Genomic DNA, 113,575 nt, shown 5'->3' with positions numbered 1-113,575 from the left:
AGCCGAGCCTGATGCTGCGCGGCTGAAGCGGGGTGATCTGGTTGCGGTCTCGCACCAGGAAGGGCGAGCCGAGCGCGAAGCGGTTGCCGCGTGAATCGAGCAGGTTGGTCAGCGAGAGCGTGACGGCGCGTTTCCGGGTGCCGATCCTGAAGTCGAGCCCGGTATCGAGATAGTCGCCCTGTAGCTGCCCGAGAATCTCGCCGATCCCGAGCGTGGACTTGCCGACATAGCGGCCATAGCCGTTCACCTCGACATCGAGCGTGTCCGACAGCGGCGCGGTATAGGCGAAGCCGAGCCGGCCGGTGGCATCGGCGACATTGGGAAGGCGGTCGAAATTCGTCCGGGCGAGGTCGGCGGGCAAGGTGGTGGTCCCGCCGACGATCGCGAAGCTGGTCAGGTCGCGCGTCGTCACCTTGCTGTCGTTGAGATAGATCGACGCGTCGAACGACAGGCCGTGAAGCGGCTGCCAGCGTGACGACAGCCCGACCGACAGGACACGCCCGTCCCCCACATTGGCCGTGGTGGGGAAGCCGAATCCGTCGATCAGGTCGGCCTGGATGTCGCTCCAGCGCGACCAGGAGGCATTGACCGACAGGCTGAAATTACGGCCGCTATAGCGCGCGCCGCCTTCGGTGGTGGCGACCCGATCGCCCTTGAAACGCTGGACGAAATCCTGCCGCACCGCGATCCCGCCCGGGCGGAAGCCCTGCTGGTAGCGGGCGAACAGGATCAGCCGGTCGGTCGCGCGCCAGGCGAGCGCGGCGGATGGGAGGAAGCGGGTCTCGGACCGTCCGCTGTCCGCACCCGGATCGATCCTGAAGGCCACGGCGCGGAGGGCATCCTCTGAATCACCCGTCAGGCGGGAATGGGTGAGGCGCCCGCCGAAGGTCAGCGTCAGCCGGTCGACCGGCTCGAACGATGTTTCGCCGTAAAGCGTCTGTTCGTCCACCTGGTTACGCACGCCGGTCAGGACCGCGGTCAGCGGCCCGACACCCATCAGGCGGTTCACCCGCGCTTCGTTGTGGAGCACGCTGAGACCGATCACCCAACCGGTGCCGTCCGGGCCGCGGCGGGCGAGCCGGGTCTCGCCGGTGATCATCGAGATCCGGTCGGTCTGGACATAGGCGGCCGCGGCGGCGCTCGCGTCCGGCTTCACCACCGGGTCGAGCGGATCGGTGAGCGCCGCGCCCTCGAACTGCTCGAAGACATATTGCTGGGCATAGCCGAGCGAGGACGTCAGCTCGAGCGGACCCCATTGCTTGCGCACCACCAGGTCGCCGAGCCAGTAATCATTGCGGTAAGGCTGGGCGACGCTGCTCGACCGGGTGAGGCCGTCGCCGCCCCGTTCGGCATATTGGCTGTCGGCGCCGTTGATGCGCTGGCCGACGCCGCTGAGGTCGACCGTCCAGTCGTCACCGGGGACGAAACGCAGGGCGGCACGGCCGCCGACGGTGCGGACTTCGTTGATGTCCTTCAACCCGCGCCCGGTATCGTCGATATAGCCGCCGTCGACCGACCCGAAGGCGAGCGCGCGGAAAGCGAGCCGGTCATCGACGATCGGTATGTTGTAGATGAGGCCGCCATCCACGCCGGGCTGACCGTGCTGCACCGCCTGGGCACCGCCCCAGACGGTACCGCCGGTGGTGGTCAGGTCGGGCGCGCGCGGCACGACGCGGACGACGCCGCCGAGCGAGCCCGCGCCGTAGAGAGTCCCCTGCGGCCCTTCCAGCACCTCGATGCTGCCGATGTCGTAGAGCCTCAGGCTCGGGTCCGGCGCGCTGTAGGTGATGCGGCTGTTGCCCCAATATTGGCCGACGGTCGCCTGGGTCGGGCCGACAAAGCTCGAATCGGCGATGCCGCGGATGAACAGCTTGTTGCGGCCGGGGCCGAGATGGGTCGAGACAACGCTGGCGACGCGCGTGCTGATCGCATCCGTGCCGCGCGCACCATCGGCCTTGGACACATCGTCGCCATCGATGATCTGCACGCCGCCGGGATAGACGTTGAGCGGCACGCCGCGCTTGGTGCCCGTCACCACGATCTCGGGGGTGGCAAGCTCGTCGGGCGGCGGCGGTTGGTGCGGGGCGGCGCGCGGCACGTTGCGGGCCGGCGGGGGCGGCAGCGGGATATGCTCGATGAGATAGGTGCCGGGCGCGACCCGCCGCGCCGCCAGGCGGGTGCCGAGCAGCATGCGTTCCAGCGCCTGGGCCGCATTGAAGGTGCCGCGCACCGGCCTGACGCGAAGCGCCGCCAGACGGGAATCGTGGAAACCGATGCTGGTGCCGCTCTGGCGGCTGAGCAGCCTGATCGCGCGGTCGAGCCGGTCGGCGGGCACGTCCACCTCAGCGGCCTGTTCCTGGGCGCGGGCAGGCGCGCCGATCAGCAGGGCTGCGGCGATCAGGGGGAAAGAGAGTGCGGTGTTAGCGCCGCCGAACATTGGCAGGAGTCATCGTCCAGCTATCGCCCTGCTCGGCGAAGGTCACGCCGAGCAGCGGCCCTGCCCGCGCCAGCACCTCGCGGGGCGGCCCGCGCAGGACGAGCGTGCCGGTGAACCGCATGCGTGCTGCCCCGTTTGCGACCCGAATCGAGCGTCCGGTATTGCGGGAGAGATCGCGCGCGACCTGGTCGAGCGTTGCGTCGTCATATTGCAGCTGGCCCGACTGCCAGCTGCCGATTCCGTCAGGGCTCGCCTTGCGCAGCGCCGGTGTCGCATTGCGATCGGTGCGGGACAGGGCGTCGCCCTGGTTGAGGCGAATCTTCTGGGGACCTGCCTCATAATCGACCGCGCCTTCGGCCACCGCCACGTCGATCGCGCCGCCGTCGCGCACCACGTTGAACACCGTGCCGATATCGACCAGCCGGGTGCCGTCGGCGACCACGACGAAGGGGTCGCCCGCATCATGCTTCACGTCGAACAGCGCCTCGCCCTTCGCCAGCGTGATCACGCGCGGCGTATCCGGATCGTAGCTGACCCGCGTATCGCCGTTCAGCATGACGCGCGACCCGTCGGCAAGGTCGATCGTCCGATGCTCGCCCATGGCCGTCGCCACATCGCGCACCGGGGCATCGCGCAACAGCACAGCGGCGCCGACCACAGCGACCAGCGCCGCCGCGACCGCGCCGCCGGCGGCAAACCAGCGCCCGCGCGGGGGGGAGTGCGCGGGCGCTGTCCACGCCGCAACAGGGGGGTGCGCGGCGAAGAGATCGGCCGCCCAGGACGCATCGTCCAGGGCAGCCTCATAAGCGGGCAGGTGGCGGGGATCGCTTTCGAGCCATTCGGTCAGCCCGTCCCAATCGGCGAACGACGCGTCCTGGGCACGGATGGCCCAGAGCCGCGCTGCTTCTCCAATGATATCGGACTCATCTGCCATCATGCCACCTCACCTGACATGACGTAGGCGCTTGCGCTATTCCGCATCGAACCGCGCTTTCAGCTCGGAAAGGGCACGATACGCCTTTTGCAGATCCTTCTCGACCGAGCTCAGGCTGACGCCGAGCTCCCGCGCAATCGCCGCCTGGCCCATGCCGTCGAGACGATAGAGGCGGAACACGCGATCGACGCGCGGGCCCAGCCCGGCGAGCATCGCCTCGGCCTGGCGCACCCGCTCGCGTGCGATCAGCACGCGTTCGCCCAGCGGCGCATCCTCGGGCGTGGGACCGGCCTGATGCCAGTCCATCTGGCGGCGTTCCCGGCTGACCGTCGAGCGGCGGCGGTCGCGCATCAGATTCTCGGCGGCGCGGAACAGATAGGCGACCGGATCGGCGACCGGCTGGCCGGGCGCGACGGCCACGCGCTGCCACAGATCGTGCAGCACATCCTCCGCCTCGTCGCCGGCACCGCGCGCGGCGAGGAAACGGAGCAACCGCGCCCGCTCGTTCAGGATGACGCGCTGCAGGCCGTCGATCGACTCACCTTCCATGGCGGGACGCAAACCATGTGCCGACCGACTTGCCAAGCCCGGTCGCGGCGCGGCGGGCGCACCCTGCCGCGACGACTTCTGCATCAGCATCAGCGACCCGCTCCAACCACCGACTCCGTTTCCGCGCGAGCGCGGGCAAAAGCAGAGATATGGGGTTCCCCCTGCGGCGGCGAAACCCGCGACGACATCCGCCCGCTCGCCGGCTCCCCGGTGAGCCACGCAAGAGGGCCGGTTGCCTGGCCATTCACCCGTACCTCGAAATGCAGATGACTGCCGGTCGAACGGCCGGTCGACCCCATCATGGCGATCTCCTGGCCGCGCTCGACCCGCGCACCGGACGCGACCAGGAAGCGCGACAGATGCGCATAGCGGGTGACGAGCCCGCCGCCATGGTCGATCTCGATCATGTTGCCGTAACCGCCCGCCCTGCCGGCATAATGGACGGTGCCCCCGGCCGCCGCCATGACGGGAGACCGGAGCGGCCCCGGTATGTCGATGCCGCTATGCATCGCCCGCGTGCCGAGGACGGGATCGAGCCGCCAGCCAAAGCCCGAGGAGAGATGCGGCAGATCCCTGCGCGCCGGCGCCTGCGGTGCAGCGACCGGCAGGTCCGGCGCCGGAACTGCGGACCAGTCCATCATACGCTGGCGGAACGCCGCGCCCTCCCCGCCCGGAAGCCTGTCGGCGCTATCGGCCGCGACCGGCCCGTAACTGCCCAAAAGCCATAACGCACCAGTCAGGGCACCGGTCAGCGGAAGGACGAGAAAGGACGGCATTATGTCTGAAGGACGGAGGCGTCCGGCCGGTCCCGTAAGCCGGATTCAAATATTTTTTCGCGGGCGGATCGCCGTGCGGGATCAGCCGGACAGCTCCGTCCTACCGATCACCAACAACGCTAACACTCAGGAGGCGAAGGGTGAATCCCACGGAACGCCGCATGCTCGACATGCTCAAGAAAGGCCGCGACCGCTTCGGCGTCGTTGCGGTGAAGGCGGAATTCGAAGCCGAGGGCACGCGCCCCGACGAGCTGCTTCGCCTGCTCGAACTCGCCTATCGCGCCGACCTGAAGGTCGCGCTGAAGATCGGCGGCTGCGAGGCGGTGTCCGATCTGTATGCGGCGAAGCTGTACGGCGCGAACTACATCATCGCGCCGATGGTCGAGACGCCCTACGCGCTGTCGAAGTTCGTCGAGGCGAAGACCAAGGCCTATGGCGGGGACACCGACACCGAGTTCCTGTTCAACCTGGAAACCGAAACGACGCTGCAGAACCTCGAAGAGATGCTGCCGATCGCCAAGGAATCGCTCGACGGCATCGTGTTCGGCCGGGTCGACTTCACCCTCTCGCGCGGCCTGCCGCGCGGCGCGATCAACGATCGCGGCATCACCGATGCGGTGCTGACCGTCGCCCGCGCCTGTGCCCATCATGGCCTGGAACTGGTCGTCGGCGGGTCGGTCGCGGTCGAGTCCGGGCCGGCATTGCGCGAGATGCGCCGCGTCCGCCTCGACCGGTTCGAGACGCGCAAGGTGATCTTCGACGGCAGCGCCGCGGACATGCCCGGCTTCGAGGCGGCGATCAGCAATGCGGTCGCGTTCGAGCTCGCCTGGCTCGAGAACAAGCGCGATTATTACCGCTCCATCGCCGACGAGGATCTGGCGCGCATCCGGATGATCCAGGATCGCATGGCCGCCAATACGCGCGGACGGCTGGCCAGCGTCGCTGCCTGATCCGGCATGTCGCTGAAGAACGAAGTCACGGCCCTGATGCGAGGTGTCGCCGCAACGGCGGTGATGCGTCGTTTCCGCATGCTCGCGGCGCATGAGATCGCGGAGAAAAGCCCGGGCGAGGTCGTCACCATCGTCGATCGCGAGGCGGAGCAGTTGCTTCACGACGGCCTCGAAGCGCTCGGCATCCCCGCCGGCATCGTCGGCGAGGAAGCCGCGGCGCAGCAACCCGAGCTTCTCGACGGCATCGGCGACGGGCTGGTCTGGCTGATCGACCCGCTCGACGGCACCGCCAATTTCGCGGCCGGCCGTTCGCCCTTCGGCATGATGGTGGCGCTGATCGAGGACGGCGTGCCGCTTGCCGGCTGGATCCTCGATCCGGTCGGCGGGCGGCTGTGCCATGCCGAGCGCGGCGCGGGCGCGACCTGTGACGGCATTGCCGTGCGCACCCGGCCGACGGGCAATGCCAGGCCGGTCGCGGCGCTGGGCACGCACTTCATGACGCCCGAGCGTGCGGCGCATGTCCATGCCCTGGCCGACGGGATGTTCGAGCGGGTGCCGGTGCCGCGCTGCGCGGCCGAAAGCTATCCGCGCCTCGTGCTCGGCCAGGACGACCTGACCCTGTTCCAGCGCAGCCTGCCCTGGGACCATGCGGCGGGCGCCCTGTTCCTGACCGAGGCAGGCGGCTTCGTCACCGACTGGGCCGGCAAGCCCTACCGGGTCGGCACGGGCAGCGGAATCCTCGCCGCCGCCGACGAACGGCTCTGGTCGATCGGCGCCGGGCTGCTGCTCGGCCCGGCGGCCGGCCTGACCGAAAGAGAAGATTGCACCGCATGAAGACTCCCTGGAAGCAGCTGCTGCTCGGCTGCGCGCTCGCCCTCCCGCTCGCGCTACCGGTTGCCCCGGCCACCGCCCAGCTTTCGCCGCCGGTATCGACGGGCGGGCAACAGGGCGACACGGACGCGATCTCGCGCGGCGCCGCCGCCGCGCAGGTCGCCGTGCCGCAGACAGAGGTCCGCGCGTTCCAGCCGACCGTGATCGAGAACCGGCCTGCCGCCCCCCAGGCCGGGAGCGCCGACGATGCCGTGACGAAGAAGCAGGCGGCGTCCATTGCCGCCAACGAGTTCGAGACCTTCGTGTCGGGCGCGGCGGGCAAGCCGCTGCGCCGCTTCGGCGCCGAGCTGCTGGTGCCCGCCGCGCGCGACTTCACCGCGCCGCCGACCACCACCGTGCCACCGGATTATCATCTCAATCCGGGCGACGAGCTGCTGCTCGGCCTGACCGGATCGGTGCAGGCGGCCGATTTGCGGCTGACCATCGACCAGGAGGGCAGGATCTTCGTGCCGCGCGTCGGCGCGATCGCGGTCGGCGGGGTCCGCTATGGCGATGTGCGCGACGTGATCGCCCGCCAGGTCTCGCGCCAGTATCGCGGGTTCGACCTTCAGGTGTCAGTCGGGCGACTGCACGGCATCACCGTCTATGTCACCGGCTTTGCCGCGACGCCCGGCTCCTACACGGTCAGCAGCCTGTCGACCCTGGTCAACGCAGTGCTGGCAGCGGGCGGCCCGTCCTCGGGCGGCAGCTTCCGCTCGATCCAGCTTCGCCGCGACGGCAAGCTGATCTCGGATTTCGACCTCTACGACCTGCTGCTCAAGGGCGACAAGACCGGTGACGCGGCGCTGCAGAATGGCGACGTCATCTATGTCGCCCCGGCCGGCGAGCAGGTCGCGGTGATCGGTAGCGTCAATCGCGAGGCCATTTTCGAAATCGCGCCGAACGAGACGCTGAACGATGCGGTCCTCTATGCCGGCGGCGTCAACACCGTCGCCGACGACACGCGACTGCTGGTGCTGGACTCGCTCGGCAAGTCGGACGCCGGCTGGCAGCAGGTCACCGCCGCCGAGGCACGGACACGCAAGGCGCGGCGCGGCGATATCGTCCGCATCCTCTCCGATGTCGGCATCGCGCGCCCGCTCGACCAGCAATCGGTGCTGGTGACGATCAGCGGCGAAGTGACCCGGCCCGGCCGCTATTATTTCCGCCCCGGCACGAAGCTCGAGGATGTGGTGGCGCAAGCGGGCGGCCTCACCGCCCAGGCATTCCCCTATGCGAGCGTGATCACCCGCGAGAGCGTCAAGGCGCAGCAGAAGCTCAGCTTCGACCGCGCCATCAAGGACATGGAATTCCAGCTGACCGCCCAGCCGGTGGTGTCGGCCAATCGCGCCCAGCTTGCCCAGCCGGGCAATCTCGCGCTGGTCCATTCGATCGTCGAGCAGCTCCGCACGCGCGAGCCGAGCGGCCGGCTGGTGTTCGACCTGCCGGTCACGGCGGCGTCGCTGCCCGACGACGTGATCGTCGAGAACAACGACACCGTCTATGTCCCGCCGCGCCCGGTGACGGTCGGCGTGTTCGGCGCGGTGCCGAGCCCGGCCTCCTTCGCGTACCGCGACGGCAAGTCGATCGGCGACTTCATCCGCTCGGCCGGCGGCGTTCAGTCGCTCGGCGACAAGAGCGAGATCTTCGTGGTGCGCGCAAACGGCACCGTGCTGTCGAACGGCAGGAAGGTGCTGAAGGCGCCGGCCCTGCCGGGCGACCTCGTCTATGTGCCGATCGACGCCAATCGCGGCGAGTTCTGGGCGCGACTGCGCGACATCACCGGCAGCCTGTTCGGAGGGCTGGTCGGCGCAGCGACGATCAAGGGACTGGCAGATTGACGATGATCACGCGCGTGACCGATGCGGTGCGCGAACCGCGCTCGCGCCGGCTGGCCTATTGCGTGCTGGCGCTGGTGCTGGCGGTGCTCTGCGTCCTGCCGCGCCCTTATGTCGCACGGGCGAAGATGGTGCCGCAGGACAGCAACAGCGTCGGCCTCGGGTCGATGATGAACGCACTCGGCGGGCAGCTCCAGGGTTTCGCCGCGCTGCTCGGCGGCGCCAAGCAGCCGATCGACATGTATCTGGCGATCTCGCGCGGCACCGAAGTGACCGACGACGTCGTCCGCCGGCTGAAGCTGGTCGGCCCCGGCGGCTATGCCAGCGCTGACGCGGCGCGGCTCGCGCTGGCCCGCAAGGTCGATGTGCACTCGCTGACCGGCGGCATCGTCGAGGTCGAGGTGCGCATGCACGACGCGGCAAAGGCGCAGGCGCTGACCGCGGCCTATGTGCAGGCGATCAGCGACCGGATCATCGCGCTCGGCCGCGACCGGGTCCGCCGCAAGCGCGCGGTGGTGCAGGACCGCTTCAAGGAAGCCGCCACCCGCGTGACGACGGCCGAGGCGGCGCTCAACGGCTTCCGCCGGCGCAACAACCTGGCCGAGCCCGAGGCGCAGCTCGGCTCGGCCCTGTCGCTCCGCGCCGGGCTGGAGGCGCAGCTCCAGGCCAAGCTGGTAGAGCTCGAGACGCTCCAGCGTTTCCAGGGGCCGGACAATCCGCAGCTCCAGTCGGTTCAGTCCGAGGTCGGCTCGATCCGCGCCCAGCTCGCGCGCACGGCGGAGGCGAAGGTCGGCGTCACCGGACCCAATGTCGCCGGCCTGTCGCAGGTATCGGGCGAATATCTCAACCTGTATCGCGACTATCGTTTCGCCCAGGCGCTGTACGAGGTCTATGCCCGGTCGTCCGAGGAAGTGGCGGTCGAGACGCTCGCCTCCGAGACCGCGTCCGACGTGCAGGTGATCGAGGCGCCGCGCCTCGACGCGGATCGCAAATACAACATCTCGGCAGTGGCGCTGCTCATCCTCACGATCCTGGCGGCCCTGTTCACCGAGATCTATGCGCCGGCGACCGGCATCGACCTTGGCCTGAAGCGCCGTGAGGACGGCGCGCGATGACGGGCACCGATATGGCGATCGAGCTGTCGATCGTCATTCCCTGCTACAATGAGGAAGAGAATGTCCGGGCGATCTGCGCCGCCGTGACGGCGGAGGCGGAACGCCATGTGCGGTCGCACGAGATCATCCTGATCGACAATGATTCCACCGATACGACGCGCGCCCTGATGCGCGCGCTGTGCGCCGAAGATCACCGCATCCGCGCCATCTTCAACAATCGCAATTACGGCCAGATGCGCTCCCCCACCTATGCCATCTACCAGGCCGAGGGTGCGGCGGTGATCGGCATGTGCGCCGATTTCCAGGATCCGCCGGCGATGATCGGCGCGTTCGTCGAGCAATGGCGCGCGGGCGCCCAGGTCGTGCTGGCGCAGCGCCGGTCAGAGCGGACGGCGCCGCTGCTGACGCTCACGCGCAAGCTCGGATACGCCCTGCTGAGCCGCTATGGCGACTATCCGGTGATCCCGGGCGCGACGGGCTTCGGCCTTTATGCGCGCGAGGTGGTCGACACGCTTGCTGCGTGGAACGAGCCCGAGCCTTTCTTTCGCGGCATGCTGGTCGAGAGCGGTTTCCGTATGGCGATCCTGCCGTTCGACCGCCCGGAACGCGCGGCGGGCGAGACCAAGAACAGTGTCGCCGCGCTCTATTCCTTCGCGCTGTCCGGCCTTGCCGGATCGGCCAAGTCGCTGCTGCGGATGCCGATCCCGATCGCCCTGCTCGCCGCCGCCGCAGTCGTGCCGCTTACGCTGGGAACGGTTGCGGCGGCCGTCATGGGCGGCAGCGCCTGGCCGATGTTCGGCCTGACCATCGCCACGGCGATGTTCGCTATCGTCCTGCTCTTCCTCGGGCTGATCGGCGAACAGATCCGCATGCTCGCCGAGCGGGGCCGCAACGTGCCGCTGGTGATCGAGGAGGAGCGGATCAACTTCCCCGCCGACCGCGCGCGGCCGGCCGCACGGACGCTGGTCCGATGGCCGTGAGCATACGCGGCCGGCTCTTCCTGCTGCCCGAAATCCTGCTGGCGCTTGCCGTGGTGGCGAGCGTCGCCTGGACGGCGGTGCAGTTCCGCGAGACCGGTTTTCTGCCCCAGCCGTTCGTGTTCGACACCAACGACACCTTCATGGACTGGTTCAACACGGCCTATTGGGCGAACAATCCGGGTGCCTTCTCGGTGTGGCGGACGGTCTATCCGCCGCTGTCCTTCGTGTTTCTCGACCTGTTCAGCATGCCGGGCTGCTATCTCCAGTCGCCCTTCTACGCACGCGACTGCGACGGGTTCGCCCGCACGACGATCCTCGGCTTCTATCTGCTCGACGTGGTGCTGGTCTGGTGGAGCTTCCACCGCACCGACCAGCGCACCGCGCCGATGCGCGCCATCGCCTTCGGGCTCGGCCTACCGTTGCTCTTCACGCTCGAGCGCGGCAATCTGATCCTCGTCGCCCTGCCCTTCTTCATCGTCGCGCATGGGCCGATCGTCAGGTCGGGCGCATGGCGGGCACTGGCCGCCGCGGCAACGATCAACTTCAAGCCCTATCTGCTGCTGCCGGTGCTGGCCAAGGCAGTGAAACGCGACTGGCGCGGGCTCGAACTGGCGGGGCTCGCCACGATCGGCCTGTATCTGGTGACCCTCGCGCTGATCGGCAGCGGCACGCCGATGGAGATCGCAGCGAACACCGCCAACTGGGTGACCTTCCAGGGCGGGCAGGTCTGGAACGAGATCCATTATTCGACCAGCTATGCGCCGCTGCTCCAGGTACGCCACGCGCAGATCCCGGTGCTCGACTTCGTGCCGTCGCGCACGGTCGAGACGATCGAGATGGTGGTGCCCGCCCTGATCCACGCCAGCCAGGGGGTGGCGGTGCTGGCGCTGGCCGCCGCCTGGTTGCAGCCCCGCGCGCTGCCGCCGCACCGCATCGCGACGATCCTGCTCGGTGCGTTCCTCGTCACCCAGTCGCCCGGCGGCTATACCCAGACTTTCCTGCTGTTCCTCGTCCTGCTCGAACCATGGCGAGGCGCCGGTCAGATCACCGCGATCGTCTGCGCCTATCTGCTGTGCCTCGTCGCCGACTGGCCGCTGTCAACCGTGCTCGACCTGTCGCTCGAAAGCTGGCTCGGCGGGCGTCCGGTCAGCCCGAGCTTCGGCCTTGCCATCGGGCATTTCGTCAGGCCGGGGCTGGTCGCGCTGATCCTCTGGGCGCTCGCGCTCGACAGCGTGGCGCGGGTGGTGCGGGCCCATTCGGCCCATCGCCCCTCGCTCGGGCTGATGCCGGCATGATCCTGGAGCAGGATCTCGACGCGGTACAGGCCGCCCTCGCCCCGCTCTGGTGGCGGCTGTCCGGTGCGCGCGTGTTCATGACCGGCGGCACCGGATTCATCGGCCGCTGGATGCTCGAGGCGCTGGCCCGCGCCGACATCGATATCGAGGTGACGGTGCTGAGCCGCGATCCTGGCGCCTTCGCCGCCAGGGTGCCGCACCTCGCCCGGCGTTTCCAGGTGATTGCGGGCGACGTCACCGTCTTCGCCCCGCCCGGCGGCAGCTTCACCCATGTGATCCACGCAGCGACCGACGCAAGCGCCGCACTCAATGCCACCGACCCGCGCCGCATGTTCGACACGATCGTCACCGGCACCCGCCATGCCCTGGACTTCGCGGTCGAGCGCGGGGCGGAGCGTTTCTTCTTCCTCAGCTCGGGCGCCGTCTATGGCGCTCAGCCCTGGGACGTCACGCATGTGGGCGAGGACTGGATGGGCGGCCCGGACCAGCGCGATCCGCGATCGGCTTACGGCGAGGGCAAGCGCGCGGCCGAGATGCTCTGCGCCATTTACGGCACGCAGTTCGGATTGGACGTGGTCAATGCGCGCATCTTCGCGCTGCTCGGGCCACTCCTGTCGCTCGACATCCACTTCGCGGCGGGCAATTTCATCCGCGACGCGACGGCCGGCCGGACGATCCGGGTCGACGGAGCCGGGTCGGCAGTGCGATCCTATCTCTACGCTGCCGACCTCACCATCTGGCTCTGGACGCTGCTGATCTCCGGCAAGCGCGGTGCCGTTTTCAACATGGGGTCGGAGGAGGCAGTCTCGATCGCCGATCTCGCGCGGCGTACCGCGACCCTGCTCGGCGCGCCCGGCGTCGATATCCTCGGCCGGCCCGATCCCGGCTGGAACCCCGGCCGCTACGTGCCGTCGACCGCCGCGATCCGCGGCGCGCTCGGCCTCTCCCCAATGATCGGCCTCGACGAGGCGATCCGGCGCACCGCGCTTTCGAACGGATGGACACCATGACCCTGATGAAACTCTCCGACTGGGTGGCCGAACGGCTAGTCCGCCACGGCATCGAGCATGTCTTCATGCTCACCGGCGGCGGCGCGATGCACCTGAACCATTCGCTCGGCACCAATCCGGCCCTCGCCACGACCTTCACGCATCACGAGCAGGCGCTGTCGATGGCGGCCGAGGCCTATTACCGGCTGACCAACAAGCTGGCGGTGGTGAACGTGACCTCCGGCCCGGGCGGCACCAACGCCATCACCGGCGTGTACGGCGCCTATGTGGATTCGATCGGCATGCTTGTCCTGTCGGGCCAGGTGAAGCGCGAGACGACGGTGCGCTCGACCGGCCTGCCCTTACGCCAATATGGCGACCAGGAGCTCGACATCGAGGAGCTGATCCGCCCGATCACCAAATACGCCACGATGGTCAACGACCCCCAGACCATCCGCTATCACCTGGAAAAGGCGCTTCACCTCGCCACCAGCGGACGGCCCGGGCCGGTGTGGCTCGACATCCCGCTCGACGTGCAGGCGTCGAAGATCGATCCCGACACGCTGCCGGGCTTCGATCCGGCCGAGCTCGAAGAGCCCTGGGCCGACACCGACCATTTCGCCATCGCCGGCACGATCCTCGACCTGATCCGCGGTGCCGAGCGGCCGGTGGTGTTCGCCGGCGGCGGCGTGCGCCTGTCGGGCGCCTATGACGATTTCCTGACGCTGATCGACAAGCTCGGCGTGCCCGTCGTCACCGGCTGGAACGCGCATGACGTGCTGTGGAACGATCACCCGCTCTATGCCGGCCGCCCCGGCACGGTGGGCGACCGCGCCGGCAATATGGTGACGCAAAGCGCCGATTTGCTGCTGGTGCTCGGCAGCCGGCTCAACATCCGTCAGGTCAGTTACAACTGGCAGAGCTTCGCGCGCGAGGCGTTCAAGATCTGGGTCGACGTGGACCCGGTCGAGCTGCGCAAGCCCAATGTCGTGCCCGACATGCCGGTCGTGGCCGACCTTGCCGACCTGATCCCCGCCCTGCTCGACCAGCCCTATGACGGCCCCAATGCCGATCATCTGGAATGGACGACGTGGGCGCGCGAGCGGGTGCGCCGCTTCCCGGTCGTGCTGCCCGAATATCATGACCATGGGCCGCTGATGCATCCCTATGTCGCGATGGACGCGCTGTTCAAACAGCTTGGCGAGGACGATCTGGTCGTCACCGGCAATGGCAGCGCCTGTGTGGTCAGCTTCCAGGCGGCGGAGATCAAGCGCGGCCAGCGGCTCTGGACCAATTCCGGCTGCGCGACGATGGGTTATGAGCTGCCCGCCGCCATCGGCGTCTGCGCGGCGACCGGCGGCAAAAAGCGCGTGATCGCCATCGCCGGCGACGGCAGCATCATGATGAACCTGCAGGAGCTTCAGACCATCGCCGGATACGGCCTGCCGGTGAAGGTCTTCCTGATCAACAACAGCGGTTATGTCTCGATCTTCCAGACCCACCGCAATTTCTTCAACGGTGTCGAGGTTGGCGGCGGCCCGAAGAGCAACGTGACCTTCCCCGATTTCGGCAAGGTCGCGGGCGCGTTCGGCTTCGCCTATTTCCGGGCGGATACGCACAATGCGCTGCCCGGCGCCATCGCCGCCGCGCTCGCCACCGAGGGCCCGGTGCTGTGCGAATTGTTCGTCGACGAGCATGTCTCCTTCGCGCCCAAGCTCGGCGCCAAGGCGCATCCCGACGGGCGGATCACCTCGCCGGCGCTGGAGGATCTGTCGCCCTTCCTGCCGCGCGAGGTGCTGCGCGAGAATATGCGCATCCCGCTCTGGGAGGACTCGTGACAGCGGGCGTTGCCGGCCGCGCGCGGCGCCCGCTGCGCTTTCTGGTGGCGGGCGCGGCGAACACCGCGTTCGGCCTCGGCATCTATCCGCTGCTGCTGTGGAGTTCGGACACGCTCCAGCGCCATTATCTGCTGGCGCTCGGCATCGCCCAGGCGGTGAGCCTGTGCTTCGCCTTCACCACCTACAAGCTCGGCGTGTTCAGGACGCGCGGCAATCTGCTGCGCGAGTTCGCCACCTTCTCCAGTTTCTACCTGTTCAACTATGCCGCCAACTGGGCCGCGCTGCCGCTGCTGGTCGAGCTTGCGGGCCTGCCGCCGGTGATCGCGCAGCTTGGCTTTACCGCCGTGCTGATTATGGGCAGCTGGTTCTGGCACAATCACGTCACTTTTCGCGCTGGTGCCCGGACGGATTGAGTGGCGGCCGGGTGCGGTATTTTCTCCAACAGCGCCGCTGTTTTCGCGGATGTTTTTTCTTTCCCTGTTATGTTGGATTTCCAGGACGGATTCCGGTCGTTCGATCAAAGACTTAGGGCAGGCTTTCCCTGTTATGCGATAACAGAGGAAAAACCGCGCTGTTCGGGCATGGTTTTTCCCTGAAAGGCGCAGGAAAACCTCCAACATTCCGGTCACGATGAGAAGGAGCCGGAGGATGCGAAAATCACTCCTCCGGCGCCATGATGGGGCAGGTGCCGGCGGTGTTGAATCGACGGAATCTTCCCGCCTCCACCCTCCGCCAATTTTTCCCGACTTCGCTCGAAACGGACGGGTGTGGCGCGTTGCCTTCCTGTTGGCAGCTATTCGGGCACGGGCACGCGGTGCAAAAACTGAGATTGCGGCGCTCGAAGGCGAGACGCTTGGAGCAAAGCTCAAGCGCAAGCGTGTCCAACCGGGCTTGAGGCCGATCGACGTGGCGCGAGAAATGGCCGTTGACCAACACAGCCTAATCAACCGGGCGCAAGGTTCGAAGACGCCGATGGTGAGCCAATATCCGGCCATCATCGCGGTTCCTGGCAATGAGCCGTGGCCAGACCCAAGACGCTCGCTGTGAAGCTGCGCAGCGAATGGCGTCGGGAGGGGTTCTCAATAGCGCAATCTACCTACTCGGTTGGTGTGGATGAGGGTAAGTTCTCGCGGTGGGAAGCGGGGAAGCGCGTACCAGGCGCTTCGCAACAATCGCGGACCAAGGCATTCATTCGAAATGGATGGCAATGTACGTCGCGGTTTGGGCCGCTTGCTACAGGCAACTTTCGGATGGCGGCAACGAAATCTGTCTTTCATCCAGGCGGATAGGCTTACGCGACAGTCGCTCTGAATTGAACATGTGTTCGATTCACTATCGGATCATTCCAAGTAGCTTGGAACTGATATTGCGCACCGTTTTGAGATAGCTCGCGGCACCCCAGCGCTCAAAGTCCTCGTACAACTGTGGGGTGGCGGAATAGGCGCGGTTCGCCGTGATCAGGCCATTGAGCGCGTTGAGGAGCTCGGCTGCATCGCCTGAAGCATCGCTGGCCTTGAGATAGGAAGCGAGAGCCTGAAGGCCTTCTATCGCGATCGGGACGCCGTCAGGATTGAAACGCTCCGTAGCCTCTTTCAGGTCATCGAGGGTCTGAAACCATTCGCGCAAAACCCGACTCCGTAGTGGCAGATCACCGCCAGCACCGAGCAGGGAGTTGGCCAACACGTAAAGTCGCTCAGGGTACTGGTCGAGCCAGCGATCGATTACCGGCATCGCGACCTGCGTGGGCGATTTGCCACTAGACCTCGCCTCGGCGGTAATTGTGGTGATCCGACCGCAAGCCATCCGAGTGCCTCGTGTGACTGCTAACTGCAGAGCGCGCAGTTCGGCCACGTTGATCGGCCACCATCGCGCAAACTCTTGCGCCCGGTAGTAACCTACAATGTCGATAACGGCGCTAGCACCGGTTCCGCGCTTCCGAAATTGCACTAGGCAGAATGACGCGAAAGCTTCCTTATCACTCCCGCTCGGCTCGAAATCCTTCGCTGGATCGATGAGCGTGGCGACAGCACGACTGCTCCCTTTGCCTGCCATCATCTTGCGGACGCGGTCGATTTGATCGATCCGGCCAGCAAATCGACGCAATCTATTCCCATGAATGAAGGGGATACGCTCATCGAGTTGAGAACGATCCAGTTGCCACCAACTGACAAGTTCATCGAGCCAGGTTTGTCGCTCTTCCTCTGTCATTGTCTCGGGCAGCGGATACGTAAGGGGCAGCGTGATTGCTTCCTGAGTGTCAAGATCGAGATGCGTCACCAGCGTTCCGCGCTTCGCCTCATCAAGCGCAAGCGCGCACGCGCGGTGGTATACGGTCTCAAAATCGGTTCCCTGTATCACCACCGGCCCGTCGGACAGATGGCCGAGGGACCACAGGCGAAACTCTTGAGAGGCGCCAATCTTCAATTCCGTGCCGCCGCGCGGAACCGCAACAGGAGCGGTCGCCAATCTTGGCGCGAAAGGCATCTCGTCGAGAGTGATCAAACGGGCCGCATCGCTGTCACGTTTTTCATCGAAAGTGGCCCCCGAGAGCACCAGGGTTCTGTGTGGTTCTCCACCCTCGTCGCCGTAGATATGATCGAAGCTGGCGGAGTGTTCGTGCTTGTGCCCGTGCAGCACCACATCGATCGCCCGTTCGCGCAGCGTCTGTCTCAGCAAAGCAAGATTGGTGAAGTCGGCGAAGGCCTTGACCTCCTCGCGAAGACTGGGGGCTCGGAGATGATGATGCAACGCCGCTATGCGGATCTGGTGACCTGTGGCGCTGGATGGCGTACCGTTGACGATACGACGAAGCTCTTCGAGCTGCGCTTCGGACACCCGCGCCATGTCGAATTGCGCAAGATCGTCGAACTGTTTGCGCAGCGCCGCCGCCTTTTCGGCATCGCGCTTCGCCAGAAGAGTATGAGCTTGGTCCCATATATCCTTGAGCGGGGAGGCAAGGATAGAATTTACATGGGACCAGTTGGCACTATTGATCGGATAGATCGCCCAGCGAGCGTCGGGATCAACAAGACGATGAATTTCCGGCGTTGCAGTTTTGGGCAGGTCGATGCCGTCTAGCCAAGGCGTAATGCAACCCGCATCTCGCCATATCTTGACGAACGCCTCGTAGCGTTTTTGCGATCCAGGTTGGGTTCCTTTTGGGACGTCATGATTACCGGGGGTCGCAACGATGTTCGAGGGAGTGATTCCGACGGTCTCAAAGTGTTTGAGCAAAAGTTCGAGAAGGGCTTTGTGACCGCTTTCGTCGCCTTTGAGCGTCGCGTCGCCGGTAAAAATGACGGCATCGAGCATATCGCCCTTGTCGCGCAGACGCTCGCTCAGGCGCTCGAATACCAAGTCGAGCGCGGCCTCGCGGGTCGCCTGCTCGATGTCGGGTATTTTTTCCTTAAAATCATCACGTTTCAGCGGAACGCCGGCTCCGGTGATATGGGTATCGGTGATGTGGAGGAAACGAACGGAATTGGTCATTTCGTGGCTATAGCCATTGGACGCTAGAAGCGACATCCTCACACCGTTTTTGCACTAAATTATCAGGACTAATTATGACCTGCGACCAGGGTGAATCGCTTTGATGATCGCGCACGGCATTGATCTGGTCGAAATTTCCTCGACGGCTCGCCTACTCGGCGATCCTACTGGTCAATTTCTGCAGCGATGCTTCACAGCCCAGGAGCAACTCAGCGCCGGCAATGGCGTTGATCGCGCCGCCCGGCTTTCTGGGCGCTTCGCGGTCAAGGAAGCCGTGATGAAAGCGCTCGGTACAGGCTTTGCGGAAGGGCTGGGATTTCTCGACATCGAAACCGTGACGCTGGCGTCAGGGGCGCCTAGCATTGTTTTGCATCGCGAAGCATTACGTCGCGCGGAATTAGTCGGAATCGACTCATGGCTCGTCAGCACCAGTCATGAAGGTGACATGGCGATCGCCAGCGTGATCGGTCTCGCGGATCAGGGCGTGCCGAGGTAGCTGATCGCGCGCGCGTCAAGATCGACCGAAATCTCACCGCCATTATTGGCGAGAACTTGGCGCCAGACAGCAAAGCCTTCTAGGATCGCGCGTTCCCAATCGGCTGCGCTGGCCTCGCCCACCTCTAGGTGCGAGGTCATGCTCTGGATCGTCCGTAACAGCCGATAGTCGACCTCACTGATGCCCGCGAGGAAGCTGTGCGCTCGCGCATAGTCGAACACCAAAGCGGACACGCCCTCTTCGATGATGCGGGCGCGGCCGCCGTCCTCCACCTCATCGAGGAGCGGCCTGCTCTTGCGCTTGCGCTTAAGGAAAGCCCGAAGGTTCGGCGACCAGCCCAAGATCGCTGCATAGGCAAGATGGAATACATCGTGGAAGCGATAGCCATCTGGATCATAGGCATTGTCGCCTAGCAGCGATCCGATTCCTTCACCGTTGATCGTCATCCGAACCTTCGGTCGCGTGCCGGAACCGGGTTCTTCCGTCAGTCGGACGATCATCTGCCGGGGCAGCCGTTCTAGATCTGGGAATTCGGAATCGTGCTGGGGCGCTTGCGGACTCAAGGGCGCGAAACGCGCGCGCACCTTCTCGAGATTCTTCTCCGCGATCTGATCGAGATCGAGCCCGAATTTGCTCGCTACGTTCGCGATGTACCAGAGAAGATCGCCGAGCTCTTCGCTGACCCGCTCCTTGAACAAGCGGTGTGCGGCACCGTCTCTCAGATGTTTCTTATACTCACTAAGAAGCTGCCCGGTCTCTCCAGCTAGCCCAAGCATCGGCACGATCAGGGCAACGGTGGAATCGCCGTCGCCCTTAATCGGCACCTGATCAGTAAGCAGTGCTTGTGCCTGGTATGCCTTGAGGTCCATCGATATGCTCCCGACTTAGGCGCTTTCGTCTTGGGCGTTTACGACGCCAGGCCGAGATGCTCCAAAAGCTTCGTTCGGCACCGCGCCCGCGGCAATACGATCATTGATACCCCATTTGGGCGGATACCAGAATTCGATTGGCTGCGCCTGTGCAGAGAACTTCTGCTTGATACGCGTTCGGCCCGTCAGGCCCGCAGCTTCGGGGTGGGCTACCCGAGCATATTTATCGATTTCGCAGAATAGGTTCTGACAGTCGATGAGCTGCAACGGGCGGCCCCAAAGCGATGGGAATTCCAGACCCAGCCTTGAACATTCTTGCTCCTGCCGGTCAGCCATCAAACGGATCAGTTCGGCGTCGCTCAGCCCGCCGGTATCGGCGAAGCATTTGCGGAGGCCATCGCGCGCGCCCGGTCCGGGGATCACGAAATCCATTTCGGAGAAGTTGGTCACTTGACTATAGTTGACGTCAGTGACGAACTGATAGGCAAGGAAGTCACCGATCGTCGGATAGCCGCGTAGCAATTCGAAGCCTTTTTGCATCGAGCGCGCCGAGGCAAGTTTCTGCGGCAACGCTTGCGCCATCATCATTTCAAGGAGCTTGAGGTGATTTTGATGCTTAGCCTTGTGGCCGAAGGCCGAACTGCCCGGCGGCATGATATAAGCAGCCGAATAGACACGATGCCCATCCGCCATCGCCCGAGTGAGGACGGTATCATAGCGGTCGAATTGATAGTCCGCGAATGTGATCGGGCCGAGCGCTTGTTCAAGTCGCTCCCATGTTTCGATCTTATTGAACAGTTTGAAGAGGAGGATGCGGAACACGACCTCGTCGACCGCGCCTGGCAGGTCGTCGCGATAGATCACATTCCGGATCAGATATTGGCTGACTCGGTCGGATGCCCGGTAGGCATTGGTGAATTTGTAAACCGCCATTACGGGGTTATCGGTCCAAGGCCACGGATTACCGAGCGCTCGCCGATAAAATACCCGCTGGCGCTCGGCGGCGAAGCGCCAGTAACTGTCATAGACGGCGGTCGTCTTGGCTGGAGCAAGATGGCTCGAAATGATCGCCGGCGTTACGGGCGCACTCGCAGTCGGATAGTCGAACTCAAGGGCCCGCGGCGTTGCAGCGGGAATCTTGGCAGGGCGGCCGCGCTTGCGGCCGCTATGGATACCAGTCTTGGCCACAGAGCGTCAGGCCAACTGCGCGGCGAGCGGAAGTGACGAAGATTGGCGTTCTGCTGCTGGAATGCGCGGGGTCACGCATGCCTGCGCCGCTTCGATGAGCGGTCTCATCGCATCGTCCGTCTTGCTGATCCGTTCCAGCTTGGCCACACCAACCGTAACGTTGAGGCGCGCGAGCGGGATACTCATTTCATGGGCCATGAAAGCGGCGAGCTGGGCGAGGCCGAGATAGTTGCCATAGGCTTTGTCGAAAAGCTGCTGTGTGGCGTAAAAGGCGTTCGCGACCAAGCCAGCTTTGGTCGGCACAAAGCTCACATGCTGAAGGCAGGGGAAGCCGAGCTGGGCGGTTGCGTTGTGATCGCGTTCCGGATCGAACGTGGTTGCCTGCCACATCGACCGGCGCACGCCTGGTCGGCTTTCATACTGACTCAAAATCCACTCCAACTGATTACCATCACAGGGACCGCGCCCGTACATCATCAGCCGTTCAAAATAGAGGCCCTTGCCGTTAGCTTTCGGATTCTGGGCTCGATAAAAGGGGAATGCCATCTTGTAGAACTCGAACAGCTTGGCGCGATCCCCCTGCGCCATCTTCCAGAGCCGCTGCGGAAAGATGGTATAAGCGACGTCCTCGACGTCGCGCTTCTCCTTTTCCCCCAGTAGGGCGTCGAGCGCGGTGCGAACCTTGGGGTCTTCCGGGATGTCGTGCCCCTGGTCGAAGCCATCGATCGTGAGCACCAGTGGAGCGATTTCATTCCCCGGATGCCCTAGGATGTGGAGCAGGGTGCGGGAATAGGCTTCGGATATGCTTTTGGCCGCGATCATCAACGGCTCGGGGTTGTCCGATCGAGATGCCTTAGTCATCGACGTCGTCCTCCAAATGGCGGAATTCAGCGCGCCCAACATACGCGGTGCGCGCAATGCGGCCGAACGCGGCCCAGTTCGTCCCTGGGCGATCGATCCGGACCAAGCCTGGGCGCTTTGCTTCGAAAAGGCGCCCGGCGGATAGATCGGTGATCGGGGCAATAGCGTCGCCATGCGCGATTGTGCCGGGGGGAAGCAGGAGCAGATGCCCAACCTCCGCGTCGATGGCATGGCCGCCCCAAGCCTCGTCCGCGACGATAAGCGGGTTCGGTGCCAGCGATCCCAGAATATGAGCGCGCAGTGAGCGTGGCGTGAATTTGCGCAGTGCATCCGCTCGCGCGTGGCTGATCATTGTCTCGCCCCAAAGAAGGTGCGTGACGAGGGTAGAGTACCCAACCCCGAACAGGCACGCGATGCGGAAGATTTCGACCGGGGTCGCTGTTTCTGGCTTGAGGCCGCGGCTCGCGAAGGCATTGCGAAGGCCCAACGTCGGCATCAGCGCATACGCGGCAAAGGTGTCAGCACTATATTCCTCAGGCACGTCCCACGGACGCACCAATTGGTTTTCGCGCAACTCGTCGATCGACGATCCGTGGCCGAGGACATGGTGCCCAAGCTCGTGCGCGCAATTATAGGCGCGCCGGGGCAGCGGGCGCTTGCTCGAGAGATGGATGCGTGGTGGCGAGCCCCGCTGGTACATCCCCTCCATATTGATGTCGTTGAAGGTGACGCGGACCCCATGCGCCTCTGCAATCGAATAGATGCAGACCGGGCTGACTAGATCCTTGCCAGCTTTCAGCCGGGCGGTGATCGCTGCCTTCATGGCCTTGTCTGCCAAGGCGCGGCGGTTGTGCATCATCGTCTTGGCGAGCGCTTTCATGGGTTAGGCTCCCTTGTCGTCATCATCGGATTTCATTGCTGCGATGAGCTTCAAGAGGCGGTCGAGGTCATCGGGCTTGAGTTTGCTGAGTTCGCGGGCGGCAAGCTGGAGTTTGGGGTCGTCCGTAGCGGCGCGTTCGGGCGCGTCGCCGAGCAACCAGGACACCTTCGTGTCGTAAAGGTCGGCAAGTTTTGCCAGTTCATCAGCAGTGATCCGGCGATTGCCTGCTTCCATCTCAGAAATCGTCGGCCGGTGCATGTTCATCAGTTTCGCGACCTGCCCTTGTGAAAGGCCAGCCGCTTCTCGCGCAGCGCGAAGACGTGCCGGAATTGTTGTGGTCTTATCCGAAGCAGCGTCGCTCATTCCGCTTCGACCTCTTCGGCTTCCTGAGCTTCTTGCTCTTCCAGAATCTTGAGGACGAGCGCGACGGTCTGATTGATTGCGAGCGGCATCTTCGTATCTTCATCGACAAAGATATTGGCTTCGCACGGGATCGATTTCCCAATGGCGATACCGAGCATGCCGGCCGCGACCGGCCACACCTTACTGGTGAATTTCGGCAGGGCTTCGGCGGGCTTAGTAGCGCCGTCTATCGCAGGACAGTCTTCGCCGCTCAGCGACTGCACGCTCTGCAGCACCTCGATCAGCTTGGATTTAATGAAATTGGCGTCCATCGCGTCTCTCCGTGTCTTACGGGTGGTAAGATATTCTTACCGCCAGCAATGTCAAGGCCTGTCTCACCCACCGAGTCGTGCTATGAACGCGCGGATGGAAGAGCTTTCGTCGATCCTGGAGCAGGCGACCGCGGGTGTCGCTCCCGACTATTTCTATCTCAATGTCGATGGTGGCGATCCGGTCTATCGCGAGCGTGTCTATTGTTACGAGCTCTATCACCAGATGCGCATGCGCTGGCCGGCGCAAACACCGTTCTATCTTAATGGCGAGGTCGATAAGGCTCGGCACCCGAAAATGATCGAACTACGCGATCGGTTTCCCAAGCCCGATCTCCTCGTGCACCGACCCGGCTATATGGCGGGCAACTTCGCAGTAATTGAGGTCAAGTCCGAACGCGCCGGCAAGGTTGGCATCGCCAAGGATCTCGAAACGCTGTCATTCTTCGTCAACGAGTTCCATTATCAACGCGCGATCTATTTGATCTATGGCGACGCGGCGATGGCGACCCTGGCGCAAATCCAGGAGGTCGCTCAAGACATGGAAGAGTTCGGCGCGATTGAATATTGGGCGCACGTAGCGCCCCACACAGCTGCGGTACGTCTCTAAGCTTGGCCTCAATCCCTCGCTTTCGGCTGAGTACCTAGGTTATCCGCTCCGGGCTTGCACGTCCGGGCCAGATGAACAAGCGGCGGGCTCTGGGAATCGCAGTTGTGACGCTGAACGGCCGGAACTGGGGCGGCGCATACCGAACTCGGCACACCCGTAGGCGCTGAGTTCCTGAAAACTGGCATCGGTTGGGATAGGATCGCCCCGGTTCAGGCGGCCGAGCGCTGGCCTGAATCGCCGGTCAGGGCACGATAGTCGGCGATCTGCGCGCGGGTGATCGCCCGTGCATCGGCACCGTCGGCGACCGCCTTGTGCCACGCGACGATCCAGTCGAGCGCCTGATCGAGCCCGAGCGCCGGCCGCCAGCCAAGAGCTGCGCGCGCCTTGGAGCAATCGAGCCGGAGCAACCCCGCCTCATGCGGGCGCGGGCCGGTATCGGGCATCGCATCGGCCGCTCCTCCGCCCCAGGCGGTGCGCATACGCTCGACGATCCAGGACACCGGCCGCGCGTCCTCGTCGGACGGACCGAAGTTCCACGCATCGGCGAATTGCCGCTCACCGGCGAGCAGCCGCTCCGCGATCATCAGGTAGCCGCCCAGCGCTTCGAGCACATGCTGCCACGGCCGCACCGCTTCGGGCGCGCGGATCAGCGGCGCGGCGCCCGCCTCGAAGGCGCGGACCAGATCGGGCAGCAGCCGGTCGGCCGCCCAGTCGCCGCCGCCGATGACATTGCCCGCCCGGACCGAGGCGAGCAGCGGCCCGCCATCGTCGAAGAAGGACCGGCGCCAGGCCGACACCACCAGCTCGGCCGCGCCCTTGCTGCTGCTATAGGGGTCGTGCCCGCCCATCGGGTCGCTCTCGCGATAGGGCCAGATCCATTCGCGATTCTCATAGCATTTGTCGCTGGTGACGCAGACGATCGCCTTCACCCCCGCGGTGCGCCGCGCTGCCTCGAGCAGGTGGACGGTGCCCATGACGTTCGTCGCATAGGTCTCGACCGGCTCGACATAGGACAGGCGCACCAGCGGCTGCGCGGCGAGGTGGAAGATCGCCTCGGGCCGGGTCGCCTCGACCACCGCGCGGACGGCGGCGGGGTCGCGCACATCGCCTTCGACATGCCGGACCATTCCTGCGATCCGCGCCGCCTCGAACAGGCTCGGTTCGGTCGGGGGCGCCAGCGCGAAGCCGGTGACCTCGGCGCCCATCATGTGAAGCCACAGGCTCAGCCAGCTTCCCTTGAAGCCGGTATGCCCCGTGACGAGCACCCGGCGCCCGTTCCAGGCGGCGCTCACCAGCGCTTCCACGGGGCGTTGCCGGCGCGCCACAGATCATCGAGATGCATCTTGTCGCGCAGCGTATCCATGGGCTGCCAGAAGCCGTCATGCCGGTAGCTCATCAGCTCCCCGCGCCGGGCAAGCTGTTCCAGCGGGCCGGATTCCCACACCGTCTCCGGCCCGTCGACCAGGTCGAGCACGGACGGATCGGCGACGAAGAAACCGCCATTGATGCGCCCGCCATCGCCGGCCGGCTTTTCGCGGAAATCGGTCACCAGGTCGCCGTCGAATTCCAGCGCGCCGAACCGGCCCGGCGGCGTGACCGAGGTGATCGTCGCGCGGAGCCCATGCGCCTTGTGGAAACGCACCAGCGCCCCGACGTCGATGTCCGCCACGCCGTCGCCATAGGTCAGGCAGAAGGGCTCGCCGGGATCGAGATGGTGGCGGATCGCCGCCAGCCGGCCGCCGGTCATGGTCTCGGCGCCGGTATCGACCAGGGTGATGCGCCACGGCTCGCTGCGGGCGAAATGCACCTCCATGCCGTTGCCGCCGCGCAGGTCGATGGTGACGTCCGACGTGTGCAGGAAGTAGTTCGCGAAATATTCCTTGATCAGATAGCCCTTGTACCCGAGGCAGATCACGAAGTCGTTGAATCCGGCCGCGGAATAGATCTTCATGATGTGCCAGAGGATCGGCATGCCGCCGATCTCGACCATCGGTTTCGGCCGCACATTGGTTTCTTCGCCGAGCCGGGTGCCCAATCCGCCAGCCAGGATTACGGTTCGCATGGTCGCTCCACGTCATGACATTCGATAGCATGACGAATTCGATCGCCCCGGCCCGTAACGGGCGACGCATCCGATGGGCCGAATATGGCGCCCTGCTGCTGATTCTTGCCGCCGCAACGGCATTGCGCCTGTACGGCGTCGGGTTCGGCCTGCCGTCGCTCAACGACCCGGACGAGCCGCTGTTCATGATGACCGCGCTCGAGATGCTGCGGAACCACAGCCTCAATCCCGGCTGGTTCGGGCATCCCGGCACCACGACGCTCTATTGTCTCGCGCTGGTCAGCCTCGCGGTAGGGGGTATCGGCATCGCCACCGGGCGCTTTGCCGACGGCCCGGCGCTGGTGACGGCGGTCTATGCCGATCCCGGCATCCTGTTCCTGCCCGGCCGGCTGTTCATCGTTGCCTGTGGCCTGCTGTGCGTGTGGTTCACCTGGTCGCTCGGCAGGAAGCTCGGCGGGGCCAGGCTCGGGCTGATCGCCGCGGCGTTCCTCGCCGTGAACGCCGTGCATATCCATTATTCGCAGATCATCCGCACCGATGTGCAGGCGACGGTCTTCATGCTGTTGTGCACCCGATCGGCCGTGGCGGTCGCGCGCGAGGGGCGCACCCGCGACTATCTGCTGGCCGGCCTGTGGGCGGGGCTTGCCTGCGCGACCAAATGGCCGGCGGCGATCATCGTGCTCAACCCGCTTTGCGCCGGATTGTACCGGGTGTCGCTCGATCGCGGCGAATGGCGGCGCGTGGCGCTGCTGCCGGTGGCGGCACTGGCGAGCCTGGTGATCGCCTCACCCTATCTGCTGCTCGACTATCCGGCGGTGATGCGCAACCTGGCCGGCGAGGCGCGCACCAGCCATCCGGGTGCGACCGGCGGCGGCTTCCTCGCCAATCTCGGCTGGTATGCCGGGCATCCGCTGCTCGGCTCGTTCGGGGCGGCCGGCCTCGCCCTGGCCTTGGCCGGGACATTGGGCGCGTTCGTGCGCCCGCGCATCGCGGCCGCCGTCCTGCCGGGGTGCCTCGCCTTCCTGATCGTCATCGGTGCGCAGGCCCTGTTGTGGGAACGCTGGATGGTCCCGCTGCTGCCCTTCGCCGCGCTGGCGGCGGCGGCGGCGCTGTGCTGGCTGGCCGACCGGCTGAGGGCATGGACCGGCCGCCCCTTGCGCTTCGTCGAGGCCGGGGCAGCGTTGCTGCTGATGCTGCCGATGCTCCAGGCGGCGCGGACCGGCGCCATCGAGCGGTCGGAGGACACGCGGCAGGTCGCGGCCAGCTGGATCGGGAAGCACGTCGCGCCTGGCAGCAGCCTGGTGATGGAGCATGCCGGGTTCGACCTGCTGCGCGGGCCGTGGGGCGTGCTGTTCCCGCTCGGCTCGGCCGGCTGCCTCGACGCGCGTGGCATATTGGGCGGCCGGATCCGCTATTCGCGGGTCGAGAAGCTGCGCTCCGGACGCGCCGTGGTCGATCTGGCGCATGTGGACGCGGCGCAGCTTCCGAGCTGCCGTGCCGACTATGCCGTGCTTTCCCATTATGACGGCTATCGCGACGATCCCGTGCATTTCCCCGAGGAGCTGAGCCGTTATGCCCGGCTGCTGCGCGGCGGCACGCAGGTCGCGATCTTCCGGCCGGAACCGGGGGTCCGCACCGGCCCGGTAGTGCGCGTGGTGAAGCTGGAACCGGCGCCGTGACCAGTTTCGATTGGCATGACAGCGTTTAACCTGGATAAGGTCCTCAACCGGAATCGCCCATCACCATGGGCGATCTCAAACCGGGCAGGGGAGACGGGCAATGGCGCTGAGGGCTGCGGCATGGACATCGGCACTGGCGATCCTGCCGACGATCGCGCTTTCCGCCACCCCGCTCTCCGCCGCCGAGGTCCAGCGCATCGATCACGGCGTGGTGGTGACCCCCGATGACGGGCCGGCCCGGCGCGTCCGTGTGCTCGTCTATGGCGAGGGCAGCTTCCGCGTGACGGCGGTGCCCGGCGCCAGCCTGGATTTGCCGGAGAGTCTGATGGTGACGGACCGGCCGCATGGCGAGTTGGCCGTCCACCAGGCGAACGGCGTGGTCACGCTGAAGGCTGCAAAGGCCAGCGCCGAGATCCGCCTGGCGGACGGCCATGTCGCCTTTCGCGACGCCGCCGGCAAGATCGTGCTGGACGAAGCGGCGCGCGGCGCCTTCCGCCCCGTCGCGATCGACGGCCAGCCCTGGCTCGCCATCCGCCAGCAGTTCAATCGCGGCACCGACGAGGGATTTTACGGCCTGGGGCAGCACCAGAACCGACAGATGAATTACAATGGCGAGGACGTCGAGCTCGCCCAGCACAATATGGACATCGCCGTCCCCTTTCTCGTCTCGACCCGCAACTACGGGCTGCTGTGGGACAACAATGCGATCACCCGTTTCGGCAACCCCACGCCCTATGCCTTTGTCGGCAGCGGCTTGACGGTGGCGAGCGGCGGACATCCGGGCTGGCAGGCCCGCTATTATCTCGGCGACCGGCTTGCCGTCACTCGGCAGGAGCCGGTGATCAATTACGAATATATCCGCGACCAGGACGGATGGCCGGCAAAGGCGAAAGTGCCGACCGTGGCCTCGTCCGAAAGCGGCCAGAACACGGCCGGCAAGACCGTCCAGACCCAGCGTGTGATCTGGACCGGCACGGTCACCCCGGAGATGAGCGGCGAGCACAAGTTCCGCCTCTATTCCTCCAGCTATGTGAAGGTCTTCGCGGATGGCAAGCTGGTGCTGCAGCGCTGGCGCCAGAACTGGAACCCGTGGTTCCACAATTTCAGCCTGAAGATGACCGCCGGCAAGCCGGTCGACATCCGCATCGAGTGGGAGCCGGATGCCGGCTATATCGCCTTCTACCACAATGATCCGCTGCCGGCGGCGGACCGCCATTCGCTATGGATGTCGTCCGATGCCGGCAAGGCGATCGATTATTATTATGTCGGCGGCACCAGCATGGACGATGTCATCGCCGGCTATCGCGGCCTGACCGGCGCGGCGGCGATGCTGCCGAGATGGGCCTATGGCTTCTGGCAGAGCCGCCAGCGCTACGAGACGCAGGAGCAGCTGCTCGGCGTCGTGCGCGACTATCGCAGGCGCGGCATCCCGCTCGACAATATCGTGCAGGACTGGTTCTACTGGCCGCAGGACCAATGGGGCAGCCATGAGTTCGACAAGGCCCGCTTCCCCGATCCCAAGGCGATGGTCGACGAGGTCCATGCGCTGGGCGCGAACGTGATGATCTCGGTCTGGCCGAAATTCTATCCGGGCACGGCGAACGCCCGGGAGCTCGATGCGAAGGGCTATCTCTACCACGGCAATCTCGATGCGGGCCGCAAGGACTGGGTCGGTACCGGCTATCTCAATACCGATTACGACCCCTATGCCGCGGAGGCGCGCGCCATCTATTTCCGCCAGGTGCGGGAGCGGCTGGTGACGCTGGGCTTCGACGCCTGGTGGCTCGACGCGACCGAGCCCGACATCCATTCCAACCTGTCGATCGAAGAGCGGATCGGCGCGATGGGCCCGACCGCCCGGGGGCCGGCCGCGGCCTTGTTCAACAGCTTCCCGCTGGTCCATGCCCAGGGCGTGGCGGAGGGCCTGCGCGCCGCGCGGCCGGACGTGCGCCCCTTCATCCTCACCCGCTCGGGCTTTGCCGGGCTGCAGCGCACCAGCTCGGCCGTGTGGTCGGGCGACATCGCCGCGCGCTGGGACGATCTGCGCGACCAGATTTCGGCCGGGGTGAACATCTCGATGTCCGGCCTGCCCAACTGGACGCACGATATCGGCGGCTTCGCGGTGGAGGACCGCTACACCAGGCAGCTGCCCGAGGCCCGGGCCGAGTGGCGGGAGCTCAACCTGCGCTGGTTCCAGTTCGGCGCGTTCAGCCCGCTGTTCCGCAGCCATGGCGAGACGCCCAAGCGGGAGATTTACGAGATTTCCGCGGGCGACCCGGCGATGCAGCGCTCGATGATCTGGTACGACCGGCTGCGATACCGGCTGATGCCCTATATCTACACGCTCGGCGCCGACACGGCGCTGAAGCACGGATCGATCATGCGCGGGCTGGTGATGGACTTCGCCGCCGACAGGAAGGTGTGGCGCATCGACGACGAATATCTGTTCGGCCCCAGCCTGCTGGTGGCGCCGGTGACCGCGTTCGGCGCGCGCGCCCGGCCCGTCTATCTGCCCGCAGGCGCCGGCTGGTACGATTTCAACAGCGGCGCCTGGCATCCGGGCGGCCGCACCGTCGCCGCAGCCGCCCCCTATGAGCGCATGCCGCTGTTCGTCCGCGCCGGCAGCATCCTGCCCACCGGACCCGAGGTGCAGAACACCCGCGAGCAGCCCGGAGGCCCGCTGGTGCTGCATGTCTTCACCGGGGCCGATGCCAGCTTCTCGCTCTACGAGGACGATGGGGTGAGCCAGGCCTATCAGCGGGGCGACCATGCCCGCATACCGATCGCGTGGAACCAGGCGACGCGCATGCTGACCATCGGCGCGCGGGAGGGCCGCTACCAGGGCATGCCGGCGACACGGCGGATCTCGGTCCGCTTCTATCGGCCGGGCAAGGCGGCGACGCCGGACTTTGCGGAGAACGAACAGACCGCCCTGGTCTATGACGGGGGGCCGGTGACGGTGCGGGAGCGGTGAGCCGGCGCCGTGACGTTCATTTTGTGGACAGGTTCGGCCGCCCAAGAAGGGGCATGATCCGCCCGACGCCATGCTCCGCGAGCGCCTTGCCCCTGGCGTTCCTCCTGATCGCGTCGTGCTGGTCGGCCGCTTCCTTCGCACAATCCGCGCCGGCACCCGAAACGGGCGAGGCTCGGCCCGCACCGTCCGAGGGCGATACGCGTCGCCTGACCGATGCGGAGCGGGACGCGATCCTGAGCAGCAATACCGTGGAAAGGGCGGCCGCCGTCCGCGGCGAGCTGCCGGACTCGGAAGGCCCCGGACGTGGCATTCACGGCGAGGTCGGCGTCATGATCGGCACGAACGGCACGCGCGGCGCCTATGGCACCGCCGATATTCCGCTCGGCGACAATGCAAGAGCAACCGTCGCCGTCGAGAGCAGCACCTTCGGCTATCGGCGCTAGGATATCTCAGTCGCCCGGCGGCCCGAGATAGTCGGCGCCATAGACGGCCGCGCGGATGTCATGGTGCAGCGTGCCGTCGAACGGCCTGACCTGGACGAAGAACACCACCGCCATGTCGTTGGCCGGATCGACCCAGAACAGGGTCGTCTGGGCGCCGTCCCAGAAGAATTCGCCGACCGATCCGCGATTCTCCCCGGGCGTCTTTGGCTGCGCCGTGCGTACGGCAAAATCGAACCCGAAGCCGACCGATCCCTTGCCCGGCAGGAAGAAACGCCGGGTGATGCGCGGGTCGAGGTGGTCGGTCGACATCAGCCTGACGGTCGACGGCGCGAGGATGCGCACCCCGTCGAGCGTGCCCCGACCGAGCAGCATGCGCGCGAAGCGCATATAATCGTCGAGCGTCGATGCGAGCCCGGCCCCACCCATGGTCAGGCGGCGCGGCCCGAAATTGAGCGCGCGCGCCTTGTCGTCCGGCTGGCGGACGAGCTTGCCATCGGCCCCCTTCTCATAGCTTGCGGCAAAGCGGGGGAGCCTGTCCTGCGGCTGGGTCCAGCCGGTGTCGCGCATGCCGAGCGGATCGAGGATGGTGCGGCGGACATGCTGCTCGAACGGTTCGTCGGTCAGATGCTCGACCAGCAGCGCCTGGACGTCGACGCCGGTGCTGTAGCTCCATTCGGCCCCCGGATCGAACAGCAGCGGCACGCGGGCCAGCTTGTCGCCCATCTCCGACAGGCTGTTGGTCAGGGCGAGCGGATCGATCTCGTGGAAGATGACGTCGGCGGCGGTATCGCGCATGCCATAGGAGAAGCCGGCGGTGTGCCGCATGATGTCGCGGATGCTGATCGGCCGCGACGGCGCGCGGAGGACCGGCTTGCCGTCGGCGCCCGTACCGTCGATCACCTTCACCGCGCCAAAGGCGGGCAGGTAGCGCGCGAGCGGATCGTCGAGGCCGAACCTGCCCTGTTCCCACAGCTGCATCAGCGCGACGCCGGTCACCGGCTTGGTCATCGAGAAGATCTGGACGAGCGTGTCGCGGCGCATCGGTCGGTGCGCCTCGCGATCGGCCTCGCCCGCGGCGCCGAAATAGCGTTCGGCGCCCCCCTGCCAGACCAGCGCCGAGGCGCCGGTCGCCCGCCCGCTCGCGACCATCTGGCGGAGCGCGGCGTCGATGCGGGCGCGATCGATGGTGACGCCGGGCGCCCTGGCCGGTTCGGCCGCCAGCGTCATGCGGGGCGCGGCAAGGCCCAGGACGATCGTTGCCAAGGCGCTGCGTCGCTGCATTTCGGCTTCTCCCCTGTCGTTCTCGCTGATGACGTTCACAGAACTGGTTTTGCAATAGAATGACCGGAGGGAGGATAGCGCGCGATGGGGCAGCCCGACATCACTATCCTGCGTATCGGGCGCGAAAAACAACCACTGGTCGTCATCGACGATTTCGCTTCCCATCCCGACGCCCTGCGCGCCGCCGCGATCGTCTCCATGAAGCCGTAGAAGCTGCCGCCCGTGTGAGACCAGCCGCCGTGAAGGGGCGCCCGATCGTTTGGCACGATATCGCCGACCTTGGGAAAAGGCCGCTCAGGCAGGGGCGGCTGCCGTCCGGCCTCTTCAGCTTCACGATCCGCGCCGGCAGCATTCGCCCTATCCGGCATCGCCGCCGCCGTGCGCGCCGCGACGGTTCCACCTGCCTTGCCCAAGCCTGACGATGTTGCGGTTTTCGACATGTCCGGCGAGGCGTGCGGGGACTTGTCGTTGCCGCACGCCGTGCACGCGAACAGCGTCAGGACCATGCCGAGATTGATCCACGTGTTGGCCATCCGCATCTATCCCACAGCCGATTTCAGTTCATCTGGGCCCGGTGTCATTCGCACTCGTCCCGTTTCAGATCAGGCTCGGCTGACGTCAGCAGATCGATGATGCTAGGTGCGTATTCGAACCGGGCGGTGCCCAATCGCGCCTGAGTCGAAAAATGCTCCGTTGCCACCTGGTTAAGGGTGCTTCGGCTGACGGTGCACCAATACATCGTCACACTTCCACCTTGAATTCGGGCGACATTGTAATTTCCAATCGTTTCTTCGTCGTCAGGCAAGTAATATGCGAAAACAATAACATTATTTGATGTTTTTCTTATGCCAATATAATCTGCATATCGATAGAAGTTCGCTTTGAGATATTCGCCCTTGTCATTGCGGATGACCGTATTCTGGTCTCCCTGGCTCATGTCTGCTTCGACATCATAATATCGCGAAAAAGAATCTCCGGGAATGCGATAAGATTTATATTTTTCTTCCCCGTCTTCCGATTCGGAATAAGTCAGCCATTTTTTCCATGGACCTTCACCGGGGTCGGGGAAGCGCAAAACCTCCTCGGCAGTCGTCCCACTACCGCGCGCTACGTTTCTTGCCGGCCCCGGGCCGGATTTGCCCTCACGAACAGCGGCAACGGACCGGTTGGCGGCACCATCGGTAGTGTCTGGGCTGCATCCAGCGCAGGCAACGATAATAATGGCTAGGCCAACTCCGCTCGATCCGAGTCTCATCGTCTGCTCCGCCCGTATCGTGCCTGCAAAATGATCTCCATTTGTTCCGCAAGAGTCAAGGCGCCGTTCTGGGCGCGAGTGCATCGCCGACACGCAGCGTCAACGTTTTCTGGGTGGGAGGCGACCCTCCATCCAATCGACGGGATTATACGTATTGCGGTTACGGTCATGGACTTCGAAATGGACATGGCTTCCCTGACCGCGAGCGTTGCCCGTGGAACCAAGGACTCCGATCGGTTGCCCGAGGCGAACGGGGGTTCCGCTCGCCAGGCGCGGCACCGTTTGGAGATGTGCATATAGGGTAATGTAGCCGTCCGGGTGGGCCACAGTGATGTAATTTCCCCAACCTGCCATTTCTGGCCCGTGCCCCTGAACCTTGTACGGGACAAATTTTCCATTCTTGTCCTTCTTCAACAACCTTTTGCCAGTCTTGGGATCTCTGGCCCAGACTTTTGCCCATTGTGTGCTGGCCGTCACGACGACACCATCCGCTGCGGCCCGTACCGGTGTGCCGAGCGGTCCGGGCACGTCATCTCCCAGATGACGCTGAGGCTTTCCGGTACGTTGTTTTCTGTAGCGACCCTCGGGTGAGTATCGTCCGTCGGAATATGCGACACCCCTCACGTCCTTTTCGCCTCGTCGAGGGAAATGAACGCCCGTCGCAGGAATTGGAACTGGCCAGCTTCGCGGGAACTTTACGCCCGAGCTGGGCACCGGTGTCGAAGGTGCAGTATTGTGAACAGGTATATCGCCGCGGCGCGCTTCCGCAGAATTACTGCTGGGCGCCACCGGCCCAGTCTTGCTCTTGCCCGAGTTTGGTGGAATCGCCAGCTTTGGCTGTCCCCAAGTTTCAACGTCTTCAAGTACGTCAGTGAGCGTTGTCGGTGCGGTCGCTGTTTTCGGCGTCGTTCCGATCGGCGCTTCGCCGATCATCATGGCATTGGCATTCATATCGATGGATGATCCGACCGCTGCCGCGCCTTGGGCCTCCGATGTCTCGTCTGGCGCAGAGGCGTTGGCCATGAATGTCGCGTTCGTCATCCTGGCGGCCGGTGGCGAGTTGGCTGCTTCTTCGGTAGAGGAGCCCAGCACCCTAAACCCGCCGGCCTTCCACCAGTGGATCGCCTCGTCGGCGGTGTAGGTGAACGGCACCAGCCCTTCGGCGATCAGGGCATGGCCGAAATATGTGTCCACCTCTTCATAGGTCGCCGCGCGCTTGCCGCCGGTGACCTCGTCCAGATCGTTCATCGTGCGCGACATCAGGGCCATCGCCATATAGCCGCCCTTCGGGTGTGGCATGCTCAGGTGATCGGGCACCTTCCACTGCGATCGCGGTCCGTCCCAGGGCTGGGGCGGCGAGGCCGGCGGCCGAACCACCGGCGGCGAGGCGAGGTGGATATTCTCCTCGATGAACCGCCGCATCCATTCCTCGTCCGACTCGTCCTCCGGCTCGGGCTGCGCTTCGAGAGAACCATCGGAGGCTGCCGCCCCTGACGGGTCGGTAGGTTCCGGCGCTGCCGACCGGCTTGCCTCGGGCGGATCAAGGGGCAGCTCTTCACTCTCGGTCTGCGGGATATCGATGGTCATCAAACCCTCCTGTCCGCACGGTCGCTAAGCCCGAAAGCCGCGATCTTGAATCAGATCGCGCTTGCAATGTAGGAAATTTCCTACGAGAACATATATAGAACGAACAGCGGGAGCGAGTCGTGAACCAGCAAGACATTTTGCGGGAATCCCTTGGCATGCGTGCCGAACCGGGGAGCGGGCGATGCGCGCCCTGCGGGGTATCGGGGTGGCACCCGGACACGCGGCATTGCCAGATGGCGGGGTGTCCGCTCGCCGCGCCCCCTGTCCGGGGCGACGCCCTGCCCTGCCCGGCCGCCCGGGACCATGAGCGCGCGTGATCGACCCCGCCATCCTTGATGCCATGCTCGAGGCCGGCGCCTCGGCCGAGGTGATCGTCGCCGCGGTCAAGGCAGCCGCGACGCGCGAGGATGCGCGGCGCGCGGCGCAGCGTGCCGGCAATGCGCGGCGGCAACGGCGCTATCGCGAGCGGCTGTCGGGGGACGAGACGGGCGATCTGTTCGAGGGGGTGGAGGGGAGTACCGCCTCCGCCGCTTTGGCGATCCCGTGCGAAGATAAGGAGCCGCCCCTCCTTCGTCATGCCGGACCTGTTCCGGCATCCATCGAGCCGCAAACGCCGCGGCCGTTGCGTACGCGGCCCGATGGCCCCCGGAACAAGTCCGGGGTGACGGATGGGGGTGGCGACACCGATCCGTCCATCCCAAAGGAGCAGATTCAGGCCTCGCCCGATGACGCCCGTAACGCGTTACAGGACGCAACCGACGGCCAGTCCGGCGTGACGGGCATCATCCCCCCTTCCCTTGATAAAAGCCCCCAGACCCCAAAAATTAATCCCATCCCCCGTGCCCCCATGGGGGATTCCCCGCGCGAGGCCGGTGCCGGCCGGCGGTTCCCCTGCCCCGCCGGCTGCGACCCGGCCGACTGGCGCGACCTGCTCGCCAACCGGCAGGTCAAGCGGCTGGCGATGACCCGGGCGGCCTACCGCAAGCTGATCCGCGATCTCGACGCGCACAGCGACGACGAATGGCCGCCCGGCAGGCTGCTGGCCCATGCCGCCGAGAGGGGCTGGGCGCAGATCTTCGATCCCCGAGACGACCATCAAGGAGCACGCCGCCATGGCAACCGCCGCCCTTACCGATCCGGTTCCACCTGCCCCGCCCCCGGCGATCCCGCCGAGCCGTGCAACCCTCTCGTCCGCGCCGTGCTGCGATCCGAAGCTCGCGATGCTGGTGAGGGAGGCGCCGGTTTTTAGCCATGTCTGCACGCCCGAGGAGCGCAGCGCGCTCGCCGCACTGGCCGTCGCGGCCGAGGCGGCGCTGGCCCCGGCCAGCCCGCGCGAGATCAGGCGGATGATCGGCAAGCTCGCGCTCGGCTTTCCGGCCGGCAAGGCGAGCGACCTGGAGGCGGAGGCCCGGCTGGAACTCTATGCCGAGGGGCTGGGCGACATCCCGGCCGACCTGCTCGGCGCCGCCTGTGTCCGGGTGCTGCGCGACTGCCGCTTCTTCCCCTCGATCGCCGAGATCCGCGAGCGCTGCGCCGGGGTCGCGGTGCGGCGCTGGGAGGTGTCGCGCATCCGCACCCTGATCGCCGCGCACGACCGCGACCGCGACCGCCTGGCGCGGATCGCCGCGCCGCTTTCCGCCTGAAGGAGACCGATATGAACGACATGACGCTTTCGCCCTGGGAGCGCGAGGTGCTCGCCTGCGTGACCGAGGCGGCCGAGGCTGGCCGGGTCGCGCCGACCGGCGACGAGTTGCAGGAACGCTGCGGCTGCGATTCCATCAGCACCACCGTCAACCTGGTGCAGCGGCTCGAGCGCAAGGGGCTGATCCGGGTCGAGCGATACCAGCGCACGCGGCGCATCACGGTGCTGGCGACGGGCAAGGCGACCGCGCCGGTGACCAACAAGACGCCGCACTGGCGCACGAAGAAACGGCCCGGCCGCATGCCCTCCGCCACGCTGCACATGGTGAAGTCGCGCGATCCGGACATGGCGATTCAGATCATCAAGGCGGCGCGGCGCGAAGGGCTGGGGCTGGACGATTTCATCGCCGAACTGGTCTGGGCCGGCTGGCAATCGCGCGAGGAGGCGTTCGCGGCGCGGGTGGCGGCGCTCGGGTGAAACGGCCCGGCTTGATTCAACAATCGTGGCGCCGGCGCCAGGGCCGGTGCGACATCGAAGGAGAGCCTCATGGTCGACAGCATCGATCCCTCAACGACCCCGCCCCTCGCGCCGGGCACGACCGATCCCGACGCCGATACCGCGCCCGCCCTCGACCCGAACCTCCCGCCCGACGCGCCGGCCGAGCCGGAGGATGAGAGCGACGAGGAGTGGATGCGGCGGTTCATCGAGGAGAATATACACCTCGCCTCGCCGCGGGTGGTGCGCCCGCCCGCGCCACCGCCCCAGCCCTGGGACGGCCCAAGGTCGCAGTGGAAGGTGCCCGATCACCTGAGCATGCCGCACCCGAACGGCGGCTTATGGCGATGGCGCTGATGTCGCGCACGATGAACGATCTGGACGAGGTCACCGGCGGCACGCGCGCGGCGACTTATGAGGAGGTGGACAAATATTTCGGCCATGCCCTGATCGCCGAAGGACTGGTGCCGTTCACCTATATCGCCGACGAGGCGAGCCGCTGGTGGAAGGCGGGCGGGTACAAGGTGCTGGGCTCCTCTGCCGAAGAAGCGACCAACTCGCCAGCGGCCGCCATGATGACGAATGCGACGTTCATGGCCAACGCCTCTGCGCCAGACGAAACAACGGGTGCCCAAGGCAGCGCAGCGGTCCGGTCATCCATCGATATGAATTTCAACGGAATGATGATCGATGACGGGGTCGATGAACGGGAGGGAAGAGGCGACAGAAGCGCAGAGGCAAATGGAGCCCCAACTGGCGGTTCATCGAATAGCCCGGCGCGAGCAACGACGTTGGCGGATGTGATCAAGGGAGTCGAAACATGGGGTTCACGCCGGTCTGCACCGGCCAGGGCGACACCTCCGTCGCCCCCCAGCCCTACCCCAGCCCTTAGACCGACGCCTGCTCGGCCGTCAGCTTCCGGGAACAGCCTGCCCGGTGCTCTTAAAAGAGATTGGCCGGTGCCTGGCGGAGGGCGCACCGCGCAGAAGGGAAAAAGGGATTCTCGCGGCAAGGAATATTCCGACGGCAGTTATGATCTGACTGGAGGAAAGAGAGGCGGTCGTAAGCATAAGGGATATGACCTGCCGGGAGAAATTGGCGCTGTCGTAGGTGCCGCCGCCAACGGTGTCGTGGTCGCGGCGGATACCGAGCGCGAGAAGATCTGGGAACGCGACAAGGACGGCGCGATCAAACGGGACAAGCAGGGGCGAAAGCTTTTCAGGCGCGGCAAGAAGGTGGTGGGTTGGGGGAATTACGTCATCATTCAACACCCCGATGGTTATCGGACGGTCTATGCGCATCTGCGGGAAGTGCCACAGTTAAAAAAGGGTCAGACTGTTCGCGCGGATCAGGAGATCGGGCGGCTGGGTATTACGGGGAACGCTGCGACGAAGGGCAGTCACGTCCATTTCGAGGTCCGTGATAGAAGTATGGCAAAAACATACGACCCTGCCGATTGGCTGTCCGGGCGTCTGCCGGCAGCGCGCCACTGAAAAGGGCCATGTGACCAAGTACATTCAGGTGTGAGAGGCTATAGATCATCCGGAACATTTGCGGTACAGATGAACTGAAATCGGCTGCGGGATAGATGCGGATGGCCAGCACGTGGATCAATCTCGGCATCGTCGTGACGCTGTTCGCGTGCACGGCGTGCGGCAACGACAAGTCACCGCACGCCTCGCCGGACATGTCGAAAACTGCAACGTCGTCAGGCTCAGGCAAGGCAGGCGGGACCGTCGCGGCGCGCACGGCGGCGGCGATGCCGGATAGGGCGAATGCTGCCCGCGCGAATCGTGAAGCCGAAGAGGCCGGACGGCAGCCGCCGCTGCCTGAGCGGCCTTTTCCCAAGGTCGGAGATATCGTGCCAAACGATCGGGCACCCCTTCACGGCGGATGGTCTTACACGGGCGGCAGCTTCTACGGCTTCATGGAGAATAGTTGCTGCTTCGATCACTATGACCAAATGGAACCGAATGGCTCCAATATTGGCAAATCTCTCTACGTGATAACCGATCCCACCGAACGAGATGCCTCTGGAGGTATTTCGAAGGGACGTGTCACGCTTATCTTTTACGCGCGCATCGACGCGTTGGAGTCTAGGGTTTGCAATATTGGCGGGCGCCAGGCCGTCGTCGCGTTTGCCGATGAGAATTGGCGCAACGGCAGCGCTTATGTCACCGATGGCAAGACACTGCACGTCACGAGGTGGCGCGATAAGGCTCCCCCCGGTTGCGACCGACCGGAGGATGGTGAAGAACGGGATTAGAGGGTGTCCAGGGTTCGGCCCCGGACATTTTGGAAACACAGTGCAAGAGTCGGCATATTGGCCAGCTTGCAACGCGCGATCACCCTCGCACTGCCAACTGCATGGGCGCAAACCTCGAGTTTAATATTGTGTCCCCGAAATACTAAGGCGTTTATCTCCCCCATGAAATGGCGGTCTTTCGGGCTCAGTGGATTCTAGGCGCGTTCTACTGGCCGAAGTTGATAGCGGAGTTGATGCATGAATATCGCGTTTTTTCCGCATCGAGCCATCGGCGCCCGCCTCGTTGGGGTGTCGATTCTGCTGGCGCTGCCGGTTACGCCGGCCTTCGGGAAAGGCGTGCCCCAACCCGGCATCGACAAGCCGACCAGGGTTGTCGCAGCCGACTTTGCGAGGCGATTCCCATGCCTCGATGCCGGTCTGCCTGACTGGGGGACTCGGCCGTACAAGGGCTGCATCGGTGATGTCCAGATCGAACCTTATCGATCGAATGATCCCGCCAGAGAGATTATCCTGATGATTGCCATATTCGACCTCACTAAAGGCAGGACGACCAGGATCAGGCGCGAAGTATCCCCGATTTATGGGCAGACGATGCGGTATCTTTTTCCGCATTGGCCGCAGGCAAGCGCCTGGCTGTACCGGAGCCTCGAAAATACGCGGCAACGAGGGTGCCCAAGCATCGCTCATATCCGGGACATATGGATGATTGTCCGGCCTTCTTATGGTGCCCGTGGTGGGCACGACTATGCCGATGTGATCATCACGCGATCATCAGACACGTTGGACGATTACAGAAAGCTGGACGAGCCGATGTGCGACCGCCTTCCCTTCGTCGAGGAGATCAAACTGGCCGGCGCAAAGTCCCGACAAAAACCGCAGCGGCGTTAAACCGGATGGCCCGCGCGCTGCGTAACGGCGGTTGCGTAAGGTGACACGTGCAATAATCCCCCGTGCTTCGCGCGCCTGGATGGCTCTCGGGCGACAGCGCTCCGTCCAAAGGGCGAAGAATAAATTCGATGAGCATTAGGCGCATATTGCACGTGTCACCGTTACACCTTCATGGATAAATACACCGACGATCTTATCGACGTGACAGACTATATGTACGATCCGGGAAAAGTAACGCTTCCCCCGACTAGCAGCCTGCGCGGCCAGCCCAAATAGGGTCATGGTACACCGCCAGCCTCATCATTGCGGTACGGTGCGGGTGCTTGCGTCCTACGGGAACGGGTGCCCAGGCATTGACTTGTCGAGAACAAAAAGAGATCATCGTTAGAGGCAATATGATCGCAGGAGAGATCGGTGAAGCGCCGGGGAGAGACAAGTAGCCTAATATGTGCCGTCATCGCCGCTGCTGTAGCGGTCGCCGTTTCACCTACCGCGACGGTTGCTCGGCCTGGTTCCGCCGCGAATGCAAGGATCGCCGCTACACTTTCGATAGCGCGCGCCAAACGGGCGATCGCAGCTATCGGGGCGCGTCGGGCAACCTGCAAGGCGAATGACTATTCGCCACAACTTTTCGAAGAGTGCGACGGCAAAGCGATCGATGCCTATAACAAGCTCCTGCCGCGCGCGCGTACCGGCGCGCGTCGCGACGATCTCCTCGCTGCGATGCTCCCAGCCTTTCAGGAGGCGCAGAATCCGGACCGCGCCTATTATTCAAGCGATTCCCTAGCGGGCGACGTCGCCACCGTTTCCGCCTATGCCGATTTTGCGCGCCGCCGGGCGGAGATATTGACCGGGGTTTCCAGTATCCCGTCGCCGCTCAAGCCAGTTCGAGGCGAACAGGGTCTGTTCGACTGGATCGACCGGACGCCGGATCTGCGGAGGTCGACTAGCAACTCGATATCGACGCGGGAGGCGACCCGACGCTGGGACGCGATCCGCACAGCGGATTGTGCGGCCTATCCGGTCCCACGATGCTCAGAGCGGCTTGACGATGAAATGCGGCGAATGGTCCGAGACCTGACGGTCGAGCAGCCTTCTTCCTTCAAGAAGGGCGAAAAGCGCCCGCCACGCCGCTTTTGAGGAGATATGGGACCTCTTGACGGCATCTGCTCTACCGGGCCTGATCCCGGCAGGTGGGTCTGGCCATCCTGTCAGCACCATAATTCCTGTTTGACCAAACGCGGGTTACGGCATTGGCCGGGCGGCAGGGCCATCTTCATCCCCGGCCGCCAAAGGCCCAGCCGCGCCTCGATATTGGGCATTTCCGAATCGATCACAGCCAGCGGGTTGCCGTCCGCATATCGCGTGGCGCTGCGATAGCGCAGGACCTGCCCATAGCCGCCTGCCCCAAGCCTGCTGACCGTCATCCAGAAGCCGAACGGCGCATCCTGGGTCGGCTCGGCCGAGATCATCGCGCCGCGCAAGCGACCATCGGCGACATAGCGTATTTCCTGATTGTTGTTCCGCCCGGTCCGCTTTTCGAAGACGGGCGCGAAGCTGTCGCGCGCACGGTCATAGGCAAGCACCATCGTCGCCACGCGCTGATCGCCATTGCCACCGTGCAGGCTCGCGACCTGCACCAACAGGAGCTTCTTGCCGGCCTCCGGCTGTACGATCCTGGCATCGTTCAGGAAATGCGCCTCCGAATACAGGTCGTCCCCGGTCGACAGCGCCAGCATATGCGCCAGATCCGGCGGGCATGTCCGGCCACCATCGTTGCTGACGCACAGGCGGATGGCGCCGGGCGCCTTGTCGTCGCCCATGCCGAGCGGATCGGGAATATCGGCGCCCTGCGACGCCGTGAACCGCCAGGGCGAGCGCGTGCCGAACGGCTGGGTCAGGTCGATCGACGGCATCGTCTGCCGCGCCGGCGCGGATTGGCCGACGGCCGGAGCGGCCAGCGACAGAAGAAGAAGCGACGCAAACACTCTCATGGCATTCCCTTTCAGGCACTCGTCCTATGGATATGACGATATCTGCCGCACCGATATGGTTTTCGGCGTCTACGAAGCGTCCTTTTGAGCACGCCGGACTCCTACGTCCCACGATGGCCGCATCGTCGAGATCGACCTGGCGCCCGCAACGCTGACACCAGAAGTTTCCGGGCGTAACCCAAGGATCAAGACAGCCCGGAAGGAAAAAGCGCAGATTCGGAGCAAGAGGCCTCCATCCACTGGATCGAGGCGAATTCCGTAGCCAGAGAGGCGGGGATACAGCGGCGCCTGGCTTACTCCGCGCCTGCCCCATCAAGCGGCTCGATCGATTTACCAGCGTTCGTGCAAACAAATCTTGAAGCCCGGACAGGCTTGCTCATGCTCACCGCATCTGCGCGCCAGATTTGTCCGAGATTCGGACTGGATGTCATTGCACGCCGGTCGATGCGCATTCCTGCCTGGGGAGCCAGTTCTCGCTCAAAAAACTGGACGCACCTTTGAACAGTGGCATCGGTAATAGCCGAGATGGCCACTTCGTCGGCTCCCACGCCGTTGGGCAACATGCCAGGGACAGGATCAGCGGAGACCATGTCCTGTGGCGAGGCCATGGCGGTGAGAAGGGATAACAGCGCAAGCATAGGACGCAAACTAACATGCTCCTCCACGTGGCTCAACGATTTGTCATTACTTTCGGCATAGGCGTCTGCATATTGTTGGGTACCTATGCCAGCGACAAATTCGCGCGCGCCATGTGCCGAAGATCTGATATTCCGGCAGATGTCGACCACAGTCGGTCGTACAGGGTGACGGTGGGGAATGACCGGTTCAGAGAAGACCTGCCGTCGCCGGCGCCAGTACCGGACGATCCGCATCGCGCCCACCACAGACGTTCCCGGGTGTGAGGGTGGCCTGGAACCCGTCATTCGCCTAAATTTCCAGGGAACGACGGCAAGCGTCCATATATTGCCGTTCAGGGGCAGCATCACGAGTGCCGATTGCGGTCATTCCCAGACGAAGATCGTTCGCAATTTGCAGCCGCTCGGCTCCTGCCCCTCCTCGAACAAACGGACGCGCTTGATCGCCGCCAGTTGCGGCGCGCCGAAAGGCGTCGGCGATGTGAAATAGGCGGTTCCATGGGCACCGTTCCAGATCGCGACCTGATAACCCTGTTTTACCCGTTGCTGCGCAAACATGGCCGGTCTGTCTGAGGTCGGCGGGTTCAGCATCCGCCCCTTCGCAGGCGATGCCCAGCCGATGCCTTGAACCTCGAACGAGCCGAACGCGCCTTCCCACCGAAAGCTGCCGCCATGAATGCCGCCTTCCAGCGTTGTGACCTTCTCGCCCGCCAGCAGATCGATGATCGGCGCATACCCACAAAAGCGCGCTGGCCCGACGAGTTCACTCGCCTTGGCAGGTGCCGCTTCAGACAGGACAATTCCGAGCGCTATCGAAAGCGCCAGCTTCCCGAGGGTATGGCAAAACGATCCATTGCGAGAACGTGCGCGCTCAACATCGCTCTGTCCAGCAGCAGCGCTAACTGAACCCGACTGCAACGGCCGCTTCGACCTCGCATCAGCGACGAGCAGTCAGGCAGGTTTCCACCAGGCCAAGTCGCTCCGTGTTGATCGCGAACTGCCTCGGGCGAACGGCAACAGGTGGTGGAGAGCGGACGGTTAGCCGAACCATCTATCATGCATCGCGCGGATGAAATTGGCGTTAGCGACGGGAAGCCCGGATGCTGAGCCGATGACCGAGTCAACGCCGCAATAGGGGCAGAGGGCAGTACCGCTCTCGTCCTCAACCCACTCCTCTACGTCACTGACTGAAAACACTTTTTCACAAAAGAAGCACCCGCAAACAGCGCTGCGCTCCAGCTCTGCTCGATGGTTGGCTGAATGGCGGTGAGCGGCGTCGAGCGTGATGCGTGGAAAGTCCATGGACGCAGTGTCGGCGGGATCGGGAATGACTGCAACTGGGCGACAGCGGCCGATCCACGGCCACCTGGACGAAGGGCAGCTATCCTGGTTTGCTCGCTCCAGAGTTGACCATCCGGAATCGGTAGGATTTTCGGGTATGCGGTCGCCCAACCGGTCGAATGCGTTGCGGCCGCTTCTGACAACAGCGGTCATTCGCTACGATTGCAGCGAACCGCCGGAAATGTCCCACGACCCGGCGTTCCAGCAAGGGGGGGCTGATCATCGGTCTACTGCTCGAATTCACCTCCGTCGTGGCACTGCTCGAGCCGAAGCGCTCGGCGGCGCCGGGCGCTGCGACGCCGCCGCTCTGTTCGACCCGGCAGCCGCGCACGCCCCCCGGCGCGCGCGGCCCCATCACTGCGCTGCGTTCGCGCGGTCGAGCGCCTGGCTAAGGTCGGCGAGGATGTCGTCGATATGCTCGAGGCCAATCGAGAGGCGGACATAGCCTTCCGACACACCCGTTACCAGCTGCTCCTCGGCCGAGAGCTGCGAATGGGTGGTCGACGCGGGATGGATCGCGAGACTGCGCGCATCGCCGATATTGGCGACATGGTAGAAGAGCTGCAGTGAGTTGATGAAGGCGCGCCCCGCCGCGCCCCCACCCGCGAGTTCGAACCCGACCAGACCGCCCTGGCCGCCGGCCAGCACGCGCGCGGCGCGCTCCGCCTGCACGCCCGTCTGGACGGACGGATGGATTACCCTCATCACCTCGGGCCGCGCTTGCAGGAAGGCGACCACCTTGGCCGCATTCTCGCAGTGGCGCGGCATGCGCAACGGCAGCGTCTCCAGCCCCTGAAGGATATGGAAGGCGTTGGTCGGCGACAGCGCCGCGCCCAGATCGCGCAGCAGCACGGTGCGGGCACGGAGTATGTAGGCGATCGGGCCGAGCGGCTTGGCCGCCTGGCTCCACACCGCGCCGTGATAGCTGCGATCGGGGGTGTTGAGCAGCGGCTGGCGATCGGGGAAAGCCTCCCAGTCGAAATTGCCGCCATCAACGATCATCCCACCGATCGACGTGCCGTGACCGCCGATATATTTGGTCGTCGAATAGACCACGATTGCCGCGCCATGGTCGAACGGACGCGCGATCAGCGGCGCGGCGGTGTTGTCGACGATCAGGGGGATGCCGAGCGGGCGACCGAGGGCGGCGATCTCGCCGATTGGGCCGACGATCAGCTTGGGATTGGGCAGCGTCTCGATATACCAGGCGCGGGTGCGATCATCGCTGGCGCGGACAAAGGCTTCCGGATCGGCGGGATCGACAAACCGGACGTCGATGCCCTGGTCCTTCAGCGTGTTGGCGAACAGGTTCCAGGTGCCGCCGTAGAGATCGGTGCCGCTGACAATGTTGTCGCCGGCGCGCGCGAGATTCTGCACTGCATAGGCGGAGGCCGCCTGGCCCGAGGCCACCGCGAGCGCCGCCGCGCCGCCTTCCAGTGCGGCGATGCGCTGCTCCAGCACGTCGGTCGTCGGGTTCCCGAGCCGGGTATAGATGTTGCCCAGCTCGCGCAACGCGAACAGGTTCGCGGCATGGTCGGTGTCGCGGAACTGGTAGGAGGTGGTCTGATAGATCGGCGGCACCACCGCGCCGGTGGTCGGGTCGGCGCGCCAGCCGGCGTGCAGGGCAATCGTTTCGGGGTGCAGCGTGCGCTCGGCCATCGTCGGTCCTCTCAAGGGCGTGTCGGTATATTGGCGTCAATGCTAATGGCCGCGCTCGCGAAGAGGAGATAGATTTCCTTGGGAGCGGCCCGCCTCGAACTCAACCATGACGGCAGCGCGGCCTTCGCAGGAATCGCGCACCAATCGACAGGCCGAACCACAGTTGGATGCCGCGCGCCACCACGCGCGGCAAGGGACGCGTCGTTACCATCAGAAGCGGACGCCCACCGCGCCTAGCAGGCTGTTGAGAAAACCTTCGTCATTCCCGCGCAGGCGGGAATCCATAAGCTTGGCGCTCTGGTATCGCACTGAAACGCAATGGGCTATGGATCCCCGCCTGCGCGGGGATGACGATTGAGGTCGGTCCGAATCATCTTTTTCAACAGCCTGCTAGAGCGACCGGGGTCGACCGGACCTGTGACGATAGCCTTAAACCTGCCATTCGCGTAAATTTCCAAGTAATGACGGCAAGCGCCCAATAGCGGACTCAAGCGCTCCTTGCTAAAACCTCTCGTTATGAACTTCGCGTATATCCATCGAGCGTTGAAGCTCAGCGCCGGGATGCTCGCAATTTCGCTCGTAGGCGAAGGGGTATTTCAGGTTGTCGGATGGCTATCCGGGACGAAATCCTACATCCTGTTCCCATATGCTGGCTTCGCGGCGGTCTTCTTACCGCAGGTCCCGTTAGATCAACAGGCTGGACCAGTCAGTCCGATCCTCAGACTGTCGGTGGCGGCCGTCCTTTTCGCGGTCGTCTGCGCAAACGCCATGCTAGTCTCGATCGTGAACCACGTCGGATGGAACATTGGGTCCGTGTCGCTCGCCGTTCTACCCGGGTGGTATGTGGTCACCCTCGCCATTCTGGCTGGCGACCAACTCCTTCGTTCGTTCAAGCAGCGACGAGCGAACGGCAGCTAACCACCAGGCCAAACCGTTCCGCGTTGACCGCGAACTGCCTCGGGCGAACGACAACAGGTGGTGGGAAGCAGACATGCGCGTTCTAGCTCGCGGTTACGTTTCCAGATAGCTGCCGGGGACTATGCTGTCCGACCCCGCACCCGTAAATTGGATCGCGCCCGTGTGTCCGCGAGGGAGTAAATTGGCGGCTGCACCCTTCGGCCACTCTATAGCGGTTATGGTGACTTCGACGTCCATGCAGGTGTTTGCGGCCGAGCGGACGCATCCTTGCGGCACATCTTCATGCGCATCGTTACGCACCTCGTAGCACTTAGTGAAAACATCCCCGACGTGGGCATCTTGATAGTTGTCCGAGACGCATAGGAACGTCCGGCGATCCATATCGCGTGTGCGTATCTCGCGGACCCAGAGGGTATTTCGGTTGCCGACATCATCCATCACAAGAGATTTGATCCGAATCTTCGAATGTCTGCAAGTGGGCGACACCCGTCGTTTCGCAGCAATCCTCGTGAATGGCAGCTTCTCTATCGCGGCCGTTCCAAAGCGGTCAGACGGCAACCGGCCAGCCGTTCCCATTCCCAGCCATCGCCTGCTCATTTCCGGAACGTCCGGTGTTCGATTGGGAGCCACCGTTCCGGGCCCAACTCGGAAACGACCGCAATGTCCCCACCTTTGGTCATTTGGCGCAGCACGTAATCGGGTGCCAATCGACAGGCAAAAACCACTAGGCACACACACCCGTGGCCGGGCCGAAGCGCCTTCTGCGCTTTGGCGCCGATGGCAGGAATCCAGTTGGGGTGACCGAGCAAACGGCACCGGTGCCTATGACGAGTGCCAGTTCAGGTGGATGGGATCAGCCAGGATGGCAGCGTCCATGCATCTCCCTTTCAGGCACTCGCCCTATCACGTACCGACCCGCACCGGTGGAAGAGAGCATAGATGTCGTTCCTACGGCACCAGCACCTCGATCACGCCGGCGGCAACCCGCGCGGTCACCGGGGTGCGGGCCAGCAGCTCGCCGTCGATCGAGATCGCCATCGGCGGTTCGGTCGCGATGCGCAGTTCGGTGCCGGAGAAATGGCGCACCGTCTCGTGCCGCGCGTCGAGGCGCAGGATGCTCGCCGCCCAGTTCCTGATGAGGCGGCTCCTCGCGTGACCCGTCACCGCCTGGACGACGATCATGCCGTTATCCACCGTCGCCTGCTCGTTCACTTCGGTGCCGCCATGATAGGACCCGTTGGAGATGCGCACCTCGACCACCGCGAGCCGTTCCGCCGCCGCCCCTTCCCCGACGATCAGGGTGAAGGGGTGGAAGTGCAGGAATTCCCAGGCCGCCCAGCCGAGATAGCCGGCGCGGCCGAGATATTTCTTGAGCGCATGCGGCACCGACTGGGCGATGCGCGGCGCGATGCCGATCGCGGCCCCATTCGCGAAATAATCGCCATCGATCATGCCGAGATCGATGCGCTTGCGCTTGCCGCCCGCAATCACGTCGAGCGCGCCTTCGACATCCATCGGAATGCCGAGCGTGCGGGCAAAGCTGTTCGCGGTGCCGAGCGGCAGGACCCCCAGCGCCACATCCTTGCCGACCATCAGATCGACCAGCCCGCTGATCGTGCCGTCGCCGCCACCGAGAATGAGCAGGTCGGGCTTTTTCGCCAGCGCCCGCTTCACCACCTCTTCGAGCTGCGCCGGATCTTCCACGGCATGGGCATCGACCGGGAATGGCAGCATGTCGCAACGCGCGCAGGCCTGTTCGAAAAGCGCCCTGCCCTTGCGAGACATCGCGTTTACGACCATCGCCGCGCTTCGGATATCGGACATGCGGGATTGGCCTTTCGCGGTCGTCTCCCCGCCGTAACGTTCGTCGGAGGATTTCGGGACCATGCGTGCCGTGCCCGGGCCGCGTCAGCTTTGCGCGGACGGCAAAGCCTGCCAGAATCGCGGACAAGCAGGGAGAGGAAACAATGGGCTTTTTCAAGCGGTGTGTCCTGAGCGCGGGTCTTGCCGGGCTGGCCATGCTGGCATTCGGCAGTGCTGAGGCAGCGCCACGCAAGGCAGGCGCACGGACGCTGAAACCCTTTTCTTCCGACGCGGCGTTGCGCACCTATCTGAAGCGGCAGCGCGAAGCAGCGAAGGCAGCGCAGGCTGCGGATCCGGCGGCCGAGGATATCGTCGTCACCGGCGCCAGGGCGACCAGCATCACCAACACCCAGGAAGCCGGGGTGGACGAGGGCGGCATCGTCAAGCAACGCGGCGACATCCTGATCGTGCTGCGCCGCGGGCGGCTGTTCACCGTGTCGATCGCCGGCGGCAGGATGACCCCGGTCGACCGGATCAACGCCTTTCCGCCCGGCGTCACGGGCAAAGGCGACTGGTATGACGAAATGCTCGTCCATGGCGATCGCGTCGTCGTGATAGGCTATAGTTCCGACCGCGGCGGCACGGAGATCAACCGCTTTCGCCTCGACGATGCAGGACATTTGCGGTTCGAGGATGCCTATCAGCTCAAATCGAACGATTATTATTCATCGTCCAATTATGCGTCGCGGCTGATCGGCGACACGCTGATCTTCTACACGCCGCTCGATCTGCGATGGAAGAGCGATCCGCTGGAAATGCTGCCCGGCATGCGGCGCTGGCGCGGCAAGGCGGATACGCCGTTCAAGCGGATCGCCCGGGCCAACCAGATCTATATCCCGCCATCGGCGCTGACCGGGCGCGGTGCGGAGATCGACGCCCTTCACACGCTGACGCGGTGCTCGCTGGCGACCCCGGAGATGACCTGCAATTCGGTCGGCGTGCTGGGGGCTTCGTCGCGCAGCTTCTACGTTTCCCCCACGGCGATGTATCTGTGGGTCTCGGACGCCTGGTCCGATCAGTCGGAATGGCGCGGCGCGCGCGGGCTGCTGTACCGCCTGCCGCTGGGCAGCGCCGCGCCGGCCGCGATCGGCGTGCGGGGCAGCCCGGTCGATCAATTCTCCTTCCAGGAACGCGCCGGGCGGCTGAACGTCGTGGTGCGGAACGATGGCGGAGGGGACGCGATGTGGCGGCCCACCGTCTCGATGGGCGCCGCGGCGCTGGCGCGCATCCCGATCGGGTCGATCGGCGACGGATCGGCCGAGCTGCCACTGGCGAACTATCGCCCGCTGCCCGGGATCGGCGAGGAATATTGGGGGTTCCACAACCGCTTCATCGGCGATGCGCTGCTCTACGGCATATCCGACTATGACAAAGACGCCGGTAAAGACAGGCAGGGTGTGGTGCATGTGGTGCCGGTGGCGGGCGGGCCGATCACCGACCTGCCGGTGCACCAATCGATCGACCGGATCGACCTGACAGGGCGCGACGGCGTCGTGATCGGCGGGACCAGGGGCGACGGGCTGGGCTTTGCGACGATCGAGCTGCCGGCGGGCGCGCCGCCGCGCCTGGGCGATCGGTTCGTCCTGCCCAGGGCGAGCCAGGCGGAATCGCGCAGCCAGGCGTTCTTCTTCTCGCCCGACCCGCGCACGCCGGACGGGGCCAGCGGCATGATCGGCCTGCCGGTGCAGCGCGATGACGATGATGGCGCGGCTGCCGCGGTCGTCTATCTCGACCGCGCTGACCGCACATTGTCGCGTGCGGGCGAACTGGCCAGCCGCGGCAAAAGCGATGTCGACGACGGCTGCACGGCCTCCTGCGTCGACTGGTACGGCAATATGCGGCCGATCTTCACCGGTGGGCGCGTGTTCGCGCTGATGGGATATGAGCTGGTCGAGGGCGCGGTGCGGAATGGCCGCATCCGCGAAGTCGGCCGCCTCGACTTCGTCGGGCTCAGCGCCGGCGCCCCAGCGCGATAAGGGCTGGCGACGGCACGTCGAGCAGGTCGTGAACGCAGCGCTCGACGACGCCTTGCGTGAGGCGAAGGCGCTGCTGATCGCGGTGAGCCTGGCGGCGCTGGCGAGCGCATTCGACGACAAGTGCCAGGAGCGACTTGGCCCGGCTGGCTGATCGCTACCGCGCGAACCAATATGGTTAATTTATACTCGTGACGGTCCCCTGCCCGCTGCCACTGTCCAGCACCGCGTCGGGCGCGGCGATCAGGTGCGACAGAAGGCGCTGCAGATCGAGGATGCAATGCTCCACATGAGCCCGCAACAGGCGCTTCTCAGCCAAAGCGAGCGTTTCGACGTCGACCGTCAGCGACGCACGCAGCGTTGTGACATTGTCGATGATTTTATCCAACTCGGTCATTCAGTCCCCAATTTGACGCGTGGCGCCAGCTACGGGCGAGCGGGCGATGCGGAGAGGCGCGCAAAATTCTCCCGAACGGTTAATCGGCAACGAGTTCGCTGCCGAGCTTCAACACCGTGTCGCCATCGTCCTGGCGGATGAGGAAGGCGGGATCCTCTGGCGACCCGTTCCGGACGATCCGCGCGCCCTTGATCGTGCGCTGCACATGCCGTTCGAACCGTTTGGCGATACGGCCGCCCCCGGTGCCCTTGCCCCAGGACCAGCGAACCGGGTCTCCCTTGTTCGGGCCATGCCCCATTATCGTTTCCATCGCGGCGTGATGCCGACAGGCGGCCAACGACTGTGGTGGCGATTGGTTCTGCGACGCATGCTCCGGGCGGGCTATCCTGACGCGTGTCTCGGATGAAATGCGGAGCGGCAACGGTGTGCAAGCGGATTGACAGTGCCCCGCGCTGGCGCATCTGCGGCATGAACGGGCGCACGCGCTGATCGTCCGCGAGAGCGAGCGGCTACGGGTCCTGACCTGAGCCGTCCCCACACGGCGGGAGAAAATTCCAGCGCGAAGAGTTATCGTGCGAACCTGTCTCGACGCGTCGCTACGGCTTCTATCCGCGTCCTCAAGGCAGTGAGGGGGCTGATCACACTATGCAGGCACTGAAATGCGACCGTTGCGGGGGCGATCTCGATACTTGGAACGTCGAGGACGAAGGGCTTTACGGGCGCTGCGCCCATTGCAAGACGACCTATCTCATCAATGAAGTCGACCATTCCCATGTCGTGGTCGATGTGCGGCTTCCCGCGGGCGTCGTCATGGGCAGCAACGCGCCCTCCCTGTCCCGGCGCGGCGTGATCGCCGGCGGGGTCGTCGTCGCAGCTGCCGTGGCGGGGATAGCGCTGCCGCAGCTGCTGTCGCCGACATCCCGCAGCGCGCCGGCACGGCGCCGCATCGCGCCCGTGTGGAACATCGGCGGCAAGGGTGCGGGCACTGGGCAGTTCCGCGATTCGATCTCGGACGTGACGATCGACGGCCGGGGGCGCTCCGCGATCACCACCTCCTCTTCCCCCATCGTCCAGCTGTTCGATGGCGACGGCCATTTTCTTGCACGCTGGGTGACCGAAGCGGATCGCGCAACGCTGATCGCGGCGCTTCCCGGCGGCGATCTCATTCTGGATGCATCGAGCGGGTTCGAGCGCCGCGACCCGATGACGGGCCGCGTGCTCGCCAAGATCGACGGGGTGGACCAGAGCATCCGCGGCGGCACCGAAAAGACCGCGACGACGCCGGATGGCGGCTTCGCGATCTATTATTCGCGCGATTCGGCGTTCATGCGCGTTCAGCAGCAGACCGTGGGGGATGACCGTATCGTCCATATCGGCCCGGACGGGGCGGTAACCCGCGTGGTCGGCCCGTTGATGGGCAAGGTGCTGCGCCCCGACCCCGCGATCCGGGAGGCGCCCGAAATCGCCGACATGGCGATCGACGGGACGGGCACGATCTACCTTCTGCTCCACAAGAAGGAAGATTTCGACACGCGCGAAGGCATCTACGTGTTCAGCCCCGAGGGGGTATTTCTCCGCAAGATCGAGATCAGCCAGAAATTCTATGGCATGATCGCGGCCACCGCCGACGGCACGCTGTTCCATGCCGATCCGTGGATGACCCAGCTCACCCGGCTGAAGGGCGCCGAGACAATGACGATCGACATGAGCGACATCCAGGACGACAATGCGGAAGGCCTGGGCATGCCGTTCAAGATTGCAGCGTTCCCCAATGGCGACCTTGGCCTAGCGACGGGATCGGAACGATATCTGCGGCTTCACTGGCCTGACGCGAGCTGATGAGCGGCGGGCGAGCGGCGCTGGGCAGGCTCGACCCAGCGGATCCTCGACCTTCCGGCAATCTCTGCTAGCCTCTGCGCCGCCGCTGCCGAAAGGGCCCCTATGCCAGTGATCGCCGCCAATGGCGTCCAGCTTCATTATGAGGAAACGGGCGACCCGGCCGGGCCGCCGATCCTGTTGATCATGGGCCTCGGCACGCAGATGATCGCCTGGCCCGACGCGTTCGTCGCCGCGCTGGGGCAGGCCGGGTACCGGGTGATCCGGTACGACAATCGCGACATCGGCCTGTCGACGCATCTACACGATGCACCCGTCACCAACCCGCTGCTCGCCTTCGCGGCGCGGCGGATCGGCCTGCCCTTTCGCCATGGTTATGCGTTGAAGGACATGGCGGCCGATGCGGTGGCACTGCTCGATGCGCTGGGGATTCCGGCAGCGCATGTCGTCGGCGCGTCGATGGGCGGAATGATCGCGCAGATCCTCGCCGCATCCTGGCCGGAGCGCGTGCTGAGCCTGACCGCGATCATGTCGTCGAGCGGCGCACCCGGCCTGCCCGGCCCGACGCCGGAGCTTCGCCGCCGCATGATCGCCCGGCGCAATCCGAACCCGAGCCGCGAGGAGGCGATCGCGACGGGCGCCGCGATGCTGGCGCTGATATCCTTCCCCGACGCGGCCCGCGCGCCCGACGCCTTTGCCACCATGGCGGGCCGCGCGTTCGACCGCGCCTATAACCCGCAGGGTGGACGGCGGCATCTGCTGGCGGTGATCGCCGATGGCAGCCGCGCCGCACGGCTGGCGACGATCCGCGCGCGCACGCTCGTCATCCATGGCGCGGCCGATCCGCTGGTGCCGCTCGCCAATGGCGAGGACATCGCACGCCGCGTGCCCGGCGCCCGGCTGGAGGTGATCGAGGAGATGGGGCACGACCTGCCGCCGTCGCAGCTCGACCGGATCGCGGCGCTGATCGTGGAACATGTGCGGCGGTGAGGGTCAGACCTCGGCCAGCAGCCAGTCGCGGAAGGCCAGCATCGCCGGATTTGGCGTGCGCGACTTCAGCCAGGTGAGCCAGTAGCGGCCGGTCGCGACTTGCTGAGCGAAGGGGCGGACCAGGGCGCCGTCCTCGATCTGGCGGGCGAGCATCGCGGACGGGGCGAGCGCGACGCCGGCGCCTTGCATCGCCGCCTCGGCCATCGTCACCGAGCTGTCGAAGACCGGGCCGTGGAGCGGCGGGGCGGTGACGCCGGCGGCGGCGAACCAGCGGGGCCATTCGTCGGCGCGGTAGGAGCGGAGCAGGGTCGCGGCGAGCAGGTCGCGCGGTTCCAACAGGGTGCGGGCGATGGCGGGGGTGCAGAGCGGCGTGAGGGGGATCTCCATCAGCGCGACGCTTTCCGTGCCGTGCCAGGCGCCGTCGCCGAAGCGGATCGCGAAATCCAGGCCCTCGCCGGCGATGTCGACGCGGTTGTTGTTGGTGAACAGGCGCAGGTCGATCAGCGGATGGGCGGCGCGGAACGCCGGCAGGCGCGGCAGCAGCCAGCCGGTCGCGAAGGTGCCGACCGCGGCGACCGACAGCACCTGGACCGCCATGCCACCCGATATGCCCTCGACCAGCTCGGCCATGCGATCGAAGCTGTCGGCGAGCGCGGGGAGCAGCGCCAGCCCCTCGTCGGTGAGCGCGAGCCCGCGCGGCAGGCGGCGGAAGAGCTGCACCCCGAGACGCCCCTCGAGCCCCTTCACCTGGTGGCTGACCGCCGCCTGGGTGACGCACAGTTCGATCGCGGCACGGGTGAAGGACAAATGCCGCGCCGACGCCTCGAACGCGCGCAGGGCATTGAGCGGCAGATAGGGGCGGACCATCGCCTAGCCATAAGATAATCTAGGGTCTGGCGCCAGCTTTGATCCTTTGCGACCCGCCGGGCCAAGGCCGTAGCGTGCCGGGCATCGGGCAGTATCATCATCGAGGAAGAGCGGCACATGACGATCGATCGGCGGACCTTCACCACCAACCTCCTGCTCGGCGCAGGCGCAGGACTGGCCGGATTGCCGCGCGTGTCAGCGGCGGCGACCGTCACCCCGCCGCTGCGTGCGGCCCTGCTGGTCGACCAGGCGACGGGCGCGGTGCTGCACCGGTCGGGCCAGTGCGCGGCGCGGTTGTCGCCCTGCTCGACCTTCAAGATTCCCTTGGCCTTGATGGGCTATGACGCCGGCATCCTGAAGGACTCGCATAACCCGGCCTGGGACTATGACCCGCACCTCCATGAAGCGGTGCGCGAGATCGACAAGGCGCGCACCGACCCGACCCGCTGGGAGAAGGATTCGGTCATCTGGTATTCGCGCGAGATCACGAGGCGGCTGGGGGCGGCGCGGTTCAGGGCCTATGTCGACCGGCTGGGTTACGGCAATCGCGACGTGAGCGGCGATCCGGGCAAGGACAACGGGCTGAGCAATGCCTGGCTGATGTCGTCGCTGACCATCTCGACGGACGAGCAGGTCGCGTTCCTGCGGCGGATGCTGGCGGGCAAGCTGCTGTCGGCACAGGCCTGTACGCGGACCGAGGCGATCCTGCCGGTGTTCGAGGGCAGCGGCGGCTGGCAGGTCCATGGCAAGACGGGGAGCGGCTGGATGCAAGCTGCGTCCGGCGCGCCCGACCGGACGCGGCCGCTCGGCTGGTTCGTCGGCTGGGCCGACAAGGCCGGCCCCAGGGGCAAGCGCCGGGTGACCTTCGCGCAATTCCAGGCGACACCCGGCATGTCCTCGTCCGGCGGCTTCGCGGTGCGGACCGAATTGCTCGCGACGATCGGGCGGCTGGCGGGGTAGGCCGATCGATTCAAGGCCCGCTCGATTCAAATGGGGCGCGGCTGTGCGCAGAAGGGCTTCCGATCCAGGAGGTGCCCGATGATCCCGACCGACCCGCAGGACGATACCGCCGCCGAGATGGCCGACCGCCCCGCCGCATCGATGCAGCCCGACCCGAACCGCCCACCCGAGGCGCCGGCCGAGCCGGAGGACGAGTCGGACGAGGAGTGGATGCGACGGTTCATCGAGGAGAATATACACCTCGCCTCGCCGCGGGTGGTGCGCCCGCCCGCGCCACCACCCCAGCCCTGGGATGGGCCAAGGTCGCAGTGGAAGGTGCCCGATCATCTCAGCATGCCGCACCCGAAGGGCGGCTATATGGCGATGGCCCTGATGTCGCGCACGATGGACGACCTGGACGAGGTGACCGGCGGCACGCGCGCGGCGACCTATGAGGAGGTCGATAAATATTTCGGCCATGCGCTGATCGCCGAAGGGCTGGTGCCGTTCACCTATACCGCCGACGAGGCGATCCGCTGGTGGAAGGCGGGTGGGTATCAGGTGCTGGGTGGCTCGACCAGTGCAGCTCCTCCCCATGACTCTCTTGCGGGTACGGACTTCAGTTCTGACACGACAAATGGCGTTCACGATCTCGCCCTCGCCGAAGCAGATAATGCAGCACGACCGGGCGACATGGAAATCTCGCAAAGCAGGCGGACTGACAGCCAGGCCCCACCACTTTTCGATGAGATGATTGCGCGATATGACCCCAACGAAGCCGACGCGCCGCCGATCAGGCCGGCGGTTGATTTTAGGATAGCGCCCGACGCGAATGGCATCTCGCGTAAGGGACCAATCGCGCAACCGCTTGCGGAAGGAAGCAGCGCGCAAGTGGACTTGTTACCGGTGGCGGATAGATCGCTCATGTCCGCCCCGCTCTATGGCACCAGGCCACAACTTGGATGGAATCCAGTCCGGCAGGGGGATGAGATAGAAATGCCCGGACCTCCTGCGCCTCCACCCCTCAAGAAAGGAGATGGGCAAGCTGCCGGACCATATGCGTCAACGACACCCACTCTCCATGACCGGTATCAGCTTGGTCGGGCTTGGTCGATGGCACAGCATGCAGAAACGCTCGGCTACAAAAGAGCCGCACGCAATCTCGTACATTATCTTGAAAGCTCGGGAACTCCATTGGAGATCGACCTGCGCGATATGATCAACACCATTCCGCAGCTGAAAGTAAAGCAAAAAGAAAATTTCGACGACGTCATCGTCTCCGGAGCTAAACGCTACATAAAGAGGAACTACCGCGGCGAGGAAGGATATTTCTCGGTAACCGGAGGCTGGACTGCCGTTCAATCGGACTGGAACTCAGACTGGTATTATACTGTCGGAGGCTTCGCCATAGCGCACGCCGCGATTGTTCAATATTCTCCCGGCCTCGACGGAACCGTGAATGTCTCTATCAGACCGATCCTGTATATGTTCGACCGGTACAATTGGGACAGCGGGAAGGGTGCGCGTGTGGGGCGTGTCGTTACGGTTACGGACGCACAGATGGGCAGGCTGCAGGAGGTTGGCATGGCTCGCGAATATGAAATGCATGGCGCACTGGAATTACCAGCCTATCGCTTCAGCTTTGATCCGTCCAAATACCAGGAGCCACGCACGCGCCGGCCATCACAGCCTGTCCCACAGCCACCCAGACAGAGAGCCCGAAAGTAAACGCAGCAAAAGCGCCCGTGCTGCGCGTCGCCGAGGCGCCTCTCGTAACGGCAGTTCTTTCCAATCTTGACGAACAGGAACAAAAAGTGATCATTGCGTATGATGGATTCCTCGCACGTGTCGAGCGATAGCGGTCCATCAAAGGCGCTGTTCGATCTGCATCGTGCGAGACTGGGGGAGCATATGTCGACGACGTTCGCAAATATAGCAAATCTCATCCTGATGAGCGGATTGCTGGTTACATCCTGTGGCGACAGGCCAATTGAGCCTGAGCAGGCAGCGACGATCCGGATACTGGGCGGGGATGAGAGATTGCCAGCGTCGGCTACCGGCATCTGGGTCCGCGAAGACGGCTTCCAGGGATCGACGCAACACATCCGATTTGACGGACCTGTCGATGATACGCGTCAATTTGCCGAAAACCTGCTCCATAAAAAACTGCACCAGGGCGAGGATGCTGACGCGTTGAAATGTTGCGAACAGCTTGACTGGTGGATCAAATCCGCGCCGCCTGAAACCTATACAGCGGATTCCGTTATTGACGGCAGGTCCTTCACGGCGGCGATGGTCATCAACGGAAACCGTGCCCGGCTTTGGGTACAGGTCGCGGAAATGACGTAACCCATGCCCCCGCAAGAACATTGCCTGCGAGACAATCGACATGGCGCTCGATTGGAGAAGTGGGTTCGGGGTTGTTGCATGTGTCCCCGAAATACTCTCTGTCGCTTGAAGGACTTCCGCCGTGTCGCCACCCGGTACGACAAACTCGCTGCCAACTTCCTGTCAGGTGTGGCTCTCGCCACCGCACTCGCGTTTTGGTTATGACGGCTTTGGAAAGCGAGATCAGAGTATGACCGAAGACCAGGCCGCGTCAGGCCCATATCTGCCACCTGGAACGCCCGTCCGCTATGATGGACTTGAGCAAGGTGGCCCGGAATATGGGGTCGTTGTCCATTGCTGGCTCGACGACGAGATCAACGCCCACGACTGCTATGTCGCTTTCTTTGGTGATCACGAGCCATCGGGAAAACCTGCAGAAAAACCGTACATCCTACGCTACGCCTCAATCTCGCTGACGGTCAGCCGCCCAACAGCCAATTGAGTCTGGGCCCTAGACAGATCGAGTTTTCGTCGTTTTCCGCAGCAGCCCTTTTATGCCTTTCGTCGCGCCAACTCCCGATGAACATCATTGTCGCGCAACTGCCCGATGGCCGGATCGAGATCGCATCGGACGACGGAACGGAAAAGCCGCCGTGCATCGAACGCGTCAGCATTATCAAACTGGTAGAGGGAAAGGACGAAATCGATTCGTCACATATCTGGACAGTGAGCAGCGATCTGGATCTGGAAGACGATAAATGTAAGAACAAGATCATCTATCCTGAGATCCCGGCTCACTATCATGGCGAGTCTGAAGAAGCACTGCTCCCCGATCATCGATACGTCATCGATATCTACGGTGCCGGCTACGCTGTGGGCACGACGATCACGAGACGCCGGCTTCCGTAGCCGGCGAGGGAGGAGACAAAAGTGAGGAGCCACGTCGGGCGTCCGGCCGGCTCGACGGCGTGGCTCGCCGATATGGAGGCGCGTACGGGCATGACCCTGGCGCCGCGCAAGCGTGGGCCTGCCCCGAAGGGTAAGCCGTGGGGCTGGCGATAGTTTAGGGGTTGTTGCACGTGTCACCGTAATCCGAAACACGGGCAACAGGTAAACCCGCAATTCCATCCTGCGACGTCAGAAAAGGGGATCAGTATGTCGACGATGCTGACAAATTCGACAAAGATAACTCTCTTGTCATTGGCATGTCTGCTATCGTCATGCGGAGATAGACCACTCACGCCACTGGAAGCCGCGAAGATCCAGATCGTTGCAGGTGGCGAGCGATTGCCATTTTCGGCATCCAATGTGTGGTTCCATGAAGATCAATACATGGATACGATACAGGACATAAGATTTGACGGGCCGGTGAAGGCCACAAGGGAGTTTGCCGAAGATCTGCTGCAGAAAAAACTTAGCCAGGATGAGACACCGCGTGTGGCGAATTGCTGCAATGATCTGGACTGGTGGATAAAATCCGCCCCTCGGGATGCCTATGCTGGCGATTCCTATATTGGCGGCAGATCAGTCGAGGCCGTGATGATCGTCAGAGGAAATCGTGCCCGCCTTTGGGTGCACATCTTCGTGATGGCCTGACCCGTCGTCCGGCAGTACCGGAAATCCGACCGGCGAGAGCCGCATCTCCCCTACCGCATCGATTCAACCCGGCCCCGCCCTCCCCTAACCGGGGGCGATGACGAGACGCAATGCCAGCATCCAGGAGCGACTCCTCACCAGGGTCGCCGACGGACGGACCCTGCGGGAGATGTGCCGCGGACGATTACGGTGACACGTGCAAAAACCCCTCTACTATGCGGGGCGGCTTGCTAGCGTAGCGGCATGGCCCGCCTCCCCCGCATCGTTCTTCCGGGCATCCCGCACCATGTGACGCAGCGGGGCAACCGGCGCGAACGGGTGTTTTTCGAGGACGGCGACTATGCGCTGTACCTCGATCTCCTGGCCGAGGCGGCCGGGCAGGCCAGGGTGGCGATCTGGGGCTATTGCCTGATGCCGAACCACGTCCACATCATCGCGACGCCGAGCGATGAGGACGGGCTGCGTCGCACCTTCAGGTACGTTCATCGTCACTATACCGGCTACATCAATGCGCGGATGCGGGTGACGGGGCATTTGTGGCAGGGGCGCTTCAGCTCGGTCGCGATGGACGAGGCGCATCTGGTTTGCGCGCTACACTATGTCGCGCTCAATCCGGTGCGGGCGCGGCTTGTCGAGCGACCCGAGGACTGGCGCTGGTCAAGTACGGCGGCGCATATCGCGGGCGAGAGCGACCGCTTCGTCGATGTGGTGCCGGCGCTCGATCGTGTGGGTGACTTTGCCCGCTTCCTGGGGGAGGAATTCGACGAGGCGCTGAGTTATGCTGCGCTCCGCCGCGCGGAAAGCGTCGGGCGTCCGGTCGGCTCCACGGCGTGGCTCGCCGATATGGAGGCGCGCACGGGCATGACCCTGGCGCCGCGCAAGCGTGGGCCTGCCCCGAAGGGTAAGCCGTGGGGCTGGCGATAGTTTAGGGGTTGTTGCACGTGTCACCGTAATAGAAGCTACCATGCGTCCCGATATGGGTTATGGATATGGCGGGCGAGCATGGGCGCTTGATAACGTTCAAAAATGGCGGGGTGACTTCAAATACCTCATGAAGAACCATGAGAACTTCAACTACGCAATGGGCTTCTAGCATGGTCGTTTTACCGAAAATCGAGGCGCCCGTCCTCGCTGCTTGCGCCGCGCTGACTTTGTGGCTGTGCTCCTGCTCCAGTCCCCATGATACACAGCAGCCTCCTATAAAGGGAGAAATCAAATTCAAGGACCCGATCACCGGCCTTCAACTCGAGATCACAAACCCTCAGGATGAAGCATTGTGCGTTCCCGTTCCATCCTTGAGCGCTCATTCTGGGTCACTAAAGTTCTTTAAATCGGGAGTTCAGCAAATTCCTGGAGAGCAGAGGGATTACGGCTCATCCATGAACGGATATGGCCCATTCTATATCGTAAGTGCGCACTCCAGAACCACTCTGCCCCTGGATGACTCGGCGCTTAAGGTCGACGATGGAGTGTATGATATAGTTCTCGACATGGCGTGGGTAAGATGCCGGTCCATTGCATCGGATCAAAAACATGACATGAACATCTTGTCCAGAGCTACATTCCCAGCGAGGGTGGAATATAAGACGTTCAGATGAACGATCGTGAGGCGCTGATCCATAGTCGATGCGATCGAGAAAGTGGTAAGGCCGAATAATACTGCGGCAAGACGCCTCGATTGGCGGGACTTACGCGGACCGCATCACTTTTTTAACGAATGCTGGATCACGCCGTGATAAGAATCTGATTTTGCCTGGAGGATTTCAGGGACACAATATATAATTGCATCATCCTGCCGCCGGCGCTAGCCATCGCCCGATGGCTCGCCTCGCCCGCATCGTGGTTCCCGGCATCGCGCATCATGTCACGCAGCGGGGCAATCGGCGGCAGCCGGTGTTCTTCGGCGAGGAGGATTATGCGGCCTATCCCGATCTCGTCGCGACATCCTGCGCGGCCCATGGGGTTCGGTGTCTCGCCTGGTGCCTGATGCCGAACCATGTGCATCTGATCCTGGTGCCTGCGGATGCCGATGGGTTGCGCGCGGCGCTCGCCGAAGCGCACCGGCGCTATTCGCGGCGGATCAATATCGCGCATGGCTGGACCGGCTATCTCTGGCAGGGACGGTTCGCCAGCTATCCGATGGACTATGCGCATCTGCTGGCGGCGATCCGCTATGTCGAGTTGAACCCGGTGGCGGCGAAGCTTGTCGCGCGGGCCGAGGCGTGGCGCTGGTCGAGCGCCGCGGCGCATGTCGCGGGCTCGGCCGACGGCCTGACCAACCTTGCCGGCACGAGCGGCCTGCATCGCAACTGGCGCGCGATGTTGCGTCACGGCCTGGAAGCTGGAGAGGCCGATGCGGCTGAAGAAGCGGCGATCGAGGCGCGGATGCGGACCGGCCGGCCGCTCGGCGACGAGGCCTTTGTCGAGGCGATGGAACTGGCGACCGGGCGAACGCTCAAGCCACGGAAGCGGGGGCCAAAAGGGAAAGATTTAGTATAGTGTCCCTAAAATACCCCCGGCTTCCGTAGCCGGCGAGGGAGGAGACAAAAGTGAGGAGCCGCGTCGGGCGTCCGGCCGGCTCGACGGCGTGGCTCGCCGATATGGAGGCGCGCACGGGCATGACCTTGGCGCCGCGCAAGCGTGGGCCTGCCCCGAGTGCGACTCCGTAGGATTGGGTGGCCCAGACGCCAACCCAAGTTAGAATTTCATGACAAGGCCAAGGTGTTCTGCGCTATATGCCCAAGCGGCAATCAGGCCGGAAAGAATCGCATGAGCCTATTTCAAGCGCCCGTCAGGACCGAGACGGGCCATCTTTATGTCGTAGACTTGGCGCGCGGGTTAGCGGCGCTGGCCGTGCTGTTCTGGCACTATCAGCATTTTTACTACCTGCGGCCCGGCGTCCAGCCTCTCTCGCCGGCGCAGTCGATGACCGAGCCATTCTATTCCTGGCTGTGGCCACTCTTCGACTTCGGGCATGCTGCCGTGCAGTTCTTCTGGCTACTGTCGGGCTTCGTGTTCGCAGCGGTCTATGTAACGCAAAGGGCATCTACGCGCAGCTTCGTGGTCAACCGGTTCGCGCGACTATACCCGCTGCATCTCCTTACCCTGATCATCGTGGCCGTCCTTCAGGCGGTGAGCTATAGGGTCTCCGGCCAATTTCAGATCTATGAGTTCAACGACGCCTATCACTTCGTTCAGCAGATCTTTCTGGCTTCCTACTGGGGCGCCCAGAAAGGATATTCCTTCAATGGCCCCATATGGTCAGTGTCGGTAGAGGTCCTTGTCTACGCGCTTTTCTGGGTCACACTGCCCTATCTATTCCGTCGCGGCATCATCGGTCCTGCCGGACTGACTGTGGCGGCCTGGCTGGCGGCATTCCAGGTCGGCGGGCACCTTCATTTGCAGCGTGAATGCGTGTTCTATTTTTTTGCGGGAACCGTTGTCTTCTTGCTGTTCAATCACTGGCGGCACCGGCCGACGCCGCTGCTCACGGCGGCTGCGGTCCTAATGGCAACCTTTGTCGCAGTGGTAGTCAAGAGCCCAACTGTCCCGTCGATGACGGCATATACAATGCCATTGCTGATGATCGCGGCGCTCTTCTTGATCTGTGGGCTGGAAGCTCTTTCGGTCGGCGACCACATACATCGTGCTCGTTGGATCGGCGACTCCACCTATGGGGTATACCTCTGGCACATCCCGATCCAAATCGTGGTGCTCACTTACTTTAGCCAATATCCCGAAGCGCGCAGCGCGGTCCAGCAGCCGTGGTTTCTCCTTGCCTTTTTGGCAGCCGTGATGGTGGTGGCCCGAGTGTCGTTCTTGGTAGTCGAGCAGCCGGCACGGAAGTGGCTCCGTCGTTTTGCAGGGCACCGCGGCCCGCTGGCGACGTGACAGCACGGTCCTCCCTGGCCCCGACTGCGCTCCTTGGTTTGGCAATTTTGGGCGAGCCGCTGAATGTCACTGGCCGGAATGATCACTTGAGCGGCAGCCGGAGCGGACGTAGAAACCTGCCGCATGCAAAAGGTCGCATTCACCATTCTCCACGCACCGAGAATTTTGCTCGCTAGGAGCCAACCATTCCTCGGACTGTTGACACTTCCATTCCGGGCGCTGCGCGAATCGAACGCAAGGATCGCTGAACGCCGAGCCGCCAGCCTGTGCGTCATCTGCGGGGAAGTCCCACCGCCTCCTGGCTACGAAGAATGCGCCAGATGCCACAACGAATGATCGCGCCTTAATCGGCCGAGCAGGGCGCGTTAGTTCAATACCGCCAGCGCTGGCCGAATCTACGAATTGGCCCTTCGAAATATCGCGCCGAGAGTGCGGCGAGAGCGCAGGTCAACGCGAATGCGAGGGCCGTCACCGCGATCGAGGCGGGGCCATCGAAGCCAGCGGAGTGCATTCCCAAGAAAATGTATTTTGTGAGGCCTAAAACGGCCTCGTGAAACATGTAGATCGCGTAAGACATCGCGCCGAACCAGAGCAACAATTTGGCGCGAAGTGCCCGAGCGAGCAGTCCATCTTGATCGATTTGGACGGCGAGTATGAGCATGAGGAATGCTGTCGAGAGTAAGGTGAAGTCGAATGGTTCGAACCACTCTCTCCGCGCCATCATTAAAATCGTCATCGCACAAGCCACGCCGAGCAATCCGTAGATCACTCGAATCCTTTCACGACAAGCTCGGACGAAGCGTCCGCTCTGCATCGCGTATGCGAGCAACGAACCGAACAGGAGGGAGTCCGTGCGGAAGGCCGTCACCATGAACGCGGTCGGCCCAGGGTTAAGGTATCTCAAAACTGGCGCCATAGCGGCGAGAAATATCAAGGCGGCGATCGCGGTTCGGCGCGGCAGCCATAGAACGATCAGCGGGACAATAAGATAGAACTGCTCCTCCACCGCGAGTGACCATGTCGGCCCGAGCCAGAGCGCCCCACCATTTCCATCGAGCCACATGGCTATGTTCTGAATGAACAGTACGTAGGACCACCAAGGCTTGGGATCTGCCAGAATGGGAAGATCGTTCGGGAGGGTCGCGCGAGCGCCGTAGAACGTGACGAGGACCAGAAAATAAACCGGAAATATGCGCGTGATACGCCTCGCGTAAAATGCCCGGAAATATCTCGGCGATCCCTTTTCCTTGATTAGAATGTCGGTAATTAGGAATCCGGACAATACAAAAAAAAGGTCCACGCCGCTCCACGCTAGTTTTAACGGAGCCCGGAAATAATAAAAAAGGCTGCCGATCGGGGCCGTGATCTGAACATACACGAAGTGATAGGCCAGAACGGACAGCACGGCGCAGCCGCGTAGCCCATCAAGTGCGATGATGCGGCTCCGCTCGCCGCCCTTGACGCCTGCCCCCATGCCCCGCCTGTAGGGAGGCAATGGGGGATTGCCAATGGCCCCATGGAGCTAAATTGTTGGGCGCATCCTTTGATCGCCGAGACTGCGGCCGGGCAAACACGCTGACACGCCCCTTCCGCTCTAGAACCCTGCGGCAGTCAGCTTAGTGATTTCCTGCGCACCAATCTTGGCTTCACCCGCCACACTCGGGTGCACCGAATTGTCGATCAGGTCGGTCGCATCGGCGTTGATCCAGGTATCGACGTTCCAATAGGCTGCGTTTCCATCGCCGACCGCAGCAAAGGCCGCCTCGATCTTTGCGTTATACGATGCCGTGAGCGTCGGGCCGTTGCGATTGTTGGCAGGATTTCGCGACAGAATATCTTTGCGCTCGGGGCCTCAGCGCGGACGCCGCTGATATAGGTCTGATAGGCGGTTTGGAACGTCGATAGCGTCTGCCCAAAAAACACGCCGTTGGTGCCGCCGCACAGCACCACGGCGGCGGGCGGGACAGACAGGATGCCGCAATTACGGTTACGTGGCGTAATACCTGCCTGACGCCTGCCATGCCGCCCAGCCGCCGCACCGGTAGCCGGCATCCGCTCGATTCAACCCTGCCCCGCCCTGCCCTAATCCGGCGCGATGAAACATCGCAGCCCCGCCATCGAGAACGCCATCGTCGAGGGGATATCCCGCGGCATCACCCTGAAGGAGCTCTGTCGCGACCTGAAGATCGGGTACACCACCGTCTGGGGATGGATGGAGGACGAGGCGTTCGCCGCGCGCATGGCGCGGGCGCGGGCGATGGGGTTCGACGCGCTGGTCGATGAGATGATCGAGATCGCCGACGACGCCCGCAACGACTGGATGGACCGCAAGGACGCGAAGGCCGACACGCCGCCGGTGCGCAACCCGGAGAATGTCGCGCGATCCCGCCTGCGCATCGAGACGCGCATGCGTGTCCTGGCGCGGTGGTATCCGCTGCGCTTCGGCGGGATGGCCGGCCGGATCGGCGGCATGGGCGGATTGGCGACGATCGGCGCGGCGGCGAATGCCGGGTCACCCAGCCGGATACAGGGTGCGGGTACGGCGCCGATGGATGCGACGGCGATCGCGGCGCGGCTTTCCTCGATCCTTTCCACCATCGCGGCGCGCGACCCGGCCGGGGACGGGCTGGAGGACGGGGACGATTTTTCCGGCGACGCGCGCGGTGGCGACCCTGGTGAGGCTGATGGCGAGGATTGGGGCGACGGGCCGGTCATCGAGCATGACGATATGGGCACGGAGGGCGCGGCATGATCGACACCGACCCGGCCCGGCTCGACGCGCTGCTGCGCCGCGCGACGCCGGACGAGCGCGCGGAGATAGTGAGGCTTGCCGCGTCCGACACGATCGCCGCGCCCTGGCGCGCGCAGCCCGGCGCGCAGGCTCAGGCGCTGGGGAGCGAGGCCGACATCACCGGCTATGGCGGGGCAGCGGGCGGCGGCAAATCGGATCTGGTCGCCGGCCTGGCCCTGACGCGCCACCGCCGGTCGCTGATCCTGCGGCGCGAAAAGGCGCAGACCGACGGGATCGTCCAGCGGATCGCCGAGATATTGGGATCGACGATCGGCTTCAATCGGGGCCGCGGCGCGTGGCGCCTGCCCGATGGGGCGGGCACCCGGCTGATCGAGTTCGGCGGGCTCGACAATCCGGGCGATCACCACAAATGGCAGGGCCGGGCGCACGACCTGATCGCCTATGACGAGGCGACCGAGATGCGCGAGGCGCAGGTGCGCTTCACCATGGGCTGGGCGCGGACCAGCGACCCGGCGCAGCGCGCGCGGGTGGTGATGACGTTCAACCCGCCGACCAGTGCGGAGGGGCGGTGGGTGATCGAGTATTTCGCGCCCTGGCTCGACGATCGCCATCCGAACCCGGCGAAACCGGGTGAGCTGCGCTGGTTCACCACCATCCGCGGGCGCGATGTGGAGGTGCCGCACCGCGAGCCGTTCGTGCTGTTCCGGGGCGCGCCGCTGTACGATTTCGACCCGGAGGATTTCGGCGCGGACAAGGTGATCACGCCGAAATCCCGCACCTTCGTACCGAGCCGGGTGACGGACAATCTCTTCTATATGCGCACCGGCTATATCGACACGCTGCAGGCGCTGCCCGAGCCGCTGCGGTCGCAGATGCTCAACGGCGATTTCGCGGCGGGCGTGGAGGATGACGACTGGCAGGTCATCCCGAGCGCCTGGATCGACGCGGCGATGGCGCGGTGGCGGCCGAACGATCCCCCGGGCCATCCGGTGCCGGAGATGGACTCGATGGGCGTCGACGTGGCGGTGGGCGGGCGCGACAGCTTCGTCATCGCGTGCCGGCATGGCGCCTGGTTCGCGCCGCTGATCCGCATTCCGGGGCGCGAGATTCCGCAGGAGAGCGGCGGGCCGGTGACCGCCGGCCATGTCATCCGCCACCGGCGCGACCGGGCGGTGGTGCATGTCGACGTGATCGGGTGGGGCCTGACCACCGCCAATTTCCTGACCCAGAACGAGGTGCAGACGGTCGCGGTCAACGCCGCCGCCGGCAGCGCGACCGGGACCGCCGACGGGCGGCTGAAATTCGCCAATATGCGCGCCGAGATGGTGTGGCGGCTGCGCGAGGCGCTCGACCCGCAAGGGGCCGATCCGGTCGCGCTGCCGAACGATGCGGCGCTGCGGGCGGACCTGGCGGCGTATCAATGGAGCGCGACGGCGCGCGGCATTCTCGTGCGGTCGAAGGACGAGATGAAGACGATCCTGGGCCGCTCGCCGGATTCGGGCGATGCGGTGTGCCTGGCCAATCTGCGCACGATGAAACAGGGCGTGTGGGAGGATCTCGCCCATCAGCAGCGCCGGCGGCGGCGCGGCGAGGATGATGACGACGACCTGTATCGCGACGCCTGGTGACGCCGCCGGGCGGGGCGTTGCGACGAGCCGACAGGGGGTGCGCGACGAGCCGACACGGCGTTTTCCGCACGCCCCGCAACAGGCTCGGTCCATCGAGTCAGGGTCGAAACAAAGACCGGCGCGGCCCATGTCTAGGGCACAGGGGCCCAATAGCCGAGAGGATAACAGCAATGAATATCAAGATCTTGAGCACGGCCATCGCCAGCGCCACCCTCGCCATCGCCCTGCCCGCCACCGCGCAGGAGGTGCCGGCCGGCCAGACGACGCCGACGACACCCCCGACGACGTCGATGCCGGACACGACGGCGCAGCCCGCGCCGACGGCACCGCCCGAGGCAAGCACGCCGGCACCCGCGCCGGACAGCGCGACGACCGCGACGACGACGCCGAACTATCCGACGGATGCCTCGGCCACCGCACCGACCGACGATGCGAGTGCGGACACGGCGAAGAAGAAAAAGAAGAAGCATTGATCCGGCCGACAGGCTGATCGACGCGGCGGCGCGGGGGAAACCCCGCGCCGTTTTCGTTTTTCGTGTCGGCTCACGCCAAGTTTGACTCTGAAGATGGTCTCGATACGGCTTCGGCGCCTGTACCGGCGCTTGTCATATTTGACGGGTTTGTTGCGTGTTTTCCGACCTGGGACGCAGGGCTCGATGCCGTGAGGTGTGCCTTCAAACAGGTCGCGTCAATCATGACGGTCGTGGGATCAGCATCGGCGGCAGCCACCCCTTCATCATGCGGACGAACACACCCATCTCGCCCCAGCGCTTCCAACGGTTCTACAACGTCTTGCGCGGACCATAGTCCTGCGGTGCATCATGCGGCCGAACCCCGTTGCGGTTGACGAAACCGATGCCGCTCGGCGCCCGTCGGCCATCAACCCGCAGCTTGCCGTGGCTCCTGGAAAGATACGGCCGCGGACGTGCCATCTGCTCGTCCTCGGTTTCCTCACGGAGCCTGAATTGGGCGGATCGGCGAACGCATGTCGTCGACTGCCCGCAAGCAGTGAGCGATTCACCGCAAAATTGTTTTCCTGGCGGGGGGTTCACGACGAAAGTCTCGGGGCCCCGTTTCTTTCAGCAACGATCCCCCGATTGTCTGGAGTCTGGCCATGCGTTTTCCGCGAACCCTGCTCGTTCTCGCCGTCGTCTGCGGATCGGCCCCGGCCGCTGCGCAGGATGTCGGCCCCGCGCTCGACCCTGGCGCGATGACGGGCTGGGCCGGCGGCGCGGCGGCGCAATACAGCCTGCGACACCGCGGCACGCGTCGCGTACCGCCGATGAGCGCCTCGGAAGCGAGCGCCCGCGCGAAATGCGCGCGTCGCTACACCGTCGCCTCCAACCTCGGCATGGATCACCCAACGACCCGGCGCCTGTTCAAACTCTGCCGGGCGGCCGGCTATTATTGAATCAGGCTCTGACCGATGTTCAGACCATGAAGCGGATACCAAGCGGGTTGCCCACGCCGCTCTGCTCGCCAGCGCTGAGGCCGAGGCGCCCGCCTCCAGCCGTTCGACTGCTCGCACCTTGAACTCGGTCGCCCTCGGCACTCGCTCTGACACATACCCTCTTCCAGGACGTGGCACTCAATTAGATTGTCTCACTCAAGGGGTGCAGTCCAATAGTGTCCCCGATTTAAAGCCTGCGCTTGGCTCGATGCATTGCCGGCCACCGATACGAGCTCATTGTATCCCGGGCGATTTCCCCGCTATCCTGCCGCATGGCCTTTGGCGTCTTCCTGCATCGCGCGGATTCGATCTACGACGACAGCCCTGCGGAACAGTATCAGTTCCCCCGCCCCTATCTCAGCCGCGCCGAGCCGATGGTCGGCGACTGGATCGTCTATCTCGAGCCGCGCAAGGTCGCGAAGACACGCGGTTATTTTGCCGTCGCGAAGGTGAGGCAGATCATTCCCGATCCGGGAGCGCCGGGGATGTATATCGCGGTGATCGAACCGGGCAGCTATCTCGATTTTCCCAATCCGGTGCCGTTCAGCGATGCCGACGGGCTGGTGGAGCGCGGCCTGTTGAACGAGGCCGGCGCGATCTCCGGCCGGGCGCAATCGGCGGTACGTCCATTGTCGGCAGCCGATTTCAACCGCATCATCGAGCTTGGCCTTGGCGGGGACGACTCGCTGCTGCCGCGCGATGCCGAGCCGGCGGAGGGTTCGGTGGTGCAGGACGACCGTGTGCCGTTCGAATTCGAGCACGAACGGACGCGCGTCGCCTATCTTTCCAACCGCCTCGTCCGGAAGCAGATCTTTCGCCGTCTTGTGCTGCGCGCCTATGACGAGCGGTGTGCGATCACCGGATTGAAGCTGATCAATGGCGGCGGCCGCGCCGAGGTCGAGGCGGCGCATATCCGCCCTGTCGAGAAGAACGGGCCGGACACTATCGGCAATGGCCTTGCGCTGTCCGGCACCGTGCACTGGATGTTCGACCGCGGGTTGATCGGCCTGGAGGATGACCTGCGCATCCTGGTTTCCCGCCAGATCAACGACCCGGACGGCGTGCGGGGGCTGATCAACAAGAGCGGCTTTGCGCGGACGCCGCTGCGTCCGGGCGACCGGCCGCACCCGCATTTCCTGCGATGGCACCGGGAGCATTGCTTCAAGCTTTGACGGGCGGCCCGCGTCGCGCGCCTCCCCAATTTTCCACGGCCTATATCGCTCATATCAATGCAAAATGGTGCGATTCAAAGGTTACTACCCAAGGCTCATACGCCGGATACGAGATCATCTCGCATAAGGAGTTTGAGAATGTGGGCTGAGGATTTTGGCGCGGTCGGCGATGGCATCACGGATGACACATCGGCCCTGACCGCCTTCTGGAACGATGCCATGGCCAATCCCGGCGTTCCTTATCGGATGCGCGCCAGGCGCTATAAAATTACCGCCGCCCTGCCGACCATCAATGTTTCGAACGTCTGGATCGAGGGCGCTGGAGCTGAAATCCACGATACCGGGACCCTCGTCACAGGTACTGTCCTGGTGTGGGGAGGATCGTCGAGTCCGACGACACGCGTCTGCTCCATTTCCGCCGTGAGCGGCGCATCGAACCAGCGGGTTGCGAACGTCACGTTCAAAGGCATCGGTATCGACTGCAACTCGGGAACAGTCGGCTATGGCCTCGAGATCCTTTCCGTCCAGAAATCGACGATCAACGTCGCCATCGCAAATGCATCCGACAGAGCAGTGAATATATCTGTCGTGCCGTCACTTGGTGAGGCGCGGGACACCCAGCGCAACTTCATCCGAATCCAGGGACGGCAGATTGAGGCGCCCGGCGGATGCGTGCTCGTGATCAGCGGCGATACAGGCGCCAATACGTCGTTCAACGAGATCGAGGTCGATTGCCAGCACAGAAACATCCAGGCGATATATTGCAACAATAGTGACAATAACGACTGGCGGCTGGTTCGCTGCTTCAAGGTCGGCGATGGCCTGGCGACTGAATGTGTTTCGCTGAATGGATCAAACGCATTTGCACGAAACTCCAGGGCGGAACGCTTCCACGTTTTTACCGCCAACACGCCTCTGCATGCTTATGGCACAGGCTTTATCTACCCATCCATCAGCAACACCATTTTCTGCATCGATGGCGAAAACGGCACGCCGGCACCGATTATCGACGACGGAGCAAGCGTTCACTGGAGGTACGATCAATCCGGGCTGAACGAGGATGATTGGATTGAGTATATGCCAGCCATTAGTTCGCTCACCGGCACGCTCAGCAATGTTACGGGCGTCGTCGGTTCGTATCGCAAGCTTGGAAAGCGGGCAGAATTCAAGGTTCAGTTCCAGATCACGTCGAATGGAACAGGCGGCAGTGCCTTAGCAGCGACGCTCCCCATTGCTGCGCTCGCGGGCCTGAGCGGAGATATGTGCGTCGGCAAGGAGCGCGCAGTCACTGGAAAGGCGTTCACCGGCTTCATCGATGGCGGCGCGACGACTGTAGTGATGCAGAATTTTGACGGATCCTATCCCGGCATCAACGGTGGAGCGTTCACGCTGTCCGGGGAATATCAAGTCGGGTCCTAATTTTCCCTTTCGCGCGCACGGCCACGCCCCTTCCCCTTCTCGCGGGTAGGGGGCGTGGGATCGTGGATCGCCGGGGACAATCCAATCCGACGCTCCCGATTTTCCAGGGATAGAGACGCTTGGCGCCTGCGATACTGATGCATCCACACTGGTGCAAACTTACCCACGCACGAAAAAATCTTACGCCCGGCAATTGCAGCGGGCGGGTGCTTCATGCAGACAAGGCACATCAGCGCGGTCGGACGATCGCGTTTTCCCGTGTCTTGCCGGAGACTTACCCGTGAAGAAGAAGCTCGCTTTGGTCGCATCCCTCGTCACGCTTGCCATGGTCGCCCCGGCGGCCGCGCAGGACGATGTGGCCTGTCTCGATGACGGCTGCACCCTCCAGTCGCTGATCGCCACGGCGCAAGCCGGTGGTGCCGACGCGTCCGTGCCGACCCGTTATGGCAGCTGGGGTTTCGATCTGCAGGGCATGGACAAGACGGTGAAGCCGGGCGACGACTGGTTCCGTTATGTGAACGGCACCTGGGTGAAGAACACGCAGATCCCGGCCGACCGATCCTCCTACGGCGCCTTTGCCGTGCTGCGCGACCTGTCGGAGGCGCGGCTGCGCACGTTGGTCGAGGGGTATCAGGTTGGCGACGCGGCGCATGCCGACCGCGCCAAGGTCGCCACGTTGTACAAGACCTTCATGGACGAGGCGGTGATCGAAAAGGCCGATGCGGCGCCGCTGACCCAGCGGCTGGCGCTGGTCAAGGCGGCGAAGACCAAGGACGATATCGCGGTACTGATGGGCAAGTCGATGAGCGGCTTCGGCGCGAGCTTCTTCGGGGCCGGCGTGAACGACGATGCGAAGCAGCCCGACGTGTATGCGCTGTACCTGCGCCAGTCGGGCCTGGGGCTTGGCGACCGCGACCTGTATCTCGACGCCAAGTTCGCGCCGCAGCTTGCGCGCTATCAGCAATATGTCGCGCAGATGCTCGGCATGGCCGGCTGGGCCGAGCCCGAGGCGGCCGCCGCCAAGGTCGTCGCGATGGAGACCAAGATCGCGCAGTCGCACTGGACCCGCGCCGAAAGCCGCGACCGCGACAAGACCTATAATCTGATGACCCTCGCTCAGTTGCAGCAGGCGGCGCCCGGCTTCCCGTGGCAGGCCTATTGGACCGCGGCCGGGATCGGCAAGGCGGGGCGTGCGATCGTCGCGCAGAACACCGCCTTCCCGAAGATCGCCGAGGTGTTCGCCACGACCGATCTCGACACGCTGAAGGCGTGGGAAGCGTTCCGCGTCACCGACGATGTCGCGCCGATGCTGTCGAAGCGGTTCGTCGATGCGAATTTCGAATTCCGCTCCAAGTTCCTCAACGGCCAGCCCGAGCAGCGGGTGCGCTGGAAGCGCGGCGTCGCCTTTGTCGAGCGGGCGATGGGCGAGGCGATCGGCCGCGATTATGTCGCGCTGTATTTCCCGCCATCGTCCAAGGCCAAGATGGACGTGCTGGTCGGCAATCTGCGCACCGCGCTGGGCGGGCGCATCCGCAACCTGGCCTGGATGGGGCCGGAGACCAAGCAGGAGGCGCTTGGCAAGCTTGCCAACTTCACCGTCAAGGTCGGCTATCCCGACAAATGGCGCGATTATAGCGGCCTTGCCGTCACGCCGGGCGACCTCGTCGGCAATGCCGAGCGGTCGGCGCAGTTCGAATGGGATTATGACCGCAACCGCCTGGGCGGGCAGGTCGACAAGGGCGAATGGGGCATGACCCCGCAGACGGTGAACGCCTATTACAACTCGGTGAAGAACGAGATCGTCTTCCCTGCGGCGATCCTGCAGGCGCCGTTCTTCGACCCCGAGGCCGACGACGCGGTCAATTATGGCGGGATCGGCGGCGTGATCGGCCATGAGATCAGCCATGGTTTCGACGACCAGGGCCGCAAGTCGGACGGCAAGGGCGTGTTGCGCGACTGGTGGACCGCCGCCGACGCCGCCAAGTTCGAGGCGCAGGCAGTGAAGCTGGGCGCGCAGTACGAGGCGTACAGCTTTGACGGGCTGCCGGGGGTGCATATCAACGGCCGCGCCTCGATGGGCGAGAATATCGGCGATCTGGGCGGCGTGCTGATCTCGCTCGACGCCTATCACCAGTCGCTCGGCGGCAAGCCCGCGCCGGTGATCGACGGGCTGAGCGGGGACCAGCGCTTCTTCCTGGGCTGGGGCCAGGTGTGGCGCACCTTGTTCCGCAACGAGGCGCTGCGCCAGCAACTCGTCAGCGATCCGCATTCGCCGGGGCAGATCCGCGCGATCAACCCGCTGCGCAATGTCGATGCCTGGTATGAGGCGTTCAATGTGAAGCCTGAGGACAAGCAGTATCTCGCCCCGGCCGATCGCGTGCGCATCTGGTAACGCGCGCCTGATGTGATAGGCGGTGCGCGGGCGACGAGCCTGCGCACCGCCTGTCCGGGTGCGGGTGGCCGGAGAAGACGATCTTGGGAAAACCTCTGCTGGCGCTCGCTTCCCTGCTTGCCCTGCCCCTTTCCGGCTGCATCACGGTGCCGCCGAGCTATGGCCCGTCCGCCGGCGCGTGCACCGCGCAGACCGGCGATCCGGTGGCGGCGAAGGACCCGGTCTATTTCATCACGACCGGCATGCCCGACTGCGTCGATGGCGTGCCGCTGTCGCTCTCCGTCGCGCGCGGCTCCTTCGGCGAATATGGGCAGAAACGGCCCGACCCGGTGCGGTACGGCATGGCGACCGCCGGCACGGCGACGCTGCCGGTGCTGAGCTTGGCGGAGAAGGACGCGTGGCGCGCGCGCCTGACGCGCGACCTGCAGGCGCCGCCGAAACGCATCCTGCTGTACGTCCATGGTTACAACAACACGGTGGCCGAGGCGCTGTCCCAGGCCGACCAGATCGCCATGGCGGCGCGGTTCGACGGGCCGGTGGTGGCGTTTCTCTGGCCGTCCCAGCATGCGCTGGCCAAATATACCTGGGACGAGGAGAATGCGCGCTGGACGCAGCTCTGGTTCGAGCAGGTGCTGGCCGACCTGACCGCGATGGCGCCCGAGGTCGTGCTGGTGGGGCATTCGATGGGCAACCGGATCGCGATCGACGGGCTGAAGCACCTGCAAGGGCGATCGCCCGAGCTGGCGGCACGGGTACGCACCGTCATCCTCGCCTCGCCCGATATCGACCGCGAGCTGTTCGACCGCGACATGGCGCCGGACCTGGTGCGGCCGGGGCGACGCGTGGCGCTGTTCGCCTCGGGCAAGGATTTGCCGCTGCGCAGCAGCTGGGCGGTGCACGGCAACCCGCGCGTGGGAGATGTCGGCTGCACCTTCCGCCTGCGCCGCCGCAAGGGGCCGCTCATCGCCGAGCCGCGCTGCTACCCCGATCCGCGCGGCGGCCCGGGCGAGCTGACCGTGATCGACGGGACCGACATTCCCGGCAGGCCGCTTGGGCACAGCAACCATATCGACACGCCGGAGGGCCGCGCGGTGCTGCGCCAGCTGCTCGCGCCCGGTGCCGGGCCGTTACCCGCGGAGAAAGGCATGATGCTGCTCCACCTGGACAGCCCGCCCGATTGCGCGAGCGGGCCGAGCCGGCTGAAGATCGAGCGCCCCGTGGTGCGGTGCGAGGTGAAGAAGGGGAAGAAGGGGAAGAAGTGAACTCGCTTCGCTCCACAATCCTGATCATGGCAATCTTTCTCGCATCCTGCCGGGCACCTGCGCCGACGGATGAAGAGCGATATCAGGCGCTGGAGCGCGATGCGCAGGCGTCCTGCGCTTGCGAGGCACGCACGCATGGCCCGGCCCGCGCCCAGTGCTGGCGCGCGTTCGATGCCAAGATTAGCGCGCTGACCCCATTAGGGGCTTCGAAGAATGCGCTCGTGCCGACCTCGCCCGTTTTTCAATGCCTGAACGACAAGGGCCCCTGCATCGGGAAATGGTATTCGGTTGATATCGCCCGATCACCCCAGATGCGCGTGTGCAGCGCGGCCGACGCCAAGGCGATCGACCACGCCTTTGAGCGTGTCCTGGACAACACCAACGACGTACCCGCCGCGATCGCAGCGGGCCTCGCCGTCGCGCGGCGGGTACCCACATTGATCGTCGATGACATCCCGCCTGCCGGGGAGCCTGGCCAATAGCAGACATCCCGGACTTTTTCCGTTACGCCCCTCAACAGGCGTTGCGCCCGCGGGCCGATGGATGCCGGAACAAGTCCGGCATGACGGGACATCAAAACCTATTGCGCCGGGTCAGCCTCAGCACTTGGTGAACTGGCCCTTTTTCGGGCCCGAGGCGATGTGGCATTTGCCCTTCGCGTCCTTCGTTACACCGCCGGCCGGTGCGGCGGCTGCGGGGCATTTGACGAACTTGCCCTTGGCGTCCTTACACGGCGCGGCGAGCGCGGGTGTGCTGGAGAGCAGGGCCAGCGAGGCGATGGTGAACAGTGACGTGCGGATCATGGCATTCCTCCTGCCGATCTGGTCGGCTGCGACGGAGGTTAGGCGGGCATGACCGCCCCGACAGTGACGGCGACATGACAACGGCGTCATGCCGGGCCGGCGCGGGTGCGTCGTTCACGGTTCCCCGCCCCCTCCCCAGGAGCGGACGCCGATGTCAGGAGTCCAGGCTGCAATCGTTGAGGATCGTGGTACCGCCCAGTGCCTGTACGCTGCCGCACGAAACCGTGATCGTCATGCCTTTCGCCAATGGAGCAAGGCGCTCGCGATAGCCGCGCGGGAAGTTGACGATCATGTGGTTGAAGCGCGACCGTCCCTCGAGCGACAGCGCCGGGGTCGGTCCGGGCGTGACCATCGTCGCGATGATGCCCGACACCCGGACCGGACCGTCATAACGCTGCGCAGCGCCGCGCGGATCGCTGAAAAAGGCGGAATCCAGTGCTGACGCGGTGGTGAAGGTCGGGGTGAAGGGCGGCGGCGTGGTCAGGCGGTCGGCATCGCGCCGAGCGGCGTCGACCACGCGCTCCGGTTGAGCCGGCCGATCGGCCATCGCGCCGTCCCCCGCTTCTTGACCGCGATCGGACGCGCTATCCGAGCCGGCGCCTGACGCGGCGGCCTGTTGCTGTTCATTGCCCGCGATCGGGCGCGTGCCCTCTCGCTGACTCCATAAAAGATAACCGATCACCAGCACCGCGAGGACAATCACGATCGGCAGGATCAGCCGCGCGCCGCCGTTCGCCGGCGCGACCGTCGGCGCGAGCGGCTCGGGCCGGGCATAGCCGGCGGCGGGCGGGGGTGTGGCGGACGCGTCTTCCGTGGATGCGCCGCATTTGGCGCAAAAGCGCGCCCCTTCGGGAAGCTGGGAACCGCATTGGCTGCAAAAGGCCATCGTCGCTCTCCTCGCAGTGTCGTGGTTATCGCTGTCACGACGCGCGGCCGGCGCAGATCGTTCCCGAAAGCCAACGATGAGCCTCTCAAAACCCCCTGCGGAGCATCCCTTGCGACGTAGCGCCCGTTCTCAACGACGGGCCGAAGTATAATTGATCATTGTTCATTTGACGTTAATTGATCACTGCTTAATTGAGGGGCGTGGCACAGGACGCCGCGAAAGGCCGCCCCGTCGGCGGCCCGAAAAGGAGAACGACCATGAAGCCCAGCATCATCCTCGGCGCGATTGCCGCCATGACCGCGATGGCCAGCCAACCGGCCGCCGCCTATCCGATCAAGACCACCGGGCGCACGCTCACCAGCCCGCAACTCGCGGTCACCGTGCTCCGCCAGATCTCGGCCTATTCCAAGGCAACCGGCGGCTGCTCCTTCGTCTTTTCGGCGCATATGCAGGTGATGCCGCGCAGCTACGCCCCGGTCGCGCCGACCATGCCGGCGGTCGCTCGTGGCGGCCATTTCGAAGAGTGGACGGTCAATGCCTGCGCCGCCAAGCAGCGCTTCCAGATCGCGATGTGGCCGTCGCCGCGCGGCGGCACCGATTTTGCGGTGACGCCGCTCACCGGCCGCATGCCGTTCCATAGCTACTGAGCCCCGGACGCGGTTCGAACGTTATACGCTTGCTGAAAACGGGAGACTAATCATGTTGAACAGAATCAAGAGCACCGTCGCGCTGGGCCTGGCCCTGGCCGCCCTGGCCCCGATCACCCCCGCGGCGGCCAAACCGCTGCCCGAATGGTATGGCGGCTATGTCTGGGAAGAGCCGCTCGGCCGGGTCGGCGGATCGTCGCCGACGGACAGCGTTGCCACCTTCGTCACCTATACGCTGGCACTCGGGCCGGGCAATGGATCGACCAGTTGTCTGCTGCGCGGCGAGGGATATCAGACCAACCGGCAGATGCAGTGCACCGCGACGCCGCAGGGCAATTCAGTGATCATCAAATTCTACAAGTTCGGCCCCGACAATCTGGGTGGCGGCGGCTATGCCATCGGCGCCCCCCTGTTCACCATGACGCGCGCGGGCGGCGGGATCGTCACCCAGTTGCAGGCGCTGAGCCCGTCGAGCGACGCCACGCCGCGTCGTGGCCAGTTGTTCCGGCGGACCGGCTGATCCACCATCACCTTGCGGGACGTCCGCCGGCTATGCGCCGGCGGACGTTGCCGCCCACCGACAAAGGGGAAACCGACCTTGGGCCGACGATTCGATCACAGCCGGGAAGAATTGTACGAACTGATCCTCGGCGCCGGGGAGACGCTGATGGCGGAGGTCGGCTATGCCGATTTCTCCGCGCGCGAAGTGGCGAAGCGCGTCGGCTATTCGATCGGCACGATCCACAACGTGTTCGGCAATGTCGATGGGCTGGTCACCGCGATCAGCACACGGACCTTCGGTGAATGGGCCGATGCGCTCGAGGCCAGCCTGGCCGAGGCGCGCGCGCAGGACGACCGGATCGCCGCGCTGGTCGAGGCTTATTTCCGCTTCGCCCGCGACAATCCCCGCCGCTGGGCCGCGATCTACGACCACCGGCCCGCCGCCGAGACGATCACCCCCGCGCAGCACGAGACGCGCGGCCGGCTGATGCGAATCGTCGTGGCCGAGGTCGCCGCCGCGCTGGGCCGCGCGCCCGACGAAGCGATCGGCACGCTGGCGCGATCGCTCGTCGCCACGGTTCACGGCCATTGCAGCCTCGCGATCACCGGATCCTGGGCGGCGATGGGACAGACGGATGTGGAGGCCATCGCGCTCGCCCGCGTGCGGGAGAGCATCGCGGCGGCATTGTTGGAACGGGGCGCTACCCCCGACAGCTAGAGAGGTTAAGCCATGACGCGCACCGCACCGCTTCGCCCGGCCAGCATCGGGCCGATCGACCGCTTTGCCGGGGTCGCCCCACAATTCGACTGGACCGGAAAGGATTATCATTATCGCCGGGACGGGTGGGGAGCGCCGATCCCGGTAACGATCGCCGAGCGCGACACGTTCGTTCGCGCCGGCCGGCACTCCCTGCTGCTGCACCTCGCCGCGATGGCGCTCGGCATCCTGGCGGCGATGCTGCTCGCGGCACGTTTCGACCCGGAGGGCGCCGCCTGGATTCGCGTCGGGATCGGGGCGATCATCGTGTCGGCCATCGGCCTGGTCCTGTATCGATCCCATGTCTGGGCCACGCGCGCGCCGGCACGCGCTCTGGTCAATCGCCCCCCGGTCGGCCCGGCCGGAGACGTCGATGTGACGCGCTGGCCCAGTTACGGAGCGATCCTTCTCACGGTCGTCGTGTTTATGGTGGCCGCCTCGACCCAGACTTCAGCGACGCCGAGTTCGGCCGTCGTCTTCTCTATTGTCGCGATTGTCGCCGGCTCAACTGTCGCCATCATGAAATGGCGGTTCGAGCGCGCCTTGACCCAGGTACAACGCCAGCGGGCGGTGCAGTGGCGTGAGGCTGAGCGCATGCGTCACCGATCACCACCCCGCGGCTTCGTGAAAAACCTTCTCCTGGTGCTTTTCCTGATCGTCGAGCTTGTCCTGGTCCTGCTCATCTTCATCGGCGTCATGACCGCGAGCATCGATATCGCCGGATCGAGCTGGGAAAACCCGGCGGCTGCCCCGTTCCTGATCGGGTTCCTGCTGTCAGGTGTCGGGATCGCCCTGGCGCTGTGGCCGATCGAGACCTTGTGCAAGCGGCTGACCGGAACCGGGGCATTGGACGCGTTCAACGGTTTCCCGTTCTGACCGGGCGTCAGGCTCCGCTGGTCTCCGTCGCGGCGGTCGTCCAGCCGAGCCCTGGAATGGTGATCGATCGTTTGCCGGACAGGTCCACCCGCGTCACGAAGATGTTGCGACCCTCGATATAGCTCATCACGCGGCGTGCGCGACCGAGCGAGCTGGTGCCATAGGTGCGGGCGACGTCCTCGTCACTCGGGCAGGGCTCGCCTTCGCGGGCGGCGCGGGCGACGAGCAGGAAGGCGCCGAGCATGTCGTCGGGCAGGTCGCTCGCCTGCTCCAGCGCCTGCTGCCATTCCTCGTCGAGCCGGTCGAAGATGCCGGCGCGGGCGGCGGCGAGACGGCGGGCGAAGGCGGACGGATCGAGCGGGCTGCGCTTGACGCCGGCCATGCGGCAGCGGACCTGGAAATCCTGGAACAACACGGCGGTGGAGCGCAGCGCCGCCTCGGGATCGTCCATGATCGCGCGGAGCACCTGGACGATGACGTCCTCCAGCTCCTCCGGGGAATGTTCGGGTGCGCTGTCATGCTCGCGCGGTGGGGTGGCGGCGAGATCCTGCAACAGCTGCGCCGCCGGCGGGGTGCGCGGCGCGGGCGAGACGCCGGGGGGCAGCAGCGGGAACAGGGTGCTGGGCGGCTCCTCTATGCCTTCGCGCAGGAAGGTCATCATGTCGTCGGACGGCGCCTGGGGCAGCGGGGTGAGCACCGGGCTGGAGCTGCGCGCACTGGTTTCGACCGCGCCGATCTTCACCATCACCGGCCGCCGCGAAATGGCCGGGCCGAGGCCGAGAAAGGTACCGCGCTGGAGATCGCGGATCGATTCCGCCTGGCGGCGCTCCATGCCGAGCAGGTCGGCCGCGCGCGCCATGTCGATGTCGAGAAAGGTGCGGCCCATCAGGAAATTGCTCGCCTCGGCCGCGACATTCTTGCTGAGCTTGGCGAGGCGCTGGGTCGCGATGATGCCGGCAAGGCCGCGCTTGCGCCCGCGCGACATGAGGTTCGCCATCGCGGAAAGCGAGGCCCGGCGGATTTCCTCGCTGACTTCGGCACCGGCGGCGGGGGCGAAGATCTGCGCTTCGTCGACGACGACCAGCGCCGGGTACCAATGTTCGCGCGGGGCATCGAACAGGCCGTTGAGGAAGGCGGCGGCGCAGCGCATCTGCCCCTCCATCTCCAGCCCCTCCAGACTGAGCACCACGGACGTGCGATGCTCGCGGCAGCGCGCGGCGAAGCGGGCGATCTCGCCGACCGCATAATCCACCGCCTCGATCGCGACATGGCCATAGGGCGCGAGGGTGACGAAATCGCCTTCCGGATCGATCACGATCTGCTGCACCTGGCCGGCGCTGCGTTCCATCAGGCGGCGGAGCAGATAGGATTTGCCCGAGCCGGAATTGCCCTGGACGAGCAGACGCGTGGCGAGCAGCTCCTCCAGATCGACATGGACCGATTTGCCCGTGCCGTCCGTCCCCATATCTACCTGAAACGTCATGTCCCTGCCCTTTGGCTGATCGGAGCGCGGGTGGGCAAGTGTTTAGCGATGGGGTGGCGGATTCCTTCTTCGCCCTCTCCTTCTCTCCCTGGGGAAAAGGAGGGATGAGCGAAGCGACGGAAGGATGAGGGGGAGTGAGGTTCGGGACGAGTGTCCCCCTCGCCCTCCCCCGCAGAATTACGGAATTCAAACTACCTCCGAAATTTATACCTATCCATGCCGTCCGAGATGCAAGCGCCTCCATCTAAGGTGGTGGGATGAGCCGGAGTGCCCCCGCACGCTCTTTTCCTTTCGGCATCTCCCTTTCTTTCCAGAGGCTTGCGATAACCGAGCACGAATTGCCCGCGCCGTCTGTCAAGTCCGTTCGACCCGCATCCGGAACAATCCACCCCTCTCGGCTATTTAGGGGGTCGGAAGCGCGGGGGCGACAGACGGAGTTGTTGCCATGAACGCGAAGATCATCGGCGCGGCATTTGCCGTGGCTGCCATGCTGTCGGCATCGCCGGCGCTGGCCAGCAAGCGCGATACCGCCCGGACCTCGCTCGCCGCCGCCGATGCCAAGGTCAGCATGAACGACAAGGTGCCGATGGATGGCCAGGCGGCCGAGATCCAGGCGCGCGCCAGTGCAGCGCTGGCCGAGGCACGGCTGCAATGGAGCATGAGCAAGGAAGACAAGACGATCGCCGCCGCGACCGAGGCGAGCTCGCTCGCCGAACTGGCCGCCGCGACTCAGCAGAAGCAGGCGGCACAGGACGAGGCGCATGCGCAGGAGACGGCACTGGCTCCGCCCGCGCCGGCCGTCCCGCAATAAAACCATGGCCGGAAAGATGGCCGTCCCCAGGATTCAGGAGAGAAACATGCGTATCGTGATGATGACATTGATGGCCAGCGCCGGGATGGCCGCGGCCACCCCGGCCTTTGCCGACAAGACCGACCAGGTGGTCGTCGACCAGTATCGCGCCAAGATCCAGGCGGCGCGTGCCGATCCGCTGGTCGGCCGTTACGGCGCGGCGCAGCTCGACGAAGCGGCCTCGACCTTGCCCACGCTTGCCGACGATCTCGACCATAACAAGGCGGATCGCGCTCGCGCCTCGATCCTGCGGATCGACACGCTGATCGCCGCCGCGCGCGCCAATGCGCAGACTGCGATCGCCAAGGACCGTGCGGCCAATGCAGCGGTCGCCAACCAGCAGCGGCTCGCAGACAGCCAGGCCCAGGCGGAGCAGGCCCGGGCCGATGCGGCACGCGCGCAGCAGGACGCGGCCGTCGCCCAGGCCGATGCCGCCAAGGCACAGGCCGATGCGGAAGCGGCGCGCAAGCAGCTTGCCGATCTTCAGCTCAAGCAGACGGCGCTCGGCGCGACGCTGGTGCTGCAGGATGTGGTGTTCGAGACCGGCAAGGCCGACCTGAAGCCGGGCGCCGAAGCAAGGCTTCGCCCGCTGGCGCAATATCTGCAGACCAATACGGCGGTGAAGATCCGCATCGACGGGCATACCGATGCGGAAGGCTCGGACGCATCGAACCAGCAGCTATCCCAGGCGCGTGCCGCCGCGGTGCGCACGGCGCTGGGCGCGATGGGTGTCGATGGCGCGCGGATCGAGGCGGTCGGCCATGGCGAAAGGGAACCGGTCGCCGACAACAAGACGGCATCGGGCCGTCAGCAGAATCGCCGTGTCGAGATCACGCTGGTCGGCCAGCAGCTCGGCCAGGCGGTGGCGGCGGCGCCGCAATGAGCCTGCGATAAGAGCTGGCGCCGTGTAGGTGCCGGAGCGTGTTCGGACGCCTGTTCGATCAGGCCCGGACCGCTCCACTTGCCTGACCGCTTGTCCGGGCGCTTATTTCGCGAAGACGGAGGAGCGCGTCTCGCTTCCGGTCGAGTGGAAGAGCCGCATGGTCGCCTTGGCAACCATGGAGGTATTCTTCCCGTGAAGGAAGGCGAGGTCCCCGAGGACCAGCATGAGGATGGCGGCGAGCACGAACTTCATGGACCGGGCTTCTACCAGCGACCGATTAACGAATCCTCCATGGCGGCGCCATCTCAGGTCGCGCCGATCCGCCCGCGGATCCAGTGCGCGACCGCCTCCGATGCCGTGACGGGGATCATGTGGCCGCCGTCGATCAGGGTCAGCGCGACACGCGGCACGTCGGTGGCAATGCGGGCGCCGTGAATGGCCGGGTCGAGGATCTGGTCCCCCCGCCCGAACAGGATCGCCACCGGTACCGCCAGATCGCCATATCGCGCGGCGAGCGCCGCCATGTCGGCGCGGGCGGCGGCGAGATCGGTCGAGGCCGCGTGGAAATTGCCCGGCCGAAGCACGAGCTGTCCGCCGCCCAGCGTGGCGAAATCGGCCGGCACCGGCTCGGGCGCGAACACCGCGACCGCACCCCTGGTGCCGGAGAGCAGGCCGACCGGCGTGGCCAGGGTCAGGGCGACGGCGCGCCGGATGGCGGGCGAGCCGATGGCGATGCCGCGGAACGCCGCCGGCACACTGTCCTGCGGCTGGGTGAGCGGGGAGATGAGCGCGAGGCCGGAAATCTTGTCGGGATGGTCGAGCGCCAGGGCTAACGCGACCGCGCCACCGAGCGAATGGCCGACGACGAGCGGACGTTCCAGTTCCAGTGTTTCGATGAGCCCGGCGACGAGCTTTGCCTGGGCGGCGATGGCGGCGGAGGGCGCCGCGGCCGAATAGCCCGAGCCAGGCCGATCGATGAGGATGACGCGGTGGTCGGCGACGAGCCGGTCGGCCAGCGCGTAGCCGAAATTGCGCATCTGCCCGCCGAGCCCATGGATCATCACGATCGCCGGGCCGTGGCCGCGATCGGCATAATGAAGGCGGACGCCGTCGATGGTGACGAACTGCCCGTCGGGCGGCACGTCCCGCTCGATCCGGCGCGCGGCGACACGCGAGAACAGGGCGAGCCCGCCGGCCACCACCGCGACACCGGCCGCGAGGGCGGCGATCATGGTCGCGTTACCGCGTGGGCTTTGCCGGTCGTCACGGCGACTCTCCTCGCGCTTCATGGTCGCAGCATCCTTTCACAGCCGCCCCGCCCTGTCACGCAACATGCACCGCCCCGCCGCGTCCAACGCATGACGACGGCCCACGGATATAGATATGCCGATTCACGGGATGATCCAGCTCCAGCTACGGGCCGACGAGGATTTCATGAGGACTTGGCGACCACGGCGCGGCACGCGATGGTCTGCGCGCTGACCGGGACCGCCTGCGCGGTTGGCGGTGCCGCATACCGGGGAGAATGGCGGCATATGGCGAGCGAAGATGTGCCGGGAGCGCGTGGCGCATTGCCGTAGGGGGTGGCGGGTCCGGGATGGGAAAGGCCCCCACTTCCGTTCGCCCTGAGCCTGTCGAAGGGCTGTTCTTCTTTGCATCGGTCGGAAGAGAAGAACAGGGCTTCGACAAGCTCAGCCCGAACGGAGGGGGCGTGCTCAACGCGGGTTCTTGATCCGCGCATCCCCCTTTCCCATATGCAAGTCACTGTTCAACAACGGAAAGGAGGTGGTCTGATGTCTCATTGTCGTAAGCCGGCCACGGCGGATCTCGTGGGCATGACCTCCAGCGCGGGGGCTGTGCGCGCCTGATATAGAGCCGTGATCGGCTGACAATGGAAAGGCCGTCCCGAAAGGGGCGGCCTTTTTTATGATCGGGGCCCGAAATCTCCCAAGAAGTAAGACTTTTCATACGGGAATCGGTGCATAGCTCCGCCCATGATGGGGATGGGAGATCGATTCCGGGTCATGAAGGCCTGGCTGCTGCTTGCCATGGCCGGCATTGCGGCCGCGTGCTGGTCGATCCCCGCCAGGGCCGAGCCGCTGCATCTCGACACGTCGCTCTGCCACGCGGTCTCCGCGCTGGATCAGGGCGATCGCACCCTTCCCTCGCTCCAGTTCACCTGCACCGGAACACCTGCCGGCTATCAGCAGGCGAGCCTGTGGCTCCGCGCCGATCTCAGGCGCTTGCCGGCGCCGGTCGATCGCAACGACCTGGTGCTGATGGTCCATCATTCGCGTTTCGACCGGCTCGCCGTGGTCTTCTCCTATGCCGATGGCGTCGAGCAATGGCAGCAGGTGCGCAGCGGCGACTACGGGTCGCACTGGCGCGCCGGTGGGCAGATCGCGTTCGAGGCCCCGGTGCGCAGCGCGCCCCTCGTCGCGGTGACGATGCGCTTCGACAAGGTCGCCAGTGTCGACCTGCTGCGCATGCGGTTGCTGACGCGCGGCGACAGCGGCCTGCAATCGGCAACGCTCGGCGCGGCGATCGGTGCGGCGCTGACCCTGTTGCTGATCGGCCTGCTCTATAATCTCTCGCTCGCCTTTGCGGTGCGCCGCCAGTTCCTGGTGTGGCAGGGCGCCTGGGCGGGGTGCATGCTGCTCTGGGGCCTGATCTGGTCGGAGATGCACCTGCTCGTCCTGCCCGGCATGGCCGGGACGATCTCGTCGCAGGTCTGCACCTTTCTCGCCTGCCTGGCCGTGACGCTGGCGACGGCGAGCGTCGTCACCTCGCTCGATCGCAACGCCCTGCCGCGCTGGGCCCAATGGTCGATGCTGGCGCTTGGCGCCACGGTCGGGCTGCTCGGCGTGCCGCTTGCCATCATGCGCAGCGCGGCGATCGAGACGCTGGCGGGCGTGACCGGCATCCTCATCCTGGCCGATCTGGTACTCGTCGCGGCCTGCCTGACCTGGGCGTGGCGGCGCGGCAGCGCCGAGGCGCGCGATTTCGCCGGGGCATGGGCGCTGCCGATGGCGACGCTCGCCTTCATCCAGATCGTCAATGTCGAGGGGGCATTCTGGGGCGGCGGATCGAAGATCGTCGTGCTGCTGGCGGCGGCCTGGCAGACATTGTGGCTGTCGATCGTCGCGACACGGCGGCTCGCCCATCTGCGGGTCGAGCGCGACCATGCCCGCGCGGGCGAGGCCGAGGCGAACCAGCTGGCGCGGCGCGACCCGCTGACCGGGCTGCTCAACCGGCGCGGTTTCCTCGAGACGGTCGAGCCGCTGCTCGACCGGGTGCGGTCCGAAGGCGCATCGGCCGCGCTGCTGCTGATCGATATCGACCGGTTCAAATCGATCAACGACGCGCATGGGCATGAGGCCGGCGACATGGTGCTTCGCTGCATCGCGCAGCGGCTGGAACGCCGGGAAGGCCCGATGTGCACGGTGGCGCGGCTTGGCGGCGAGGAATTCGCGCTGATGGTCGCGGGCGTCGAGAGCGTTGCGCTTGCCCGTTTCGCCGATGGCGTCCGCCAGGAGATCGCAGCATGCGACCATGGCGCGGAGATCGGCGATCGCAGGGTGACGGCGAGCATCGGCGTGGCCGAGGCCATGCCGACGAGCGATTTCCAGCAGCTCTTCCGGCTGGCCGACCAGGCGATGTACGCCGCCAAGCAACAGGGCCGCGACCGGGTGGTCGTGCGCCGCTTCGCCGTGGTGCCGACAGGCACGACGGAGGTGCCTTCGGCGTTGCGGGCGCCTTATTAGGGTGGGGGCTGGAAAAGGCGGATGTTCTGCAATCGCCTGAAGGCCGACCGGCAGGCATCGGGAGGAAAAGCAGCCGGGCGGCAAGCGACCAATTGCGGACGCCTTGCGATTGGGTCAAATTGGCATGAGGAGACAGTCATGCCGAACGTCGAAGTTTTCGAGAAAGACGAGAACAAGCCCCTTTTTGAAGGTGAGTTCGCGTTCTTACCTCGCATTGGCGAGACCATTTCCAAGGATGTAGGTGGATATTTCAGCTACTACGATGTGGTCGAGGTTTGGCATCGTGAGGACGGCGAGACCGGCATTTTCCGCGCGTGCGTCCGCGTCGAGCTTGATGACTGAGCAACGGCAGCTTCCTACCAACGCCGGTTATCCCAGCTTTTGAATCCACACCCTCGCCAGCGCTATTCCCCGCGGTACGATCGCGGCTAAGCCAGAGCCATGTCAGCGCGCGTGAAAATCTTCTTCGATGGCGGGTGTCGGCCCGGCGGCATGGAGACCGCGGTCGTGATCGGCGGGACGGCGCATATCCGGCGCGATCTCGGGCCGGGGACTGGCATGGAGGCCGAGTGGCTGGCCCTGATCCAGGCGGCGAGCCTTGCGCGGGAGCTTGGCCTGATGGAGCCGCAATTCCTTGGCGACTCCCTCGCCGTGGTGAACCAGGCCAACGGGATTGCGAAATGCCGGGGCGGAAATATCCGGCATCTGGCGGCGTTTCGTGCCCTTTTCCCGGCGGCCCGCCCGCCGCGAATACGCCATATCAAGCGGGCGCAGAATCTTGCGGGGATCGCGCTTGCCCGGCTGCATGAGCGGTGACGGGCGTGGACATACTCTACAGTTTCCGGCGCTGTCCCTATGCGATGCGGGCGCGCATGGCGTTGCTGGTGAGCCGGGCCCGGATCGAGATCCGCGAGATCGTGCTGCGGGACAAGCCGGCCGAGATGATCGCCGCCTCGCCCAAGGCGACCGTGCCGGTGCTGGTGCTGGCCGATGGGCGGGTGATCGACGAAAGCATCGACATCATGCGCTGGGCGCTCGGGCAGGATGATCCGGAGGACTGGCTGGCGGGGGACGATCCGGCGCTGGTCGCGCTGTTTGACGACCGGTTCAAGCATCATCTCGACCGGTATAAATATGCCGATCGCCATGGGACCGATCCTGGCGAGCATCGCCTTGCCGGGGTGACGTTGCTTGGAGCGTTGGAGGATCGGCTGGCGGATGGCGGGAATCTGTGCGGTGCGGCGCGGTCGATGGCCGATATCGCGATCTTTCCGTTCGTGCGGCAATTTGCGTCGGTCGATCGGGAATGGTTCGATGTGCAGCCGGTGCCGCGGGTGCGAGACTGGCTGGCGGGGTATGTTTCGTCGCCACTGTTCGAACGGGCGATGGTTCGGTTGAGGCCTTGGGTGGCAGGGGATTTGGCGGTGCAGCTGGCGTAGGTCTTCTTCCCTTCCCCGGCGGAGGCCGGGGCCCAGTTGGGGGACGATTCTGGCGGGCGCGGCGTGTCGTTACATCGGCCTTCCCGACTGGGCCCCGGCCTTCGCCGGGGTACGGTAAGGTGATGACCTTGTCCGGACCGAAAACTGTCACAGCTTCGCAACATCCCGGTTCGATAGGGTGCGGATGACCAAGACCATGCCGAGCAGCCTCACCCTGACCCGCCGCACCCTGATCGCCGGGGCGGCAGGGTCGGCGGCTCTGTTGTCGGTCGGGGCGCGGGGTGCGCAGCGCCTGCCGCAGGGGCTGTTTGCGCTTGGTGTCGCCTCGGGCGATCCGGCTCCTGACGGGATTGTGCTGTGGACCAGGCTCGTGCCCGAACCGATGGCGGGGGATGGCGGGATGCCACCGGTCGCCGTGCCGGTGCGCTGGGAAGTCGCCGAGGACGAGGCGTTCGCGCGCATCGTCCGGTCGGGTACGGCGCGGGCCGAGCCGATCTGGGGGCATTCGGTGCATGTCGATGTGACCGGGCTGCGCCCGGCGGCGCATTATTTCTACCGCTTCATCGCCGGTGGCGAGAAGAGCGCGGTGGGCCGCACCCGCACCGCACCGGCGGCGGGCGCGGCGGTCGACCGGCTGCGTCTCTGCTTCGGATCGTGCCAGAAATATGAGGCGGGTTTTTACGCGGCCTATCGCCACATGATCGCCGACGATCCCGACCTGATCCTGTTCCTGGGCGATTACATCTACGAAGGCGCGCCGAGCCAGAAGGAAGCCGTGCGGCTGCACCGCAATGCCGAGCCGGTCGACTTGGCCGGATACCGGGTGCGGTACGCCACCTACAAGCTCGATCCGTTGCTGCAGGCGGCGCATCATGCGGCACCCTGGGTGCTGACCTGGGACGATCATGAGGTCGTCAACGATTACGGCAATGCCCGCGACGAGAATAACAGCGACCCGGCCTCCGTGCTGCTGCGCCGCGCCGCCGCCTATCAGGCCTATTACGAGCACCAGCCGCTGCGCGCCGCCACGCGGCCGCACGGGCCGGACATGCAGCTGTACCGGACGCTCGACTGGGGACGCCTGGCGCAGTTCCAGATCCTCGACGACCGGCAATATCGCGGCCTGCCAGCCTGCCAGCCGCCCGGCCTGGCCGAGGCGCACAAGAAATATCGCAGCCTGGTGGATGCCTGCCCGGAGCTGACCGACCCGCGCCGGACGATGCTTGGCGCCGTACAGGAACGCTGGCTCGACGAGCGGCTGGGGTCGTCGCGGGCGCAGTGGAACGTGCTGGCGCAGCAGACGCTGATGCATCAGCAGATGCGGATCGACGAGGCCCATCCCGAGCGCGGCCAGCAGGTTCCGGCCGACACATGGTCGGGCTTTCCTGTCGCTCGCGACAAGATCTTCCGCCGCTGGGTGGAGGCGCGCACGAGCAACCCGATGGCACTGGGCGGCGACATCCACGCCTTTGCCGCCGCCGATATCCGCGACCCCGCCCGGCCCGACGGCCCGCCAATCGCGGCGGAGTTCGTCGGCGGATCGATCACCTCGCTGATGCACGACCCGAGCCTGAAAGGACTCGCCAAGGCCAATGGCATCGGCTTCACCGAGAATGAGGTGCGCGGGTACGGCCGGGTCGACCTGACGCCGGCCGGGGGCAGCGTGGTGTTTCGCGGGCTGACCGACAGCACGAAGGAAGATTCGGCGATCAGCGATATCGCCAGCTTCGTGCTTGATCCCGCCAGGCCGGGGCTCAACGCCGCGTAAGGGAGCGTCGGCGGAACGGCCATTCTACCGTCATTGTTGTGCCAACTCGTCTTGTAGCCCGGGACATCGCGGGCCAAGGATCAGACGTGGTCGCCGTCCGGAATGCGCCGGGTCGCGGATGCCATCGCCCGATTTCCCTGCGATCGGCGTCCTGCGAACGGAGATCGCGCCGATGGCTTCGCTCGTCCACCTGACCGTCCAGAACGCGACGCCCCAGCGGCGGGGGATCTTCGTGCTGGGCCGCAAGCTCGATACGAGCGCCGCGAATTCGATCGGCCTGGGCGCGTGGCAGCGCTTCGTCCTTGACCCCGGCGCGTCCGACCGGACGGCGCTGATGCGACAGTTTCAAATCATCGCGCGCAGCCGGATGCCCGAGGCGCAGCACCAGACGATATCGGCCGACACAGCGCCTGGATCGGCATGGGATTTCGGGCTCGACGCCGACAGAGCGCCGACCTTGACCGAGACAGGCCGGAGCGCGACCGCCGACCTCGTCACGATCACGAATCGATCGACGGGTGGCGCGATGATCGGTTTCCATAACAATGCCGCGCTGCTGTTTCCCGCGACCAGCGTCGAAGCGGGCGAGGTCATCGAGCGCGGGCCGGCCGCCACGCTTTATTTCTACGCTTCCGTACCGATCGTCGAAGAGCGCCAGCCGATCGTCCTTGCGTCGCAGATCGGGGAGTTCGCCGTGCCCGCGGCGGCGGCCAGGGTGACTGCCCAGTTCCGCCAGGACGACAATGTACTGGAATGGCGCTTCACCTGACTGCCACACGCGCGGCGGTGACCGGCGCGGCGATCGGTTTCAACTCGAACGAGGATTTCCCGGATGTCCGCAGGCATACAGCTGACCGTCCAGAATTCGACGCCGCAGACGCGCCGGTTCTTCATCCTGTGGCAGGCCCATGACCATGAAGATGCGGATGCCGTCGCGCTGGATGCGTGGCAGAGCTTCACGCTGGCGCCCGGCGGCGTCGATTATACCGCGGTCGCCGGCTCCTTCGAGATCGCCGCGCGCAGCCGGGTGCCCGACGCACAACCGCAGACGGTCCTCGCCGAGAGCGACCTTGGGGCCAGGTGGTCGTTCCGCCTGGACGGGGACAACACCCCCGAGCTGGTACCCGTCGGAGAGCCAGTGCGGGGATCGATCTACATCGACAATCGATCTGGTGGTCCGGCCCTGTTTCGCTTCCGAAGGAACCTCGCCCCGATATGGGAGACGCTGGAAGCCGCGTCCGGGACGGACGTAACGTTCCAGCCGGCGGGTGTCCTTCATTTCTACGTCTCGGTGGCGGTCGTCGACGACGAGCAGCCGATCGTGCTCGAACCGATGACGGGCAAGTTGGTGCTCGACGGCAGATCGCCGGTGACGGTTCAGTTCCGGCAGGATGGCGGCACGAGGGAATGGCTGATCGTTTGACGGGCCGGGTCGAAGGCGGGCGTGACGGATGGAGGGCTCGTAAGGCCGGCCCTTGATTCAAACCCTTCCCCGCTTCCCCTATTCCGCAGGGCATGTGCATGCCCAAGCCCCCCAAGCCGCAAGAAATCCCCGAGCGCCAGGCGCTCAAGCTGCCCGATGGCGGTGCCACCGCGCCGCGCGTCGAGGACGATGTCCGACGACGACGCGCGATGATGGCGTCGGTCTTCAAGGGTGCGCTCGGCCAGGGATCGGGGCCGGCGACCACGACGGTGCTGGGCGGCTGATGCGCGCCTCCCCGCTCGCCGGCGTCTCCCTCAAGGAGCGCTGCAACCGCCGCCTTTCGGCCTTGAAGGCAGCCCGCCAACCCTATGAGGCCGAATGGGCCGACATCGCGAAACACGCGCAGCCCTCCCGCTCGCGCTTCCTCTTTTCCGAGAACAATCGCAATTTCCGGCGGGGCAACGGATCGATCAGCAACGGCCATGCGATCCTGAGCTTCCGCACCCTGACCGGCGGCATGACGAGCGGACTTTCCTCCCCGTCACGGCCCTGGTTCAGGCTGACGCCGTTCGATGCCGACCTGGCAGCCGACGGTGCGGTGAAGACCTGGCTGAGCGAGGTCGAGCGGCGGCTCTACGCCTTTCTGGCGGGCACCAATTTCTACGGCGCGGTGAAAGCCGGTTATGCCGAGATGGGGCTGTTCGGCACCGATGCCTGCGTGATGGTCGAGCATGAGCGCGAGGGCGCGGTGTGCCATGCGCTGACCGCCGGCGAATATTGGATCGCCCTGTCCGATGCGATGGTGCCGGACACGCTGTACCGCCGCTGCTCCATGTCGGTGCATCAGCTCGTCCAGTCCTTCGGACTGGATCAGGCCAGCGACTTCGTGCGGAATTGCTACGCCAATGGCCGCTATGACGAGCAGATCCCGGTGATCCAGGCAATCGAGCCGAACGACGATCGCGTACCCGGCGTGAAGACCGCTCGCGGCAAGCCATGGCGATCGGTCTATTGGGACGAGAATGACGGGCGCGCCGACCGGGTGCTGCGTGTCTCCGGCTATGAGGAACAGCCCTTCTGGGCGCCGCGCTGGGACACCATAGGCGGCGACACCTATGGCACATCGCCGGGGTTCGACGCCCTGCCCGACATGCGCGAGCTGCAGATGCAGACCAAACGCAAGACCAGGGCGACCGATTTCCTGCTCAGGCCCGAGAAGATCGTGCCGGCGACGGTGAAGCTGACCGGCGAGGCGGGCAATATCGTCTCCGCCAGCGCGGTCGATGCGGCGGGGGTGATCGTGCCCTATACGCTGAACCCCGCGGTGATCGGCGCGATCATGGAGGATATGAATCGCTGCTCCGACGCGATCGACCGGCTGACCTATGCCGACCTGTTCATGGCGATCACCAACATGGACGGCATCCAGCCGCGCAATGTCGAGGAGATCGCCAGCCGCAACGAGGAGAAGCTGACCCAGCTCGGCCCGGTGATCGAGCGGGTCAACAACGAGAAGCTGGAGGTGGCGATCGACCGGGCCTTCGGCATCATGGCCCGCAAGGGCCTGCTGCCGCCGGCGCCCGAGCATCTTCAGGGTCAGCCGGTGAAGGTCGATTTCGTGTCGATCCTGGCGCAGATGCAGCGGATGGTCGGGCTCGGCCAGATCGAGCGGACCGTGGCGTTCGTGGGCAATCTGGCGGGGCGCTTCCCGGAAGCCGCCGACCGGCTGGATGTCGATGCGATCGTCGACGATTATGCCGACCGCGCCGGCGCACCGCCGAAGATCATCCGGTCCGTGGACGATGCAGGCGCGCTGCGCCAGGGCCGCGAGCAGGAAGCGCAGATGGCCAAGATGGCGGCGATGGCCGGGCCGGCCAAGGATGGCGCGGCGGCGATGCAGATGCTGGGGCAGATGGGGGCGGCCCCCGGGGGTGGACCTGAGGGGCCGACCTAACTTCCTTCTCCCCCTGTGGGAGAAGGTGGCGCGAAGCGCCGGATGAGGGGGAGTGAGGCTCGAGACCTTCGAGTGTCCCCCTCACCCTTCCCAAGCTTCGCTTGGGCCCCTTCCCTCTCCCACAGGGGGAGAGGGAGTTTTTGGTGAGCCCCCATGATCGAGAAGACCGACAAAATCGTCCTGCTGGAAAGCGCGCCGTTCAGGCGCTTCCTGCTGTCGCTGCTCCAGCGCGGCGGGGTGTTCGAAACCGCCGCCAATATGGCCGACGGGCGCCACCTTTATCTCGAGGGCCGGCGGTCGCTGGCGCTCGAGATCCTGCGCGATTTCGATTCGGCGCAGCCGGTCGCCCTGCCCGACGGAATCCCCGCGGCGACCTTGATTCAAACATTGCACGAACTGGCCCATTCGGGGCGCAAGGAGACTGTCCTTGAACGACGAAATACTGACGCAGAATTCGGAGACGATGCCGCCTGAAGCGGATCATGGCTTCGACGATTTCGAACCCTCGGCCCTTGGCGAAGACTTCGTCGATGATGGGGTCGATGCCGGGGAGGATGGCCCGGAAAACGATGAGGGCGATCCGCCCGGAGCGGAAACCGGCATCCCCGACCAATATCAGCTCACCGCGCCCGAGGGGCTTAGCCTCGATCCCGTAGCGATCGAGCTGGCCACCCCCGTCTTCCGCGAAATCGGCCTGTCCAACGAACAGGCCAACAAGCTGATGCCGGTGGCGGGGCAATTCGCCCAGGGGCTGATCGAGCGCCACCAGCGCCAGTCCCTCGGCCAGGTCCAGGCCGAACGGAAAGCCTGGCTCGACAGCGCACGGAACGACCCGGAGATCGGCGGCCAGCAATGGGCGACGAGCATCGGCACCGCAGCCAAGGCGCTAGACGCGCTCGGCTTCGGCAAGGGCAGCGCCTTCCGCGCGCTGCTCGACGAGAGTGGCCTCGGCAACCACCCCGAAATGATCCGCGCCTTCCAGCGGGTCGGCAAGGCCATCGGCGAGGACGGCTTCGAACGCTCGTCGGGCATCCATCATTCGAAGCGAGACAGGGCGGAGACGCTCTACCCCGAAGACACACCCAAAGGAGGGTAAGACATGGCGACCATCGGCAATTCGTTCCTCAATCTCATCGATCTCTACAAGGGCGCCGGCGGCGCCGACGGCCAGCTCGGCGAAGTGGTAGAGGTGCTGCGGCAGCTCAACCCGATCATGGAGGACGCGGTGACCGCGCCCTGCAACATGGGCACCGTCCATCGCCACACCATCCGCACCGGCCTGCCCGACGTGGCCTGGGGCCGGCTGTACCAGGGCATCCCGCAGTCCAAGTCGACCACCCAGCAGGTCGACGACACCACTGGTTTCGTCGAGGGCCTGTCGACCGTCGATACCCGGCTGCTCGAAATCTCCGACAATCCTGGCGGCGTTCGCCTGTCGGAGGGCCGCGCCTATCTGGAGGCGATGGCGCAGGAGGTATCGCGCGGCTTCTTCTACCACAACACCACGACCACGCCGGAAAAGTTCAAGGGCCTAGCCGCGCGCTATTCGACGCTGGGCGGTGGCGGCGCCGGCAACCAGATCATCAATGGCGGTGGCGTCGGTTCCGACAATACGTCGATCTGGTTCGTCACCTGGGGCGACGACTATACGACGCTGATCCACCCCAAGGGCACCAAGGCCGGCGTGACCCGCGAGGACAAGGGCGAGCAGCGTACCGCCGACGGCAATGGCAATGTCTATTATGTGAAGGAGGAGCTGTTCCGCCAGCATGTCGGCGTCGCCGTGCGCGACTGGCGCTATAATGCGCGCATCGCCAATATCGACGTGTCGAACGTGATCGCCGGATCGGTCGATCTCTACGGGTTGATGCGCCAGGCCTGCTACAAGCTGCAGGGGCGGCGCGCGGCCAAGATGGCGGCGAACGTCGCGGCGCAGGGCCGCACCGTCATCTACATGAACCGCGACATGCTGGCGGCGCTCGATGCGGCAGGCACCAATTCGGCGAACGGCGCGCTGATGCTCAAGCCGATGGAGCTGCAGGGCGAGGAGGTGCTGTCGTATCGCGGCATGCCGATCCGCGAGACCGACGCGCTGATCAATGCGGAAAGCGTGGTTTCGTAAAGTCCTTCTTCCTGTTCCCCGGCGAAGGCCGGGGCCCAGTCGAGAAGGCCGGAGTAACTTCGCGCAACGCCAATCATTGACCTCCCCCAACTGGACCCCGGCCTTCGCCGGGGAAGGCCAGAAGGGCGAGGCACGAAGGAAAACATCATGATCTTCGACGCAACCACCCTGTTCTCGAATGCCCAGGCGGTGACCGCCACGACGGCATCGGCTAACATTATCGATCTCGGCGCGACGGGCACCGTGTTCGGCGCGGCCGCCGCGATCGGCCGCGATGTCGGCAAGGGCCGCCAAGTCTCGATCCGCGCCAGCGTGGTCGAGAGCTTCAACAACCTGACCTCGCTGAGCATCGGCATCGAGACCGACGACAATGCCGGCTTCGCATCGGCCAAGACGGTGTGGACCTCGCCCGCCTATGCGCCGGCCGACCTTGCCGTGGGCGCAAAGCTGCTGCTGCCTGACGACCTGCCGGTCGGCACCGACGAGCGCTATGTGCGGCTGAAATATACCGTGGCCGGTACCGCTCCGACGCTCGGCAAGATCACCGCGGGTGTGACCGCCGGCAACCAGACCAACCCGTGAGGCCGAAGGGAAACCCCATCATGAAACAGCCCAGGACCTATACCGCGCCGCATGACGTCTTCACCGGCGGCGTGCTCTACCGGCCCGGCCAGCCCTTCACCACCAGCGCGCCGCGCGGGGCGGGATGGGAGCCGGTCGGTCCGGTCGAGCGTCCGAGCCCGGAGGAAAAGACCCAGTAACGTCCGGCATGGGGGCGGGGCGGAAGCGTCGTCCCCATCGCCGTTCGCGCCCTCGTCGCCTGGTCGATTCTTTGGCGCAACGACATTGGCGGGGCACGCCACCTGAAGCAACGGGACGCGACTTTTCCCGCACCCGGAGCACCGATGGCAACGCAACTCGCCCCCCGCGCGCCCATGAAGACGCGCGAATTTCACAACCATCATTTCGATTCGACGATCTGGAACGACTTCGCCTTTCGCGAGGACGATGTGATCATCGCCACTTATGGCAAGTCCGGCACCACCTGGATGCAGCAGATCGTCGGCCAGCTGATCTTCGGCGGGGACCCCGAGGTCGCCATATCGGCGCTGTCGCCCTGGATGGACCTGCGCGTGCCGCCCAAGCCGGTCAAGCTGGAAGCGGTAGAGGCGCAGCGGCACCGGCGCTTCCTGAAGACCCATCTGCCGGTCGATGCGCTCGTGGTCAGCCCGATCGCCAAATATATCTATGTCGCGCGCGATGGCCGCGACGTGATCTGGAGCATGCACAACCACCATGCCAAGGCCAACGCGGCATGGTTCGCAGCGCTCAACGACACCCCCGGCCGGGTTGGGCCGCCGATCCCGGCGGCCGACCCCGACATGCGCCACTATTTCCGCAACTGGCTGGAACGCGATGGCGATCCCTTCTGGCCGTTCTGGGAAAATGTGCGGAGTTGGTGGGCGATCAAGGACCAGCCCAATGTGATGCTGGTGCATTTCGAGGATCTGAAGCGCGACCTGGCGGGGGAGATGCGGCGCATCGCCGACTTCCTGGACATCGAGGTGGACCCTGCGGTGTTTCCGTCGATGGTCGAGCATTGCACCTTCGCCTGGATGAAGGCCAATGCCGCCAGGGCCGCCCCGCTCGGCGGGGCATTCTGGGATGGCGGCGCCGAGACCTTCATCAACAAGGGCGTCAATGGCCGCTGGCGCGACACGTTGAGCCTGTTCGACGTGATCGATTACGAAACGCGCAGCAACGCCGAGCTGGGTCCGGTCTGCGCGCGCTGGCTGGCGGGCGGCGTTCGCGCGGTCTGACGGGCGATCCTGAGGCGATCCGCAGGCGATTTTCCCGGACCCTCGGGCACGGCCGCGCGTTGACCCGCCATGACCATTCGCCAGCGCGCCCTTTTTGTCCCCCTTCTCGCCACCCTGTTGCTGGCGGGGTGCGGCAGGGCGGCGAGCGAGGATGCCAGCGCCAATAGCTCTACCTTCGTGCCGCCGCGCGACGTCGTCGCCACGCCGCTGCCTGGCCAGACGCCGCAGACGCCGGCCACCGCCTATGTCAGCAAATTCCCGAACGATCCGGTCGGGGGCGTATTGTTCTTCGATCGTACCGACGTCTCCAGGGCGCTGGTCGACGCGGTGCACGACAATGCGATTCGTGCGCATTTCAGCGAAAGCCATGGACCGGAAAAGCCGATCTATGCACGCAACGGCAAGGTGATCGCCGCCGGTTGCAACGCGCAGGATTGCAACGGCGACAATTGGGCCTTCGAGTTCGACCCGGCGACCGGCACCGGCAAAGCCTGTTATCACGACACCACGACCATGCAGGATTCGAGCCGCTGGTTCGCGAATGGCGCGCCCGTCATGCGTCGGGGAATATGTCCGATTGCCTGACGGGCAGGCGCAACCCGGTTGCGCCCGACGCGTTGATGATCGTTCCAACCCCGCCCGCAAAAGGCCTGTCATGACGCACCAACGCCCGATCCCCGACGCAGCAGTCTCGCCCTATCCGATCCATCCCGAGCCGCATGACGAGACAGGCCCGGCCTTTTTTGCCAGCGACGCGCACCATGATGACGACGAGAAGGCCCGGTACAGCCTGGCCGAGGGTTTCTCGCTGGCCGACACGCTGTCGTCAAATACGGTCGCGATAGGCGCCGCGATCGGACTCGGCGTGGCGGCGATTGCCGGCGCGCTGCTCTACGGTCGCAGCAAGGCGAAAGAGCCGCCCGCCCGTCCGGCCCGCCGCGCGGCAGCGGTCCGCACGACCAAACCCCGGACGAGCAAGACGGGCGCTGGTGAGACGGGCGCGAGCAAACCGCGAGCCAGCAAGCCGCGGACTGCCAAGGCCAAGCCTGCCAGCGCCTAGATAATTGAGGGCCTCGCCCCCTCGTTCGGGCTGAGCTTGTCCAGGCCTTGCTCTTCTCTTCCTCAGAAGAAAGAACGGTCCTTTCGACGAGCTCAGGACGAACGCTGGTCGGGTGACGCGCCCCTAACGAGTACCGTCCAGCAACGTGTCGGCGGCCTCCCCGGGCCCCTCGATGATCGCGCGCACGCGCTCGGCCAGCGCCTCGATCGCGAACGGTTTGGTGATCATGCCGGTGCCCGGCTGGAGGAAACCCGGGGCGAGTGCCGCATTCTCTGCATAGCCCGTCATATAGAGCACTTTCAGATCGGGGCGGAGTTCCCGGCCGGCATCGGCGATCTGCCGGCCGTTGAGCCCTGGCAGACCGATATCGGTGATGAGCAGGTCGATCCGCCCGCGCTCGCGCAGCCGTTCAAGCCCTTCCGGTCCGTCATGCGCCTCGATCGTGCGGTAACCCAACTCGGTCAGCACTTCGACGACCAGGCCGCGCACGACCGGCTCGTCCTCCACCACCAGCACCACCTCGGCCGCGCCGGCCGGCGCCGCGCGATCCTCCCGCTCGGGCGCCGGCTCCTCGGCGTCGACCGCGCCGACATAGCGCGGCAGGCACAGGCTGATGCTGGTGCCGACACCCGGCTCGCTCTCGATCGCGGCATTGCCTTCGGACTGGCGGGCGAAACCATAGATCATCGACAGGCCCAGGCCGGTGCCCTGGCCGAGCGGCTTGGTGGTGAAGAAGGGTTCGAACGCGCGGGCGATGGTGTCGGCGTCCATACCGCTGCCGGTGTCGGTGACCCGGATGCAGACATATTCGCCCGGTTCCAGATCGCGGTGCCGGTCAGTATGGGGCCGGTCGGCATGCGGCCGGTCGAAATCGGCGTTCGAGGTCTCGATCGTCAGTCGGCCGCCATCCGGCATCGCGTCGCGCGCATTGATGACGAGGTTGAGGATCGCGTTTTCGAGCTGGTTGTGATCGCACGATGTCAGCCACAGATCATCGGCCAACGCGAGATCGAGCTCGATCTGTTCGCCTAGCGTCCGGCGCATCAGATCCTCCATCGACAGGATCAGCGGGTTGGCATTTACCGGGCGCGGATCGAGCGGCTGGCGGCGGGAAAAAGCGAGCAACCGGTGGGTGAGCGCCGCCGCGCGGTTCGCGGCGGTGGTCGCCCCTGCCAGGAAACGATCGACCCCGTCGAGCCGCCCGTCGTCGAGCCGGCGCTGGACTATCTCCAGGCTGCCGGTGATGCCCTGGAGCAGATTGTTGAAATCATGCGCGATGCCGCCAGTGAGCTGGCCGACCGCCTCCATCTTCTGCGACTGACGCAGCGCCGCCTCGGTCTCGGCCAGCGCATCGGCCGCCTCGCGCTCCGCCGTAACGTCGCGGCCGAAGCTGTACAGCGTGCCGCCGTCGGCCACGGTGATCCAGGCGATGCGGTGCCGGCCGCCATCCTTGTCGAGAAAGATCCGCTCGGTTTCGAGCAGGGGCGCGCCGGCCGACAAGCGATCGAGCGCCTCCATGCTTGTTGCCAGTTCCTCGGGCGCGACGAAATCGCTGATCTTGCGACCGACCGTCTCCTCCTCGCTCCAGCCCAGCACCTTGGTCCAGGACGGATTCACGGCATGGACCTGGCCGGAGGTTGAAAGGACCAGCTTCACCACCGGCGACAGGTTCCAGATCCGTTCCCGGTCACGGGCCAGGCTGCGTTCCTCGGTGATGTCGCGCCCGACCGCATGGATTCGCCCGGCATCGGGCACCGCCGTCCAGTCGAGCAGGCGATACCCGCCCTGCTTGCGGGCATAGCGGTTCTCGAACGCAAGCGCGGTCGCACCGGCCGACAGGGTCGCGATCTGCATCGCGGTGGTGGCGACATCATCGGCGTGGAGGAAGTCGACGATGTTGCGGCCGACCATTTCCTCCTCGCTCCAGCCGAGCAGGCGCGTCGCGGAGGGGTTCACCGCGGTGATGACACCGTCGAAATCGCAGACCAGCATCAGATCCTGCGACAGCATCCACAGCCGGTTGCGGTCGCGCAGGCTCTGCGCCTCGGAAAGCTTCTGTTCGTGGATGTCGGTGTTGGTACCGATCCAGCGCAGGATCGTACCGTCCTCTCCCCGGATCGGCAGGGCGCGCACCAGATGCCAGCGATATTCGCCATCGGCCCGGCAAATCCTGAACTCGGTTTCGTAATCGGTGCCCGAGGCGACCGACGATTCCCACAGGGCCATCGCCTCCGGCAGATCATCGGGATGGACGATGCTCACCCAGCCGTCGCCGATCAGCTCGGCCGAGCTGCGGCCGCTATAGTCGAGCGTGCGCTGGTTGAACCAGTCGAGCCTGCCGTCGGGTGGCGCGGTCCACACATGATTGGCCATCGCCTGGGCGAAAGCGCGGAACTGCGCCTCGCTGGCGTTGATCTCGGCCAGCCGCGAGCGGGCCTCATATTGCCGCAGCCGGGCGCGCACCGCCGATCTGGCGAGGCTGACCAGGGTGGTCGGGTGGAAAGGCCGTTCGAGAAAGGTGACGTTGCCGAGCGTTTCGAGCAGGCGCACCGCCGTCGGGTTGCGCTCGAGCCCGCCGCCCCGCTGGGTGAGCAGGATGAAGGGGAAGTCGGACCATTCCTCCTGTTCGCGCAGGAAGGCGTCGAGTGGCCGAAGGTCGGCGCCGCGCATCGCCTCCTCGGTGACCAGCGCGAAACCAGCGCCGCCGCGCAGTTCTTCCAGAAGAGCCGGAAGATCGACCGCGGCGATCGCCTCGATCCCCGCCTCGCGCAACATCTCCACGGCGATCGCCGCGTCCCGGCCGTGCGGGGCCAGGACGATCGCGCGCTGGGCCGATGAGTGAGTCACGCCGGGGTCATTCGGCGGCGAACGAATCGATGTCTGGGTGCCCCGAGCCGACCAGCGACGGCACGCCACGCAGCACGCCCTGGAACTCGGTCAGCGGTTTGCCCAGCGTGATTCCGTCGCTGCCGATCCGGAATTCACGGATCGTATCCTCATGCGCGCCGGTGCGCTTCTTCACGACGGAGATCGCCCGGCGGACGCGCCCTGCGGCCTCGAAATAGCGCAGCAGGATGACGGTATCGGCCAGATAGGTAACGTCGACCGGCGCCTTCATGTCACCGACCAGGCCGTGCTGCGCGACGGTGAGGAACGTCGTCGCACCCTGGCGGTTCAGATATTGCAGCAGTTCGTGCATGTGGAGGATCAACGCCTGCTCCTCGGGCATCGCCGCCTGATAGCCGTTGACGCTGTCGATCACGACGGTGCGTGCCTTGTGCGTCTCGACACAGGTGCGCACGCGCTGCGAGAATTCGCCCGGCGTCAGTTCAGCCGCATCGACCTGTTCGAGGGTCAGCAGGCCGGCTTCGACCATCGCTTCGAGATCGATCCCGAGCGCCTTGGCGCGGGACGTGAGCAAGCCCAACTCCTCGTCGAAGATGAACATCGCCGCATGTTCGCCCCGCGCGACCGCGTCGGCGACGAAGGTCAGGGTCAGCAGCGACTTGCCGGTACCGGCGGGGCCGATGATCAGCGTGCTCGATCCCCGTTCGAAGCCGCCACCGAGCAGCGCGTTCAGCGCCCCCTGACGGGTCGGCACCAGGTCGCGCGTGAAGCTGTTCTTGTGCTCGGCCGACACGAGCCGCGGGAAGGCATGGACGCCGCCGGTCTCGATCACGAAATCATGATAGCCGCCGCGGAAACGCTGGCCGCGATATTTGACGACGCGCAGGCGGCGACGCTCTGCGCCGTAATTGGGTGACAGTTCCTCCAGGCGGATCACGCAGTGGGCGACGCTGTGCACGGTCTTGTCGAGCATCTCCGTCGTGAGATCGTCGAGCATCATGATGGTCGTGCCGTGGCGCGAGAAATAATGTTTCAGCGCAAGGATCTGGCGGCGATAGCGCAGCGAACTCTGGGCGAGCAGCCGGATCTCCGACAGGCTGTCGAGCACGACGCGGTCGGGTTTCACCCGCTCGAACGCCTCGAAGATGCGCTTGGTCGTCTCCCCCAGTTCGAGGTCCGAGGAATAGAGCAGGCTCTGCTGCTGATCCTCGTCGAGCAGGCTTTCGGGCGGCACGAGCTCGAACACCTCGATACTGTCGTCGAACACCCAGTCATGGGAGGCAGCGCTCTCCCGCAGTTCCTCCTCGGTTTCGGATAGCGTGATGTACAGGCCGCGTTCCCCGGCCGCCGCACCCGCCAGCAGGAACTGGCTGGCGATGGTCGTCTTGCCCGTGCCGGGGCTTCCCTCGACAAGATAGAGGCGACCACGGGTGAATCCGCCAGCGGTGATATCGTCGAGCCCGGCGACACCGGTTGCAGCCTTGTCGCTAATCGTCATGTCGGCTCCATTCTTCACTGCACCGCAAAGATACGCAAGGGCTGCAGGTCCCCGCCTTAGGCGCAGCCGTGATGCAGCGCCTTAACATGGAGGTAGTCGAGGGATCAGGCGGGGAGGCCCTGGGCAAGGCCGGTCCCCGCGAAGGCGGGCCGTGGTTCGGGCCGCGTCATCGCCGATTCCGGGCAGCAAAGCGTGATCGCGTCGAGCACGCCGGCGAGTGCGCCACCGTCCGACGGATAGGCCAGGTGAGCGCAGGACACCTCGATCCGGTAATCGGACTCCCGCGGCGCGCCGCGGGCGGCAGAGGCCGGGATGACACCATCGCAGCGCGACCAGATCGCCACGGTCGGCACCGGCGGCTTTTCGGACAGCGTGCATTCGATCGGCGGGGCGCTGACGCGGTGGCCGGCGATCCATTCATAGACGCGCGCCAGCATGGTTGCGCTGAGATCGCCGGAGAATGGGCTGCCGAGCGTGATGACGGCGGCCACGCGGTGCGGCGCGACCTTCGCGTATTCGCGCGCGATCAGGCCGCCAAAGCTCCAGCCGAGCAGAATGACCGGGCGATCGTCGCGCCGCTGCAACTGGTCCAGCCGTTGGTCGAGCCGGTCGAGCAGATCGGCTGACGCACCCATGTTGCGGCCAAGTCCCCAGCGATAGGCGCGGTAGCCGGCATAGCGCAGCGCCATACGCATCGGCCGCATCGCCGCGTCGGTGGCGAACAGCCCGGGCAGCAACAGGATACGCGCCCCACCGCGATTGGTGAGCCGGCGGCGCAACATCCTGCCGGCGGGCGCCAGGCTCCAGGCGAAGAACCAGCATTCGCGAAGGATATGGGCGGCGGTATCGGGAAGGGACTTGCGATCGGTGAGGCAGTCGCATTCGGATGAGGTCATTTCGGTCGAACGATCATTTCCGCCGGAAGTTTCCAAACCGGCCTGACGGGGTCGGGTTCGAGCCCGATTCGGCGCATTTTAGTCTCGTAACGGTACCAACCCGCCGTCTTTCGCTTTCCAACCCGGTCGGGGCTCTGTTAGGGGGCGGTCGATCACCGGTGTGGCAGAGGTTCGGACGCACCCGCCGCCGGAGCGATCTCCACATTCCATCGGGAACCAGTGCACCGCATCCTCGTTGCGCGTTGAATAAGGTTGGGGGACCGTATGACCGATCGAGTTACCGACCAGCCGGAAAAGGCTGCCGTATCGCAGGAGAATGAGGCCTGGCCGGTACTCATCACTTTTGCGTTGCTCTTCCTCCTGTCGGCGGCGGTATGGTTCGTGCTCGACCGGATCCGCAGCGACGAGGTCCAGACCCAGATTTCGCAGAACACCGAGCGTGGCGCTTCCGCACCCGCGACCGGGAGCCAGCCGCGTAAGGTGGCGACGACGAAATAATCGGGTGCGTTGCCCGTCAGGACGCGATCGTACCGACTGTTGAGCGAGATGGGCGCGATGAGATGCACCGGTCATGTCGGGCATGGCATGGTGGGTCACGACCAGATGACGTTTCCCTGGCGCCGGGGCTTGTGGCTATGACTCGGGAACGCCTTGTGGCGCCGCTCCCATGCCCGACCTCCCAAGGTCGGCGCCTCGCCTTATCGCTGCCGCATATGCTGACAGAAGAGGGAGATACGTCTCAAATSGATGTGCAACCGATTTAGAGTAATTGCGTGTTTGAGAGAGCGTTTTGGAGCAGATACCAGGGTGAATATCTAATTGCCCCCTAACGATCTTTGGGTGAGTTAGGGAGCGAGTCGCGCGGCTATGCCGGTTTTACGAAAAACCACCAAATCGGGTCAGGTAACTGGACCACCGCCGCCAGCAAAGCTCGCTTGAACATTTGATCCGTGTTAACCTCCCGGTTGGCTAATGCCGGGTTGAGTTAGGTACCAAAGGGTTGGAACGCCAATCGCATGCGCGTCCAGGGCACGATGGGTCCACGGAACGGAAGATTGTTCTCTCCCTTATCGTCGCAGCCGGGCTATCCAGCGGCATCCCATTTGCCGGATGGGTGCTCGACGCACCGGCTCTGAGGACCTTCGGGGTTACCGGATATCCGATGTGGCCGCTGTCGGCGGTAGGCTATATCTGCCTCTCGGCCGGATTCCGGGCGACGATCGTGCGATCGCGCCTGGCGCCTTATCTGCTCGCGGTCCCGATCCTGATCGCCGCCAGCGCCCTGATGGAACAGATCGCCGGCATTGCGCCCGGCATCGACCTGCTGCTCTTCCCGAACCAGGTCGCCGCCTTGGGTGGGGCCCATCCAGGACGCCCGGCCGCCAATTCGATCGCCACTTTCGGCTTTCTCGGTCTGGCGCTGCTCGCCGCGAGGCGCCCGAGCCGGGCCTGGGTAGAACTGGCCAACCTGTTTGCCTCGGCCGCCTTCTGCTTCGGCGTCGCGTCGGTCCTGATGTTCTTGTTCATCCGCCTCAACGATGAAGCGGCGATCCTGCGCGTGTTCATCGCCCCCCTGCCGGGCAGCCTGATCACCGTCGCGCTGGCCGCGGCCTTCCTATTGTGGCGGCCGGATGCGGGCTGGACGGTGCTGCTGTCGCATGGCCGTACGCGCGGCCCGCTCTACTGGCTGATCCTGCCGCTGGTCATCGCCCTGCCGATCATGCCGACACTGGTCGCGCGCTGGACCGCCGGCGGCGGCCCCCTGGCGCTGCCCGAAACCGAGTTGCTCGCGATGCTCGGCAATGTCGCGATCCTCGGCTTCCTGCTGTGGCTGTCGGCCGACCGGTTCAGGCGCCAGCAGGAGGAGCTGAACGAAGTCAGGCTTGCGCTCGATGTCGCAGCGATCGCCCTGACCAAGCCCGACGGCGAGATCACTTATTGGTCGCGCGGCTGCGAGCAGCTTTACGGCTGGTCGGCGGCGGAGGCGATCGGCCGCAAGAAATATGAGCTGCTCCAGTCCCGCCGTGGCGAAAACGGTGCGGCCGAACCGATCGGCCCGGCCAAGCGCGAACTGATCGAGCAGCGTCGCGACGGGACGACGATCACCGTGCTGGAAAATGCCCGGGTTCATGAGCGGCCGGATCGGGATCCGCTGTACGTGCTCAAGATGCTCGACATTACCGAGCGGGTGCGTACCGAAAATGCCCTGCGGCTGAGCGAGGCTCGGCTCGCGGCTGCCGCCGATGCGCACAAGATCAGCGTGTCGCAATGGGACGTGGCCACGGGACGGGTAGAGCTATCCCCGGGTACGGAACAACGACTGGGCTTCCCCGAAGGTGGGATTGCGACCTTCGACCAATGGTTCGCCGCAGTCGAGCCGGAAGATGGGCGCAACATAATGGCGATCCTGGCCGCCGCCGTCGCCAATCGCGACTCGCACATCACCTACAGCTATCGTTTCCATCAGCCCGACGGGCAGGTGCGCATGATCGAGGGATCGTCCACCTGCCATTATGATACGGACGGCACTCTGAAGACGGTGATCGGGTCGCATCTCGACGTGACCGAGCGCAACGAACGCACGGCGCGGTCGCAGCTCCAGTCGATCATCGAGACGATTCCGGATGCGACGGTGGTGATCGATTCCAGGGGCATCATCCGCAGCTTCAGCCCGGCCGCCGAACGCATGTTCGACATCGACGCGGCAACCGCGATCGGCCGCAACGTGAAGTTCATGATGCCTGATGCGATCGCCGCAGGGCACGACGCGTCGCTGGAGCGGTACCTCGAGACCGGCGAGCGTCATGTGATCGGCGGCACGCGCGAACTGACCGCGCGGCGTGCCGACGGAACCCTGTTCCCGGTCGAGGTGAACATCGGCGAGGCCTGGCTCGGCAAGGAGCGAATCTTCACTGGCGTAATCCGCGACGTGTCCGACCGGCTTGCTTCCGAGCAACGCATGAACGACCTGAATTCGGAGCTTGCCCATATCTCCCGCCAGAGCGCGATGAGCGAGCTGGCCGCCGACCTGGCGCACGAGCTGAACCAGCCGTTGAGCGCGACAGCGAATTTCCTGGCGACTGCGCGAATCCTCATCACGCGCGGCGAGGATGGCGCGCGGGTCGCCGAGCTGCTCAAGATGGGCGAGGAACAGACATTGCGGTCGGGCGAAATCATCCGCCGGCTGCGCGACTTCCTGGCGAAGCGCGAGGGCGAGATGCGCACCGAATCGCTCGAGCTGGTCGTGCGCGAGGCAGTCGAGCTGGTGCTGTTCGGCACGGCGCAGTTCGACATCGAGCTGACCTATGCGCTCGATCCCGAGGCGGACACGATCTTCGCCGATCGGATCCAGATCCAGCAGGTGCTGGTGAACCTGCTACGCAACGCAGTCGACGCATTGCGCGGACGCGCCGGCGACAAGCGCAAGATCGTCATCGCGTCCTGCCTGATGGACGAGATGGTCGAGATATCGGTCTGCGACAATGGGCCGGGCCTGCCCGACGCGCTCACCGAACGGCTCTATTCACGCTTCGCCACGACAAAAGGCGGACCCGCCATGGGCATCGGCCTGTCGATCTCGCGCCGGATCGTCGAGGCGCATGGCGGCACGCTGACCGCGACCAACCGGCCGGAAGGCGGCGCGATGTTCAGCTTCACGGTGCCGGCGCTCGGCGTGCTGGACGAATAGCGCACTGGCGCGACCGTGTTCGCTCGCCTCGACGAGCAAGCCGGGGTGTTCTTGCTCGATGCCCGCGCGAGACAGCAACACAGACCACCTCTAACGGAAATAAACGGGAAAGAAATTTACGCGCTCCTTATAATATGTTAGTGGAAAGTCGCCGTTGCGGCCAGTTCGACCGGCCTTGCAAACGCCGGTGAACGTTCGCACCTGCACCATGAATATAAGCCGGGCGTAAGACCCAGGACCATTTGGGGATGCCCGGAAGAAGAGAAGCTGGCCGATAAGGGGATGAGCCACCGATGCCGATTGCCTTTCGCTGGCCCGCCGCGTCCCTGACATTTGCAGCTCTTGCCCTTTCCGCCTGTTCCGGCAGTGGCAAGCCGCCTCCCCCGCCCGCACCGCAGGTTACCGTCGCCGTCCCGCTCCAGCGCGACGTGGTGGACTGGGACGAATATGTCGGCCGGTTCGAAGCGATCCAGGATGTCGAGCTGCGTCCGCGCGTGTCCGGCACGATAGACCGCGTGATGTTCGAGAACGGTCAGCGCGTCAGCGCAGGCCAAGCGCTCTTCACCATCGATCCGCGGCCCTATGTCGCAGCGCTCGGCCAGGCCCAGGCCCAGGCTGCCAAGGCGAATGCCGCGCTGGTCAACGCCCGATCGGAACTTGCCCGGGCCGACAAGCTGCTGGCCGCCCAGGCGATCAGCAAGGAAGAATATGAGACCAAGCAGGCCAATGTGCGCAGTGCCGCGGCCGATCTGGCGGCCGGCCAGGCAGCGGTCACCAATGCGCGCCTGAACCTGGGCTTCACCACCGTCCGCTCGCCGATCACAGGCCTGGTGTCCGATCGCCGCGTGTCGAAGGGCAATTTCGCGACCGAGGGCACCACGGTGCTGACGCGGGTCGTCTCGACCGATCCGATCTGGTTCTCGTTCGAAGGCGCCGAGAGCTTCTACCTCAAATATCTCCGCCAGGCGCGTAGCGGCGAGCGCGGCTCCTCGCGCAACACGCCCAATCCGGTGGAGGTGCAGCTTGCCGACGAAAGCGGCTATCGATGGCGCGGCCGCATGGAATTCGTCGACAATGCGATCGACACCAATTCGGGCACGATCCGCGCCCATGCGGTGATCGCGAACCCGACCGGCTTCCTGACACCCGGCATGTTCGGCCGGGCGCGCCTGCTCGGTTCCGGCACCTACAAGGCGATGCTGGTGCCCGACGAGGCGATCATCACCGATCAGACGCGCAAGCTGGTCTATGTCGTCGGCAAGGACGGCAAGGCGGCGCCGAGACCGGTGGAAACCGGCCCGCAGGTCGAAGGGCTGCGCGTCGTCAAGACCGGCCTGGCCCCGACCGATCAGGTCGTGATCGAGGGCATCACGACACTTCAGCCGGGCATGGCCGTCACCGCGAAGAAGACGGTGATGAAGCCGCAGGCGGCCGATACGGGACCGACCTCGCAACCGGACACGGCGCCGCCGCCATCCGAAGCCACGGCGAAGTAATCCGGTGAAATTCCCCCATTTCTTCATCGAACGGCCGATCTTCGCGGCCGTCATGTCGATCCTGATCGTCGTGTTCGGGCTGGTCGCCTATCCCGGCCTGCCCGTCGCGCAATATCCGGAGATCGCGCCGCCGACGGTGGTCGTCACCGCCAGTTATCCCGGCGCCACCGCCGAGACGCTGGCCGAGACGGTTGCCGCGCCGTTGGAGGAATCGATCAACGGCGTCGAGAACATGCTCTACATGTCCTCGTCGGCCACCGGCGACGGATCGCTGCAGATCACCGTCACCTTCAAGCAGGGCGTGAATGTCGACCAGGCGCAGGTGCTGGTGCAGAATCGTGTCTCCACCGCCGAGCCGCGCCTGCCGGAGGAGGTCCGCCAGATCGGCGTGACCGTTCTGAAGAACTCACCCGACATCCTGATGGTCATCGCGCTCACCTCGCCCGATGGGTCGCTGCCGCAACAATATGTCTCCAACTATGCGACCACCCAGATCATCGATCGCATGGCGCGTATCCCCGGCGTGGGCGGCGTGCGTGCGTTCGGCGGTCGCGACTATAACATGCGCGTCTGGATCGATCCCGACCGTGCTTCCTCCCGCAACCTGACGGTCGACGAGATCGTCACGGCAATCCGCGCGCAGAACGCCCAGGTCGCGGTCGGATCGGTCGGCGCGCCGCCGTTCAACCAGGGGGGCACCGCGTTCCAGCTCGGCATCCAGACCAAGGGGCGGCTTACCAATCCTGAACAGTTCGGCGAGATCATCGTCAAGCGCGACGACCAGGGCAGGCTGACGCGTCTGCGCGACGTGGCGCGCGTCGAGATCGGCGCGCAGGATTACGGCATCAACGCCTTCCTGTCGGGCAAGCCGATGATCGGCCTGGCCATCACCCAGCTGCCGGGATCGAACGCGCTGACGACGGCCGATGCGGTCAGGGCCGACATCGCCGAAGCGGCGAAGAGCTTCCCGCCGGGGATGGCGTACAGCATCCCCTATAACCCGACCGAATATATCCAGGCGTCGATCGAGGCGGTGTACCACACGCTGTTCGAGGCGATCATCCTGGTCGCGCTGGTCGTGCTGCTGTTCCTGCAAAGCTGGCGCGCGACGATCATCCCGCTGATCGCAGTGCCGGTCTCGCTGGTCGGATCGCTGGCGATGCTGGCCGCGTTCGGCTTCAGCCTCAACAACCTGTCGCTGTTCGGCATGGTGCTCGCGGTCGGCATCGTCGTCGACGACGCGATCGTCGTGGTCGAGAATATCGAGCGGCTGATGGAGGAGAAGGGCCTCGACCCCCGCGCGGCAGCGCATGAGACGATGGACGAGGTGTCCGGCGCGCTGATCGCGATCGCCCTGGTGCTGTGCGGCGTGTTTATCCCGACCAGCTTCATCCCGGGCATCTCGGGCGCCTTCTACAAGCAGTTCGCGCTGACCATCGTGTCCGCCGCGGTCATCTCCGCCTTCGTCTCGCTGACGCTGTCGCCGGCGCTGGCGGCAATCGTGCTGCGGCCCAAGCATGAGACGGAACCACGCCGCGGCATATTCGGCTGGCCTGGCCGGTTCGCCCGCGGCTTCAACCGCGGCTTCGAGGGACTTGGCCGGCGCTTCGGTAAATATACCGCGCGGGCCGTGCGCGCGCTCGCGCTGGTGGGCATCGTCTATGCCTGCCTGATCGGCCTGGCCGGCTGGCGCTTCACCGCAACGCCGACCGGCTTCATTCCGGCGCAGGACCAGGGCTATCTGATCGGCGTCATCCAGTTGCCGCCGGGCGCCTCGCTCCAGCGCACGACCGAGATCATGAGCCGGGTGACGAAGATCGCGCTGGCCAACAAGGCGAGCGAGGCGACCGTAGCCTTTGCCGGCCTCGACGGTGCGACCTTCTCCACTGCACCCAATGCCGGCGCCGTGTTCATCCCGCTGAAGCCGCATGCCGATCGCGCGAGCGCGGACGTCGTCGCCAACGAGTTGCGCAAGGAATTCGGCGCAATCAATGGCGGCAACATCCTGGTCGTGCCGCCCCCGCCGGTGCGTGGAATCGGCACCGGCGGCGGCTGGAAGATGTTGATCGAGGATCGCACGAACCTTGGCCTCAAGGCACTTGAGGGCGCTGCCTTCCAGATGATGATGAAGGCGAACCAGACGCCGGGCATCACCAGCGCCTTCACCACCTTCAACACGCGCACGCCGCGCCTGTTCGCCGATATCGATCGCGAGCGGGCCGAGCAGCTCGGCGTGCCGGTGGAGAATGTGTTCTCGACGCTCGGCACCTATCTCGGCTCGACCTATATCAACGACTTCAACTTCCTTGGCCGCACCTATCGCGTGACCGCCCAGGCCGATGCACCCTATCGCGACCAGATATCGGACGTCGGCCACCTGCGCACCCGCTCTGCCGCCGGGCAGATGGTGCCGCTCGATGCGGTGATGACGCTGAAGAACGACAGCGGACCGTACCGGGTGGTGCGCTACAACCTCTATCCGTCGGCCGAATTCCAGGGGGATACCGTGCGCGGCTTCTCCTCCGGCCAGTCGTTGACGACCATGGCGAAGCTGGCCGAGGAAACGCTGCCCAAGGGCATGCGCTTCGAATGGACCGAGCTTGCCTTCCAGCAACAGGCAGCGGGCAACACCGCCGGGCTGGTGTTCGGGCTTGCCGTGCTGTTCGTGTTCCTGCTGCTCGCGGCGAATTACGAAAGCCTGGTGCTGCCGCTCGCCGTCATCCTGATCGTGCCGATGTGCCTGCTCGCCGCGATCCTTGGCGTGAACCTGATGGGTGGGGACAACAACATCCTCACCCAGATCGGCCTTGTCGTGCTGATCGGCCTTGCCGCGAAGAACGCGATCCTGATCGTCGAGTTCGCGCGCCAGAACGAGGAAGCCGGCATGGAGATGCACGCCGCCGCCGAGCACGCCGCCGAGCAGCGCCTGCGCCCGATCGTGATGACGTCCATCGCGTTCATCCTAGGCGTGCTGCCGCTGGTGATCGGCTCGGGCCCGGGCGCCGAGATGCGCCAGGCGCTGGGCGTCGCAGTGTTCTTCGGCATGATCGGCGTGACGACCTTCGGCCTGTTGTTCACGCCGAGCTTCTATGTGATCAGCCGCAAGTTCGGCGATTGGGTGTCCCGCAAGATCCCGCGCAAGAAGCATGCGGAGACGCCGGCCGAGCCTGCCGGAGAGCCGGCATGAGGCTTCCTTTCTCTCCGTTCGCCCTGAGCTTGTCGAAGGGCCGTTCTTTCTTCGCGGGAGGTGAAGGGCAGGGCTTCGACAAGCTCAGCCCGAACGGGTGGTGGGGGATTGCCCTGCTTCCCCTCGCGCTTTCCGCCTGCACCGTCGGGCCGAACTTCAAGCCACCCGCTACCCCCAGTGCGTCCGCAGGCGGTTTTTCCGAAACCGCGAAGACGAGCAGCGTCGCCGCGACGCCGCTGCCCGATCACTGGTGGCAGCTCTACAGCGATCCGGTGCTCGACCGTCTCGTCACCGACGCGCTGGCGCATAACACCGATATCCGCACCGCCGCGGCCAACCTCGCCCGTGCCCGGGCAGTCCTGTCCGAGCAGCGCGGCGCCCGCTTGCCGAGCACGCAGGTTACTGCCCAGGCGACCCGGAGCCGCACCCCGGCGGTGCAGAGCCCTACCGGTAAGTCGTTCGAAACCGATTTCTATTCGGCCGGCTTCGACGCGTCCTACGAAATCGACCTGTTCGGCGGCGTGACCCGCGCGATCGAGGCGGCGCGCGGCGATACCGAGGCAGCATCGGCGCAGCTCGATGCGGCGCGTGTCTCGGTCGCGGCGGAGACGGCGCGGGCCTATGCCCAGGCCTGTTCGAATGCGGCGCAGCGCACCGTCGCGCTCGAGACGGTCACGCTCCAGCAGCAGACGCTCGACCTGACCAAAACCCTGTTCGAGGCCGGGCGCGGCACGCAGCGCGATGTCCAGCGTGCCGATGTGCTGCTCGCCAATACCCAGGCGTCGATCCCGACCTTCGAGGCCGAACGTCGCGCGTCGCTCTACGCGCTGGCCACGCTAACCGGCGAGGCGCCGGAGGCGATCGATGCCGATGCCGACAAATGCACCACCCCGCCGCGCGTGACCGTGACCGTACCGGTCGGTGACGGTGCGGCGCTGCTCGCCCGGCGCCCCGATGTTCGTGCCGCGGAGCGCACCCTGGCTGCCGACACCGCTCGGGTCGGCGTCGCGACGGCCGATCTCTATCCGTCGATTCAGCTGCTCGGGTCGATCGGCATCGGCGCGCGCAAGCCGGGGGACATCTTCAAGCCGGCCGGCCTGTCATGGTCGCTCGGCCCGTTGATCACCTGGAACTTCCCCAACATGACGACCGCGCGGGCGCGCGTGCGCCAGGCGGAGGCAGGCAGCGACGCATCGCTCGCCCGGTTCGACGGGATGGTGCTGACCGCGCTGAAGGAAGTCGAACAGGCCCTCGCGCGCTATGCCGGTGCGCTCGACCGCAACGCGGCGCTTGCCCGCGCGGCGCAGGCGAGCACCGAGGCGGCGCGGCTTTCCAAGCTGCGGTTCGACTATGGCGCCGACAGCTTCCTGCTGCTGATCGAGGCCGAACGCGACCGCGCCGATGCCCGCGCCGCGCTG

The 113,575-nt window shown here is 65.2% G+C and carries 107 protein-coding genes and 2 pseudogenes (2 of these 109 only partly in view); 74 read left to right on the top strand and 35 right to left on the bottom strand.

The genetic code is table 11. The features are described 5' to 3' along the window. From AC1DT7_RS05735 to AC1DT7_RS05720, 4 genes are all read right to left on the bottom strand, one after another. Positions 1-2,437, bottom strand: partial view of a TonB-dependent receptor gene (locus AC1DT7_RS05735; protein WP_478034844.1) — the 5' portion only. Its footprint begins 17 nt before the window's first position; 2,437 of the gene's 2,454 nt are visible here — the first part of the coding sequence; its start codon is at positions 2,435-2,437; the stop codon falls past the left edge of the window. Continuing rightward, positions 2,421-3,374 (bottom strand): FecR family protein, encoded by a 954-nt coding sequence (locus tag AC1DT7_RS05730; protein WP_478034843.1) that lies wholly within the window; start codon positions 3,372-3,374, stop codon positions 2,421-2,423. Before AC1DT7_RS05730 ends, AC1DT7_RS05735 begins: the two co-directional genes overlap by 17 nt. Positions 3,375-3,407: 33 nt before the next feature. After that, a complete protein-coding gene (locus tag AC1DT7_RS05725; RefSeq protein WP_478034984.1) occupies positions 3,408-3,920 on the bottom strand; it encodes an RNA polymerase sigma factor in 513 nt (170 codons plus the stop codon). A gap of 89 nt (positions 3,921-4,009) precedes the next feature. Then, entirely contained in the window at positions 4,010-4,696 is a 687-nt protein-coding gene (locus AC1DT7_RS05720) for a M23 family metallopeptidase (RefSeq protein WP_478034842.1), read from the bottom strand. Between the two features lie 140 nt (positions 4,697-4,836). Between AC1DT7_RS05720 and AC1DT7_RS05715 the strand changes: the two genes are divergently transcribed. The 10 genes from AC1DT7_RS05715 to AC1DT7_RS05670 all read left to right on the top strand — a co-directional run bounded on the left by AC1DT7_RS05715 (position 4,837) and on the right by AC1DT7_RS05670 (position 15,618). Next, the gene (locus AC1DT7_RS05715) at positions 4,837-5,646 is read left to right on the top strand and encodes an aldolase/citrate lyase family protein (protein WP_478034841.1); all 810 of its coding nucleotides are present in this window, start codon (positions 4,837-4,839) and stop codon (positions 5,644-5,646) included. Positions 5,647-5,652: 6 nt separating this feature from the next. After that, positions 5,653-6,480: an inositol monophosphatase family protein gene (locus AC1DT7_RS05710; protein WP_478034840.1), complete on the top strand. Its 828-nt coding sequence runs from the start codon at positions 5,653-5,655 to the stop codon at positions 6,478-6,480. Further along, entirely contained in the window at positions 6,477-8,357 is a 1,881-nt protein-coding gene (locus AC1DT7_RS05705) for an SLBB domain-containing protein (protein WP_478034839.1), read from the top strand. Before AC1DT7_RS05710 ends, AC1DT7_RS05705 begins: the two co-directional genes overlap by 4 nt. Positions 8,358-8,359: 2 nt before the next feature. After that, on the top strand, positions 8,360-9,469 hold the full coding sequence (locus tag AC1DT7_RS05700) for a capsule biosynthesis protein (RefSeq protein WP_478034983.1): 1,110 nt from the start codon (positions 8,360-8,362) through the stop codon (positions 9,467-9,469). Further along, positions 9,466-10,449 (top strand): glycosyltransferase family 2 protein, encoded by a 984-nt coding sequence (locus tag AC1DT7_RS05695; protein WP_478034838.1) that lies wholly within the window; start codon positions 9,466-9,468, stop codon positions 10,447-10,449. Before AC1DT7_RS05700 ends, AC1DT7_RS05695 begins: the two co-directional genes overlap by 4 nt. After that, a complete protein-coding gene (locus AC1DT7_RS05690; RefSeq protein ID WP_478034837.1) occupies positions 10,440-11,744 on the top strand; it encodes a hypothetical protein in 1,305 nt (434 codons plus the stop codon). Before AC1DT7_RS05695 ends, AC1DT7_RS05690 begins: the two co-directional genes overlap by 10 nt. Continuing rightward, positions 11,741-12,754: an NAD-dependent epimerase/dehydratase family protein gene (locus AC1DT7_RS05685; RefSeq protein WP_478034835.1), complete on the top strand. Its 1,014-nt coding sequence runs from the start codon at positions 11,741-11,743 to the stop codon at positions 12,752-12,754. Before AC1DT7_RS05690 ends, AC1DT7_RS05685 begins: the two co-directional genes overlap by 4 nt. Continuing rightward, entirely contained in the window at positions 12,751-14,571 is a 1,821-nt protein-coding gene (locus AC1DT7_RS05680; RefSeq protein WP_478034834.1) for a thiamine pyrophosphate-binding protein, read from the top strand. Before AC1DT7_RS05685 ends, AC1DT7_RS05680 begins: the two co-directional genes overlap by 4 nt. Then, on the top strand, positions 14,568-14,984 hold the full coding sequence (locus AC1DT7_RS05675) for a GtrA family protein (protein WP_478034833.1): 417 nt from the start codon (positions 14,568-14,570) through the stop codon (positions 14,982-14,984). Before AC1DT7_RS05680 ends, AC1DT7_RS05675 begins: the two co-directional genes overlap by 4 nt. A 235-nt stretch (positions 14,985-15,219) precedes the next feature. Further along, the gene (locus AC1DT7_RS05670; RefSeq protein ID WP_478034832.1) at positions 15,220-15,618 is read left to right on the top strand and encodes a hypothetical protein; all 399 of its coding nucleotides are present in this window, start codon (positions 15,220-15,222) and stop codon (positions 15,616-15,618) included. A gap of 285 nt (positions 15,619-15,903) precedes the next feature. On the opposite strand, the gene AC1DT7_RS05665 is transcribed toward AC1DT7_RS05670, so the two are convergent. Beyond that, the gene (locus AC1DT7_RS05665) at positions 15,904-18,060 is read right to left on the bottom strand and encodes a metallophosphoesterase (protein WP_478034831.1); all 2,157 of its coding nucleotides are present in this window, start codon (positions 18,058-18,060) and stop codon (positions 15,904-15,906) included. A 103-nt stretch (positions 18,061-18,163) separates the two neighbouring features. On the opposite strand from AC1DT7_RS05665, the gene acpS reads away from it, so the two are divergent. Next, the gene (gene acpS / locus AC1DT7_RS05660; protein WP_478034982.1) at positions 18,164-18,556 is read left to right on the top strand and encodes a holo-ACP synthase; all 393 of its coding nucleotides are present in this window, start codon (positions 18,164-18,166) and stop codon (positions 18,554-18,556) included. Here acpS and AC1DT7_RS05655 read toward each other — a convergent pair. The 6 genes from AC1DT7_RS05655 to AC1DT7_RS05630 are packed head-to-tail and all read right to left on the bottom strand — an operon-like array spanning position 18,538 to position 23,028. Beyond that, positions 18,538-19,425 (bottom strand): MazG nucleotide pyrophosphohydrolase domain-containing protein, encoded by an 888-nt coding sequence (locus AC1DT7_RS05655; RefSeq protein WP_478034830.1) that lies wholly within the window; start codon positions 19,423-19,425, stop codon positions 18,538-18,540. The genes acpS and AC1DT7_RS05655 overlap by 19 nt on opposite strands. Positions 19,426-19,440: 15 nt before the next feature. Then, a complete protein-coding gene (locus AC1DT7_RS05650) occupies positions 19,441-20,613 on the bottom strand; it encodes a nucleotide kinase domain-containing protein (protein WP_478034829.1) in 1,173 nt (390 codons plus the stop codon). A gap of 6 nt (positions 20,614-20,619) precedes the next feature. Next, a complete protein-coding gene (locus AC1DT7_RS05645; protein WP_478034828.1) occupies positions 20,620-21,474 on the bottom strand; it encodes a thymidylate synthase family protein in 855 nt (284 codons plus the stop codon). Next, positions 21,467-22,354 carry an ImmA/IrrE family metallo-endopeptidase gene (locus AC1DT7_RS05640; RefSeq protein ID WP_478034827.1) on the bottom strand — a complete coding sequence of 296 codons (888 nt, stop codon included), beginning with the start codon at positions 22,352-22,354 and terminating at the stop codon, positions 21,467-21,469. Before AC1DT7_RS05640 ends, AC1DT7_RS05645 begins: the two co-directional genes overlap by 8 nt. A 3-nt stretch (positions 22,355-22,357) precedes the next feature. Then, positions 22,358-22,717, bottom strand: coding sequence for a helix-turn-helix domain-containing protein (locus tag AC1DT7_RS05635; RefSeq protein ID WP_478034826.1), 360 nt, complete (start codon positions 22,715-22,717; stop codon positions 22,358-22,360). Further along, complete coding sequence (locus AC1DT7_RS05630) at positions 22,714-23,028, bottom strand: hypothetical protein (protein WP_478034825.1); 315 nt, start codon at positions 23,026-23,028, stop codon at positions 22,714-22,716. Before AC1DT7_RS05630 ends, AC1DT7_RS05635 begins: the two co-directional genes overlap by 4 nt. 82 nt (positions 23,029-23,110) lie before the next feature. Here AC1DT7_RS05630 and AC1DT7_RS05625 point away from each other — a divergent pair, with 82 nt between their 5' ends. Continuing rightward, the gene (locus AC1DT7_RS05625) at positions 23,111-23,635 is read left to right on the top strand and encodes a hypothetical protein (RefSeq protein ID WP_478034824.1); all 525 of its coding nucleotides are present in this window, start codon (positions 23,111-23,113) and stop codon (positions 23,633-23,635) included. Positions 23,636-23,844: 209 nt separating this feature from the next. Here the strand turns inward: AC1DT7_RS05625 and rfbG are convergent, their stop codons facing one another. Both rfbG and rfbF read right to left on the bottom strand, forming a co-directional pair. Further along, entirely contained in the window at positions 23,845-24,927 is a 1,083-nt protein-coding gene (gene rfbG / locus AC1DT7_RS05620) for a CDP-glucose 4,6-dehydratase (protein WP_478034823.1), read from the bottom strand. Further along, positions 24,924-25,697 carry a glucose-1-phosphate cytidylyltransferase gene (gene rfbF, locus AC1DT7_RS05615; protein ID WP_478034822.1) on the bottom strand — a complete coding sequence of 258 codons (774 nt, stop codon included), beginning with the start codon at positions 25,695-25,697 and terminating at the stop codon, positions 24,924-24,926. Before rfbF ends, rfbG begins: the two co-directional genes overlap by 4 nt. 29 nt (positions 25,698-25,726) lie before the next feature. Between rfbF and AC1DT7_RS05610 the strand changes: the two genes are divergently transcribed. The 3 genes from AC1DT7_RS05610 (at position 25,727) to AC1DT7_RS05600 (ending at position 30,793) form a co-directional block, all read left to right on the top strand. After that, positions 25,727-27,376 (top strand): ArnT family glycosyltransferase, encoded by a 1,650-nt coding sequence (locus tag AC1DT7_RS05610; protein WP_478034821.1) that lies wholly within the window; start codon positions 25,727-25,729, stop codon positions 27,374-27,376. A gap of 100 nt (positions 27,377-27,476) precedes the next feature. After that, a complete protein-coding gene (locus AC1DT7_RS05605) occupies positions 27,477-30,350 on the top strand; it encodes a TIM-barrel domain-containing protein (RefSeq protein ID WP_478034820.1) in 2,874 nt (957 codons plus the stop codon). Between the two features lie 53 nt (positions 30,351-30,403). Then, complete coding sequence (locus AC1DT7_RS05600) at positions 30,404-30,793, top strand: hypothetical protein (protein ID WP_478034819.1); 390 nt, start codon at positions 30,404-30,406, stop codon at positions 30,791-30,793. Between the two features lie 6 nt (positions 30,794-30,799). Here the strand turns inward: AC1DT7_RS05600 and AC1DT7_RS05595 are convergent, their stop codons facing one another. The 4 genes from AC1DT7_RS05595 to AC1DT7_RS05580 all read right to left on the bottom strand — a co-directional run bounded on the left by AC1DT7_RS05595 (position 30,800) and on the right by AC1DT7_RS05580 (position 34,916). Continuing rightward, positions 30,800-32,074, bottom strand: coding sequence for a serine hydrolase domain-containing protein (locus AC1DT7_RS05595; protein WP_478034817.1), 1,275 nt, complete (start codon positions 32,072-32,074; stop codon positions 30,800-30,802). A gap of 35 nt (positions 32,075-32,109) precedes the next feature. Next, the gene (locus AC1DT7_RS05590) at positions 32,110-32,607 is read right to left on the bottom strand and encodes a hypothetical protein (protein WP_478034815.1); all 498 of its coding nucleotides are present in this window, start codon (positions 32,605-32,607) and stop codon (positions 32,110-32,112) included. Between the two features lie 44 nt (positions 32,608-32,651). Then, positions 32,652-33,329 (bottom strand): hypothetical protein, encoded by a 678-nt coding sequence (locus AC1DT7_RS05585; RefSeq protein ID WP_478034814.1) that lies wholly within the window; start codon positions 33,327-33,329, stop codon positions 32,652-32,654. Positions 33,330-33,428: 99 nt separating this feature from the next. Then, positions 33,429-34,916 carry a M23 family metallopeptidase gene (locus tag AC1DT7_RS05580; protein WP_478034813.1) on the bottom strand — a complete coding sequence of 496 codons (1,488 nt, stop codon included), beginning with the start codon at positions 34,914-34,916 and terminating at the stop codon, positions 33,429-33,431. 313 nt (positions 34,917-35,229) lie between these two features. Between AC1DT7_RS05580 and AC1DT7_RS05575 the strand changes: the two genes are divergently transcribed. The 8 genes from AC1DT7_RS05575 to AC1DT7_RS05540 all read left to right on the top strand — a co-directional run bounded on the left by AC1DT7_RS05575 (position 35,230) and on the right by AC1DT7_RS05540 (position 41,347). Further along, complete coding sequence (locus AC1DT7_RS05575; protein ID WP_478034812.1) at positions 35,230-36,165, top strand: hypothetical protein; 936 nt, start codon at positions 35,230-35,232, stop codon at positions 36,163-36,165. Further along, positions 36,137-36,559: a hypothetical protein gene (locus AC1DT7_RS05570; protein ID WP_478034811.1), complete on the top strand. Its 423-nt coding sequence runs from the start codon at positions 36,137-36,139 to the stop codon at positions 36,557-36,559. The genes AC1DT7_RS05575 and AC1DT7_RS05570 overlap by 29 nt, the downstream gene beginning before the upstream one ends. Positions 36,560-36,570: 11 nt before the next feature. Continuing rightward, the gene (locus tag AC1DT7_RS05565; protein WP_478034810.1) at positions 36,571-37,035 is read left to right on the top strand and encodes a LexA family transcriptional regulator; all 465 of its coding nucleotides are present in this window, start codon (positions 36,571-36,573) and stop codon (positions 37,033-37,035) included. 69 nt (positions 37,036-37,104) lie between these two features. Continuing rightward, a complete protein-coding gene (locus tag AC1DT7_RS05560; protein WP_478034809.1) occupies positions 37,105-37,410 on the top strand; it encodes a hypothetical protein in 306 nt (101 codons plus the stop codon). Further along, positions 37,395-38,546: a M23 family metallopeptidase gene (locus AC1DT7_RS05555; protein WP_478034808.1), complete on the top strand. Its 1,152-nt coding sequence runs from the start codon at positions 37,395-37,397 to the stop codon at positions 38,544-38,546. The genes AC1DT7_RS05560 and AC1DT7_RS05555 overlap by 16 nt, the downstream gene beginning before the upstream one ends. A 101-nt stretch (positions 38,547-38,647) precedes the next feature. Then, positions 38,648-39,319, top strand: a complete 672-nt coding sequence (locus tag AC1DT7_RS05550) for a hypothetical protein (protein WP_478034807.1) — start codon at positions 38,648-38,650, stop codon at positions 39,317-39,319. 237 nt (positions 39,320-39,556) lie between these two features. Beyond that, positions 39,557-40,207 carry a hypothetical protein gene (locus tag AC1DT7_RS05545; RefSeq protein ID WP_478034805.1) on the top strand — a complete coding sequence of 217 codons (651 nt, stop codon included), beginning with the start codon at positions 39,557-39,559 and terminating at the stop codon, positions 40,205-40,207. A 414-nt stretch (positions 40,208-40,621) separates the two neighbouring features. After that, complete coding sequence (locus AC1DT7_RS05540; protein ID WP_478034803.1) at positions 40,622-41,347, top strand: hypothetical protein; 726 nt, start codon at positions 40,622-40,624, stop codon at positions 41,345-41,347. A gap of 71 nt (positions 41,348-41,418) precedes the next feature. On the opposite strand, the gene AC1DT7_RS05535 is transcribed toward AC1DT7_RS05540, so the two are convergent. The 5 genes from AC1DT7_RS05535 to AC1DT7_RS05515 form a co-directional block, all read right to left on the bottom strand. Continuing rightward, entirely contained in the window at positions 41,419-42,201 is a 783-nt protein-coding gene (locus AC1DT7_RS05535; RefSeq protein ID WP_478034802.1) for a hypothetical protein, read from the bottom strand. A gap of 293 nt (positions 42,202-42,494) precedes the next feature. Then, the gene (locus AC1DT7_RS05530) at positions 42,495-42,989 is read right to left on the bottom strand and encodes a hypothetical protein (protein ID WP_478034801.1); all 495 of its coding nucleotides are present in this window, start codon (positions 42,987-42,989) and stop codon (positions 42,495-42,497) included. 213 nt (positions 42,990-43,202) lie between these two features. Next, positions 43,203-43,754 carry a hypothetical protein gene (locus tag AC1DT7_RS05525; RefSeq protein WP_478034799.1) on the bottom strand — a complete coding sequence of 184 codons (552 nt, stop codon included), beginning with the start codon at positions 43,752-43,754 and terminating at the stop codon, positions 43,203-43,205. 777 nt (positions 43,755-44,531) lie between these two features. Continuing rightward, positions 44,532-45,836 carry an O-acetylhomoserine aminocarboxypropyltransferase/cysteine synthase family protein gene (locus tag AC1DT7_RS05520; RefSeq protein WP_478034797.1) on the bottom strand — a complete coding sequence of 435 codons (1,305 nt, stop codon included), beginning with the start codon at positions 45,834-45,836 and terminating at the stop codon, positions 44,532-44,534. A 1,866-nt stretch (positions 45,837-47,702) separates the two neighbouring features. After that, a complete protein-coding gene (locus AC1DT7_RS05515) occupies positions 47,703-48,578 on the bottom strand; it encodes a diacylglycerol/lipid kinase family protein (protein ID WP_478034796.1) in 876 nt (291 codons plus the stop codon). A gap of 143 nt (positions 48,579-48,721) precedes the next feature. On the opposite strand from AC1DT7_RS05515, the gene AC1DT7_RS05510 reads away from it, so the two are divergent. Both AC1DT7_RS05510 and AC1DT7_RS05505 read left to right on the top strand, forming a co-directional pair. Further along, positions 48,722-50,593: a beta-propeller domain-containing protein gene (locus tag AC1DT7_RS05510; RefSeq protein ID WP_478034794.1), complete on the top strand. Its 1,872-nt coding sequence runs from the start codon at positions 48,722-48,724 to the stop codon at positions 50,591-50,593. 28 nt (positions 50,594-50,621) lie between these two features. Next, positions 50,622-50,744, top strand: coding sequence for a hypothetical protein (locus AC1DT7_RS05505; RefSeq protein WP_478034792.1), 123 nt, complete (start codon positions 50,622-50,624; stop codon positions 50,742-50,744). Between the two features lie 24 nt (positions 50,745-50,768). Here AC1DT7_RS05505 and AC1DT7_RS05500 read toward each other — a convergent pair whose 3' ends face one another. After that, positions 50,769-50,987: a hypothetical protein gene (locus tag AC1DT7_RS05500; protein ID WP_478034790.1), complete on the bottom strand. Its 219-nt coding sequence runs from the start codon at positions 50,985-50,987 to the stop codon at positions 50,769-50,771. Positions 50,988-51,066: 79 nt separating this feature from the next. Further along, entirely contained in the window at positions 51,067-51,285 is a 219-nt protein-coding gene (locus tag AC1DT7_RS05495) for a hypervirulence associated TUDOR domain-containing protein (protein ID WP_478034789.1), read from the bottom strand. 347 nt (positions 51,286-51,632) lie between these two features. On the opposite strand from AC1DT7_RS05495, the gene AC1DT7_RS05490 reads away from it, so the two are divergent. Both AC1DT7_RS05490 and AC1DT7_RS05485 read left to right on the top strand, forming a co-directional pair. Continuing rightward, positions 51,633-52,826 (top strand): NHL repeat-containing protein, encoded by a 1,194-nt coding sequence (locus tag AC1DT7_RS05490; protein ID WP_478034788.1) that lies wholly within the window; start codon positions 51,633-51,635, stop codon positions 52,824-52,826. A gap of 102 nt (positions 52,827-52,928) precedes the next feature. Then, positions 52,929-53,813 carry an alpha/beta fold hydrolase gene (locus AC1DT7_RS05485; protein ID WP_478034786.1) on the top strand — a complete coding sequence of 295 codons (885 nt, stop codon included), beginning with the start codon at positions 52,929-52,931 and terminating at the stop codon, positions 53,811-53,813. 3 nt (positions 53,814-53,816) lie between these two features. Here the strand turns inward: AC1DT7_RS05485 and AC1DT7_RS05480 are convergent, their stop codons facing one another. Then, entirely contained in the window at positions 53,817-54,680 is an 864-nt protein-coding gene (locus AC1DT7_RS05480) for a LysR substrate-binding domain-containing protein (RefSeq protein WP_478034785.1), read from the bottom strand. Between the two features lie 117 nt (positions 54,681-54,797). On the opposite strand from AC1DT7_RS05480, the gene blaOXA reads away from it, so the two are divergent. The 10 genes and pseudogenes from blaOXA to AC1DT7_RS05430 all read left to right on the top strand — a co-directional run bounded on the left by blaOXA (position 54,798) and on the right by AC1DT7_RS05430 (position 63,434). Continuing rightward, positions 54,798-55,640 carry a class D beta-lactamase gene (blaOXA, locus tag AC1DT7_RS05475; protein ID WP_478034784.1) on the top strand — a complete coding sequence of 281 codons (843 nt, stop codon included), beginning with the start codon at positions 54,798-54,800 and terminating at the stop codon, positions 55,638-55,640. Positions 55,641-55,718: 78 nt separating this feature from the next. Continuing rightward, positions 55,719-57,347 carry a hypothetical protein gene (locus AC1DT7_RS05470; RefSeq protein WP_478034782.1) on the top strand — a complete coding sequence of 543 codons (1,629 nt, stop codon included), beginning with the start codon at positions 55,719-55,721 and terminating at the stop codon, positions 57,345-57,347. A gap of 99 nt (positions 57,348-57,446) precedes the next feature. After that, complete coding sequence (locus AC1DT7_RS05465) at positions 57,447-57,968, top strand: hypothetical protein (RefSeq protein ID WP_478034781.1); 522 nt, start codon at positions 57,447-57,449, stop codon at positions 57,966-57,968. A gap of 99 nt (positions 57,969-58,067) precedes the next feature. Further along, positions 58,068-58,172 (top strand): annotated as a pseudogene (locus tag AC1DT7_RS05460) (IS5/IS1182 family transposase); the annotation flags it as partial. Positions 58,173-58,197: 25 nt separating this feature from the next. Further along, complete coding sequence (locus AC1DT7_RS05455; RefSeq protein WP_478034780.1) at positions 58,198-58,449, top strand: hypothetical protein; 252 nt, start codon at positions 58,198-58,200, stop codon at positions 58,447-58,449. Between the two features lie 77 nt (positions 58,450-58,526). Beyond that, entirely contained in the window at positions 58,527-58,856 is a 330-nt protein-coding gene (locus AC1DT7_RS05450) for a hypothetical protein (RefSeq protein ID WP_478034778.1), read from the top strand. 246 nt (positions 58,857-59,102) lie between these two features. Beyond that, the gene (locus AC1DT7_RS05445; protein ID WP_478034777.1) at positions 59,103-59,543 is read left to right on the top strand and encodes a hypothetical protein; all 441 of its coding nucleotides are present in this window, start codon (positions 59,103-59,105) and stop codon (positions 59,541-59,543) included. Positions 59,544-59,786: 243 nt separating this feature from the next. Further along, complete coding sequence (locus AC1DT7_RS05440; RefSeq protein WP_478034776.1) at positions 59,787-60,467, top strand: transposase; 681 nt, start codon at positions 59,787-59,789, stop codon at positions 60,465-60,467. 894 nt (positions 60,468-61,361) lie between these two features. Then, positions 61,362-62,042: a transposase gene (locus AC1DT7_RS05435; RefSeq protein ID WP_478034775.1), complete on the top strand. Its 681-nt coding sequence runs from the start codon at positions 61,362-61,364 to the stop codon at positions 62,040-62,042. Positions 62,043-62,312: 270 nt separating this feature from the next. Further along, complete coding sequence (locus AC1DT7_RS05430) at positions 62,313-63,434, top strand: acyltransferase family protein (protein WP_478034773.1); 1,122 nt, start codon at positions 62,313-62,315, stop codon at positions 63,432-63,434. Between the two features lie 370 nt (positions 63,435-63,804). Here AC1DT7_RS05430 and AC1DT7_RS05425 read toward each other — a convergent pair whose 3' ends face one another. After that, positions 63,805-64,908: an acyltransferase family protein gene (locus AC1DT7_RS05425; protein WP_478034772.1), complete on the bottom strand. Its 1,104-nt coding sequence runs from the start codon at positions 64,906-64,908 to the stop codon at positions 63,805-63,807. A gap of 621 nt (positions 64,909-65,529) precedes the next feature. On the opposite strand from AC1DT7_RS05425, the gene AC1DT7_RS05420 reads away from it, so the two are divergent. The 3 genes from AC1DT7_RS05420 to AC1DT7_RS05410 all read left to right on the top strand — a co-directional run bounded on the left by AC1DT7_RS05420 (position 65,530) and on the right by AC1DT7_RS05410 (position 68,287). Further along, positions 65,530-66,186: a terminase small subunit-like protein gene (locus AC1DT7_RS05420; RefSeq protein WP_478034770.1), complete on the top strand. Its 657-nt coding sequence runs from the start codon at positions 65,530-65,532 to the stop codon at positions 66,184-66,186. Further along, complete coding sequence (locus AC1DT7_RS05415; RefSeq protein ID WP_478034768.1) at positions 66,183-67,814, top strand: terminase large subunit domain-containing protein; 1,632 nt, start codon at positions 66,183-66,185, stop codon at positions 67,812-67,814. Before AC1DT7_RS05420 ends, AC1DT7_RS05415 begins: the two co-directional genes overlap by 4 nt. 170 nt (positions 67,815-67,984) lie before the next feature. After that, positions 67,985-68,287 carry a hypothetical protein gene (locus AC1DT7_RS05410; protein ID WP_478034767.1) on the top strand — a complete coding sequence of 101 codons (303 nt, stop codon included), beginning with the start codon at positions 67,985-67,987 and terminating at the stop codon, positions 68,285-68,287. Here AC1DT7_RS05410 and AC1DT7_RS05405 read toward each other — a convergent pair. Then, positions 68,206-68,746 (bottom strand): annotated as a pseudogene (locus tag AC1DT7_RS05405) (hypothetical protein). The gene AC1DT7_RS05410 and the pseudogene AC1DT7_RS05405 overlap by 82 nt on opposite strands. Before the next feature lie 182 nt (positions 68,747-68,928). Here AC1DT7_RS05405 and AC1DT7_RS05400 point away from each other — a divergent pair. The 6 genes from AC1DT7_RS05400 (at position 68,929) to AC1DT7_RS05375 (ending at position 75,991) form a co-directional block, all read left to right on the top strand. Then, positions 68,929-69,225 carry a hypothetical protein gene (locus AC1DT7_RS05400; protein WP_478034765.1) on the top strand — a complete coding sequence of 99 codons (297 nt, stop codon included), beginning with the start codon at positions 68,929-68,931 and terminating at the stop codon, positions 69,223-69,225. A 311-nt stretch (positions 69,226-69,536) separates the two neighbouring features. After that, positions 69,537-70,436: an HNH endonuclease gene (locus AC1DT7_RS05395; RefSeq protein WP_478034763.1), complete on the top strand. Its 900-nt coding sequence runs from the start codon at positions 69,537-69,539 to the stop codon at positions 70,434-70,436. Positions 70,437-70,574: 138 nt separating this feature from the next. Beyond that, positions 70,575-71,855, top strand: coding sequence for a hypothetical protein (locus AC1DT7_RS05390; protein ID WP_478034762.1), 1,281 nt, complete (start codon positions 70,575-70,577; stop codon positions 71,853-71,855). 325 nt (positions 71,856-72,180) lie between these two features. Beyond that, a complete protein-coding gene (locus tag AC1DT7_RS05385; RefSeq protein WP_478034981.1) occupies positions 72,181-74,247 on the top strand; it encodes a M13 family metallopeptidase in 2,067 nt (688 codons plus the stop codon). A gap of 83 nt (positions 74,248-74,330) precedes the next feature. Then, complete coding sequence (locus tag AC1DT7_RS05380) at positions 74,331-75,509, top strand: alpha/beta hydrolase (protein ID WP_478034761.1); 1,179 nt, start codon at positions 74,331-74,333, stop codon at positions 75,507-75,509. 26 nt (positions 75,510-75,535) lie between these two features. After that, entirely contained in the window at positions 75,536-75,991 is a 456-nt protein-coding gene (locus tag AC1DT7_RS05375) for a hypothetical protein (protein ID WP_478034760.1), read from the top strand. A 117-nt stretch (positions 75,992-76,108) separates the two neighbouring features. On the opposite strand, the gene AC1DT7_RS05370 is transcribed toward AC1DT7_RS05375, so the two are convergent. Together AC1DT7_RS05370 and AC1DT7_RS05365 are read right to left on the bottom strand one after the other, a co-directional pair. Then, complete coding sequence (locus AC1DT7_RS05370) at positions 76,109-76,312, bottom strand: hypothetical protein (RefSeq protein WP_478034759.1); 204 nt, start codon at positions 76,310-76,312, stop codon at positions 76,109-76,111. Between the two features lie 154 nt (positions 76,313-76,466). Beyond that, on the bottom strand, positions 76,467-77,198 hold the full coding sequence (locus AC1DT7_RS05365; protein ID WP_478034758.1) for a zinc-ribbon domain-containing protein: 732 nt from the start codon (positions 77,196-77,198) through the stop codon (positions 76,467-76,469). Positions 77,199-77,455: 257 nt separating this feature from the next. Here AC1DT7_RS05365 and AC1DT7_RS05360 point away from each other — a divergent pair, with 257 nt between their 5' ends. From AC1DT7_RS05360 to AC1DT7_RS05345, 4 genes are all read left to right on the top strand, one after another. Then, complete coding sequence (locus tag AC1DT7_RS05360) at positions 77,456-77,845, top strand: hypothetical protein (RefSeq protein WP_478034757.1); 390 nt, start codon at positions 77,456-77,458, stop codon at positions 77,843-77,845. A 52-nt stretch (positions 77,846-77,897) separates the two neighbouring features. Then, positions 77,898-78,365 (top strand): DUF5991 domain-containing protein, encoded by a 468-nt coding sequence (locus AC1DT7_RS05355; RefSeq protein ID WP_478034756.1) that lies wholly within the window; start codon positions 77,898-77,900, stop codon positions 78,363-78,365. Between the two features lie 78 nt (positions 78,366-78,443). Next, positions 78,444-79,064: a TetR/AcrR family transcriptional regulator gene (locus AC1DT7_RS05350; RefSeq protein WP_478034755.1), complete on the top strand. Its 621-nt coding sequence runs from the start codon at positions 78,444-78,446 to the stop codon at positions 79,062-79,064. A 12-nt stretch (positions 79,065-79,076) separates the two neighbouring features. Then, on the top strand, positions 79,077-79,979 hold the full coding sequence (locus AC1DT7_RS05345) for a hypothetical protein (protein ID WP_478034753.1): 903 nt from the start codon (positions 79,077-79,079) through the stop codon (positions 79,977-79,979). A 7-nt stretch (positions 79,980-79,986) separates the two neighbouring features. On the opposite strand, the gene AC1DT7_RS05340 is transcribed toward AC1DT7_RS05345, so the two are convergent. Then, positions 79,987-81,462 carry an ATP-binding protein gene (locus AC1DT7_RS05340; RefSeq protein WP_478034751.1) on the bottom strand — a complete coding sequence of 492 codons (1,476 nt, stop codon included), beginning with the start codon at positions 81,460-81,462 and terminating at the stop codon, positions 79,987-79,989. A gap of 445 nt (positions 81,463-81,907) precedes the next feature. On the opposite strand from AC1DT7_RS05340, the gene AC1DT7_RS05335 reads away from it, so the two are divergent. Both AC1DT7_RS05335 and AC1DT7_RS05330 read left to right on the top strand, forming a co-directional pair. Further along, positions 81,908-82,273, top strand: a complete 366-nt coding sequence (locus AC1DT7_RS05335; protein ID WP_478034750.1) for a hypothetical protein — start codon at positions 81,908-81,910, stop codon at positions 82,271-82,273. A gap of 46 nt (positions 82,274-82,319) precedes the next feature. Next, entirely contained in the window at positions 82,320-83,195 is an 876-nt protein-coding gene (locus AC1DT7_RS05330; protein WP_478034749.1) for an OmpA family protein, read from the top strand. A 102-nt stretch (positions 83,196-83,297) separates the two neighbouring features. Here the strand turns inward: AC1DT7_RS05330 and AC1DT7_RS05325 are convergent, their stop codons facing one another. Next, complete coding sequence (locus AC1DT7_RS05325; RefSeq protein ID WP_478034748.1) at positions 83,298-83,447, bottom strand: hypothetical protein; 150 nt, start codon at positions 83,445-83,447, stop codon at positions 83,298-83,300. A 53-nt stretch (positions 83,448-83,500) separates the two neighbouring features. Beyond that, a complete protein-coding gene (locus tag AC1DT7_RS05320) occupies positions 83,501-84,484 on the bottom strand; it encodes an alpha/beta fold hydrolase (RefSeq protein ID WP_478034747.1) in 984 nt (327 codons plus the stop codon). Between the two features lie 735 nt (positions 84,485-85,219). On the opposite strand from AC1DT7_RS05320, the gene AC1DT7_RS05315 reads away from it, so the two are divergent. The 17 genes from AC1DT7_RS05315 to AC1DT7_RS05235 all read left to right on the top strand — a co-directional run bounded on the left by AC1DT7_RS05315 (position 85,220) and on the right by AC1DT7_RS05235 (position 98,545). Further along, the gene (locus AC1DT7_RS05315; protein ID WP_478034745.1) at positions 85,220-86,959 is read left to right on the top strand and encodes a GGDEF domain-containing protein; all 1,740 of its coding nucleotides are present in this window, start codon (positions 85,220-85,222) and stop codon (positions 86,957-86,959) included. 21 nt (positions 86,960-86,980) lie between these two features. Further along, positions 86,981-87,301 carry a hypothetical protein gene (locus AC1DT7_RS05310; protein ID WP_478034744.1) on the top strand — a complete coding sequence of 107 codons (321 nt, stop codon included), beginning with the start codon at positions 86,981-86,983 and terminating at the stop codon, positions 87,299-87,301. Positions 87,302-87,451: 150 nt separating this feature from the next. Further along, positions 87,452-87,775, top strand: a complete 324-nt coding sequence (locus AC1DT7_RS05305) for a reverse transcriptase-like protein (RefSeq protein WP_478034743.1) — start codon at positions 87,452-87,454, stop codon at positions 87,773-87,775. After that, on the top strand, positions 87,772-88,398 hold the full coding sequence (locus tag AC1DT7_RS05300) for a glutathione S-transferase (RefSeq protein WP_478034742.1): 627 nt from the start codon (positions 87,772-87,774) through the stop codon (positions 88,396-88,398). Before AC1DT7_RS05305 ends, AC1DT7_RS05300 begins: the two co-directional genes overlap by 4 nt. A 184-nt stretch (positions 88,399-88,582) precedes the next feature. Then, positions 88,583-90,166, top strand: a complete 1,584-nt coding sequence (locus tag AC1DT7_RS05295) for an alkaline phosphatase D family protein (protein WP_478034741.1) — start codon at positions 88,583-88,585, stop codon at positions 90,164-90,166. A gap of 172 nt (positions 90,167-90,338) precedes the next feature. Then, positions 90,339-90,935 (top strand): hypothetical protein, encoded by a 597-nt coding sequence (locus tag AC1DT7_RS05290; RefSeq protein ID WP_478034739.1) that lies wholly within the window; start codon positions 90,339-90,341, stop codon positions 90,933-90,935. A 63-nt stretch (positions 90,936-90,998) separates the two neighbouring features. Then, positions 90,999-91,589, top strand: a complete 591-nt coding sequence (locus AC1DT7_RS05285) for a hypothetical protein (RefSeq protein ID WP_478034738.1) — start codon at positions 90,999-91,001, stop codon at positions 91,587-91,589. 98 nt (positions 91,590-91,687) lie between these two features. Further along, positions 91,688-91,873 (top strand): hypothetical protein, encoded by a 186-nt coding sequence (locus tag AC1DT7_RS05280; RefSeq protein WP_478034737.1) that lies wholly within the window; start codon positions 91,688-91,690, stop codon positions 91,871-91,873. Beyond that, positions 91,873-93,543 carry a portal protein gene (locus AC1DT7_RS05275; protein WP_478034736.1) on the top strand — a complete coding sequence of 557 codons (1,671 nt, stop codon included), beginning with the start codon at positions 91,873-91,875 and terminating at the stop codon, positions 93,541-93,543. Before AC1DT7_RS05280 ends, AC1DT7_RS05275 begins: the two co-directional genes overlap by 1 nt. Before the next feature lie 153 nt (positions 93,544-93,696). Further along, a complete protein-coding gene (locus AC1DT7_RS05270) occupies positions 93,697-94,017 on the top strand; it encodes a Bbp19 family protein (RefSeq protein ID WP_478034734.1) in 321 nt (106 codons plus the stop codon). Continuing rightward, entirely contained in the window at positions 93,971-94,639 is a 669-nt protein-coding gene (locus AC1DT7_RS05265) for a hypothetical protein (RefSeq protein ID WP_478034733.1), read from the top strand. The genes AC1DT7_RS05270 and AC1DT7_RS05265 overlap by 47 nt, the downstream gene beginning before the upstream one ends. Before the next feature lie 3 nt (positions 94,640-94,642). Then, complete coding sequence (locus tag AC1DT7_RS05260) at positions 94,643-95,665, top strand: major capsid protein (RefSeq protein ID WP_478034732.1); 1,023 nt, start codon at positions 94,643-94,645, stop codon at positions 95,663-95,665. Positions 95,666-95,812: 147 nt separating this feature from the next. After that, positions 95,813-96,247 carry a Bbp16 family capsid cement protein gene (locus tag AC1DT7_RS05255; RefSeq protein WP_478034731.1) on the top strand — a complete coding sequence of 145 codons (435 nt, stop codon included), beginning with the start codon at positions 95,813-95,815 and terminating at the stop codon, positions 96,245-96,247. A gap of 20 nt (positions 96,248-96,267) precedes the next feature. Further along, positions 96,268-96,426 (top strand): hypothetical protein, encoded by a 159-nt coding sequence (locus tag AC1DT7_RS05250; RefSeq protein WP_478034729.1) that lies wholly within the window; start codon positions 96,268-96,270, stop codon positions 96,424-96,426. Positions 96,427-96,570: 144 nt separating this feature from the next. Next, entirely contained in the window at positions 96,571-97,485 is a 915-nt protein-coding gene (locus AC1DT7_RS05245; RefSeq protein ID WP_478034728.1) for a sulfotransferase domain-containing protein, read from the top strand. A 69-nt stretch (positions 97,486-97,554) separates the two neighbouring features. Next, positions 97,555-98,070 carry a hypothetical protein gene (locus tag AC1DT7_RS05240; RefSeq protein WP_478034727.1) on the top strand — a complete coding sequence of 172 codons (516 nt, stop codon included), beginning with the start codon at positions 97,555-97,557 and terminating at the stop codon, positions 98,068-98,070. Positions 98,071-98,140: 70 nt separating this feature from the next. Then, positions 98,141-98,545 carry a hypothetical protein gene (locus AC1DT7_RS05235; RefSeq protein WP_478034725.1) on the top strand — a complete coding sequence of 135 codons (405 nt, stop codon included), beginning with the start codon at positions 98,141-98,143 and terminating at the stop codon, positions 98,543-98,545. 123 nt (positions 98,546-98,668) lie between these two features. Here the strand turns inward: AC1DT7_RS05235 and AC1DT7_RS05230 are convergent, their stop codons facing one another. From AC1DT7_RS05230 to AC1DT7_RS05220, 3 genes are all read right to left on the bottom strand, one after another. Continuing rightward, positions 98,669-101,320 carry a PAS domain S-box protein gene (locus tag AC1DT7_RS05230; protein WP_478034980.1) on the bottom strand — a complete coding sequence of 884 codons (2,652 nt, stop codon included), beginning with the start codon at positions 101,318-101,320 and terminating at the stop codon, positions 98,669-98,671. Positions 101,321-101,399: 79 nt separating this feature from the next. Further along, complete coding sequence (locus AC1DT7_RS05225) at positions 101,400-102,890, bottom strand: ATPase domain-containing protein (RefSeq protein WP_478034724.1); 1,491 nt, start codon at positions 102,888-102,890, stop codon at positions 101,400-101,402. A gap of 104 nt (positions 102,891-102,994) precedes the next feature. Beyond that, positions 102,995-103,786: an alpha/beta fold hydrolase gene (locus AC1DT7_RS05220; RefSeq protein ID WP_478034723.1), complete on the bottom strand. Its 792-nt coding sequence runs from the start codon at positions 103,784-103,786 to the stop codon at positions 102,995-102,997. 264 nt (positions 103,787-104,050) lie between these two features. On the opposite strand from AC1DT7_RS05220, the gene AC1DT7_RS05215 reads away from it, so the two are divergent. The 5 genes from AC1DT7_RS05215 to AC1DT7_RS05195 all read left to right on the top strand — a co-directional run. Next, a complete protein-coding gene (locus AC1DT7_RS05215; protein WP_478034722.1) occupies positions 104,051-104,284 on the top strand; it encodes a hypothetical protein in 234 nt (77 codons plus the stop codon). Positions 104,285-104,948: 664 nt separating this feature from the next. After that, positions 104,949-107,474 carry a PAS domain-containing sensor histidine kinase gene (locus tag AC1DT7_RS05210; protein ID WP_478034721.1) on the top strand — a complete coding sequence of 842 codons (2,526 nt, stop codon included), beginning with the start codon at positions 104,949-104,951 and terminating at the stop codon, positions 107,472-107,474. A gap of 293 nt (positions 107,475-107,767) precedes the next feature. After that, entirely contained in the window at positions 107,768-108,970 is a 1,203-nt protein-coding gene (locus AC1DT7_RS05205; RefSeq protein ID WP_478034719.1) for an efflux RND transporter periplasmic adaptor subunit, read from the top strand. A gap of 4 nt (positions 108,971-108,974) precedes the next feature. After that, the gene (locus AC1DT7_RS05200; protein WP_478034718.1) at positions 108,975-112,157 is read left to right on the top strand and encodes an efflux RND transporter permease subunit; all 3,183 of its coding nucleotides are present in this window, start codon (positions 108,975-108,977) and stop codon (positions 112,155-112,157) included. Continuing rightward, positions 112,154-113,575 carry the 5' portion of an efflux transporter outer membrane subunit gene (locus AC1DT7_RS05195; protein ID WP_478034717.1) on the top strand. 111 nt of this gene lie beyond the right edge of the window, so the window shows 1,422 of its 1,533 coding nt (coding positions 1-1,422); its start codon is at positions 112,154-112,156; the stop codon falls past the right edge of the window. The genes AC1DT7_RS05200 and AC1DT7_RS05195 overlap by 4 nt, the downstream gene beginning before the upstream one ends.

The organism is Sphingomonas sp. P3_C6, assembly GCF_056402595.1.
This window is presented reverse-complemented; position numbering and strand designations above follow the sequence as displayed.

Excerpts from the sequence above, each read along its gene's own strand:
- AC1DT7_RS05315 (WP_478034745.1), top strand. The coding sequence starts at position 85,220 with ATGAAGGCCTGGCTGCTGCTTGCCATGGCCGGCATTGCGGCCGCGTGC.
- AC1DT7_RS05535 (WP_478034802.1), bottom strand. The coding sequence starts at position 42,201 with ATGAGAGTGTTTGCGTCGCTTCTTCTTCTGTCGCTGGCCGCTCCGGCC.
- AC1DT7_RS05670 (WP_478034832.1), top strand. The coding sequence starts at position 15,220 with ATGCGAAAATCACTCCTCCGGCGCCATGATGGGGCAGGTGCCGGCGGT.
- AC1DT7_RS05470 (WP_478034782.1), top strand. The coding sequence starts at position 55,719 with ATGATCCCGACCGACCCGCAGGACGATACCGCCGCCGAGATGGCCGAC.
- AC1DT7_RS05730 (WP_478034843.1), bottom strand. The coding sequence starts at position 3,374 with ATGATGGCAGATGAGTCCGATATCATTGGAGAAGCAGCGCGGCTCTGG.
- AC1DT7_RS05330 (WP_478034749.1), top strand. The coding sequence starts at position 82,320 with ATGCGTATCGTGATGATGACATTGATGGCCAGCGCCGGGATGGCCGCG.
- AC1DT7_RS05245 (WP_478034728.1), top strand. The coding sequence starts at position 96,571 with ATGGCAACGCAACTCGCCCCCCGCGCGCCCATGAAGACGCGCGAATTT.
- AC1DT7_RS05495 (WP_478034789.1), bottom strand. The coding sequence starts at position 51,285 with ATGGGGCATGGCCCGAACAAGGGAGACCCGGTTCGCTGGTCCTGGGGC.
- AC1DT7_RS05420 (WP_478034770.1), top strand. The coding sequence starts at position 65,530 with ATGAAACATCGCAGCCCCGCCATCGAGAACGCCATCGTCGAGGGGATA.
- AC1DT7_RS05680 (WP_478034834.1), top strand. The coding sequence starts at position 12,751 with ATGACCCTGATGAAACTCTCCGACTGGGTGGCCGAACGGCTAGTCCGC.
- AC1DT7_RS05335 (WP_478034750.1), top strand. The coding sequence starts at position 81,908 with ATGAACGCGAAGATCATCGGCGCGGCATTTGCCGTGGCTGCCATGCTG.
- AC1DT7_RS05435 (WP_478034775.1), top strand. The coding sequence starts at position 61,362 with ATGGCTCGCCTCGCCCGCATCGTGGTTCCCGGCATCGCGCATCATGTC.
- AC1DT7_RS05385 (WP_478034981.1), top strand. The coding sequence starts at position 72,181 with ATGGTCGCCCCGGCGGCCGCGCAGGACGATGTGGCCTGTCTCGATGAC.
- AC1DT7_RS05355 (WP_478034756.1), top strand. The coding sequence starts at position 77,898 with ATGTTGAACAGAATCAAGAGCACCGTCGCGCTGGGCCTGGCCCTGGCC.
- AC1DT7_RS05665 (WP_478034831.1), bottom strand. The coding sequence starts at position 18,060 with ATGACCAATTCCGTTCGTTTCCTCCACATCACCGATACCCATATCACC.
- AC1DT7_RS05285 (WP_478034738.1), top strand. The coding sequence starts at position 90,999 with ATGTCCGCAGGCATACAGCTGACCGTCCAGAATTCGACGCCGCAGACG.
- AC1DT7_RS05295 (WP_478034741.1), top strand. The coding sequence starts at position 88,583 with ATGACCAAGACCATGCCGAGCAGCCTCACCCTGACCCGCCGCACCCTG.
- AC1DT7_RS05640 (WP_478034827.1), bottom strand. The coding sequence starts at position 22,354 with ATGAAAGCGCTCGCCAAGACGATGATGCACAACCGCCGCGCCTTGGCA.
- AC1DT7_RS05365 (WP_478034758.1), bottom strand. The coding sequence starts at position 77,198 with ATGGCCTTTTGCAGCCAATGCGGTTCCCAGCTTCCCGAAGGGGCGCGC.
- AC1DT7_RS05375 (WP_478034760.1), top strand. The coding sequence starts at position 75,536 with ATGGCAATCTTTCTCGCATCCTGCCGGGCACCTGCGCCGACGGATGAA.
- AC1DT7_RS05455 (WP_478034780.1), top strand. The coding sequence starts at position 58,198 with ATGACCGAAGACCAGGCCGCGTCAGGCCCATATCTGCCACCTGGAACG.
- AC1DT7_RS05590 (WP_478034815.1), bottom strand. The coding sequence starts at position 32,607 with ATGGCCAACACGTGGATCAATCTCGGCATGGTCCTGACGCTGTTCGCG.
- AC1DT7_RS05205 (WP_478034719.1), top strand. The coding sequence starts at position 107,768 with ATGCCGATTGCCTTTCGCTGGCCCGCCGCGTCCCTGACATTTGCAGCT.
- AC1DT7_RS05515 (WP_478034796.1), bottom strand. The coding sequence starts at position 48,578 with ATGTCCGATATCCGAAGCGCGGCGATGGTCGTAAACGCGATGTCTCGC.
- AC1DT7_RS05570 (WP_478034811.1), top strand. The coding sequence starts at position 36,137 with ATGCTGGTGAGGGAGGCGCCGGTTTTTAGCCATGTCTGCACGCCCGAG.
- AC1DT7_RS05565 (WP_478034810.1), top strand. The coding sequence starts at position 36,571 with ATGAACGACATGACGCTTTCGCCCTGGGAGCGCGAGGTGCTCGCCTGC.
- AC1DT7_RS05600 (WP_478034819.1), top strand. The coding sequence starts at position 30,404 with ATGATCCGCCCGACGCCATGCTCCGCGAGCGCCTTGCCCCTGGCGTTC.
- AC1DT7_RS05445 (WP_478034777.1), top strand. The coding sequence starts at position 59,103 with ATGTCGACGATGCTGACAAATTCGACAAAGATAACTCTCTTGTCATTG.
- AC1DT7_RS05725 (WP_478034984.1), bottom strand. The coding sequence starts at position 3,920 with ATGGAAGGTGAGTCGATCGACGGCCTGCAGCGCGTCATCCTGAACGAG.
- AC1DT7_RS05235 (WP_478034725.1), top strand. The coding sequence starts at position 98,141 with ATGACGCACCAACGCCCGATCCCCGACGCAGCAGTCTCGCCCTATCCG.
- AC1DT7_RS05325 (WP_478034748.1), bottom strand. The coding sequence starts at position 83,447 with ATGAAGTTCGTGCTCGCCGCCATCCTCATGCTGGTCCTCGGGGACCTC.
- AC1DT7_RS05275 (WP_478034736.1), top strand. The coding sequence starts at position 91,873 with ATGCGCGCCTCCCCGCTCGCCGGCGTCTCCCTCAAGGAGCGCTGCAAC.
- AC1DT7_RS05290 (WP_478034739.1), top strand. The coding sequence starts at position 90,339 with ATGGCTTCGCTCGTCCACCTGACCGTCCAGAACGCGACGCCCCAGCGG.
- AC1DT7_RS05655 (WP_478034830.1), bottom strand. The coding sequence starts at position 19,425 with ATGGACCTCAAGGCATACCAGGCACAAGCACTGCTTACTGATCAGGTG.
- AC1DT7_RS05480 (WP_478034785.1), bottom strand. The coding sequence starts at position 54,680 with ATGGTCCGCCCCTATCTGCCGCTCAATGCCCTGCGCGCGTTCGAGGCG.
- AC1DT7_RS05340 (WP_478034751.1), bottom strand. The coding sequence starts at position 81,462 with ATGACGTTTCAGGTAGATATGGGGACGGACGGCACGGGCAAATCGGTC.
- rfbF (WP_478034822.1), bottom strand. The coding sequence starts at position 25,697 with ATGCGAACCGTAATCCTGGCTGGCGGATTGGGCACCCGGCTCGGCGAA.
- AC1DT7_RS05605 (WP_478034820.1), top strand. The coding sequence starts at position 27,477 with ATGGCGCTGAGGGCTGCGGCATGGACATCGGCACTGGCGATCCTGCCG.
- AC1DT7_RS05710 (WP_478034840.1), top strand. The coding sequence starts at position 5,653 with ATGTCGCTGAAGAACGAAGTCACGGCCCTGATGCGAGGTGTCGCCGCA.
- AC1DT7_RS05215 (WP_478034722.1), top strand. The coding sequence starts at position 104,051 with ATGACCGATCGAGTTACCGACCAGCCGGAAAAGGCTGCCGTATCGCAG.
- AC1DT7_RS05595 (WP_478034817.1), bottom strand. The coding sequence starts at position 32,074 with ATGCAGCGACGCAGCGCCTTGGCAACGATCGTCCTGGGCCTTGCCGCG.
- AC1DT7_RS05225 (WP_478034724.1), bottom strand. The coding sequence starts at position 102,890 with ATGACGATTAGCGACAAGGCTGCAACCGGTGTCGCCGGGCTCGACGAT.
- AC1DT7_RS05520 (WP_478034797.1), bottom strand. The coding sequence starts at position 45,836 with ATGGCCGAGCGCACGCTGCACCCCGAAACGATTGCCCTGCACGCCGGC.
- AC1DT7_RS05425 (WP_478034772.1), bottom strand. The coding sequence starts at position 64,908 with ATGGGGGCAGGCGTCAAGGGCGGCGAGCGGAGCCGCATCATCGCACTT.
- AC1DT7_RS05370 (WP_478034759.1), bottom strand. The coding sequence starts at position 76,312 with ATGATCCGCACGTCACTGTTCACCATCGCCTCGCTGGCCCTGCTCTCC.
- AC1DT7_RS05345 (WP_478034753.1), top strand. The coding sequence starts at position 79,077 with ATGACGCGCACCGCACCGCTTCGCCCGGCCAGCATCGGGCCGATCGAC.
- AC1DT7_RS05685 (WP_478034835.1), top strand. The coding sequence starts at position 11,741 with ATGATCCTGGAGCAGGATCTCGACGCGGTACAGGCCGCCCTCGCCCCG.
- AC1DT7_RS05580 (WP_478034813.1), bottom strand. The coding sequence starts at position 34,916 with ATGACCATCGATATCCCGCAGACCGAGAGTGAAGAGCTGCCCCTTGAT.
- AC1DT7_RS05440 (WP_478034776.1), top strand. The coding sequence starts at position 59,787 with ATGGCCCGCCTCCCCCGCATCGTTCTTCCGGGCATCCCGCACCATGTG.
- AC1DT7_RS05270 (WP_478034734.1), top strand. The coding sequence starts at position 93,697 with ATGATCGAGAAGACCGACAAAATCGTCCTGCTGGAAAGCGCGCCGTTC.
- AC1DT7_RS05610 (WP_478034821.1), top strand. The coding sequence starts at position 25,727 with ATGACGAATTCGATCGCCCCGGCCCGTAACGGGCGACGCATCCGATGG.
- acpS (WP_478034982.1), top strand. The coding sequence starts at position 18,164 with ATGATCGCGCACGGCATTGATCTGGTCGAAATTTCCTCGACGGCTCGC.
- AC1DT7_RS05400 (WP_478034765.1), top strand. The coding sequence starts at position 68,929 with ATGCGTTTTCCGCGAACCCTGCTCGTTCTCGCCGTCGTCTGCGGATCG.
- AC1DT7_RS05550 (WP_478034807.1), top strand. The coding sequence starts at position 38,648 with ATGGCCAGCACGTGGATCAATCTCGGCATCGTCGTGACGCTGTTCGCG.
- AC1DT7_RS05250 (WP_478034729.1), top strand. The coding sequence starts at position 96,268 with ATGAAACAGCCCAGGACCTATACCGCGCCGCATGACGTCTTCACCGGC.
- AC1DT7_RS05305 (WP_478034743.1), top strand. The coding sequence starts at position 87,452 with ATGGAGACCGCGGTCGTGATCGGCGGGACGGCGCATATCCGGCGCGAT.
- AC1DT7_RS05630 (WP_478034825.1), bottom strand. The coding sequence starts at position 23,028 with ATGGACGCCAATTTCATTAAATCCAAGCTGATCGAGGTGCTGCAGAGC.
- AC1DT7_RS05485 (WP_478034786.1), top strand. The coding sequence starts at position 52,929 with ATGCCAGTGATCGCCGCCAATGGCGTCCAGCTTCATTATGAGGAAACG.
- AC1DT7_RS05560 (WP_478034809.1), top strand. The coding sequence starts at position 37,105 with ATGGTCGACAGCATCGATCCCTCAACGACCCCGCCCCTCGCGCCGGGC.
- AC1DT7_RS05430 (WP_478034773.1), top strand. The coding sequence starts at position 62,313 with ATGAGCCTATTTCAAGCGCCCGTCAGGACCGAGACGGGCCATCTTTAT.
- AC1DT7_RS05690 (WP_478034837.1), top strand. The coding sequence starts at position 10,440 with ATGGCCGTGAGCATACGCGGCCGGCTCTTCCTGCTGCCCGAAATCCTG.
- AC1DT7_RS05255 (WP_478034731.1), top strand. The coding sequence starts at position 95,813 with ATGATCTTCGACGCAACCACCCTGTTCTCGAATGCCCAGGCGGTGACC.
- AC1DT7_RS05545 (WP_478034805.1), top strand. The coding sequence starts at position 39,557 with ATGAATATCGCGTTTTTTCCGCATCGAGCCATCGGCGCCCGCCTCGTT.
- AC1DT7_RS05465 (WP_478034781.1), top strand. The coding sequence starts at position 57,447 with ATGATGGATTCCTCGCACGTGTCGAGCGATAGCGGTCCATCAAAGGCG.
- AC1DT7_RS05490 (WP_478034788.1), top strand. The coding sequence starts at position 51,633 with ATGCAGGCACTGAAATGCGACCGTTGCGGGGGCGATCTCGATACTTGG.
- AC1DT7_RS05585 (WP_478034814.1), bottom strand. The coding sequence starts at position 33,329 with ATGAGACTCGGATCGAGCGGAGTTGGCCTAGCCATTATTATCGTTGCC.
- AC1DT7_RS05390 (WP_478034762.1), top strand. The coding sequence starts at position 70,575 with ATGTGGGCTGAGGATTTTGGCGCGGTCGGCGATGGCATCACGGATGAC.
- AC1DT7_RS05645 (WP_478034828.1), bottom strand. The coding sequence starts at position 21,474 with ATGACTAAGGCATCTCGATCGGACAACCCCGAGCCGTTGATGATCGCG.
- AC1DT7_RS05395 (WP_478034763.1), top strand. The coding sequence starts at position 69,537 with ATGGCCTTTGGCGTCTTCCTGCATCGCGCGGATTCGATCTACGACGAC.
- AC1DT7_RS05415 (WP_478034768.1), top strand. The coding sequence starts at position 66,183 with ATGATCGACACCGACCCGGCCCGGCTCGACGCGCTGCTGCGCCGCGCG.
- AC1DT7_RS05635 (WP_478034826.1), bottom strand. The coding sequence starts at position 22,717 with ATGAGCGACGCTGCTTCGGATAAGACCACAACAATTCCGGCACGTCTT.
- AC1DT7_RS05320 (WP_478034747.1), bottom strand. The coding sequence starts at position 84,484 with ATGAAGCGCGAGGAGAGTCGCCGTGACGACCGGCAAAGCCCACGCGGT.
- AC1DT7_RS05410 (WP_478034767.1), top strand. The coding sequence starts at position 67,985 with ATGAATATCAAGATCTTGAGCACGGCCATCGCCAGCGCCACCCTCGCC.
- AC1DT7_RS05625 (WP_478034824.1), top strand. The coding sequence starts at position 23,111 with ATGAACGCGCGGATGGAAGAGCTTTCGTCGATCCTGGAGCAGGCGACC.
- AC1DT7_RS05695 (WP_478034838.1), top strand. The coding sequence starts at position 9,466 with ATGACGGGCACCGATATGGCGATCGAGCTGTCGATCGTCATTCCCTGC.
- AC1DT7_RS05705 (WP_478034839.1), top strand. The coding sequence starts at position 6,477 with ATGAAGACTCCCTGGAAGCAGCTGCTGCTCGGCTGCGCGCTCGCCCTC.
- AC1DT7_RS05500 (WP_478034790.1), bottom strand. The coding sequence starts at position 50,987 with ATGACCGAGTTGGATAAAATCATCGACAATGTCACAACGCTGCGTGCG.
- AC1DT7_RS05510 (WP_478034794.1), top strand. The coding sequence starts at position 48,722 with ATGGGCTTTTTCAAGCGGTGTGTCCTGAGCGCGGGTCTTGCCGGGCTG.
- AC1DT7_RS05720 (WP_478034842.1), bottom strand. The coding sequence starts at position 4,696 with ATGCCGTCCTTTCTCGTCCTTCCGCTGACCGGTGCCCTGACTGGTGCG.
- AC1DT7_RS05360 (WP_478034757.1), top strand. The coding sequence starts at position 77,456 with ATGAAGCCCAGCATCATCCTCGGCGCGATTGCCGCCATGACCGCGATG.
- AC1DT7_RS05210 (WP_478034721.1), top strand. The coding sequence starts at position 104,949 with ATGTGGCCGCTGTCGGCGGTAGGCTATATCTGCCTCTCGGCCGGATTC.
- AC1DT7_RS05555 (WP_478034808.1), top strand. The coding sequence starts at position 37,395 with ATGGCGATGGCGCTGATGTCGCGCACGATGAACGATCTGGACGAGGTC.
- AC1DT7_RS05450 (WP_478034778.1), top strand. The coding sequence starts at position 58,527 with ATGAACATCATTGTCGCGCAACTGCCCGATGGCCGGATCGAGATCGCA.
- AC1DT7_RS05310 (WP_478034744.1), top strand. The coding sequence starts at position 86,981 with ATGTTCTGCAATCGCCTGAAGGCCGACCGGCAGGCATCGGGAGGAAAA.
- AC1DT7_RS05700 (WP_478034983.1), top strand. The coding sequence starts at position 8,360 with ATGATCACGCGCGTGACCGATGCGGTGCGCGAACCGCGCTCGCGCCGG.
- AC1DT7_RS05260 (WP_478034732.1), top strand. The coding sequence starts at position 94,643 with ATGGCGACCATCGGCAATTCGTTCCTCAATCTCATCGATCTCTACAAG.
- AC1DT7_RS05280 (WP_478034737.1), top strand. The coding sequence starts at position 91,688 with ATGCCCAAGCCCCCCAAGCCGCAAGAAATCCCCGAGCGCCAGGCGCTC.
- AC1DT7_RS05220 (WP_478034723.1), bottom strand. The coding sequence starts at position 103,786 with ATGACCTCATCCGAATGCGACTGCCTCACCGATCGCAAGTCCCTTCCC.
- AC1DT7_RS05240 (WP_478034727.1), top strand. The coding sequence starts at position 97,555 with ATGACCATTCGCCAGCGCGCCCTTTTTGTCCCCCTTCTCGCCACCCTG.
- AC1DT7_RS05230 (WP_478034980.1), bottom strand. The coding sequence starts at position 101,320 with ATGTTGCGCGAGGCGGGGATCGAGGCGATCGCCGCGGTCGATCTTCCG.
- blaOXA (WP_478034784.1), top strand. The coding sequence starts at position 54,798 with ATGACGATCGATCGGCGGACCTTCACCACCAACCTCCTGCTCGGCGCA.